General features: G+C 71.0%; 76 protein-coding genes, 2 tRNA genes, 1 pseudogene and 1 riboswitch. Of the genes and pseudogenes, 46 read left to right on the top strand and 33 right to left on the bottom strand.

From position 1 onward, the window contains the following. Nucleotides 1–455 precede the first annotated feature (455 nt). On the bottom strand, nucleotides 456–1,355 hold the full coding sequence (locus ACWEN0_RS42180; protein WP_451986336.1) for an ROK family protein: 900 nt from the start codon (nucleotides 1,353–1,355) through the stop codon (nucleotides 456–458). 194 nt (nucleotides 1,356–1,549) lie between these two features. Here ACWEN0_RS42180 and ACWEN0_RS42175 point away from each other — a divergent pair, with 194 nt between their 5' ends. The 3 genes from ACWEN0_RS42175 to ACWEN0_RS42165 are packed head-to-tail and all read left to right on the top strand — an operon-like array spanning nucleotide 1,550 to nucleotide 3,228. Beyond that, entirely contained in the window at nucleotides 1,550–1,765 is a 216-nt protein-coding gene (locus ACWEN0_RS42175; protein ID WP_451986312.1) for a CbtB domain-containing protein, read from the top strand. Nucleotides 1,766–1,783: 18 nt separating this feature from the next. Next, nucleotides 1,784–2,539: a CbtA family protein gene (locus ACWEN0_RS42170; protein WP_451986310.1), complete on the top strand. Its 756-nt coding sequence runs from the start codon at nucleotides 1,784–1,786 to the stop codon at nucleotides 2,537–2,539. A gap of 53 nt (nucleotides 2,540–2,592) precedes the next feature. Further along, nucleotides 2,593–3,228, top strand: a complete 636-nt coding sequence (locus ACWEN0_RS42165) for a septum formation family protein (RefSeq protein ID WP_451986308.1) — start codon at nucleotides 2,593–2,595, stop codon at nucleotides 3,226–3,228. On the opposite strand, the gene ACWEN0_RS42160 is transcribed toward ACWEN0_RS42165, so the two are convergent. Further along, nucleotides 3,225–4,694 carry a cobyric acid synthase gene (locus tag ACWEN0_RS42160; RefSeq protein WP_451986306.1) on the bottom strand — a complete coding sequence of 490 codons (1,470 nt, stop codon included), beginning with the start codon at nucleotides 4,692–4,694 and terminating at the stop codon, nucleotides 3,225–3,227. The genes ACWEN0_RS42165 and ACWEN0_RS42160 overlap by 4 nt on opposite strands. After that, on the bottom strand, nucleotides 4,691–5,623 hold the full coding sequence (locus ACWEN0_RS42155; protein ID WP_451986304.1) for a cobalamin biosynthesis protein: 933 nt from the start codon (nucleotides 5,621–5,623) through the stop codon (nucleotides 4,691–4,693). Before ACWEN0_RS42155 ends, ACWEN0_RS42160 begins: the two co-directional genes overlap by 4 nt. 36 nt (nucleotides 5,624–5,659) lie before the next feature. On the opposite strand from ACWEN0_RS42155, the gene ACWEN0_RS42150 reads away from it, so the two are divergent. From ACWEN0_RS42150 to ACWEN0_RS42135, 4 genes are read left to right on the top strand one after another with little or no spacing between them, the layout of a single operon-like run. Beyond that, the gene (locus ACWEN0_RS42150; protein ID WP_451986302.1) at nucleotides 5,660–6,262 is read left to right on the top strand and encodes a bifunctional adenosylcobinamide kinase/adenosylcobinamide-phosphate guanylyltransferase; all 603 of its coding nucleotides are present in this window, start codon (nucleotides 5,660–5,662) and stop codon (nucleotides 6,260–6,262) included. A 13-nt stretch (nucleotides 6,263–6,275) separates the two neighbouring features. Then, complete coding sequence (gene cobT, locus ACWEN0_RS42145) at nucleotides 6,276–7,289, top strand: nicotinate-nucleotide--dimethylbenzimidazole phosphoribosyltransferase (protein ID WP_451986300.1); 1,014 nt, start codon at nucleotides 6,276–6,278, stop codon at nucleotides 7,287–7,289. Continuing rightward, nucleotides 7,286–8,026, top strand: a complete 741-nt coding sequence (locus ACWEN0_RS42140) for an adenosylcobinamide-GDP ribazoletransferase (protein ID WP_451986298.1) — start codon at nucleotides 7,286–7,288, stop codon at nucleotides 8,024–8,026. The genes cobT and ACWEN0_RS42140 overlap by 4 nt, the downstream gene beginning before the upstream one ends. A 31-nt stretch (nucleotides 8,027–8,057) precedes the next feature. Further along, complete coding sequence (locus tag ACWEN0_RS42135) at nucleotides 8,058–8,756, top strand: helix-turn-helix transcriptional regulator (RefSeq protein WP_451986296.1); 699 nt, start codon at nucleotides 8,058–8,060, stop codon at nucleotides 8,754–8,756. On the opposite strand, the gene ACWEN0_RS42130 is transcribed toward ACWEN0_RS42135, so the two are convergent. The 5 genes from ACWEN0_RS42130 to ACWEN0_RS42110 all read right to left on the bottom strand — a co-directional run bounded on the left by ACWEN0_RS42130 (nucleotide 8,740) and on the right by ACWEN0_RS42110 (nucleotide 14,061). Continuing rightward, nucleotides 8,740–9,081 carry a VOC family protein gene (locus ACWEN0_RS42130; RefSeq protein WP_451986294.1) on the bottom strand — a complete coding sequence of 114 codons (342 nt, stop codon included), beginning with the start codon at nucleotides 9,079–9,081 and terminating at the stop codon, nucleotides 8,740–8,742. The genes ACWEN0_RS42135 and ACWEN0_RS42130 overlap by 17 nt on opposite strands. Nucleotides 9,082–9,160: 79 nt before the next feature. Next, on the bottom strand, nucleotides 9,161–10,177 hold the full coding sequence (gene cobC / locus ACWEN0_RS42125; protein WP_451986292.1) for an Rv2231c family pyridoxal phosphate-dependent protein CobC: 1,017 nt from the start codon (nucleotides 10,175–10,177) through the stop codon (nucleotides 9,161–9,163). Further along, nucleotides 10,170–11,501 (bottom strand): cobyrinate a,c-diamide synthase, encoded by a 1,332-nt coding sequence (locus ACWEN0_RS42120; RefSeq protein WP_451986290.1) that lies wholly within the window; start codon nucleotides 11,499–11,501, stop codon nucleotides 10,170–10,172. Before ACWEN0_RS42120 ends, cobC begins: the two co-directional genes overlap by 8 nt. After that, entirely contained in the window at nucleotides 11,495–12,109 is a 615-nt protein-coding gene (gene cobO / locus ACWEN0_RS42115; RefSeq protein ID WP_451986288.1) for a cob(I)yrinic acid a,c-diamide adenosyltransferase, read from the bottom strand. The genes ACWEN0_RS42120 and cobO overlap by 7 nt, the downstream gene beginning before the upstream one ends. Further along, the gene (locus ACWEN0_RS42110; protein WP_451986286.1) at nucleotides 12,109–14,061 is read right to left on the bottom strand and encodes a putative cobaltochelatase; all 1,953 of its coding nucleotides are present in this window, start codon (nucleotides 14,059–14,061) and stop codon (nucleotides 12,109–12,111) included. The genes cobO and ACWEN0_RS42110 overlap by 1 nt, the downstream gene beginning before the upstream one ends. Before the next feature lie 209 nt (nucleotides 14,062–14,270). Between ACWEN0_RS42110 and cbiE the strand changes: the two genes are divergently transcribed. Genes cbiE through ACWEN0_RS42080 form a run of 6 tightly spaced genes read left to right on the top strand, consistent with a single transcriptional unit; the run spans nucleotide 14,271 to nucleotide 21,655 of the window. Next, nucleotides 14,271–15,398, top strand: a complete 1,128-nt coding sequence (cbiE, locus tag ACWEN0_RS42105; protein WP_451986334.1) for a precorrin-6y C5,15-methyltransferase (decarboxylating) subunit CbiE — start codon at nucleotides 14,271–14,273, stop codon at nucleotides 15,396–15,398. Then, nucleotides 15,395–16,156, top strand: a complete 762-nt coding sequence (gene cobM, locus ACWEN0_RS42100) for a precorrin-4 C(11)-methyltransferase (protein ID WP_451986284.1) — start codon at nucleotides 15,395–15,397, stop codon at nucleotides 16,154–16,156. Before cbiE ends, cobM begins: the two co-directional genes overlap by 4 nt. Next, nucleotides 16,153–17,169: a Gfo/Idh/MocA family protein gene (locus ACWEN0_RS42095; protein WP_451986282.1), complete on the top strand. Its 1,017-nt coding sequence runs from the start codon at nucleotides 16,153–16,155 to the stop codon at nucleotides 17,167–17,169. The genes cobM and ACWEN0_RS42095 overlap by 4 nt, the downstream gene beginning before the upstream one ends. Beyond that, nucleotides 17,166–17,885: a cobalt-precorrin-6A reductase gene (locus ACWEN0_RS42090; RefSeq protein ID WP_451986280.1), complete on the top strand. Its 720-nt coding sequence runs from the start codon at nucleotides 17,166–17,168 to the stop codon at nucleotides 17,883–17,885. The genes ACWEN0_RS42095 and ACWEN0_RS42090 overlap by 4 nt, the downstream gene beginning before the upstream one ends. Next, on the top strand, nucleotides 17,882–18,541 hold the full coding sequence (gene bluB, locus ACWEN0_RS42085; RefSeq protein ID WP_451986278.1) for a 5,6-dimethylbenzimidazole synthase: 660 nt from the start codon (nucleotides 17,882–17,884) through the stop codon (nucleotides 18,539–18,541). Before ACWEN0_RS42090 ends, bluB begins: the two co-directional genes overlap by 4 nt. An 18-nt stretch (nucleotides 18,542–18,559) precedes the next feature. Then, on the top strand, nucleotides 18,560–21,655 hold the full coding sequence (locus ACWEN0_RS42080; RefSeq protein WP_451986276.1) for an arabinosyltransferase domain-containing protein: 3,096 nt from the start codon (nucleotides 18,560–18,562) through the stop codon (nucleotides 21,653–21,655). A gap of 357 nt (nucleotides 21,656–22,012) precedes the next feature. Here the strand turns inward: ACWEN0_RS42080 and ACWEN0_RS42075 are convergent, their stop codons facing one another. Beyond that, nucleotides 22,013–25,657: an nSTAND1 domain-containing NTPase gene (locus tag ACWEN0_RS42075; protein ID WP_451986274.1), complete on the bottom strand. Its 3,645-nt coding sequence runs from the start codon at nucleotides 25,655–25,657 to the stop codon at nucleotides 22,013–22,015. An 85-nt stretch (nucleotides 25,658–25,742) separates the two neighbouring features. Here ACWEN0_RS42075 and ACWEN0_RS42070 point away from each other — a divergent pair, with 85 nt between their 5' ends. Beyond that, on the top strand, nucleotides 25,743–26,342 hold the full coding sequence (locus ACWEN0_RS42070) for a LuxR C-terminal-related transcriptional regulator (protein WP_451986272.1): 600 nt from the start codon (nucleotides 25,743–25,745) through the stop codon (nucleotides 26,340–26,342). Here ACWEN0_RS42070 and ACWEN0_RS42065 read toward each other — a convergent pair. The 3 genes from ACWEN0_RS42065 to ACWEN0_RS42055 are packed head-to-tail and all read right to left on the bottom strand — an operon-like array spanning nucleotide 26,336 to nucleotide 29,504. After that, complete coding sequence (locus tag ACWEN0_RS42065) at nucleotides 26,336–27,823, bottom strand: precorrin-2 C(20)-methyltransferase (RefSeq protein ID WP_451986270.1); 1,488 nt, start codon at nucleotides 27,821–27,823, stop codon at nucleotides 26,336–26,338. The two genes, ACWEN0_RS42070 and ACWEN0_RS42065, sit on opposite strands and share 7 nt — an antisense overlap. Continuing rightward, nucleotides 27,820–28,443, bottom strand: coding sequence for a precorrin-8X methylmutase (locus ACWEN0_RS42060; RefSeq protein ID WP_451986268.1), 624 nt, complete (start codon nucleotides 28,441–28,443; stop codon nucleotides 27,820–27,822). The genes ACWEN0_RS42065 and ACWEN0_RS42060 overlap by 4 nt, the downstream gene beginning before the upstream one ends. After that, on the bottom strand, nucleotides 28,440–29,504 hold the full coding sequence (locus ACWEN0_RS42055; protein ID WP_451986266.1) for a precorrin-3B synthase: 1,065 nt from the start codon (nucleotides 29,502–29,504) through the stop codon (nucleotides 28,440–28,442). Before ACWEN0_RS42055 ends, ACWEN0_RS42060 begins: the two co-directional genes overlap by 4 nt. A gap of 343 nt (nucleotides 29,505–29,847) precedes the next feature. On the opposite strand from ACWEN0_RS42055, the gene ACWEN0_RS42050 reads away from it, so the two are divergent. The 5 genes from ACWEN0_RS42050 to ACWEN0_RS42030 all read left to right on the top strand — a co-directional run bounded on the left by ACWEN0_RS42050 (nucleotide 29,848) and on the right by ACWEN0_RS42030 (nucleotide 33,298). Continuing rightward, entirely contained in the window at nucleotides 29,848–30,774 is a 927-nt protein-coding gene (locus ACWEN0_RS42050; protein WP_451986264.1) for an ABC transporter ATP-binding protein, read from the top strand. Beyond that, nucleotides 30,771–31,622 carry an ABC transporter permease gene (locus tag ACWEN0_RS42045; protein WP_451986262.1) on the top strand — a complete coding sequence of 284 codons (852 nt, stop codon included), beginning with the start codon at nucleotides 30,771–30,773 and terminating at the stop codon, nucleotides 31,620–31,622. The genes ACWEN0_RS42050 and ACWEN0_RS42045 overlap by 4 nt, the downstream gene beginning before the upstream one ends. A 2-nt stretch (nucleotides 31,623–31,624) precedes the next feature. Then, on the top strand, nucleotides 31,625–31,858 hold the full coding sequence (locus ACWEN0_RS42040; protein WP_086676495.1) for a helix-turn-helix transcriptional regulator: 234 nt from the start codon (nucleotides 31,625–31,627) through the stop codon (nucleotides 31,856–31,858). A 69-nt stretch (nucleotides 31,859–31,927) separates the two neighbouring features. Continuing rightward, nucleotides 31,928–32,884, top strand: coding sequence for a hypothetical protein (locus ACWEN0_RS42035; RefSeq protein WP_451986260.1), 957 nt, complete (start codon nucleotides 31,928–31,930; stop codon nucleotides 32,882–32,884). 30 nt (nucleotides 32,885–32,914) lie between these two features. Next, entirely contained in the window at nucleotides 32,915–33,298 is a 384-nt protein-coding gene (locus tag ACWEN0_RS42030; RefSeq protein ID WP_451986258.1) for a hypothetical protein, read from the top strand. Here the strand turns inward: ACWEN0_RS42030 and ACWEN0_RS42025 are convergent. Further along, nucleotides 33,295–34,023: a hypothetical protein gene (locus ACWEN0_RS42025; RefSeq protein WP_451986256.1), complete on the bottom strand. Its 729-nt coding sequence runs from the start codon at nucleotides 34,021–34,023 to the stop codon at nucleotides 33,295–33,297. The two genes, ACWEN0_RS42030 and ACWEN0_RS42025, sit on opposite strands and share 4 nt — an antisense overlap. A 92-nt stretch (nucleotides 34,024–34,115) precedes the next feature. Beyond that, nucleotides 34,116–34,226: riboswitch (cobalamin riboswitch) on the top strand. 49 nt (nucleotides 34,227–34,275) lie between these two features. Here ACWEN0_RS42025 and cobN point away from each other — a divergent pair. Together cobN and ACWEN0_RS42015 are read left to right on the top strand one after the other, a co-directional pair. Next, nucleotides 34,276–37,839, top strand: coding sequence for a cobaltochelatase subunit CobN (gene cobN, locus ACWEN0_RS42020; RefSeq protein WP_451986254.1), 3,564 nt, complete (start codon nucleotides 34,276–34,278; stop codon nucleotides 37,837–37,839). A gap of 457 nt (nucleotides 37,840–38,296) precedes the next feature. Next, nucleotides 38,297–39,502: a chitinase gene (locus ACWEN0_RS42015; RefSeq protein ID WP_451986252.1), complete on the top strand. Its 1,206-nt coding sequence runs from the start codon at nucleotides 38,297–38,299 to the stop codon at nucleotides 39,500–39,502. A gap of 37 nt (nucleotides 39,503–39,539) precedes the next feature. On the opposite strand, the gene ACWEN0_RS42010 is transcribed toward ACWEN0_RS42015, so the two are convergent. Further along, nucleotides 39,540–40,631 (bottom strand): dihydrofolate reductase family protein, encoded by a 1,092-nt coding sequence (locus tag ACWEN0_RS42010; protein ID WP_451986250.1) that lies wholly within the window; start codon nucleotides 40,629–40,631, stop codon nucleotides 39,540–39,542. Nucleotides 40,632–40,717: 86 nt separating this feature from the next. On the opposite strand from ACWEN0_RS42010, the gene ACWEN0_RS42005 reads away from it, so the two are divergent. Beyond that, nucleotides 40,718–40,969, top strand: coding sequence for a hypothetical protein (locus tag ACWEN0_RS42005; RefSeq protein WP_451986248.1), 252 nt, complete (start codon nucleotides 40,718–40,720; stop codon nucleotides 40,967–40,969). A 471-nt stretch (nucleotides 40,970–41,440) separates the two neighbouring features. Here the strand turns inward: ACWEN0_RS42005 and ACWEN0_RS42000 are convergent, their stop codons facing one another. From ACWEN0_RS42000 to ACWEN0_RS41990, 3 genes are all read right to left on the bottom strand, one after another. Next, nucleotides 41,441–42,673 (bottom strand): aldehyde dehydrogenase family protein, encoded by a 1,233-nt coding sequence (locus ACWEN0_RS42000; protein ID WP_451986246.1) that lies wholly within the window; start codon nucleotides 42,671–42,673, stop codon nucleotides 41,441–41,443. 54 nt (nucleotides 42,674–42,727) lie between these two features. Further along, nucleotides 42,728–43,510, bottom strand: a complete 783-nt coding sequence (locus ACWEN0_RS41995) for a M50 family metallopeptidase (protein WP_451986244.1) — start codon at nucleotides 43,508–43,510, stop codon at nucleotides 42,728–42,730. Between the two features lie 139 nt (nucleotides 43,511–43,649). After that, the gene (locus tag ACWEN0_RS41990; RefSeq protein ID WP_451986242.1) at nucleotides 43,650–44,552 is read right to left on the bottom strand and encodes a DNA-3-methyladenine glycosylase family protein; all 903 of its coding nucleotides are present in this window, start codon (nucleotides 44,550–44,552) and stop codon (nucleotides 43,650–43,652) included. 149 nt (nucleotides 44,553–44,701) lie between these two features. Here ACWEN0_RS41990 and ACWEN0_RS41985 point away from each other — a divergent pair, with 149 nt between their 5' ends. From ACWEN0_RS41985 to ACWEN0_RS41975, 3 genes are all read left to right on the top strand, one after another. Beyond that, entirely contained in the window at nucleotides 44,702–45,454 is a 753-nt protein-coding gene (locus ACWEN0_RS41985) for a class I SAM-dependent methyltransferase (protein WP_451986240.1), read from the top strand. Between the two features lie 40 nt (nucleotides 45,455–45,494). Further along, on the top strand, nucleotides 45,495–46,817 hold the full coding sequence (locus ACWEN0_RS41980; protein WP_451986238.1) for a M20 family metallopeptidase: 1,323 nt from the start codon (nucleotides 45,495–45,497) through the stop codon (nucleotides 46,815–46,817). Nucleotides 46,818–46,915: 98 nt separating this feature from the next. Beyond that, entirely contained in the window at nucleotides 46,916–47,941 is a 1,026-nt protein-coding gene (locus ACWEN0_RS41975) for a S1C family serine protease (RefSeq protein ID WP_451986236.1), read from the top strand. A 111-nt stretch (nucleotides 47,942–48,052) separates the two neighbouring features. On the opposite strand, the gene ACWEN0_RS41970 is transcribed toward ACWEN0_RS41975, so the two are convergent. Both ACWEN0_RS41970 and ACWEN0_RS41965 read right to left on the bottom strand, forming a co-directional pair. Further along, complete coding sequence (locus ACWEN0_RS41970) at nucleotides 48,053–48,430, bottom strand: DUF3224 domain-containing protein (protein ID WP_451986234.1); 378 nt, start codon at nucleotides 48,428–48,430, stop codon at nucleotides 48,053–48,055. Between the two features lie 66 nt (nucleotides 48,431–48,496). Beyond that, complete coding sequence (locus ACWEN0_RS41965; RefSeq protein ID WP_451986232.1) at nucleotides 48,497–50,026, bottom strand: helicase HerA-like domain-containing protein; 1,530 nt, start codon at nucleotides 50,024–50,026, stop codon at nucleotides 48,497–48,499. Nucleotides 50,027–50,128: 102 nt separating this feature from the next. On the opposite strand from ACWEN0_RS41965, the gene orn reads away from it, so the two are divergent. The 3 genes from orn (at nucleotide 50,129) to proP (ending at nucleotide 52,406) form a co-directional block, all read left to right on the top strand. Then, nucleotides 50,129–50,728 (top strand): oligoribonuclease, encoded by a 600-nt coding sequence (orn, locus tag ACWEN0_RS41960; protein WP_451986230.1) that lies wholly within the window; start codon nucleotides 50,129–50,131, stop codon nucleotides 50,726–50,728. 76 nt (nucleotides 50,729–50,804) lie between these two features. Further along, a tRNA-His gene (locus ACWEN0_RS41955) sits at nucleotides 50,805–50,880 on the top strand. A 71-nt stretch (nucleotides 50,881–50,951) separates the two neighbouring features. Further along, the gene (proP, locus tag ACWEN0_RS41950) at nucleotides 50,952–52,406 is read left to right on the top strand and encodes a glycine betaine/L-proline transporter ProP (protein ID WP_451986228.1); all 1,455 of its coding nucleotides are present in this window, start codon (nucleotides 50,952–50,954) and stop codon (nucleotides 52,404–52,406) included. On the opposite strand, the gene ACWEN0_RS41945 is transcribed toward proP, so the two are convergent. Beyond that, nucleotides 52,403–53,074: an alpha/beta fold hydrolase gene (locus ACWEN0_RS41945; protein ID WP_451986226.1), complete on the bottom strand. Its 672-nt coding sequence runs from the start codon at nucleotides 53,072–53,074 to the stop codon at nucleotides 52,403–52,405. The two genes, proP and ACWEN0_RS41945, sit on opposite strands and share 4 nt — an antisense overlap. Before the next feature lie 74 nt (nucleotides 53,075–53,148). Here ACWEN0_RS41945 and ACWEN0_RS41940 point away from each other — a divergent pair, with 74 nt between their 5' ends. Next, entirely contained in the window at nucleotides 53,149–53,487 is a 339-nt protein-coding gene (locus ACWEN0_RS41940) for a winged helix-turn-helix transcriptional regulator (protein ID WP_451986224.1), read from the top strand. Here the strand turns inward: ACWEN0_RS41940 and ACWEN0_RS41935 are convergent. Beyond that, nucleotides 53,484–54,659 (bottom strand): L,D-transpeptidase, encoded by a 1,176-nt coding sequence (locus tag ACWEN0_RS41935; protein WP_451986222.1) that lies wholly within the window; start codon nucleotides 54,657–54,659, stop codon nucleotides 53,484–53,486. The two genes, ACWEN0_RS41940 and ACWEN0_RS41935, sit on opposite strands and share 4 nt — an antisense overlap. A 165-nt stretch (nucleotides 54,660–54,824) precedes the next feature. On the opposite strand from ACWEN0_RS41935, the gene ACWEN0_RS41930 reads away from it, so the two are divergent. Continuing rightward, nucleotides 54,825–54,897: transfer RNA gene (locus ACWEN0_RS41930), tRNA-Lys, on the top strand. Between the two features lie 248 nt (nucleotides 54,898–55,145). Here ACWEN0_RS41930 and ACWEN0_RS41925 read toward each other — a convergent pair. From ACWEN0_RS41925 to ACWEN0_RS41905, 5 genes and pseudogenes are all read right to left on the bottom strand, one after another. Further along, a pseudogene (locus tag ACWEN0_RS41925) lies at nucleotides 55,146–55,646 on the bottom strand (site-specific integrase); the annotation flags it as partial. 924 nt (nucleotides 55,647–56,570) lie between these two features. After that, nucleotides 56,571–56,789, bottom strand: coding sequence for a DNA-binding protein (locus tag ACWEN0_RS41920; RefSeq protein WP_451986220.1), 219 nt, complete (start codon nucleotides 56,787–56,789; stop codon nucleotides 56,571–56,573). After that, nucleotides 56,786–57,577, bottom strand: coding sequence for a DNA-methyltransferase (locus ACWEN0_RS41915; protein WP_451986218.1), 792 nt, complete (start codon nucleotides 57,575–57,577; stop codon nucleotides 56,786–56,788). The genes ACWEN0_RS41920 and ACWEN0_RS41915 overlap by 4 nt, the downstream gene beginning before the upstream one ends. Further along, nucleotides 57,577–58,080 (bottom strand): hypothetical protein, encoded by a 504-nt coding sequence (locus ACWEN0_RS41910; RefSeq protein ID WP_451986216.1) that lies wholly within the window; start codon nucleotides 58,078–58,080, stop codon nucleotides 57,577–57,579. The genes ACWEN0_RS41915 and ACWEN0_RS41910 overlap by 1 nt, the downstream gene beginning before the upstream one ends. 285 nt (nucleotides 58,081–58,365) lie before the next feature. Next, entirely contained in the window at nucleotides 58,366–59,187 is an 822-nt protein-coding gene (locus ACWEN0_RS41905) for an IS5 family transposase (RefSeq protein WP_451986332.1), read from the bottom strand. A 428-nt stretch (nucleotides 59,188–59,615) separates the two neighbouring features. On the opposite strand from ACWEN0_RS41905, the gene ACWEN0_RS41900 reads away from it, so the two are divergent. The 3 genes from ACWEN0_RS41900 (at nucleotide 59,616) to ACWEN0_RS41890 (ending at nucleotide 62,143) form a co-directional block, all read left to right on the top strand. Next, nucleotides 59,616–60,527, top strand: coding sequence for a GAF domain-containing protein (locus ACWEN0_RS41900; RefSeq protein WP_451986214.1), 912 nt, complete (start codon nucleotides 59,616–59,618; stop codon nucleotides 60,525–60,527). A 227-nt stretch (nucleotides 60,528–60,754) separates the two neighbouring features. Continuing rightward, the gene (locus ACWEN0_RS41895; protein ID WP_451986212.1) at nucleotides 60,755–61,561 is read left to right on the top strand and encodes a response regulator transcription factor; all 807 of its coding nucleotides are present in this window, start codon (nucleotides 60,755–60,757) and stop codon (nucleotides 61,559–61,561) included. Nucleotides 61,562–61,657: 96 nt separating this feature from the next. Then, complete coding sequence (locus ACWEN0_RS41890) at nucleotides 61,658–62,143, top strand: MarR family winged helix-turn-helix transcriptional regulator (protein WP_451986210.1); 486 nt, start codon at nucleotides 61,658–61,660, stop codon at nucleotides 62,141–62,143. 50 nt (nucleotides 62,144–62,193) lie between these two features. On the opposite strand, the gene ACWEN0_RS41885 is transcribed toward ACWEN0_RS41890, so the two are convergent. Then, nucleotides 62,194–62,559 (bottom strand): STAS domain-containing protein, encoded by a 366-nt coding sequence (locus tag ACWEN0_RS41885; protein WP_451986208.1) that lies wholly within the window; start codon nucleotides 62,557–62,559, stop codon nucleotides 62,194–62,196. 209 nt (nucleotides 62,560–62,768) lie between these two features. Between ACWEN0_RS41885 and ACWEN0_RS41880 the strand changes: the two genes are divergently transcribed. The 3 genes from ACWEN0_RS41880 to ACWEN0_RS41870 all read left to right on the top strand — a co-directional run bounded on the left by ACWEN0_RS41880 (nucleotide 62,769) and on the right by ACWEN0_RS41870 (nucleotide 67,699). Further along, nucleotides 62,769–63,695 carry a helix-turn-helix transcriptional regulator gene (locus ACWEN0_RS41880; RefSeq protein WP_451986206.1) on the top strand — a complete coding sequence of 309 codons (927 nt, stop codon included), beginning with the start codon at nucleotides 62,769–62,771 and terminating at the stop codon, nucleotides 63,693–63,695. 833 nt (nucleotides 63,696–64,528) lie between these two features. Continuing rightward, nucleotides 64,529–64,798 carry a hypothetical protein gene (locus tag ACWEN0_RS41875; protein ID WP_451986204.1) on the top strand — a complete coding sequence of 90 codons (270 nt, stop codon included), beginning with the start codon at nucleotides 64,529–64,531 and terminating at the stop codon, nucleotides 64,796–64,798. A 147-nt stretch (nucleotides 64,799–64,945) separates the two neighbouring features. Beyond that, entirely contained in the window at nucleotides 64,946–67,699 is a 2,754-nt protein-coding gene (locus ACWEN0_RS41870; RefSeq protein WP_451986202.1) for a SpoIIE family protein phosphatase, read from the top strand. On the opposite strand, the gene ACWEN0_RS41865 is transcribed toward ACWEN0_RS41870, so the two are convergent. Next, nucleotides 67,650–67,901, bottom strand: a complete 252-nt coding sequence (locus ACWEN0_RS41865; protein WP_451986200.1) for a hypothetical protein — start codon at nucleotides 67,899–67,901, stop codon at nucleotides 67,650–67,652. The two genes, ACWEN0_RS41870 and ACWEN0_RS41865, sit on opposite strands and share 50 nt — an antisense overlap. 1,151 nt (nucleotides 67,902–69,052) lie before the next feature. On the opposite strand from ACWEN0_RS41865, the gene ACWEN0_RS41860 reads away from it, so the two are divergent. Together ACWEN0_RS41860 and ACWEN0_RS41855 are read left to right on the top strand one after the other, a co-directional pair. After that, the gene (locus ACWEN0_RS41860) at nucleotides 69,053–69,784 is read left to right on the top strand and encodes a pentapeptide repeat-containing protein (protein ID WP_451986198.1); all 732 of its coding nucleotides are present in this window, start codon (nucleotides 69,053–69,055) and stop codon (nucleotides 69,782–69,784) included. Beyond that, a complete protein-coding gene (locus tag ACWEN0_RS41855; protein ID WP_451986330.1) occupies nucleotides 69,785–70,141 on the top strand; it encodes a pentapeptide repeat-containing protein in 357 nt (118 codons plus the stop codon). Nucleotides 70,142–70,806: 665 nt separating this feature from the next. On the opposite strand, the gene ACWEN0_RS41850 is transcribed toward ACWEN0_RS41855, so the two are convergent. Next, nucleotides 70,807–71,061, bottom strand: coding sequence for an STAS domain-containing protein (locus ACWEN0_RS41850; RefSeq protein WP_451986196.1), 255 nt, complete (start codon nucleotides 71,059–71,061; stop codon nucleotides 70,807–70,809). A gap of 222 nt (nucleotides 71,062–71,283) precedes the next feature. Between ACWEN0_RS41850 and ACWEN0_RS41845 the strand changes: the two genes are divergently transcribed. After that, complete coding sequence (locus tag ACWEN0_RS41845; protein ID WP_451986194.1) at nucleotides 71,284–71,622, top strand: STAS domain-containing protein; 339 nt, start codon at nucleotides 71,284–71,286, stop codon at nucleotides 71,620–71,622. A gap of 47 nt (nucleotides 71,623–71,669) precedes the next feature. On the opposite strand, the gene ACWEN0_RS41840 is transcribed toward ACWEN0_RS41845, so the two are convergent. Beyond that, a complete protein-coding gene (locus ACWEN0_RS41840) occupies nucleotides 71,670–72,242 on the bottom strand; it encodes an alkaline shock response membrane anchor protein AmaP (RefSeq protein WP_451986192.1) in 573 nt (190 codons plus the stop codon). A gap of 672 nt (nucleotides 72,243–72,914) precedes the next feature. On the opposite strand from ACWEN0_RS41840, the gene ACWEN0_RS41835 reads away from it, so the two are divergent. The 3 genes from ACWEN0_RS41835 to ACWEN0_RS41825 all read left to right on the top strand — a co-directional run bounded on the left by ACWEN0_RS41835 (nucleotide 72,915) and on the right by ACWEN0_RS41825 (nucleotide 74,572). After that, a complete protein-coding gene (locus tag ACWEN0_RS41835; RefSeq protein WP_451986190.1) occupies nucleotides 72,915–73,283 on the top strand; it encodes a hypothetical protein in 369 nt (122 codons plus the stop codon). A 138-nt stretch (nucleotides 73,284–73,421) separates the two neighbouring features. Beyond that, a complete protein-coding gene (locus ACWEN0_RS41830) occupies nucleotides 73,422–73,610 on the top strand; it encodes a hypothetical protein (protein ID WP_451986188.1) in 189 nt (62 codons plus the stop codon). Between the two features lie 11 nt (nucleotides 73,611–73,621). Further along, on the top strand, nucleotides 73,622–74,572 hold the full coding sequence (locus ACWEN0_RS41825) for a hypothetical protein (protein WP_451986186.1): 951 nt from the start codon (nucleotides 73,622–73,624) through the stop codon (nucleotides 74,570–74,572). A gap of 278 nt (nucleotides 74,573–74,850) precedes the next feature. Here the strand turns inward: ACWEN0_RS41825 and ACWEN0_RS41820 are convergent, their stop codons facing one another. Together ACWEN0_RS41820 and ACWEN0_RS41815 are read right to left on the bottom strand one after the other, a co-directional pair. Further along, nucleotides 74,851–75,456, bottom strand: coding sequence for a response regulator transcription factor (locus ACWEN0_RS41820; RefSeq protein WP_451986184.1), 606 nt, complete (start codon nucleotides 75,454–75,456; stop codon nucleotides 74,851–74,853). Beyond that, nucleotides 75,453–76,505 carry a sensor histidine kinase gene (locus ACWEN0_RS41815; protein WP_451986182.1) on the bottom strand — a complete coding sequence of 351 codons (1,053 nt, stop codon included), beginning with the start codon at nucleotides 76,503–76,505 and terminating at the stop codon, nucleotides 75,453–75,455. Before ACWEN0_RS41815 ends, ACWEN0_RS41820 begins: the two co-directional genes overlap by 4 nt. 190 nt (nucleotides 76,506–76,695) lie before the next feature. Between ACWEN0_RS41815 and ACWEN0_RS41810 the strand changes: the two genes are divergently transcribed. The 4 genes from ACWEN0_RS41810 to ACWEN0_RS41795 all read left to right on the top strand — a co-directional run bounded on the left by ACWEN0_RS41810 (nucleotide 76,696) and on the right by ACWEN0_RS41795 (nucleotide 79,871). Further along, nucleotides 76,696–78,132, top strand: coding sequence for an alpha/beta hydrolase (locus ACWEN0_RS41810; protein ID WP_451986180.1), 1,437 nt, complete (start codon nucleotides 76,696–76,698; stop codon nucleotides 78,130–78,132). 193 nt (nucleotides 78,133–78,325) lie between these two features. Next, entirely contained in the window at nucleotides 78,326–78,760 is a 435-nt protein-coding gene (locus ACWEN0_RS41805; RefSeq protein ID WP_451986178.1) for an ATP-binding protein, read from the top strand. 404 nt (nucleotides 78,761–79,164) lie between these two features. Beyond that, entirely contained in the window at nucleotides 79,165–79,422 is a 258-nt protein-coding gene (locus ACWEN0_RS41800; RefSeq protein ID WP_451986176.1) for a hypothetical protein, read from the top strand. Further along, nucleotides 79,416–79,871: a hypothetical protein gene (locus tag ACWEN0_RS41795; protein WP_451986174.1), complete on the top strand. Its 456-nt coding sequence runs from the start codon at nucleotides 79,416–79,418 to the stop codon at nucleotides 79,869–79,871. The genes ACWEN0_RS41800 and ACWEN0_RS41795 overlap by 7 nt, the downstream gene beginning before the upstream one ends. Here the strand turns inward: ACWEN0_RS41795 and ACWEN0_RS41790 are convergent. Beyond that, entirely contained in the window at nucleotides 79,861–81,018 is a 1,158-nt protein-coding gene (locus ACWEN0_RS41790) for a zinc-binding dehydrogenase (protein WP_451986172.1), read from the bottom strand. The two genes, ACWEN0_RS41795 and ACWEN0_RS41790, sit on opposite strands and share 11 nt — an antisense overlap. Between the last annotated feature and the right edge of the window lie 103 nt (nucleotides 81,019–81,121).

The following is an 81,121-nucleotide window of genomic DNA, read 5'->3' as shown; positions in this document are numbered from 1 at the left end:
TACAGATCCCGGCCGGCCGCCAAGCCTGCGCCGAGCCACCCAGCCTCGCCGCTGGCGCTTCCGTTGCCGCCCTGGCTCGAACCACGGGCCCGGCCAGCACCCCGACCCGAGCCACCCAGCCTCACCGCCGGCGTTGCCACAGCCGCCCCAGACCACCGACCAGATCCCGGCCGGCCGCCAAGCCTGCGCCGAGCCACCCAGCCTCGCCGCTGGCGCTTCCGTTGCCGCCCTGGCTCGAACCACGGGCCCGGCCAGCGCCCCGACCCCGAGCCACCCAGCCTCGCCGCCGGCGTTGCCGCAGCGCGCCAGCCCACCGACCAGAGCCGGCCAGCCGCCAACCCGGCCCCGAACCACCTGCGACAGCCCTGCCGAACGAGGCCGGGCCGGTCCACGGCAACCAGCCCCGGCGCTCCCACAGTCCACCGGGCCGAGCCACCAGCCCCGGCCCGGTCCCGTCACAGCTCCGCGAGCCGGTCCAAAGCCAGCAAGCCCGCCCCCAGCCGACCGGCCTCGTCGCCCAGCTTGGCGATCCGCAGCTCCGGCATCCGCTGGAACGTCAGGTGCGCGGCCAGCCACTCCCGCACCGGCTCCAGCACGTAGTCGGCCGCCGTGAACAAGCCGCCGCCCAGCACGATCACCTCCGGGCCCAGCAACGTCAGCAGCGTGCGGATGCCGTGGCCCAGGCCGTCCAAGGCGTCCTGGACCACGGCCACCGCCACCTCGTCGCCGTGGCGGGCCAGGTTGACCACCTCGCGGGCGCCGTCCGCCGCCCGGCCTGTTCGCTCCGTGTAGCGGCGGGCGATCGCCGCCGCTGACGAAATTGCCTCCAGGCAGCCCGTTGCGCCGCAGCCGCACTTGCCCGAGTGCCCCACGTCGATGTGGCCGACCTCGCCCGCCTGGCCGTGCGCCCGGTGGATGCGGCCGTCCAGCAGCAGCGCCGCCGCTATCCCGGTACCGACCGGGATGAACGCCGCGTTCGTCGCGCCCTGGCCGGCGCCGACGCGGAACTCGGCGATGCCGCCCGCGGTGACGTCGTGCCCGAACGCCACCGGCAGCCCCACCCGCGCCTCCAGCAGCTCGCCGAAAGGCACCTCGCGCCAGTCGAGGTTGGCCGAGAAGTGGCAGACGCGCGTCTCCTCGTCCACGATCCCGGGCACCACCACGCCGACCGCGGCCGGCTTCCCGGTGCCCGCCTGCTCCGCCAGCGAAGCCACGATGTCCGCGACCTGCGCGGCCAGGGCCGTGCCGTCCGCGCTGCGCGCCGTCTCCGCGCGCAGCGCCGCCTTGGGCTGCAGTTGCTCGTCGAGCAACGCCGCCTTGATCGTCGTCCCGCCCACATCGAGAGCGGCCACCATTCGAGTCACCGCGGCATTGTCACATTGACGGGCCCCGAACGGCGGACCTACGCTCAACCGGCCAGACGACGGAATCCGGAACGCGGTGCAAGTCCGCGCGGTCGCGCCACTGTGACCCCCACCAGGGGGAAGCCAGACCCGGACCGTCGTAACCGACCCCGATGAGGCCGCGAAAGCCCGAGGAGGCCACGCTCATGTCGCAGACGGCAGCTCCCGCCGTTCCGCTCCCGATCCCGGTCCGGATCCCGATCCGCGAGATCGTCCCGTGGGCGGTGTTCGTGGTGCTCCTCGCCCTGATCGCGCTCTACTTCGTCAGCGCCGAACAGGGCGCGACGTCGATCTTCGCGAACATGTACGTCCACGAGTTCGTGCACGACGGCAGGCACCTGCTGGCGTTCCCCTGCCACTGATCGGCGGCACGCACTCCCATGATGAAGACCCTGCTGGTCCGCGGCATGCTCGCGGGCCTGATCGCCGGCGTGCTCGCGTTCGGGTTCGCCTACGCCTTCGGTGAGCCGTCCGTGAACACCGCCATCGGGCTCGAGGAGTCCGGCGGCCACTCCCATTCCCACGATGCCGGTGCCACCCCGGCCCCCGCGGAGGAAGCGCCCGAGCTCGTCCCGCGGGACATCCAGAGCACCGTCGGGCTGCTCACCGGCGTCCTCGTCTACGGCGTCGCGATCGGCGGGCTGCTCTCGCTCGCGTTCGCCTTCGCCCAGGGCAGGCTCGGGGCGCTACGCCCGCGCGTGACAGCGCTGCTGCTCACCGGCGGCGCGTTCGCCGTGGTGTTCCTCGTCCCGTTCCTGAAGTACCCGGCCAACCCGCCCGCGGTGGGCCAGCCGGGCACGATCGGCTCGCGCACCGAGCTGTACTTCGGGTTCGTGGCGGTGTCGCTGCTGGCGGGCATCCTGGCGACGGTGTTCGGCCGCAAGCTGGCCGACCGCTTCGGCGCGTGGAACGGCTTCCTGCTGGCCGCGGCGGGCTACCTCGTCGTGGTCGGCGTGGTGGCCTGGCTGATGCCGGTGGTCGACGAGGTCCCGGCGGAGTTCCCGGCCTCGACGCTGTGGAGCTTCCGCACGGCGTCCATCGGCACCCAGGTGACGCTGTGGCTCGCGCTCGGCCTGTCCTTCGGGGCCTTCGCCGAAAAGGCACTGGGCAAGAAGGCCGTCGCCGCCGGATCGTGATCCCGGTCCTCTAGGCTTCCCCCGCCGGGTCGGGGGATTCCGGAGGGGGACCCTTGTTCGACGACACGCGCTCGACGCTGTCCAACCACAGCCAGACGACGGTTCGCGGACCCGTCGAGTCCCCCGGGACCGACGGGTTCGCGATCACGGCGTTCGTCTGCGGACTGGTCGGGCTGGTCCCGTTCAGCATCGGGTTCGGCATCCGCGCACTGATCCGGACCGGTGACAGCGGGCGCCCGGGGCGCGGGCTCGCGATCACCGGGCTCGTGCTCAGCCTGCTTTGGCTGGGGGTGGGCGCCGGCCTGACGGTGAGCTCGAAAGCGTCCCGGGCGACGGCCGCGCCGGACTACATCCAGGGCATGGCGATCGGCGAGTGCCTGGACTCCGACGCGGACTACGAGCAGGTCATCCGGATGCCCTGCGACGCGCCGCACGACGAGCAGATCGCCGACCGGGTCGACGTCAGCGGTGGCTACGAGACCTACCCGGGACCCACTCCCTTGCGCGAGCTGGCGGATCCGCTGTGCCGGCTCGCGAGCGCGGCGACGTTCGCCAACGGCACCCCGCCGCCCGGACTCGAGTTCCTCGCGCACATCCCGACCGAGTCGTCCTGGTCGGCCGGGAGCCGGGAGGCGACCTGCACCTTCCGCCGGCAGGGCGGCAAGCTCACCGCGTTCGTGCCCCGCTAGGGCGCGCCGGGTGGCACGAACGGCAGGTCGGCCGGCGCGCCCTGCTCCAGCAGGGTCAGCAGCGCCGCGGTGTCGAGGTGCTCTTCGACGGCGTCGGCCAGCTTGTCCAGCATCCGCTCGCGGAGGTCTCCGAACCGCGGCGCGTCCGGCGCCGGGGTCCACCGCTTTCCGGCCTGGGCCGCCGCCTCGGTGAGCCAGGCGCGGCGGAAGGCGTCGTTCTCGAACGCGCCGTGCCACATCGTTCCCCAGACCGCACCCCGGCGAACTCCGTCCAAAAAGGACTCTCCGGTGGCCGTCACCGTGCCGTGGTGGATTTCGTAGGCGTGCACCGGGTGTCCCCGCCACGAACCCGAAGGCCGGGCGAGCACCTTCTCCGCGGCGAACGTCACCCGCGCGGGCAGCAACCCGAGGCCCGGCACCTCACCAGCGCCGGACTCGACGTCGTCCACGATGGATTCGGCCAGCATCTGGTAGCCGCCGCAGATGCCGAGGACCGGCTTCCCGGCCCGCGCCGCCAGCGCCGTGTCGAGGCCGCGGTCCCGCAACCAGGCCAGGTCGCTCACCGTGGCGCGCGACCCCGGCAGCACCACGACGTCCGCCGCGGCGACCGTGTCCGGGTCGGCGGTCAGCGTCACCGTGACGCCGGGCTCGGCGGCGAGGGCGTCGACGTCGGTGGCGTTGGACGCGCGCGGGAACCGGAGCACGGCGACGTGGAGCCCGCCGCCCTGGGTCTCGCGGCGCCAGCCCGCCGCGGCGAGCGCGTCTTCGGAGTCGAGCCACACGCGGTCGAGCCACGGGAGCACGCCCAGCACCGGCCGCCCGGTGACCTTCTCGAGGCTGTCGAGGCCGGGCCGCAGCAGGCCGACGTCGCCGCGGAACTTGTTGACCACCCAGCCCGCGACCAGCGCCTGGTCTTCGGCCGAGAGCAGCGCGAGGGTGCCGAACATGGCGGCGAGCACGCCGCCGCGGTCGATGTCGCCGACCACGAGCACCGGCATCCCGAACCGCCGCGCGAGTCCCATGTTGACGTAGTCACCGCCGCGCAGGTTGATCTCGGCGGGGCTGCCGGCGCCTTCGCAGACGACGACGTCGTAGCGCGACCTGAGGTCTTCGAACGCGCCGAAGGCGATCTCGGCGAGGCCCGCGCGGCCGGTGGCGTACTCGCCGGCTTCGAGGGTCCCGAACGGCTTCCCGAGCGCGACGACGTGACTGCGCCGGTCGCTGCCGGGCTTGAGCAGCACGGGGTTCATGGCGGCCTCGGGCTCGGCCCGCGCCGCGCGGGCCTGCAGCCACTGCGCGCGGCCGATCTCGGCACCGTCGCCGCAGACCATCGAGTTGTTGGACATGTTCTGCGACTTGAACGGCGCGACGCGCACCCCGCGGCGGGCGAGCCACCGGCAGACCCCGGCGGTGACGAGGCTCTTCCCGGCGTCGGACGTCGTGCCGGCGACGAGGAGGCCGCTCACCGGGCCACCCCCGCCGCGGCCACGACCGCCGCCACGCCCACCAGCCGGGACAGCCGCACGGCGCGGCGCAGGTCGACGGGCTCGGGGTCCCGGCCCACGCCGAGCCGGGCGCGGCTCTCGACCTCGCCGCCGTAGCTGTTCGTGCCGCCGAGCCGGATCTCCAGTGCCCCGGCGAACGCGGCTTCGACCTGCCCGGCGTTGGGGCTCGGGTGCCGGCCGCCGTCCCGGCGCCAGATCCGCCACGCACTCCGCGCGCGACCGCCGGCGGCCGGCGCGCACAAAGCCGTGAGCGCCGCTCCGACGCGAGACGGCACCAGGTTGGCGACGTCGTCGGCGCGCGCGGCGGCCCAGCCGAAGTTCCGGTGGCGCGGGGAGCGGTAGCCGACCATGGCGTCCAGGGTGTTGAGCGCGCGGTAGCCCAGCAGTCCGGGGATGCCCGCGACCGCGCCCCAGAACAACGGCGCGACCACGGCGTCCGAGGTGTTCTCGGCGATCGACTCGGTCGCTGCGCGGGTCAGCTCGGCTGTGTCGAGCGTCGTGGCGTCGCGCGCGCAGAGGTGCGAGAGGCGGGTACGCGCCGAAGCGACTTCGCCCGCTTCGAGCAGTCTGGCCATTTCGGCGCCTTCGGCGGCGAGCCCGCGTCCGCCGAGTACTACCCACGTAGAAGCGGCGACGAGCACGAAGCGCGCGAAGGGGCTTCGCCGCGAGACGGTCTGAAGCACGACTCCGAGCCCTACGGGGACCGAAGCGCACAACCCCGCGTACGCGACTCCTCGCGGCTTGGAATCCGCCCAGACACGACGTTCGAGGCGCGCGGCCGCCGAACCGAACAGGGCCACCGGGTGCCCCCGTCGAGGGTCGCCGAACAGGGTGTCGGCGACATATCCGGTCACGAGTCCGGCCGCGGTTGTCCCTAGACGGAGTGGCACGTGGCGCACGGTAGCGCGTGCACCACAATGCCCGGTATGACCAAGCTGACGCTCCGGCTCGCCGGGTACCTCGAGAACCTGGCAAAAGCACTACGCCGGTACGGACGCGACGAAGGGAAGGTGCTCGTCCTCGGCGGCGTCCGCTCGGGCAAGTCGCGGCACGCCGAACGGCTCGTCGCGGGCCACGCGCACCTCGTCTACGTCGCGCCGGGCCTGCCCGCGAGCGACGACGACCCCGAGTGGGCCGCGCGCGTCGCCGCCCACCAGGCCCGGCGGCCGGCGCACTGGAAGACCGTCGAGACGACCGATCTGGCGGGCACCCTGCGCGGCGCCACCGAACCGCTGCTGATCGACTGCCTCGGCACCTGGCTTTCCCGGGTGCTCGACGACGTCGGCGCGTGGCAGCAGAAGCCGGGCTGGGAGCTGCGCCTCGACGACCGGCTCGAGGACTTCCTGGCCGCGTGGGCCGCGGCGCGGGTGCCGGTGGTCGCGGTCAGCAACGAGGTCGGCAGCGGTGTGGTGCCCGCAACGTCGTCCGGACGGCTGTTCCGTGATGTGCTGGGCGCACTCAACAACCGGGTGTCCGCCGACGCCGACCGGGTCGTGCTGGTCGTCGCGGGCCGGGCGCTCGACCTGTAGCCAGGAGGCGCCCGTGTTCGACGTACCCGTGCCCGACCCCACCGCCCGCGCCGCCGCGCAGGAGCGGCTCGACGGCTTGGTCAAGCCGCTCGGCGCGCTCGGCAAGCTGGAGGAGATCGCCGCCTGGCTGGCCGCGGCGCACGGGAGCGTGCCGCCCCGGCCGCTCGACGACGTCCGTGTGGTGGTCTTCGCGGGCGACCACGGTGTGTCGGCGCTCTCGGCGTACCCGCGCGAGGTGACGGCCGCGATGGTCCGCGTGTTCCTGGCCGGCAAGAGCGGCGTGAACGTGCTGGCCGAGCAGGTCGGCGCGAAGGTCCGGGTGGCCGACCTCGGCGTCGACTGGGACGGCACGGACGTCCCGCCCGAGGTCACCGCGCACAAGATCCGCCGCGGCTCGGGCTCGATCGACGTCGAGGACGCGCTTTCGCCGGGTGAAGCGGAGGCGGCGTTCGAGGCGGGGCGCGCGATCGCCCGCGAGGAAGCGGACGCGGACCTGCTCATCCCGGGCGACATGGGCATCGGCAACACGGCGGTGTGCGCGGCGCTGGTGGCGGCGTCCCTGGGCCTGCCGGCCGCGGAGGTCGTCGGGACGGGCACCGGCGTGGACGCTGCGGGCCTGGAGCGCAAGACGGCGGCGGTCGAGGCGGCGTTGTCGCGGGCTTCCGGCCGGGTCGACGACCCGTTCGCCCGGCTGACGGCGTTGGGCAGCGCCTGTGTGGCGGCGACGGCGGGCTTCCTCGTCGAAGCGGCGCTCCACCGCATCCCCGTGCTGCTGGACGGCGTGTTCTCGGGCGCGGCGGCCCTGGTCGCCCGGGACATCGCGCCGGGCGCGGAGCAGTGGTGGCTGGCCGGGCACCGGTCGACGGAGCCGTCGCAGGCGTTCGCGTTGAAGGCGCTCGGGCTCGAGCCGATCCTGGACTTCGGGCTGCGGCTCGGCGAGGGAAGCGGTGCGGTGCAGGCGGTTCCGGCGGTGCGGGCGGCCCGCGCGATCCTGGCCGACATGGGCCTGCTGGCCGACCTCGCGTGAGCCGCTGGGGCGACGCGGCGCGGCTGGCCGCCGGGACCCTGACGACGGTGCCGGTCCCGGCGCCGCGCGTCATCGACCGGCGGGTCGCCGGCGGCGCCATGCTGCTCGCCCCGCTCGCCGCGCTCCCCCTCGCCGTCGCCGCCGGGCTCGTCGTGGCCGCCGGGACCGCCCTGCGCCTCCCGGCCCTCGCCACGGCGGCGGTGGCGCTGGGCGCGGTCGCGCTCGGCAGCCGCGGGCTGCACCTCGACGGGCTCAGCGACACCGCCGACGGCCTCGGCGCCTCCTACGACCGTGCCAAGGCCCTCGACGTCATGCGCAAGGGCGACTCCGGGCCGACCGGGGTCGCGACGCTCGTCATCGTCCTGCTCGTCCAGGTCGGCGCGCTCGCCGGGGCCGGGCCGGTCACGGCGGCCGCGGGCGTGCTCATCGGGCGGTGCACCCTCTCGATGTCGTGCGCGCGCGGCGTGCCGTCCGCGCGGCCGGAAGGGCTCGGCGCGACGGTCGCGGGCTCGGTCCCCCGCACCGCCGCCCTCGCCGTGGGCCTCGCCGCCGCCGGGCTCGCGACGCTGCTGCCCGGCCTGCCGTGGTGGCGCGGTCCCCTGGCCGTCGCGATCGCCTACGCCGTCGCCGCCGCGCTGCTCTTCCGCTGCACGAAACGCCTGGGCGGGGTCACCGGGGACGTCCTCGGCGCCGGCGTCGAGGTCGCCGTGGCGGCCGCGCTGCTTTCGCTCGCGTAAAACTGTCGTACCCCGCTCCTACAGTGATCGCGTGAACCGGACCGACCGGCTGTACGCCCTCGTCGAAGAGCTTCGCGCCGTCGCGCCCCGCCCGCGCAGCGCGCGCTGGCTCGCGGGCCGGTTCGAAGTCAGCGCCCGCACCGTCGAACGGGACATCAGCGCCCTGCAGCAGTCGGGCACGCCGATCTACGCCGAGCCCGGCCGGACCGGCGGCTACTGCCTCGACAAGACGCGCACGCTGCCGCCGGTCAACCTCACCCCGGGCGAGGCCGTCGCGATGGCCATCGCGCTGAAACGCCTCGAAGGCACGCCGTTCCGCGCCGAAGCGGGCTCGGCGCTGCGCAAGCTCGTCGCGGCCATGCGCGAGAGCGACGCCGCGGCGGCCCACGAGCTCGCCGGCCGCGTCCACCTCGTGGCCACGCCGCCCGCGCACCCGATCCCCCGCGTGCTCGCCGACGCGCTCGCCTCCCGCCGCGTCCTGCGCATCGGCTACGGCGACCGCGAAGGCACCGTGACGCGGCGGGACGTCGAGCCACTGGGTTACGTCGGCAAACCGGAGCACTGGTACCTCGTGGCCTGGTGCCGGCTGCGCGAAGAGCTGCGGGTCTTCCGCACCGACCGGATCACCTCGGTCGCGGTCACCGCCGAGGTGGCCCCGCACCGCCCGCTGCGGCGCGAGGACCTCGACATCCCGTCCGGCGTCGTCGAACGGCTCAGCTTGACGGGGTGAACACGTTGAAGTGGTTGCCCGCCGGGTCGAGCAGGTGCGCGAACTTCACGCCGCCGGGGTTCTCGACGGGGCCGCTCCGGACCCGGCCGCCCGCCGCTTCGACGCGCCGGCAGGTCTCGTCGACGTCTTCGACCAGCACGGTGAAGATCGCGTAGTTCTCGGTCGTCGCGAACAGCCCGCCGCGCGAGCCGCCGGTGTCGACGATCCGGTACGGCGACGCGTCCTGGGCGACCTTCCAGCCGAAGACGTCGCCGTAGAACCGCTCGGCGGCCGCGGGGTCTTCGGCGCCGATCTCGAACCAGGCGACGTCGTTGAAGGAGGACATGGGTTTCCTTTCACCACCGGGCGTTTCCCGGCGGCGAACACCACTCTCGACGGCCGTCGCGACAGCCCCCTGTCGGTGTTTACAAGAGTTTCCGCAGCACGGCCAGGAACGCGTCGGTCACCGCGCGGTCCCGGACCGCCAGCCGAAGGTGGTCCGGGCCGAGCCCGGGGAAGGTGTCCCCGCGACGGACCGCGTAGCCCGCCTCGCGCAGCCGTGCGCGCACCGACGCGCCGTCCGGCACCCGGACCAGCACGAAGGGGCCGCGCGGGTCACCCAGCACCGGCACGCCCACATCCGCGAGGCCGGAGACGAGGTACTCGCGGTCCGCTTCGGCCGCGATCGCCAGCTTTTCCGCTTCCTCCACCGCGGACGGGCGGCAGCACGCCACCGTCGCCACCCCGGCCAAAGTGGACACCGACCACGGCACCTGGACCGCCCGAAGCCGCTCGATGACGTCGGGTGAAGCGAGCACATAGCCCGCCCGCAGCCCGGCCAGGCCCCAGGTCTTCGTCAAGCTCCGCAGCACGACCACACCGGGGACACCGGACGCCAGGCTTTCGCTCTCGCCGGGGACGGCGTCCAGGAACGCCTCGTCGACCACCAGCGTCCGGCCGGGGCGCGCCAACGACCGAAGGGCCGCGGCCGGGTGGAGAACCGACGTCGGGTTCGTCGGGTTGCCGACGAACACCAGGTCGGCGTCGTCCGGGACGAGCGCCGGATCCAGCACGAACCCGTCCGCCTCGGCCAGGATCACCCGCGAAACGGCGTGCCCGGCCGCCCGCAGCGCGGCCTCCGGCTCGGTGAACTGCGGGTGCACGACGACCGCGCGCTTCGGCCGCAACGCCGACGCGAGCAGCGTGAACGCTTCGGCCGCACCCGCCGTGACCAGCACTTCTTCCGGCGCGCGCCCGTGCCGCTCGGCCACGGCCCGCGTCGCGTCGGCCGCCGACGGGTACGCGGCGAGAGTGTCCAAAGCGGACGCCAGCTCGTCGCGCAGCCAGGCCGGCGGCCGCGGCAGCCGGACGTTCACCGCGAGGTCGACCAGCCCCGGCCCGACCTCGCGGTCGCCGTGGTGGTGCAGGTCGTAGTCAGGCATACGCCCGCACCCGGGCGGCGAACCGCCGGGCCAGCTCGGGATGGCCGGCCCAGTGGACGTGCAGGTAGGAGGCGTGCAGCGTCGGCGAGGCGAAGCCGTCCAGCTGCCGGTCCCAGCCCCAGGCCGCCGACGCGCCGTGCGACGGCGTGACCTCGGTGCGGTGGAACTCGTGCCCGGTGACACGCTGTCCGGCCGTGGCCAGCAGGTTGTCCTCGACGGCGACCGCGCGCCGGTAGCCGAGCTTGCCGCGCGCGGTCATCTTCGCGTCCGCCGGCACCGCGCCGACCATCGGCAGGCCGTCCAGCGACTGGCACAGGTACAGCAGGCCCGCGCATTCCGCGCTCACCGGCATGCCGCGTTCGATCGCGGAAGCGACGTCAGCGCGCAACGCCGTGTTCGCCGACAGCTCCGCCGCGTGCACTTCGGGGAACCCGCCGCCGAAGTACAGCCCGGCACACCCTTCGGGCAACGCCTGATCCCGCAACGGGTCGACATCCACGACGTCGACACCGCAGGCGGCCAGCAGCTCGACGTTCTCGGTGTAGCGGAAGGTGAACGCCGGGCCGCCCGCGGCCGCGACCGTCACGCGCGGACCGTCCACACCGGACGGTGTCCACGGCGGCGCGGACAGCGGGGGTGCCGCGGACGCGATCCGGACGACCGCTTCGAGGTCGACACCTTCCCGCACCCAGGCGGCCAAAGCGGGCAGCACGTGCTGCGCCTCCGAAGCCCGTTCCGCCGCCGGGACGAGCCCGAGGTGACGGCTCGGCGCGTGGATCTCTTCGTTGCGGTACAACGCACCCAGCAGCGGGACCCCGGTCGCCTCGAGCGCGGACGCGATCTCGTCGAGGTGCCGCTGCGAGCCCAGCTTGTTGAGGATGACCCCGGCCAGCCGCACCCGCGTGTCGTAGGAGGCGAACCCGAGCACGGTGGCCGCGACGCTGCGCGAGGCCGCCGAAGCGTCGACGACGAGCACCACCGGCGCGTCCAGGAGCCGGGCGACGTGCGCGGTCGAGGCGTAGCCCTCGGTGCCCAGCGCGCCGTCGAACAGGCCCATCACGCCCTCGATGACGGCGATGTCGGCGTCCCGGGAACCGTGTCGCAGCAACGGGATCAGCTGCTCCTCGCCCTGCAGGAACGGGTCCAGGTTCCGCGCGGGACGCCCGGTCGCGAGGGCGTGGTAGCCCGGGTCGATGAAGTCGGGGCCCACCTTGTGCCCGGACACCCGGTGCCCGGCCGCGCGCAACGCCGCCATCAGCCCGGCGGCGACGGTGGTCTTGCCGTGCCCGGAGCCGGGCGCGGCGACGACCACCCGCGCTACCACTCGATCCCCCGCTGGCCCTTCTGGCCGGCGTCCATCGGGTGCTTGACCTTGGTCATCTCGGCGACGAGGTCGGCGGCCTCGACCAGCTCCGGCGGCGCGTACCGGCCGGTGATGACGACGTGCTGGTGCCCGGGCCGGGAGACCAACGCGGACACGACGTCGTCGACCTCGAGCCAGCCCCACTTGAGCAGGTAGGAAAACTCGTCGAGGACGTAGAAGTCGTGCGTCTCGGCGGCGAGCCGGCGCTTGATCTCCGCCCAGCCCTCGCGCGCGTTCGCCGCGTGGTCCTCTTCGGTGCCGGACTTGCGCGCCCAGCTCCAGCCTTCGCCCATCTTGTGCCACTCGACCGGCCCGCCCTGGCCGGTGTCCTCGTGCAGCTTGCCCAGCGCGCGGAACGCGGCTTCCTCGCCGACGCGCCACTTGGCCGACTTGACGAACTGGAACACGCCGATCGACCAGCCCTGGTTCCAGGCGCGCAACGCCATCCCGAACGCGGCCGTCGACTTGCCCTTCATCTCGCCGGTGTGCACGGCGAGCAGCGGCCGGTTGCGGCGCTGGCGCGTGGTCAGGCCGTCGGCGGGCACGACGTCGGGTTTGCCCTGCGGCATCAGGCGGCCTTTCCGGTCCGGGCGCGGACGGCGCCGGCGAGGGATTCGGCGGCGACGTCGCCCAGCGGCACGTGCTCCGCGCCGAGGTGGGCGGCCAGGTCGGCGGCCAGGCCGAGCCGCATCTTGCCGCTCTCGCAGTCCATCACGATCGTCGTGACGCCGGCGAGGAGCCCGGCCGCGGCCTGGGCGCGCGCGACGGCGTCGGACCCGCTGGTGGCGCGCCCGTCGGTGACGACGACCAGCAGCGGACGGCGCCGCGGGTCGCGGATCTCCTCGACACGCAGCACCCGCGCGGCTTCCAGCAGGCCCTCCGCGAGGGGCGTCCGGCCGCCGGTCGGCAGGCCTTCGAGGCGGGACGCGGCCGCGTCGACGCTGATCGTCGGCGGCAGCGCGAGTTCGGCCGCGTTGCCGCGGAACGTGACGAGCCCGACCTTGTCGCGGCGCTGGTAGGCGTCGAGCAGCAGCGACAGCACCGCGGACTTGACCTCGCGCATCCGTGCCTTCGCACCCATCGAGCCCGAGGCGTCGACGCAGAACAGGACCAGGTTGCCTTCGCGGCCTTCTCGCAGTGCGAACCGCAGGTCCTGCGGCCGAAGCTTCAGCCCGGCGCCGTCCCGGCCGCGGACCTTCTGGTGCGGCGCGGCGGCCTTCATCGTGGCGACCAGGTGCGGGCGGCCGTCGCGGACGCTCGGCGGCTGGACACCGATGGTGCGCCCGCTGTCGGTGATCGCGCGCGACCGGCGGCCGCGTTCGCCCTCGCCCATGCCCCTGACCCGGAACACCTTCGCCTTGAACGTTTCCCCGGCGCCGACCGTCTTCTGCTGCCCGCCGCTCTGCTTCGGCTGGGGCTCGCCCTGCGGCGCGTCCCCCTGCGGCACCTCTTGCGGCGCTTCTTCCGGCGCCGAACCCGAGCCGGGACCGTCGTCCTCGGGACCGGGCTCCGGCGGCTGGGCGTCCTGAAGGGCCTGTTCCAGCTGCTCTTCCGAGATTCCCGGCGCGTCGAACGGGTTCCGGCGACGCCGGTGCGGCAGCGCGAGCCGCGCGGCGACGCGGACGTCGTCGGTGGTCACCTCGTCACGGCCGGCCCAGGCGGCGTGCGCGACCGCCGCGCGCGCGGTGACGATGTCCGCGCGCATGCCGTCGACCTCGAACGACGCGCAGACCTCGGCGATCTGGCGCAGCGCGTCGTCAGGGAGCTTGACGGCGGGCAAAAGCCGTTGCGCCGCTTCGATGTCCGCGGCGAGCTGGGCGTCTTCGTCCGCGTACTGCGCGGCGAAACCGTCAGGGTCGGCTTCGTAGGCGAGGCGGCGCCGGACGACCTCGACGCGCTGCTCCGGGTCGCGGCTGGAGGCGACCTCCACGGTCAGCCCGAACCGGTCCAGCAGCTGCGGCCGCAGCTCGCCCTCTTCGGGGTTCATGGTGCCGATCAGCACGAACCGCGCCGCGTGCGACACCGAGACGCCCTCGCGCTCCACGGTCGCGCGGCCCATCGCGGCGGCGTCGAGCAGGGTGTCGACGAGGTGGTCGTGCAGCAGGTTGACCTCGTCGACGTAGAGGAGCCCGCGGTGCGCGGCGGCCAGCAGGCCGGGCTGGTAGTCCGTCACGCCTTCGCCGAGCGCGCGCTCCAGGTTCAGCGAGCCGATGACCCGGTCTTCGGCCGCGCCGACGGGCAGTTCGACCAGCTTCGCCGGCCGTCGGTGGCTCGGGGCCGGGTCGTGCGGGCCGTCCGGGCACCCCGGGTCGGGTGCCGCGGGATCACAGGAAAAGCGGCAGCCGTCCACGACGTCGACGCCCGGCAGCAGGCCCGCCAGCGCGCGCACCATGGTCGACTTCGCCGTGCCCTTCTCGCCGCGCACGAGCACTCCGCCGACCGCGGGGGAGATCGAGGACAGGACGAGCGCCAGGCGCAGGTCCGGCAGCCCGACGACGGCGGTGAACGGGTACGGCTTCAACAGCACTCCTCCAGCTCGGCGACCGGCCGATCATCGCACAGCGCCCGGCTCGCTTAGGGTGGGAAATCGTGCGCGAAAAATCACGTCGAGCGGCAACGGATTCCGCGGTGCCCGACGGGACCGCCCGCCTGGCCGGCGGGGGGTCCGGGGGCTCGTCCCCGGCGCGGGGTCCGGGGGCTCGGCCCCGGGGAAACGCAGCACGGTTGACGGTGGTCGGGATCGGGGCGGACGGGTGGTCCGGGCTGTCGGAGCAGGCCCAGGCCCTGGTGCTCGGCGCCGACGTCGTGATCGGCGCGCCGCGGCAGCTCGCGTACCTGCCGGCCGAGGTCGAGCGCGAGCCGTGGCCGTCGCCGTTGCTGCCGGGGCTGGACGCGCTCATCGCGTCGCACGAAGGGGCGCGGATCTGCGTCCTGGCCAGTGGAGACCCGTTCCTGTCGGGGGTCGGCACCACGCTCGTGGCCCACGGGTACGAAGTCGAGGCGCTGCCGGCGCTCTCGTCGGTGACGCTGGCCCGGGCCCGGCTGGGCTGGTCGGCCGAGGAGACCGAGGTGGTGACGATCGTCGGCCGGTCGTCGGCCCGCGTCGCGCGGGTGCTGGCGCCGGGGCGGCGGGTGCTCGTGCTCGGTGCCGACGCGGCGGCGTTGCGCTCCCTGCTGACCGTGCGGGGGTACGGCGAAACAGAGCTGTTCGCGCTGGAGAACCTGGGCGGGCCGGAGGAACGCATCTCCGACGGCTGGTCCGGCGAACCCGGCCCGCTGACGGTGTTCGCGCTGCGCTGCGCGGGTCCGGCGCTGCCGCTGATCGGCATCCCGGACGACGTCTACTCCCACGACGGCCAGCTGACCAAGCGCGACCTGCGGGTGTCGGCACTGGCCCGGCTCGCGCCGAGCCCCGGCGAGCTGCTGTGGGACGTCGGCGCGGGGGCGGGCAGCGTCGGCATCGAGTGGTCGCGCCTGCACGGGCTGAACCGCGCGATCGCGATCGAGCGCGACCCGGAACGGGCTTCGCGAGTGGGCCGCAACGCGCTGGACCTGGGGGTCCCGGAGCTGGAGGTGGTGACGGGCGAGGCTCCGGACGCCCTGAGCACCTTGCCGGCACCGGACGCGGTCTTCATCGGCGGCGGGCTTACGGTGCCGGGGGTGCTGGACGCCTGCCTGGCCACGGGCGCGCGGCTGGTGGCGCACGGAGTGACGGTGGAGGCGGAACAGATGTTGACACGCGCGTACGCGGAGCACGGCGGCGAGCTGGTCCGGATCGGCGTCGAGCGCGCGGGCCCGCTGGGCGGCTTCACCGGCTGGACGCCGGCCCGGGTCGTCACGCAGTGGAGCAACCGATGACCGTGCACTTCGTCGGCGCCGGCCCCGGCGCCGCGGACCTCATCACCGTCCGCGGCCGGGATCTGCTGGCCCGCTGCGGCGTCTGCCTCTACCCCGGCAGCATGACGCCACCCGATCTGCTCGCCTACTGCCCACCCGGAACCACCCTGGTCGACACCGCGAACCTGAGCCTCGAACAGATCGTCGCGAAATTGGTCGAGGGACACGAAAACGGACACGACGTCGTCCGGCTCTGCTCGGGTGACGCGTCGCTCTACAGCGCCGTCGCCGAGCAGATGCGACGGCTGGACGCCCGGGACGTGCCCTACGAGGTCGTGCCCGGTGTGCCCGCCTTCGCCGCGTCGGCCGCCGCGCTGAAACGGGAGCTCACGGTGCCCGAAATCGGGCAGAGCCTGGTGATCACCCGCGTCCAGGCGCGGTCCACCAAGATGCCGGAGAGCGAAACCCTCGCCGCCTTCGCCGCCACGCAGGCCACCCTCGCGCTGCACCTGGCCATCAACCACGTCGAGCGCGTCGCCGGGGAACTCGTCCCGCACTACGGCGAAGACTGCCCGGTCGCCGTCGTCGCGCTCGCGTCGCAGCCCGGGGAGACCGTCGTGCGCGGGGTGCTCGGCGAGCTGCCCCGGCTGGTCCGCGCCGCCGGGATGACCCGCGCCGCCACGATCTTCGTCGGCCGGGTGCTCGCCGCCACGAACTTCCCCGACAGCTTCCTCTATTCGAGTGCCCGCGACCGGGCGGACCAACCGGAGTCGTTGTGACGGAACTGCGCTGGGGCCTGCTGGCCGCCGGGACCATCGCCGCCCACTTCGCCGCGGGGGTCGACGAGAGCAAGCACGGCACGCTCACCGCCGTCGCGGCCCGGAACGCCGACCGGGCGCGCGACTTCGCGACGCGCTTCGAAATCCCGAAGGCCTACGGTCGCTACGAAGACCTCCTCGCCGACCCGGACGTCGACGCCGTCTACGTCTCGACGCCGCACGCGTTGCACAAGGAGTGGGCGATCGCCGCGGCCGAAGCCGGCAAGCACGTCCTGTGCGAGAAACCGCTGACGGTCACCGCGGCCGACGCCGAAGAGGTGATCACCGCCGCGCGCAAGAACGACGTCTTCCTGATGGAGGCGTTCATGTACCGCCTGCACCCGCAGACGCGGCGGCTGGCCGAGCTGATCGCGAGCGGTGCCATCGGCGAAGTCCGCGCGGTCGACACGACGTTCTCCTTCGACGACGAACCCGAGGAGACCGCCCGCCTCGGCGACCGCGCGCTCGGCGGCGGCGGGATCCTCGACGTCGGCTGCTACTGCACGTCGCTGGCCCGCCTGGTCGCCCAGGCCGCGACCGGGCAGGACGTCGTCGAGCCCACCGAGGTCAGCGGGATGGCTCACCTGTCCGCGGACGGCGTCGACGAGTACGCCACCGGCCTGCTCCGGCTGCCCGGCGACATCCTCGCGACGATCTCGTGCGGCATCCGGCTCGCCCGCGAAGACGGCATCCGCGTGTTCGGCACCCGCGGGCAGCTCCACGTGCCGCAGCCCGCGTGGATCCACCCGCTGCGGAAGCCGGGTGTCTCCCGGATCGTCCTGACGCCGGCCCACGGCGAGCCGGAAGTCATCGAAGTCGAAGCGACCCAGGGTGTCTTCGCGCGCGAAGCGGACCACGTCGCCGCGCACGTCGACGAACGCCAGGCCCCCGAGCTGACCTGGGCCGAGACGCTGGCCAACATGCGCACCCTCGACCGGTGGCGCGAGGCCGTCGGCTATGGACGTCCTTCGTGATCCTCGTCCTCGGCGGCACCGGCGAAGCACGCGAACTCGCCGAAGCACTCACAAGGCGCGAAGTGCGCGTTGTGTCTTCGCTGGCCGGACGCGTCGCTCGGCCTCGGCTCCCAGCCGGCGAAGTGCGCGTAGGCGGCTTCGGCGGCTCAGACGGCCTCGCGACGTGGCTGCGCGAGAACGGCGTGAAGGCCGTCGTCGACGCGACGCACCCCTTCGCCGAGCGAATCGGCGCGAACGCCGCGAAAGCGGCCGAACTCACCGGAATCCCCTTGCTGCGGCTGGCCCGGCCGGGGTGGAAGCCGGGCGAAAAGGACGTCTGGCACTGGGCCGACCACCTCGAAGACGCCGCGAAAAAGCTCCCCGGACTGGGCAGCCGCGTCTTCCTCACCAGCGGCCGCCAGGGCTTGCCCGCCTTCGCCCACCTCGATGACCTGTGGTTCCTGATCCGCTGCGTCGACCCTCCGGAGCCGCCGCTGCCCCGCCACCACGAGCTGATCCTCGACCGCGGCCCGTACGACCTCGCTGCCGAGCGCGAGCTGCTCGAGCGCGTCGACGTCCTGGTCACCAAGGACTCCGGCGGCACCCTGACCAGCGCGAAGCTGACCGCGGCCCGCGAGCTCGGCAAGCCCGTCCTGCTGATCCGAAGGCCGCCGCGCCCGGAAACCGAAACCGCCGAAACCGTGCCCGAAGCCGTCGAATGGGTCCTGAACCGATGATCGAAGAGTTCTACGAAGTCCTGCGCAAACGCCGCGACGTCCGCGGCGAGTTCACCGGCGAGCCGATCCCCGAGGCGACGCTCATGCGCGTTCTCGAGGCCGCGCACGCCGCGCCGAGCGTCGGGCTGACCCAGCCCTGGGACTTCGTCCTGGTCGACGACCACGCCACACGCGAGAGCTTCGCGAAGCACGTCCACGAGGAGCGAGACGTCTTCGCCGAGCAGCTCGCCGAAGACCGCGCAAGCACCTTCGCGAACATCAAGATCGAAGGCATCCTCGAAGCGAGCCTCGGCATCGTCGTCACCTACGACCCTTCGCGCGGCGCGCCCGACGTCCTCGGCCGGCACGCCATCGCCGACGCCGGGCTCTACTCGGTGTGCCTCGCGATCCAGAACCTCTGGCTGGCCGCGACCGCGGAAGGCCTCGGCGTCGGCTGGGTCAGCTTCTACCGCGAAGCGTTCCTCGGCGAACTGCTCGCCATCCCCGACGGCATCCGCCCGGTCGCGTGGCTGTGCGTCGGACCGGTGAGCCGGCTCGAGACCGTGCCCGACCTGGAGCGCCACGGCTGGCGCAGCCGCCGTCCCCTGACCGCGGCGTTACACCACGGCCGCTTCACCCCGCGTGATCCGGGGGTTGCGTCAGCCGCCGGCGTATGACCCGTTAGCGTTGCGCCGATGCGTCTGATTGCCGTAGCGCTGGGGCTGCTCTCGGCCTTGTGCGCGCTGGCTTTCCCCTTCCTGCCGGTGGTGCAGGACACGGCGGAGGTCGTCTGGCCGACCGGCAGCGACACCCGCTCCGTCAACGCGCCCTTGACCGGGTACTGGGCCCAGGACCTGCGCGCCGAGCTGCCGTGCGCGGCCATCCGCTCGGTCGACGCCCGCACCAGCGGCCCCGGCCTGCTGTTCGCCACCGTGCCGGACGGCCGCACCGACCCCAAGGCCGGCAACGGCGCCGGCATGCAGCTGCGCGTCGACAACGGCGTCCTGATGGCCTCGAGCCAGGGCCAGCAGATCGCCCAGCAGCCGCTGCCCGCCGAGAAGTGCGACGTCGAGCTGGACGTCGACGCGACGCAGATGACCATCGCCGTGGCCGGGACGCCGGTGTTCCACGCCAACGGCGACGTCCGGCCCCGCGTGGTCGGCATCTACTCCTCGATCAACTCGAGCAAGGACCCGATCGCCGGCCTGCACGTCTCGGTCGTGCCGGACACGCGCTACCAGACGTCGCCGACGGCCCTGAAGGTCGCGGTCGGCGTGCTCGCCGTGCTGTCGCTGATCGGCTGCCTGATCGCGGTCTGGCGCCGCGACTCCGGCTTCGCGAGACGAGCGCCGCGCTGGGCGCCGGTCGGCTGGTGGCGGCTGACGCTGCGGGACACCACGGTGATCGCCGCGCTCGGCGCGTGGGTCTTCATCGGGCCGGTGACCTCGGACGACGGCTACATCCTCACGATGGCCAGGGTCACCGAGCAGACCGGGTTCCTGACGAACTACCACCGCTGGTTCGGCGTCGCCGAGGCGCCGTTCGGCTGGTTCTACCACGTCTACGAGCTGATGGCGCACGTCAGCGTGGTGCCGCCGTGGATCCGGCTGCCGTCGTTCCTGCTCGGCGTGCTCAGCTGGCTGCTGATCAGCCGCGAGGTGATGCCGCGTCTCGGCACCCAGATCCGCACCAGCCGCCCGGCCAGCTGGGCCGCGGCGACGGTGTTCCTGATCTGGTGGATGCCCTACAACAACGGCGTCCGGCCGGAGCCGGTCGCCGCGCTCGGCTCGCTGCTGGCGATCTGCGCGGTCGAACGCGCGCTCGTCACGCGGCGGCTGCTCCCGCTGTGCCTGGGCCTGACCGCCGCCGGGTTCACCCTGGCCGCGACCCCGACCGGGCTGATCGCGGTGGCGCCGTTCCTGGTCGCCGCGCGCCCGCTGTTCAAGCTCGTGCGCCAGCGCGCGAACGAGAGCGGCTGGCTGCCGGTGCTCGCGCCGGTCGCCGCGGCCGGGCTGCTGGTGCTGATCGCCGTGTTCGCCGACCAGACGTTCGCGACCGTCCAGGAAGCGACCCGGATCCGGACGCAGGTGGGCCCGAACCTGTCGTGGTTCCAGGAGCTCGCGCGCTACCAGCTGCTGTTCGCGGACCTGCCGGACGGCTCGGCACCGCGTCGCTTCCCGGTGCTGCTGGTCGGGCTGTGCACGGCCACCTGCCTGGTGATGCTGCTGCGCCGCGGCCGCATCCCCGGCGCGTCGCTCGGCCCGGCCCGCCGCCTGATCGGCACTACGGCGCTGTTCTTCCTGCTCCTGGCCCTGACACCGACGAAGTGGACGCACCACTTCGGCGCGTTCGCCGCGGTCGGCGCGTCGATGGCGGCGCTCACCGCGCTCGCGACCAGCTCGACGGTGCTGCGGTCCAAACGCAACCGCGCGGCGTTCCTCGCCGGGCTGCTGGTGGTCGCCGCGCTGGCCGCGACCGGGCCGAACACCTACTGGTTCGTCTCGCGCCTCGGCGTCCAGTGGACGAACGTGGCGCCGTCGATCGGCGGCATCCCGCTGTCGACGATCCTGCTGGTCGCGGCCGCGATCGCGGGGATCTACGCGTTCGTCGAGAACGTCCGCGCCCACCGGCCGGGCGCGCCCGCGCCGGTGCAGGAGGGCAGGCTGCGCGCGCTGCGGCTCGGGTCGCTGTCGCTGGTGGTGGTCTGCGGTCTGGTGGCGGCGGGCGAGTTCGTCACGATGGCGTGGGCGATCCACAACCAGGCGGGCAGCTACAGCCTGGGCGCGGCGAACATCGGGCACCTGTTCGGCAAGAGCTGCAACCTGTCGGACCACGTGATGGTCGAGCGCGACGCGGCGACGAGCATCCTGCACGCGCAGTCCGAGCAGCGCACGGTCGCGGAGAAGCCCAAACCGCCGGAGAACTCGCCGCTCCCGAACCCCGACCAGGACAACGGCCGCGTCCAGACGGGCTTCCACACCCACGCGGTCGACGACAAGGACCCGCTGGCCGAGCCACCGCACGGGTTCACGCCGGAGACGGTGCCGATGTGGTCGAGCTACCTCGACCCGGAGACGCGCGCGGGCCGCCTGCGCAGCGACTGGTACGCGCTGACGGAGAAGCCGGCGGACGGCCAGATCGTGGTGGCGACGGCGGGCGCGCCCCGCCGCCCGACGTCGGTGAGCCTCGACTACGGCGTCAACACCTCCGAGGGCGTGAAGATCCTCCGCAGCCAGTTCATGCTCCCGCCGGGCTCGGGCACGGGCAGCTGGAACGACACCCGCATCAACCTGCGCGACCTCCCGCCGGAGACGAACGCGGTCCGCATCAACATCGTCGACAACGACCTCACGGAGGACGGCTGGATCGCGGCATCGGCGCCGCGCGTCCCGACGTTCACGACGCTGACGGACCGCATCGGCTCGAAGCCGGTGTACGTCGACTGGCCGGCATCGTTCGTGTACCCGTGCGTCCAGCCGGTGACGTCCCACGACGGGATCTCGCAGGTGCCCGACTACCGGATCACCGCGGGCGGCTTGGCGGACGAGGCGGACTGGGCGTCTTCGACGAACGGCGGGCCGAACGGCTGGCTCGAGGAGCTGGCCGACGAGCCCGAGGTGCCGAGCTACCTGATCGGCCAGCCGAGCCAGTCGTGGGGCCAGTTGCTGCAGATCGAGCCGTTCACGGAAGGCATCGCGCCGACGGTGGTGCACGGGGAGAAGACCGTCCCGGGGTGGTGGTCCCCCGGTCCGGGACCGAGCCAGCCCAACGGCAAGGACCCCACGCGCTGATCAGGCTTTCGTCCACCCCGGACGGCGGCCCGGCTCAGATTGGCTGCGCTGACCGAACCGGGCCGCGCCGTCGCCACCGCCGGCGCGCAGCCCTCCGCCGCGTCGAGACGGCGTCGCGGCGGTTCCGGTTGCGCGCCGCGGCCGCGAAACGCGGGCGGCGGCGATCGGCGTCGACCCGAACGCACCGGAAACCGCCGGACCGCCGGGCCGGGTAACCCAAAGCCGGGTCGGTCGCGAGCACCGCCGACAACCCCACCTGCTCCCACACTCGGAAAGCCCCGGCACGCCCGCCGCGACAGCCGCGTCGCAGGCCAGCTCCATCCGGCCGCTCCGCGCGGCGGACCTCCGGCGGCAGCGCTACCCGCACGGCGGCTCGTACCTCAGCTCCGGGAAGTACCGCGCCCACTCCTCCGCCGTGATCTTCGGCGCCGCCACCCGGCAGATCGCCGCCGCGGCGAGGTCCGGGTCCGTCTCCCACAGCTGGCCGCCCGCGAGGACCACCGTGTGGCCGTCCGGGCTCAGCACCGCACCACCCGTGATGCCCGGTTCCAGCTCGGCGATCTGGGCCGGGTGGTCCGGGTCGGTCACGTCCCACAGCCGGGCCGTGCGGTCGGAGCCCGTCGTGACCATCCGGGTGCCCGCCGGGGCGTACGCGACCGTGCCGAGCTCGTCCGTGTGCCCCGTCAGCGGGGCCAGGGGCGCCCGGTCGGCGACGGTCCAGCGGTGCACCGTCCGGTCGGAGCTGCCCGCCACCAGCACGCGCCCGTCCGGCCGGAACGCGACCGTGCCGGCCGCCCCCGAACCGACGTCCAACGTCGCGACGCGCGACGGCCCGCCCAAGTCCCACAGGAACACCGCCGACGGCTGCGACTTCTGGCTGTACGCCAAGGTCCGGCCGTCCGGCGAGAACGCGGCCGACCACACCGTCCCGGCGTACGGGCTCGGCAGCGTGACCGGTGCCGCGAACCGGCGCGGGTCGTGCACGTCCCACAGCGCCAGCGGCCCGTTGTCGTAGCCCGTCGCCAGCCGGCGGCCGTCCGGGCTGAACGCCAGCGAGTACGTCTTCGGCGCGTCCGCCGAAGCGACCTGCCGCGGGTGCGCGGGATCCGAGACGTCCCACCGCGTCAGCAGGCCGCGTGCCACCGCCGTCGACGCCCCGGTGAGCACGGCGACGACGACCGTGCGGCCGTCCGGGCTCAGGACCGCCGCCGTGACCGGGCCCGGCAGGCCGCTGATCCGGCCGGTCAGGCGCGGCGCCCGCGGCTCGGCGAAGGACCACAGCTGGAGGTCGTCGGGTCCCGAGGCGGCGAGGACGCGCCCGTCCGGGGAGAAGCCGACCGGCGTCGAGACGCGGCTCAGCTCCACCGCCGAAACGTCGTAGAGCCGGACGGTCTGGTCGGCGGCCGCGCTGACCAGGGTCCGCCCGTCGGGCGTGTAGCCGACCCAGACGGCGGAGTTCGTGTGCCCGGCGAGCTGCGTCAGCTGCTTGCCGGTGGCGACGTCCCAGACGCGCAGCAGCTGGTCGTCGCCGACCGTCGCGAGCGTCCGGCCGTCGGGGCTGAACGCCGCCATCCAGACGATCCCGTTGTCCGGCAGGTCCCGCAGCGGCCGGGGCGCGCGCGGGTCCGCGACGTCCCACAGGCGCGTCCGGCCGTCCCAGCCGGTCGTGGCCAGGGTCCGCCCGTCGGGGCCGAACGCGTCCAGGTTCACCAGGTCCGTGTGGCTGGTGAACGTCGAGAGCCAGGCCGGGTGCGCCGGGTCGCGGACGTCCCACAGCTGCGTGGTCCGGTCGTTGCTCACGGCCAGCGTGGTGCTGTCCGGGCCGAGCACGGCCTTCTCGTACTGCTCCGGCCCGGAGCCCGAGAGCATGGCCAGCTGCTTCGGGGCGTCCAGGTCGGAGATGTCGGTGAGCCGGGTCGTGTCGTCGCGGCCCGCCGTCACGAGCGTGCGGCCGTCGCGGCTGATCTGCGCGTTGTAGACGGTGTCGGTGTGCCCGCGCGCCAAGCCGCGCGATGCCGGGTGCCGCGGGTCGCGCAGGTCCCAGAGCCGGAACGCGTGGTCGCCGGTCGCGGTCGCGAGGATCCGGCCGTCCGCGCTGAGCGCCACGGGGTAGTGCGGCTTCCCGGCCTCCGGCAGGGTCGCCAGCAGCACCGGGTGCCGTGGGTCGGTGATGTCCTGGACCTGGACGACCCGGGTGGCGCCGGCGACGACCATCAGGTGCCCGGCGAGGGCGACGGAGCTGTCGTGGCCCAGCGACTCGGGGAGGCCGACCCGGGTGGCGAACGGGGTGGCCAGCGAGCCCAGTACGCCGTCGCGCGTCTCCGGGAGCGGCGCCAGCCGGTACGCGGCCAGGCTGAGCTGTGCCGACAGCGCCGGGTTGGTCTGCCGCAGGTCGGCGGCGTCCCCGACGGCCTTGCGCGCCAGCGCGACGTTCCGCTGGTCGGTCGCCGTCCGGGACGCGTCGATCGCGAAGCCGGTCGCGACGCCCGCGAGGACCAGCAGCACGCCCAGCAACGCCGCGAGCTGCCGCAGCCGCCGCGTGCGCCGCCGGACCGCGTCGGCCTCGGCCGTCGCCTGCGCGCGGCCCGCGTCGAGGAACGCCCGCTCACGGCCGGTGAGCGCGCCCGGCGAGCGGGCCGCCCACTCCGTCGCGAGGCCGAGGCGGGTGCCGCGGTAGAGGCTGCCCGCGTCGCGGTCGAGGGACTCCCAGAGGTCGGTGGCCTCGGCGAGCTGCCGGTGCAGGCGGTGGCCTTCGCGGTCCTCGGCCAGCCAGTCCTGCAGCCGGGGCCAGCTGCGGATCAGGGCTTCGTGGGCGATCTCCGCGCCGTCGCGGTCCAGGGCGAGCAGGCGCGCGGCGGCCAGGCGTTCGAGGACTTCGGCCGTCGCCGGGTCGTCGTCGAGCTCGCGCCGGCGCAGCCGCCGTTTCGTGTCCTCGGTGCCGTCGCCGAGCGCGGTGAGCCGGAGGAAGATCTGCCGCACCTTCGCCTGCTGCTCAGGTTCGAGCTCGCCGTAGACGGTCTCGGCGGTGTGCGCGATCGCGTTCCGGATCCCGCCCGCGGCCTCGTACGCGGCGAGCGTGAGCGTGATGCCCTGACGCCGCCGCCAGGTCTCCAGCAGCGCGTGCGACACCAGCGGCAGCACCGCGGGCCGGCCGGCCGCGTCCGCCACCAGCGTCGTGACCAGCGCGGACTCGACCTGGCACCCGTGCCGGACGGCCGGCTCGACGATCGCGGTCCGCAGTTCGTCCGCGGTCATCGGCCCGACGAGCACCTGGGCGTCCCGCAGCGCGTCGACGAGCTCGGCGTGCCGGCCGCAGTGCCCGTAGAAGTCGGCGCGGACGCCGAGGACGACCTGGCTGCCGTGCTCGTCGGCGGCCCGGTCCAGCAGCGCGCCGACGAACGCGGCGCGCTCGGCGTCGTCGTGGCAGAGGGTGAAGACCTCCTCGAACTGGTCGACGATCAGCAGCTGCCCGGTCCCGTCCAGGCGAGCGCTCATCGGGTGCTCACCCGGGGTGCGGACGGTCACCGCGCGCTCGGCGGCCAGCCCGGCGCGCAGCAGCGACGACTTCCCGGAGCCCGACGCGCCGAACACGCCGACGAACCGGCGTTCGCGCAGCTTCGCGGTCAGCTCGCCGATCAGCTTCTCGCGCCCGAAGAACCGGGCGGCGTCGGACCGCTGGAACGCGGCGAGCCCGAGGTAGGGCGTCTCGGCTTCCGGGCCGGGCGTGCGGCCGGCGGCGAGGCCCGCGGCGACCTCCCGCCAGCGCGTTTCCCACTGCTCGACGTCGCCGCCGCACGCGCTGACGTACGCCGTGGTGAGGGCGAGGCCGGGCAGCTTGCGGCCGCCGGCGGCCTCCGACAGCGCGGCCGCCGAATACCCGGCGTCCGCGGCGAGCGTGCGGTAGGTCGGCCCGCCCGCCTCCTCCCGCAGCCGCCGCAGGCCGGCGGCGAACTCGACGACGACGTCGTCCCCCGGCCCGAGCGGCCGTTCACGTCCCGGCACCCCTGCCCCCGTTCGTGTCACGGTCATTGTTCACCGGAAAGGCCCCGACACTGGACAGGTTTTCTGCGCTAGACACGTCGGTGTGATGACGCGCAGCCTGGGGAAACTGCTCAAGGTCGTCGCCGCCGGCGTACCGGTGGCGCCCACGCCGGGGATCGAGGTGATCGGCTCGGTGCCGCCCGAGCCCGGCGCGGTCGTGCGGGCGCTGGCCGCCACCCGGCCGGACGTCCTGCTGCTGCGGCCCGCGGACCGCGCCGGGCTGGTGGTCATCCCGCGGGCGCGCGTCCCGGTGCTGGTGCTGACCGCGCCGGGCGCGGGCGAGCTGGTGGTCGCGGCGATGCGGGCGGGTGCCCGGGGGCTGCTGCACGACGGCGTCGACCCGGCCGACCTCGCCCGGGCGATCCGGGTGGTGGCGGGCGGCGCGGCGGTGTTCGGCGAGGACGCGGCCGACCGGCTGTACGCCCGGCTGACCGGCCCGGCGGCGGCCCTGCCCGTGCTGACGGCCCGCGAGCACGAGGTGCTCGCGCTGCTGGCCGACGACCTGGGCAACCTGGCCATCGCGGCGCGGCTGAACCTCGCCCCGAAGACCGTCCGCAACGTCGTGAGCGGGATCCTCGCGAAGTTCGGCACCGCCGACCGGGCCGCCCTGGTCACCCGGGCGCGGGACGCCGGGCTCGGTCAGTAGCTGCGCGGGGTCCAGACGACGCCGTGCTCGTTCCGGGTCTTCGACGAGCCCACGATCAGCAGGCACCGCATGTCCACAGTGGACGGATCGAGTTCGCCGAGGGTCGTGGTCCGGACGTCCTCCTCCGGGCCGCCGACGTCGCGCGCCACCACCACCGGCGTCGACGGCTCGCGGTGCCGCAGGAGCACGTCACGCGCCGAAGCGAGCTGAGTCGTCCGCGACCGCGAAGCCGGGTTGTACAGCGCCAGCACCAGGTCCGCCGCGCCCGCCGCGTCGAGGCGCTTCTCGATGATCTCCCACGGCTTGAGCCGGTCCGACAGGGAAAGCACGCAGTAGTCGTGCCCGAGCGGCGCGCCGACCCGCGAGGCCGCCGCCTGCGCGGCCGTCACGCCCGGGACGACCCGGACCCGCACCCCGGCGCCGTGGCCCGCGGAGACCTGCTCCAGCACCGCCGACGCCATCGCGAACACCCCGGGATCGCCCGAGGACACGACCGCCACCCGGGAGCCGTCGGCGGCCAGGGCGAGTGCTTCGCGGGCCCGGTCCGCCTCGACGCGGTTGCCGGACGCGTGCCGCTGCTGCCCGGCCCGCTGCGGCACGCGCGCGACGTACGGCCCGTACCCGACGACGTGCTCGGCGGCCGAAAGCTCCGCCGCGGCTTCCGGCGTCAACCACTCCGGGCCGGCCGGGCCGAGGCCGACGACGACGACCTCGCCGCCCGAAGCGGGCTCAACCGGCTTCGGGGCGGGCGAGACCCGCGACGCGTAGGCCGGGCTCGGCAGCAAGGCGAGCGAGAAGTACGGCACCGACGCGGGATCCACGTCGGCCAGCGGCTCGATCCGCTGCTGCCCCCAGGTCGCGCGTTCGACGTAGACGGCGTCGTCGAGCTTCCCGGCCTCTTCCAGGGCCTCCCGCACCGAGCCGAACGTGCGGCCCAGCTTCAGCACGGCGGCCGCGTCGGTGTCCGCGAGCCGCCGGGCCAGTTCGGGCGCCGGGAGCGTGCCCGGCAGCACGGTCAGGACCTCGTCGCGCTGGACCAGCGGCCGGCCGAGGACCGACGACGCCGCGCTCACCGACGTCACGCCCGGCACGACGACCGCCTCGAACCGGCCGGAAAGCCGTTCGTGCATGTACATGTACGAGCCGTAGAAGAACGGGTCGCCCTCGCAGAGCAGGACGACGTCACGGCCCGCGTCGAGGTGCTCCGCGAGCCGCTTCGCGCTCAGCTCGTAGAAGTCGGCGATCGCGCCCTCGTACCCGCCGGGGTGGTCGGTCGCCTCGGTCGTGACCGGGTAGACGAGCTTTTCCTCGATCTGCCCCTCGCGCAGGTACGGCTCCGCGACCGACCGCGCGATGCTCCGCCCGTGCCGCGCGCAGTGGTACGCGATCACCTGCGCCTCGGCGATCAGCCGGGCCGCCTTGACCGTCATCAGTTCCGGGTCGCCGGGGCCGAGCCCGACGCCGTAGAGCGTGCCCGTCATTCTTCGGCGCTCGCGAGGGCGTTGATCGCGGCGACGGCCATCGCGCTGCCGCCGCGGCGTCCGTGGACGACCAGGTAGGGCGCGGGAGCCCGCTTCGCGAGCTCCACTTTGGACTCGACCGCGCCGACGAACCCGACCGGCACCCCGATGATCGCCGCGGGCGCGCCGACGCCTTCCTCGAGCAGTTCCAGCAGCCGGAACAGCGCGGTCGGCGCGTTGCCGATCGCGACGACCGACCCGGGCAGCTTGTCGCGCCACAGCTCCAGCGCGGCCGCGGACCGCGTGGTGCCCCGCCGCTCGGCCAGCCCCGGCACGCTCGGGTCCGAAAGCGTGCAGACGACGTCGTTGCCCGCGGGCAGGCGGCGGCGCGTGACGCCGCTGGCGATCATCTGCGCGTCGCACAGGATCGGCGCGCCGGCCTCCAGCGCGGCCCGGCCCGCTTCGACGACGTCGAGCGTGTAGCGCAGGTCGTCGACCAGATCGACCATGCCGCAGGCGTGGATCATCCGGACCGCCAGGCCCGCCACGTCGTCGGGCAGGATCGCCAGGTCCGCCTCCTCGCGGATCGTGGCGAACGAGTGCCGGTAGATCTCGGCACCGTCCCGCAGGTAGTCGATCACAGGTTCCCTTCCATCTCGTCGAACGGCACCCAGCGGCCGTCGACCCGGTAGCCGCCCGCTTCGGCGACGACGTCCACATGGGACTGCGACGGCTTCCCGCACCGCCGCACACAGCCGGAGAAGTGCGCGCGCAGGCCGGGCCGGAAGACGGCGTCGGCCCGGACGTCGGCCAGTGCCTTCGCGCAGCCGGGGCGGCCGACGCACGCGCTCGTGCCGAGTGGTTCGCCGCCGAACCCCAGCCGGTCGAAGACGTCGGCGGGCGCCTCCGGGAGCACGACCGACTTCCACGGCGTGACCAGCGCGGGCCCGAAGCCCGCGAGGGCCCGGGCCTGTCCGGCGGTCAGCTGCCCGAAGCGGGGCACGACGCCCGCCGCGACCCCGGCGATCATCCCGACGGGCACCGAGACGTCGCCACGCGGCACCGGCGTCCCCCGCCAGGCCGGATCGTCGAGTTCGGCGACGCGCCAGGCGGACCCGCGCACGCGGAGGAACTCCAGCGCGACGTCGATCAGCGCTTCGACGGCGTCGGCCCGCGCGATCCGGCGTCCGGTGTCGCCGCCCGCGAGCAGCAGGGTCCCCTCGGCGGGGCCGGTCGCCTGCCAGCAGATGTCGGGTCCCTCGGCGGCGACGTCGCCGCGGCCGTCGTCGAAGGCGACGAGGAACCGGCCGGGCAGCTCCGCGAGGTCCGGCGTCGCGCACAGGACGGCGTCGAAGTCGCGGGCCAGGCCGCGGACGTCGGCGAGCCCGCCGGTCAGCCCGCTCAGCGGCGAGGCCAGGACGTTCCGGACCCGCTCGTGCGACGGCGAAGGCAGCAGGCGGGCGTCGGTCAGCCGCGCGGCGAGGCCGGGCCGGGTGACGCCGCGCAGCTGGACGTTGCCGCGCGAGGTGAGGTGGAGGTCGCCGTCGCCGCACGCCTCGGCGGCGTCGGCCAGCGCGCGCAGCTGCGCCGCGGAAACCGCACCGCCGGGCAGGCGCACGCGGGCCAAGGGCCCGTCGGCGGCGTCGTGGGGTGCGAAAACACCCGGGCACGCGTCGGCTCGCACACGTGCTGGGGTCGGCATGGGCTCACTGTAGCTGGCGGTTCTCCGGGCCCCAGGGCCCGAACGCGGCCGGATCCTGGCGATTCCGGCGTCCAGGTCCACGTCACGCAGGGGTGGCGCCCCTCGGCGTCCTGCTCGACGAGCATCGCCATCGTTTCAAGGTGTTCCAGCTCACGCCGCTTGGTGCCGTAGAGGAACGCGGTGGTCTCTTCGAGGTAGGTCGCGGACAGCCGCGCCTTGAACCGCGAGCCGTTCTTGCGCGGTCGCAGCTCGACCGTGGGTCAAGTTCCCGGCACAGCAGAACTCTGATCGAATGTAGTAGGTGTGCTACATTCGATCGCACCAGTTCGATGGGGGTACGGCGATGAGAGATCCAGGGGTTCCCGTGGTCCGCGTGCGCGGGCTGCGGATGCGCTACGGCGCGAACGACGTGCTGCACGGCGTCGACTTCGAGGCGTACCGGGGCGAAGTCGTCTGCCTGCTCGGGCCGAACGGCGCGGGCAAGACGACCACGATCGAGATCCTCGAAGGCTTCCGGATGCGCTCGGCCGGCGAGGTCGGCGTGCTGGGCATCGACCCGGCGCGCGGCGGCGAGGACTGGCGGGCCCGGCTGGGGGTCGTCCTCCAATCCTGGCGTGACCACGGGAAATGGCGGGTCCGCGAGCTGCTCGCGCACCTCGGCCGGTACTACGCGCCGTACTCGACGGCGTCGCACCAGCGGCCGTGGGACGCCGACGAGCTGATCGCGGCCGTCGGGCTCACCGAGCACGCGCAGAAGAAGATCAAGAACCTCTCGGGCGGGCAACGGCGGCGGCTCGACGTCGCGATCGGCATCGTCGGGCGACCGGAGCTGCTGTTCCTCGACGAGCCGACCGCGGGCTTCGACCCGGAGGCGCGGCGCGAGTTCCACGATCTGGTGCACCGCCTGTCCGACGAGCTCGACACCACGGTCCTGCTCACCACGCACGACCTCGACGAGGCCGAAAAGCTGGCCGACCGGATCCTCATCCTCAACGGCGGCCGCATCATCGCCGACGGCTCGGCCGACGCGCTGAGCCGGCAGGTCTCCGGCGAGGCCGAGATCCGCTGGACGGTCGACGGCCAGCGCTTCGTCCACTCGACGACCGAAGCGACGAAGTACGTGTACGACCTGTTCAAGCAGCACGGCGAGGCCGTCTCGGACCTCGAGGTGCGCCGCGCGTCGCTGGAAGACACCTACATGACGCTGGTCCGCCGCGCCGAAACCGCCGGCGAAACGGAGATCGGCCTCCTGGAAGCGGGTGCGCGGTGAACGCCAGGACCGCCGCGCTGCGGGCCGGGGTGGCCCGCGGCTGGATCGAGTTCAAGCAGACGTGGACCAACCGCGACGACGTGGTCGGCCAGTTCGTCTTCGTCGCGCTCTTCCTCGGCACGCTGTTCTTCATGCGCAACGCGCACTTGCCCGGCACCAGCTTCTCGCTCGGCGCGGCCACCGTGCCGGGCGTGCTCGGCGCCGGGATCGTGTTCAACGGCCTGAACAGCACGGCGGGCTACCTGGCCATCGACCGCGAGGACGGCACGCTCCTGCGTGCCAAGGCGACCCCGAACGGCATGCTCGGTTACCTGGTCGGCAAGACGACGACGGTGGCGATGGCGCAGGTCACCGGGATCCTGCTGGTGCTGGTCCCGTGCCTGTTCCTGTTCGGCTCCCTCGCCCCGGACGGCGCCTGGTCGTACCTGCACCTGCTGTGGGTGCTGGCGCTCGGCCTGGTCGCCACCCTGCCGCTCGGCGCCGCGCTGGGCTCGCTGACCAGCAGCCCGCGGTCCATCGCGCTGATCACCCTGCCGATCATGGGCCTGGGTGCGATTTCGGGGATCTTCTACCCGGTCACGGCACTGCCGGCGTGGGTGCAGGGCATCGCGCAGGTGTTCCCGATGTACTGGCTGGGCCTCGGGATGCGCTCGGCCCTGCTGCCCGACAGCGCGGTGGTCGTCGAAATCGGCCAGTCGTGGCGGCCGTTGCCGACCCTCGCCGTGCTCGTGGCGTGGTCCGTGATCGGATTGGCGCTGGCCCCGGTGCTGCTCCGCCGCATGGCGCGGCGGGAAGCGGGGTCGTCGTTGGCCGAGCGCCGGGAGAAGGCCATGCAGCGTGTGGGGTAGTCATGAGTGAGGTCGTCTACAACCGGATCGCGATGCTGCGCGCGGAGCGGTCGATCTCGCGGCGCCAGCTCGCGGAGGCACTGGGGGTGCACTACCAGACGATCGGCTACCTGGAGCGCGGCGAATACAGCCCGAGCCTCTTCGTGGCGCTGCGGATCGCGGAGTTCTTCGAGGTCCCGGTGGAGGTCCTGTTCTCGACGAAGCCGTTCCCCCGGCTGGGAGAACAATCGGCCTGAGCCATGGCGATCAATGGGCCCGGGCTGCCACACTGAAAAGAACCAGCGCACCCGGCGACGGGAGGCGCAGTGGCTCCGAGACTGATCGTTTCAAGCGCGGACGGGTTCGTCGACACCAATGGTTTGACCGGCTGGTTCCCGGCCCGGAACATCTACATCGACAACTCTGGAGCCGCGGTCCTCGGCAACGACAATCGGCTCAAACAGACCACTAGATACGATCTGCAGCAGGTCGTTGTGTCGACGGACCGGTTCCGTGAATGGCTGACCAAAGAGTCGGCTGTCGCCGAAAAGCTGGCACGAGCGGCCGAGGATCCACAGAACATTTCCTCGGCCGTGACCGCGCTGGAGAACGTGGTACGGGGACATCCGGCGCTGGCACAGGCCGGGCCACACCAGGTCGAGACCAAGGTGCATTCCGCCTACACCGCCACGATCTCCGACACCCCGACCGTCATCGGCGATCACAACCGGATCGATGTGCGGAACGAGTTCAAGGTCAGGCGAGTCCACGTGGACCTCCTCGATTGCCTTCAGCGCGGATGGGCCTCGCCGAGATCGCTCGTCGAAGCACTCGTCGAACCGGACCCGGGCCCGAAAACCGCACATCTCATTCGCGAAATCGGCCGCTCGACCAGAGCTGTGCCCAGCGAACTTCTGACGATGACCCAGGACTACTCCGTTTCGAGCACCACCTTGTGCCGGCTGGTCGACGACGTGAATGTCAACGGGGCGACAACCGCGATGGTCGGTTCCGGAAACGCGACCGTCAACCGCGAATTCTCACGCGTGGCCCGCCCGTCCGGCCGCGCCATCAAAAACGGACTGGTCGAGCTGAGGACCACGATCGCCGGAATGTGGCCACCCTACAGTCTTTCAGACTTCACAGACGAGGGTTTGGATTTCCCGTCGCCGGCCGACCCCGCTCTCCCCCCGCCCGACGAAGATCCATTCTCATTGCTGCCGGAGCCCACGCCGCCACCACCGCCGGACACTTCGATTCGGCTCCCGGGGTTCGGGCTGTGACATGGGCACTGTGACGAACGAGGGAGCACCGTGAGCCGGCAGCGCTTTTCCGCGAAGAGGGTCACGGTCGCCGTCATCTCTGTGGTGTTGATCACCTTCGGCATCGTGTTCGCGCTGCAAGACCTCGGTACCGCCGCGAAGCTCGCCGGGGTCGGCAGCTTCGTCGTCGGCCTGGTCGGCGCGGCCATGACGGCCACCTCCCTGCGCCTGGCACTCCGGGCCTCATCACAGGGGGCAGGGCAGCCCGCTGCCTCCTCCGAATCCGAGAGCCGGCCGACCGGCCACCACGTGGACGTCCACGGATCCGGGCCGGTCTCGGTCGGCGACCACAACAAGGTTCGGCAGAAGACGGTCCACCAGTACCGCGGGCGCACGAAGACCCGTCCGAAAGGCGACACCGAGCAGTCCGCCTAAGGCTTGGTGAGGTCGGCTTCGGCGAGCGCCCGGACGACGTCGTCCCGGCGGGCTTCCCGGACGGTCCGGTTCAGCTCGACGTGCAGGAACGGTGTGTCCCCGGCGGCCCGGCCCTGGACGTTCGTCGTCCCGGCCAGGCCCCGGCACGGTTCTTCCCAGGCCCGGCAGACGCGGAACCCGGCCTCGGCGAGGCGGTCCGCCGCCCGCCGGGCCGCGTCCCCGGCTTCGGCCGCGCCCGCCGAGAGCACGACGTCCGCCGTGGTGAGGGTGGTGTCGTTGAAGCCGTGCAGCTGGACCTGGGGCAGGCCGCGCCGGGCCAGCAGGGTGGTGACGACGTGGAAGACGGTCCCGGTGTCGTGCGCGGGGTCCTCCCGGCGCCGGTGCGCACCGCCGACCGCGAGGACCGCGCCCGGCGTCGCCTCGAAGAGGGCGAGGCCGATCAGCTCGGTTCGCAGGTCGGAGGACGCGTGCGGCGCCTCGACCACCAGCGACGGCGGCGCGGACCGGTCGATCGCGTACAGGCCCCAGGCGCGTTCCGAGCCGGGCTCCTGCACCACGAGCGAATCGTCCCGCACCGAAAACCCCAGCTCAGACAGGTTGTGCGGGACCCGGTCGAGGAGCGCGGCGAACCCGGCTTCCGCGGCCGCCAGCTCGGCCCCGGTCGCCCGGCGGTAGGGCCCGCGGCTCGACTGGGCGGCGGTGAAGGCACGGAGGAAGGGTTCCAAGCCGCCAGGTTACCGAGGGCCCGGTCAACGTCACCTTGACGCACCTCGACCGGCACCGGAGAGTGGAGCCGATACCCACGCGTCGGCAGGTGGAGGAACCCGGTGCGAATCCGGGGCGGTCCCGCCACTGTCATCGGGGAGTGCTGTATCCGATCGCCCCTCCGAGGGAGGGAGTACGTCGGGGCCCCGAGAGCCAGGAACTCCGGCCGGCGCGCCCGTCGACCCGGGGCGCGGACCCCGAGGAGGAACCTCGTGATCCTGCTTCTGTCCACTTCGGACACCGACCTGCTCAGCGCGCGCTCCGCCGAGGGCGCCTACCGGCTCGGCAACCCGGCCCGGCTCGACGTCGCCGAGCTGCCCGCCCTCCTCGAAGGCGTGAAGATCGTCGTCGCGCGGATCCTCGGGACGCCGCGGACCTGGCAGGAGGGCCTCGACGCGCTGCGGGCGTCGGGCGCGCACGTCGTCGTCCTGGGCGGGGAGCAGACGCCAGACGCCGAGCTGATGAAGCTCTCGACCGTCCCGGCCGGCATCGCCGCCGAGGCCCACGCCTACCTCGCGCAGGGCGGCCCGGCGAACCTCACGCAGTTGCACCGGTTCCTCTCCGACACGCTCCTGCTCACCGGCGACGGCTTCGAGCCGCCCGCCCGCCAGCCCGAATGGGGCGTCCTCGAGCGGCCTTCGCGCGGTGACGGCCCGGTCATCGGGATCCTGTACTACCGCGCCCACCACCTGTCCGGGAACACCGCGTTCGTGCACGCGCTCGCCGACCAGATCGAAGCCGCGGGCGGACGCGCGCTGCCGGTCTACTGCGCTTCGCTGCGGACGCGCGAGCCGGACATGATGGCCGAGCTGGCCACCGTGGACGCGCTGCTGGTCACGGTGCTCGCGGCGGGCGGCACGCGGCCGTCCGAGGTCGGCGCCGGGGGCGACGACGAGGCGTGGGACGTCGCCGAGATGGCCGCGCTCGACGTCCCGATCCTGCAGGCGCTCTGCCTGACCAGCGACCGCGAGACGTGGGCGGCCAACGACGACGGCCTCTCGCCGCTCGACGCCGGGAACCAGATGGCCGTCCCGGAGTTCGACGGCCGGCTGATCACGGTGCCGTTCTCGTTCAAGGAGCTGGACGAGGACGGCCTCCCCCGGTACGTCCCGGACGCCGAGCGCGCGTCCCGCGTCGCCCGCATCGCGCTGGCGCACGCCCGGCTGCGGCACACGCCGACGTCGGAGCGGCGCATCGCGCTGATGCTGTCCGCGTACCCGACGAAGCACTCCCGCGTCGGCAACGCGGTCGGGCTGGACACGCCCGCGTCGGCGATCGAGCTGCTGAGGCGGATGCGGGACCTGGGCTACGACCTGGGCGAAGACGCGTTCCCGGGCGTCGACCCGACCGGCACCGACCAGCCCGACGGCGACGCGCTCATCCACGCGTTGATCGCCGCCGGCGGTCAGGACCCGGAGTGGCTGACCGAGGAACAGCTGTCCGGCAACCCGATCCGGGTGCCCGCTGCCCGGTATCGCGAGTGGTTCGCCGAGCTGCCCGCCGAACTGCGTGAGGGCATCGAAGAGCATTGGGGACCGGCGCCGGGCGAGCTGTACGTCGACAACGGCGACATCGTGCTGGCGTCGCTGCAGAGCGGCAACGTGATCATCATGATCCAGCCGCCGCGCGGGTTCGGCGAGAACCCCGTCGCGATCTACCACAACCCGGACCTGCCGCCCAGCCACCACTACCTGGCCGCCTACCGGTGGCTGGAGGAGGAGTTCGGCGCGCACGCGGTCGTCCACCTGGGCAAGCACGGATCGCTGGAATGGTTGCCGGGCAAGACGGCCGGGCTCTCGGCGTCGTGCGCGCCGGACGCGGTGCTGGGGAACCTGCCGCTGGTGTACCCGTTCCTGATCAACGACCCGGGCGAGGGCGCGCAGGCGAAGCGGCGGGCGCACGCGACGATCGTCGACCACCTGATCCCGCCGATGGCGCGCGCGGAGTCCTACGGCGACATGGCGCGGCTCGAGCAGCTGCTCGACGAGCACGCGAACATCGCGGCGATGGACCCGGCGAAGCTGCCGGCCATCCGCGCCCAGATCTGGACGCTGATCCAGGCCGCGAAGCTGGACCACGACCTCGGCGTCGAGGAACGGCCGCACGACGCGGAGTTCGACGACTTCCTGCTGCACATCGACGGCTGGCTGTGCGAGGTCAAGGACGCCCAGATCCGCGACGGGCTCCACGTTCTCGGCGCGGCGCCGGTCGGCGAGGCCCGGGTCAACCTGGTGCTGGCGATGCTGCGCGCGTCGCAGATCTGGGGCGGCAAACAGGGTGCGATCCCCGGGCTGCGCTCGGCGCTGGGGCTCAAGGAAGACGCGCCGATGTCCGATGTGGACGCGGTCGAGAAGACGGCCCGCGAGCTCGTCCGGACGATGGAGATGCGCGGCTGGGACGCCACGGCGGTCGCGTCCGTGGCCCCGGACGCGGACGTCGCCCGCGTGCTGTCGTTCGCGGCGGAGGAGATCGTCCCGCGGCTGGCGGGCACGACGGCCGAGCTGGACGCGGTCCTGCACGCCCTCGACGGCGGCTACATCCCGGCCGGGCCGAGCGGATCACCGTTGCGCGGCTTGGTGAACGTGCTGCCGACCGGCCGGAACTTCTACACGGTCGACCCGAAGGCCATCCCCAGCCGGCTGGCTTGGGAGACCGGGCAGGCGCTGGCCGACTCGCTGCTGCGCCGCTACCGCGAGGACACGGGCGACTGGCCGCGCTCGGTCGGCCTGTCGGTGTGGGGCACGTCGGCGATGCGCACGTCCGGCGACGACGCGGCGGAAGTCCTGGCGCTGCTGGGCGTCCAGCCGGTGTGGGACGAGGCTTCCCGCCGGGTCACGGGCATCGAGGCGATTCCGCTCGCGGAACTCGGACGCCCCCGGATCGACGTCACGATCCGCATCAGCGGCTTCTTCCGCGACGCGTTCCCGCACGTGATCACGCTCATGGACGACGCCGTCCGCCTGGTGGCCTCGTTGGACGAGCCGCCGTCGGAGAACTTCGTCCGGGCGCACGTGGCTTCGGACCTGGCCACCCACGGCGACTCGCGCCGCGCGACGACGCGGATCTTCGGTTCGAAGCCGGGCGCGTACGGCGCGGGCCTGTTGCCGTTGATGGACAGCGGAAACTGGCGCGACGACAAGGACCTGGCGGAGGTCTACGCGGTCTGGGGCGGCTTCGCGTACGGCCGGGACCTGGACGGCCGTTCGGCGCGCGAGGACATGGAAAGCTCGTACAAGCGCATCGTGGTGGCGGCGAAGAACACGGACACGCGCGAGCACGACATCGCGGACTCGGACGACTACTTCCAGTACCACGGTGGGATGATCGCCACGGTCCGCGCGCTCACCGGGTCCGCCCCGGCGTCCTACGTGGGTGACAGCACGTCCCCGGATTCGGTGCGCACAAGGACCTTGGGCGAGGAGACGGCCCGGGTCTTCCGCGCCCGGGTGGTGAACCCCCGCTGGCTGGCGGCCATGCGCCGCCACGGTTACAAGGGCGCGTTCGAGCTGGCGGCCACGGTGGACTACCTGTTCGGCTTCGACGCAACGGCCGGCGTGGTGGGCGACTGGATGTACGAGAAGCTGACCGAGTCGTACGTCCTGGACGAGGTGAACCAGGAGTTCCTGCGCCAGGCCAACCCATGGGCGCTGCGCGGGATCGTGGAGCGGTTGAACGAGGCGGCGGACCGCGGGCTGTGGGAGGAGCCGGACCCGGAGCTGCTGGCGAAGATGCGCGAGGTGTATCTGTCGCTGGAGGGCGACCTGGAGTCGGAGTAGCGGAAACGCGGGTCCGGGTCGGGTGGCCCGCTGGCCGCGTGGCGGCCGAGGTACCGGCCCTGTTCGACCCGTTCCACCGGCGAGCCCGCGTGGCGGCCGAGGGCGCGCGGGGCCGGGGTGGTCGATCGTCCGCTCGGTGGCCCACGCACACGGCGGCGAGGTGGTGGCAGTACTGGTCACGCTGCCCGCGTGCGGACTCACGGGCAACGCTGCCGGCCGAGTGGGCAAGGACCTTCCGCTCAACGCGCGCGAATCGGGCGGTCGTCCTACTCTCCCGCGCTTTCGCCTCGCCGACCGCCGCCCGGCTCACCCGCGTGGCGCGTTTCTTCCCACCAATATCGGATATTACGGCGCTTTTCGCCCGCTCGAGCGCGCCAACCGACCTTCGCGTCTTGACTTCATCAATGGTCTAGTCCAATAGTTTGTCCACCCTCGAACCCCACCGGGAGGACAGATCATGCGCAGAAGCAGACTGGCCGCCATCGGGCTCGCCGCCGCCACTTTCGCCGCCACCGCCGTGAGCCTCGTGCTCGGCGCGCCCTCGGCGACGGCGGCGTTGAGCAACAACTGGTACGCCGCGGCGCCCTACCTGATGCCCCAGAGCAACAATCCACCGGACCCGGTGACGGTGATGAACGCGACCGGGCTCAAGGCGTTCCAGCTGGCCTTCATCCTGGCGCCGAACGGCGGCGGGTGCAGCCCGACCTGGGACGGCACCGACCCGGTCTCCTCCGACACCACCGTCGCGAACGCGATCTCGAAGATCCGCGGCGCGGGCGGCGACATCTCGGTGTCCGTCGGCGGGTACGGCGGCACGAAGCTCGGCCAGACCTGCGGGACCGTGGCCGCGACCGCCGCCGCGTACCAGCAGGTCGTCACGAAGTACGGGCTCAAGGCGATCGACTTCGACCTCGAAGAGCCGGAATACGAAAACACCGCGGCCATCGCGAACGAGCTGGGCGCGGCGAAGACGTTGCAGGCCGACAACCCCGGCCTGTTCGTGTCGGTCACCATGCCGGGCACCGCGGCCGGCACCGGCTGGTTCGGCACGCAGCTGCTCGACCAGGCGAAGTCGATCGGCTTCACGCCCAACAACTTCTCGATCATGCCGTTCGACGGCGGCTTCAACGGCGGTTCGTCCCAGGTGTCCGCTCTGGAGGCGTTCCACGGCCTGCTGACGTCGCACCTGGGCTGGGACAGCGCGACCGCGTACTCGCACGAGGGCTTCTCGGGCATGAACGGCAAGTCGGACGCGGCGGAGATGTTCTACACGGCGGACTTCCAGACCGTCTACGACTACGCCACCAGCCACGGCCTCGGCCGCTTCACGTTCTGGTCGGTCAACCGCGACCGCGCCTGCGTCGGGACGACCGACAACGGCGTCTGCAGCAACGTCCCGCAGAACGACTGGGACTTCACGAAGTTCAGCGTCCGGTTCGCCGGCGCGACGCCGCCGCAGACGACCCCGACCGCGACGACGACCCCGACCACCCCGGGCGGCGGCTCCTGCACCGCGGCGGAGTGGGACCGGACGAAGGTCTACGTCAAGGACGACGTCGTCTCCCACAACAGCCACAAGTGGACGGCCAAGTGGTGGACGCAGGGCGAAGAGCCCGGCACCACCGGCGAATGGGGCGTCTGGGTCGACAACGGCGCCTGCTGAGTACGTGGGGGCCGCTCCGGCGGCCCCCACGCCTCCGTCAGAACTCCAGATGGGTGTTCTCGCGCTGGACCAGCGGGGTCAGGGCGGGCACCTCGACGACGTGCCGCCCGGCCCGGCGCAGCAGCTCGGTGCCCTGGGCGTCGACGAAGACCGGCGGCTCGCGCCACGCGAACACGACCCGCGGGATCCCGGCGTCGAGGATCAGCTCGGTGCAGCTGCGCGGGTGGGAGCTGCGGTTGCTGCACGGTTCCAGCGAGCTGTACATCGTCGCGCCGGCCAGACGCGGGTCGCCGGCGCACTTGGCGAGCGCGGCTTCCTCGGCGTGGTTGAGCGGATCACCCTCGCCGGAGTGGCCGGTGGCGATGACCGCGCCGTCGGCGTCGGTGATGACGGCCCCGACCCGGAAGGTGTGGCTCGGCGGGCATTCGGCGGCGAGCGCCGTGGCTTCCTTCAGCCGCTGGACATCCCGGCCGGTCGGTTCGTCGGCGGCGCGGTATTCGAGGATCGCCATGCCCTGCAGCTCTTTCGCGCTGACCAGGGTGAGCGGCCGCGGGTAGAGGCCCGGCCCGACGAACCGCGGCGCGTCCGGCTGCCCGACGAAGAACGGCGCGATCGCCAGCCGCAGCTCGTCGGCGAGGCCTTCGGTGAGGAACCGGGTGTGGATCCCGCCGCCGCCCTCGACCAGCAGCTTCTCGATGCCGCGCGCGCCCAGGTCGTCGAGCACGCGCCCGAAGTCCGGCGGATTCCCGGCGTCGACGACGGTGGCGAGATGCTTGAGCCCGGCTGCGGCGCCGGCCGGGGCGTAGACGATCTTTTCGGTTTCCCCGGCGGTGAAGAACTGCGCGTCCGGGTCGAGACCACGGGTGGTGACGGTGACCTTGACGGGTTGTTCCGGCTTTCCCCGTTCGCGACGCTGTCGCCGCAGCTCCGGCGAGCGCACGAGCAGCCGCGGGTTGTCGGCCCGCACGGTCCCGGCCCCGACGAAGATCGCGTCGGCCTCGGCGCGCAACCGGTCGACGACCGCGAAATCGTCCTCAGTGGACAGTACGAGCCGCGCGGGCGAGGTGTCGTCGAGGAATCCGTCGAGCGACTGCGCGGCGGACAGCAGGACGTGCGGCCGGGTGATCACGCGGACCAGTATGCCGTAACGCCTTCGATGATCCCCGCGTCTCACGACGTATCCCCCGTCGAGCCCTTCCCCCGGAGCTGCCGAAGATGACCACGCGAGGCTGGTACAAGGAACGGACACTCACCACGGTCGACACGGTCGGCCGCGAGGTGTCGGTGACGACCGGGCTCACCCGCGACCCGGAGGGCCGCCTGGTGGCGGCAATCGCCATCAGCGACGGCCCGACGGCGATCTACCGCTACGCAGGCCAATCGGACGACCGCACGGAGCTGGTGACGAACACCACGGAGACGGTCAAGGAACTCCGCCGGCTCGCGGCCATGGGCCCCACGATCTAGCCCCGCCCGCGGCGCCCCCGCCGCCCGGCGGCGATGCGTTTGGTCCCGGCACGCGTGTTTGCACGATGGTGAGGTAGCGCGCGGGCGCGCCCCTGGCTGCCGGGTGCCCGCCGGGCCGTGTGGTCACCGGGCCCGGTGCCGCCGGGCTGGTTGGCGCCGGGCCGGGCGGCCGCAGGCCAGGCGGCGCCAGGCCGAGTGGCGCCGAGCGGGGCGCCCGCGGGCCAAGTGGCGCCAGGCCGACTGGTCGCCGAACCCGGTGGCGCCGGACCGGGTTGCGGAGTTCCGGGTGCCCGCGCGCCGGGCCGCACCGGGCCGACTGGTCGCCGACCCCGGGTAGCGCCGGGCTGGTTGGTGCCGGGCCGGGTTGCGCCGAGCCGGGTGGCTGCGGGCCGGGTGGCCGGGTTCCGCCCGGTCGGGCGGCCGCCGGGCCGGTCGGCGTCGTGCTCCTGCGGTCGGGCGGGGCTTGTCGGGTCAGGCGGGCAGGACTGCGTACTGGCGGACGTACAGGTCCGTGTACGTCACCGGGCCTCGTGGGCCGGGGACCTTGTCCAGGTTGATGCCCGTTTCCGGGACCGCGAGGAGCTTGAAGCCGTCGAGGAGGCGGGTGGGGGCGTTCCAGAAGACGCCCGTGCCCGTGTAGCCGTCGAAGAAGGCGTCGGCCGCCGAGGGGTCTTCGGTGGTGATGCCCGCTGCCAGGCCCGAGGTCTGCTCGTTGGCGATCCCGACCGCGTCGGCGAGGGCGCCGACCTTGGCGACCGTGACCGTCGCCTCGTGGTCGGAGTCCAGGGCCCACTCGTAGCCGATCGCGTGCTCGTGCGGCGCCAGCGACGGTGTCACACCCCGCTCGGCCAGCGCTTCCTCGATGCCGGGCCAGACGGCGTCGTGGATGTCCTCGTGGATGAGCAGCAGGTTCAGGCGGTTGCAGACACCCAGCCGGTCGAGGCTCGCGTACACCAGGTCACGCGCCTTCGTGACGTCCGCGCCCCGGTCGACGTACAGGACGCCGCCGCCGTCGGCGTGGGCGAGCGTGCGCACGCCGTGGACCGCTGCCTCGGTGGCCAGCGCCCGGGTGCTGTCGCCACTGCCGCGCAGGATCACCAGCGGGACGAGGTTCGGCAGCCGCACCAGCGCGGACGCCGCCTCGCGCTCCACGCGCGGCACCAGCTGGACGCAGTCCGCGTCGATGCCGGCATCCGTCAGCGCCGGGGCGATGACGACTTCGCGCAGCCGCTGCGCCGAGCCGAGCGCGGCCGAACCGGTGCGCAGCACGCCGGCGTTGCGCGACTTCACCAGCTGCGACGCCACGTCGACCGTCACGTTCGGCCGCGCTTCGTAGTTCGCGCCGATGACGCCGACCGGGCGTCGCCGCTCGACCAGCCGCAGCCCGCCGTCCAGGGTGGACACCTCGACCGAGCGCTCCTGGTGCGGGGCGCCCGCGAGCAGCCGCAGCTGCTCGGCCATGCCGGTGAGCCGCTCCGGGGTGATGGTGAGCCGGTCGAGCAGACCGGCGCTCATCCCCTCGGCCTTCGCGCGCTCGACGTCGGCCTGGTTCGCCTCGAGGATCTCGTCGCGGTGCGCGAGCAGCCGCTCGGCCATCCCGGTCAGCGCGGCGTCGACGGACTCCGCACTCGCGGCGGCGAGCGACGGCGCGGCCAGCTTCGCCGCCCGCGCGCACTCCTCCACGGCCTTGGCGACCTCGTCCATCGTCCGTCTCCCTCCGCGTGACCAGCGAGAGACCAGTCTGCCGCATGGGCCCGGCTAGGTGGCCACGGGCTCCAGCAGCCACAACCCGCCGGCGATCAGGCAGCTGACCGTCGCCACGCCGAACACCAGCACCCACAGCACCGGCGGCACCGCGGTGAGCCGGCCCAGCTGGTCGGCGTCGGAGTCGCGCGCCCGCCCCTGCCGCCGCTTGACCTGCAGCTCGAGGACCGGCCGCACACCGCCGAACAGCAGGAACCACGTCACCAGGTAGCTGAACGGGGCCTGCACCTCGACCGGCGCCACGAACGCGACCAGCGCGAGCACGACGGCACTGGCGACCACGGTGAACACCCCGTAGGCGTTGCGCACCATCACCAGCACGCCGAGCAGCAGCAGCGCGATCAGCACGAGGACCGTGCCCACCAGGTCGTTGCCCAGCAGGCTGGCGAACAGCAGCCCCAGCACGGACGGCGCCATATAGCCCGCCAGCGCGGTGAAGGCCATGCCCGGCCCTTCGGGCTTGCCGCGCGAGACGGTGACGCCCGAGGTGTCCGAGTGCAGCTTGATGCCCTGCAGCCGCCGGCCGACCAGCACGGCGGCCAGCGCGTGCCCGGCCTCGTGCACGATGGTGATGCCGTTGCGCGCCGTCCGCCACGGTGTCCCGCCGACGAGCACGACCAGCAGCGCCACACCACCGGCGACCAGCGTGATCACCGCCGGCGTCTGGGCCTGTTCGAGCAGCGAACCGGCCGTCGAGGGGTCGGTGGCGGCCGTGTGCCAGGCCGGCAGGGTGCTACCGGCCGGTCCGCCGAGGGCGAGTTGAACGGGCGAGCTCACCCGGACACCTCACCACAGGCGATATCTGGCTACGGTGAGTCCCCACCGCTCGTCGTTTCCCGGCTTCCGGTATCGGAGCGGCAGCGCCCCGCACGAGTGGCGCCGCGCCGGCCGTGATCGACGACGGGGCGAGGTCAGGTCATCGCGACTCCCTCAGCCGGGCTTCGCCTTCGACGCGGAAGAGGAACGACACCCAGCTCCGGAACGGGGCCCATGCGTCCGCGATCTCCGCCAGCTCCGTGACGTCCGCGCCCGGTAAGTGGTAGGCCGCGCGCATGATCTCGTGCAGGCGGCTCTCGCCGCGGGGGAAGACGTCCGGGTGGCCCGCGCCGCGGATCAGGATCAGCTCGGCGCTGAACCGGCCCACGCCGGGCAACCGTTGCAGCTGTTTCAGGGCTTCGTCTGCCGGTATCGCGCGCAACGTCGCCGCGTCGAGCAGGCCCTCGGCGGCCGCTTCGGCGATCGCTCGCAGGCGCTGCAGCTTCTGGGCCGGGGCGCCGGGCAGGTACTCCAGCTCCGCCAGCCTCGCGGGTGCCGGGAACGACAGCAGCGGAACCCCGTCGACGTCGACCTCGGTGCCGTAGCGCTCCGTGAGACCGCGCCGCAGCCGCACCGCCTGAGACATCCAGATCCGGTGGCTCAGGACCGCCCAGCACGCCGCCTCGTACGGTGACGCGAAGAGGACCGGCCGCAGCCCCGGGTGCAAGTCCCGCAGCATCGCCACGACCGGGTCGCGCTCGCCGGTTCCCGGGAACTCCGTGCCGTCGACGTCGAGCGAGCACATCCGCCGCACCTGCGCCACGACGGCCTCGACGTGCGAGGCCGGGCCGTGCACTTCGACGGCGACCTCCCCGGGCGATCTCTGCCGCAGCACCGCGCCCACCGGCGTCCACGTGCCCTCGAGCGGGAATGCCACCCGGAGCGCCTCCGGCTCGGCCGCCGGCTGCCCGGCCGGCGCGAAGCCGGTCAAGAACCGCGACGCCGCTGTCAGGTCGAACTCCCCGCGCACCGTGATTTCGCTGCCCAGCAGGGAAACAGTCATCTGTCCTCCTCGGATCGGAACCTTGTCTCCGACGCTAGGCAGGACCACCGACAATTCCGGGCCTCGAACGCTTGATCCCGCGCATTGTTCACCCGATCAGGTGGCCCAGATTTGGCATACTGCCGGTATCCGAACGAGAGGAGTGCCCTGTGCCGACCACCACGGCCACCGAACGCCTGAAGAGCCTGCTGGAGACCCCCGCGCGGGCCGACCAGGGCTTCCTCGACCTGCTGGGTACCGCGAACCAGGCCGGCCCGCCGACAGGCCTCGCCCAGCGGCTGATGCGCACACCCCTGCTCGCGCAGGTCTACGAGCAGTACTGGCGCCCTGCCCTCGGCCGCGCGGTCAAGGGCCCGTTCGGGCCGAGCATGGCGGGCGAAGTCCGGCTCGCCACGAAGCTCCTCGAACTCGGTCCCGGGCAGACCGTGCTCGACGTCGCCTGCGGTACCGGCCGGTTCACCCGCGCGTTCGGCGCGGCCGTCGGCCCGGGCGGGCTCGCCATCGGCCTCGACGGCGCGCGCACGATGCTCGGCAAAGCCGTCGCGGAAGGCGGCCCGGACAGCGTCGCCTACCTGCGCGCGGACGCCGTCCGCCTCCCGCTCAAGGAGTCCACAGTGGATGGACTCTGCTGCTTCGCCGCCCTGCACATGTTCGCCGAGCCGGAAACCGCGCTGGACTCCTTCGCGCGCGTGGTGAAGCCCGGCGGCCGGATCGTCCTGCTCACGAGCGCCCGGCGCGGCTGGCAGCCCGCGCGGCTGGCCGAGTCGGCCGGCGGGATCCTGAGCGGGCAGCGGATGTTCGACCGCGGCGAGATCGCGGCCGCCCTGCGTGCCCGCGGCTTCACCGGGATCACCGAGCGGTACGCCGGCGTCACGCAGATCGTGGCGGGCCGGCTGAGCTGAGCGCCGCGGATTGTCGGAGCCTGCGGTTAGCATCGGCGCCATGACCCACCACGAGCCCGTCCCGCCCGACGACAGCTACCTGCGTTCCCTGGTCGAGGCCACGGCCGACGCCGTCGCGGCCGCCGAACCGCTGTCCTCGCCGCACGCCGGCGCGGACGAGGCGACGCGGGCCGAAGTGACCGCCGCGGTCGAGCGCAGTTCACCCGATCTGGTGGCGTTGAGCCAAGATCTGCACGCCCACCCCGAGGAGGGATTCGCCGAGCACCGGTCGGTGCGAGCCTTGGCGGACCTGCTGGAGCGCCACGGCCACGAAGCGACCGTCGGCCTCGGCGGGCTCGACACCGCGCTGCGCGTGAGCACACCGGAGCGGGACGGCCCGCACATCGCCGTCCTCGCCGAGTACGACGCCTTGCCCGGCCTCGGTCACGCGTGCGGCCACAACGTCATCTGCACCACCGCGGCCGGCGGCTTCCTCGGCGCCGCGACCGTCGCCGGACGGCTGGGCGGCCGGGTCAGCCTGATCGGCACGCCGGCCGAGGAAGGCGGTGGCGGCAAGGAGATCCTCGCCCGCGCCGGTGTGTTCGACGACGTCGACGCGGTGATCATGCTGCACCCGTTCAGCCACGACATCGCACTGCACCCGTTCCTCGGGCGCCGTCAGCTGGAAATGGTGTTCCACGGCGTCGGCGCGCACGCGAGCGCGCAGCCGTTCATGGGCCGCAACGCGCTCGACGCCGCGGTGGCGGCGTACCAGGGCGTTTCCGCGCTGCGCCAGCAACTCCCGCAGAGCGACCGCGTCCACGGCGTGTTCACCGACGGCGGCGCCCGGCCGAACGTCATCCCGGCGCGTGCGGCACTGTTGTTCTACCTCCGGTCGCAGAGCCCGGAGACCCTGCGCGACCTCGCCGCCCGCATGACGTCGATCGCGGAAGGCGCGGCGGCGATGACCGGCTGCGGCGTCGAGCTGATCTGGGACGCCCAGGCCGCGTACCTGCCGATCCGGTTCAACACCGCGCTCGCCGGGCGGTGGACGGCCAACCAGCTGGGCACCGGCCGGAAGCCGCTGCCGCCGGGCATCGTGCCGGAGTCGCTGACCGGCTCCACCGACCTCGGCAACCTCTCCTACCGGATGCCCGCGCTGCACCCGATGCTCGCCGTCTCGGGCCCGACGGTCGCGTTGCACACCAAGGAGTTCGCGGCCGCGGCTGGATCGTCCACGGGGGACGCGGGAGTCCGCGACGGCGCGCTCGGCCTGGCCCTGACCGCCGCCGACTACCTCGGCGACGCGGAGCTGCGGAAGGCGGTGCACGACGAGTTCGAAGCGGCGGGAGGAGCGTTGGACGTACCGAGCTTCTTCGCCTGATGCCTGAGGAATGCCTGAGATTTCTCAGCTGATTCTTCTCAGCAAAGCCTGAGGTGTTTCCACAGGTTGTTCACAAGCACGGGCGCGAATCTTGGGTCATGACCGAGAACGAGAGTCGGCCCGGCCCCGCCTCACCCGGTGGGCACCAGCCGCACCAGAGCACCCAGCAGTACGGGCCGTACGCGCAGTACGCCTACCAGCAGCAGGCGGCGCCGAACCCTCTCTTCACCCAGCAGCCGCCGCCCCAGCAGGCGCCGACGGCGCTGAAGACCAAGCCGCGCAAGGGCGGCCGCGTCGCGATGATCGTCAGCGCGACCGCCCTCGGCGCCGCGCTCGTCGGCGGCGTCGGCGGTGCCGCGATCGTCGGGCTCACCACGAACTCGGCGGACGGCGCCACGACGTCGGTGAGCTCGCCGGCGGCGAGCGGGCAGACGGTCTCGAACTCGACCACCTCCGGTGACGTCAGCGGCGTCGCGGCGAAGGTGACGCCGAGCGTCGTCCAGATCAACGTGACCACCGACCAGGGCGAGGCGATCGGCTCCGGCGTCATCCTCACCTCGAACGGCCGGATCCTGACCAACGCGCACGTCGTCGACGGCGCCCGGAACGTCGTCATCACGACCTCCGACGGCAAGAAGTACCAGGCCAGTGTGGTCGGCGCGGACTCCAAGGCGGACATCGCGGTGGTCCAGGCACAGAACGCCGGCGGCTTGACGGCGGCGACGCTGGGCGACTCGAGCAAGCTCGTCGTCGGCCAGCAGGTGATCGCGATCGGCTCGCCGGGCGGGCTGCAGAACACCGTCACTACCGGCATCGTCAGCGCGCTCAACCGGAACCTGTCCGACATCGGCGAGGGACAGCAGCAACAGCAGTCGCCGTTCAGCCGCACGTCGAACCAGTCCGAGAGCTCGCCCAGCTACACCGCGATCCAGACGGACGCCTCGATCAACCAGGGCAACTCCGGCGGCGCGCTGGTCGACGCCCAGGGCGCCGTGATCGGCATCAACTCGGCCCTCTACAGCCCGACCGCGTCGGCCAACGGTTCGGCGGGCAGCGTCGGGATCGGCTTCGCCATCCCGATCAACGACGCCAAGAAGATCGTCGACCAGATCGTGAACAACTAGGACGCGGACGGGCCGTGTCGGGGCGGCCCGTTCACCCCGCTTCGGGGAGCGGGAACGGCGAAGGCCGTTTCGAGAGTCAATCGGGGGCTCTCGAAACGGCCTTCGCGCCGTTCACAGGTCGTAGGTCAGGACCAGCGTGTGGTTCTGCTCCGCGTCCATCTCGATGCGAGCGGTGCCGGAGATCCCGGTCAGCTCGCCCGAACCGGAGCCGGTGACGATCTTCAGCGTCAGGCCGGAGTCGTCCGCCGAGTGGTGCAGGACGAACGCGCCCTTGCGGCCCTCGACCGAGACGCTGAGCCGCTCGAAGCCGACGTACGCGCGCGAAGTCGCGTTGGACGCCGTCAGCATCTCGACGGTGCTGGTCCCCTCGACCGCCCCGGTGAACGTCTTGGCGATCGCCACCCGGGCGAACTCGGTGCCCGCGGCCTCGTCGGTCGCCTGCGGCTCCCACTGGTCGAGGACGAACGACGCGGTGGCGGTGCTGGTCATGGCGGTCCTCTCTTCGGTGTGGGCACCAGCTTCGCAGCGATACCTGACAGGTTGCGTCAGGTTTTGTCAGCGCCTCCGGTTGCCGAAGAGCCCGCGCGTGATCTCCCGGCCGAGCGCGCTCGCCGCGGACCGCATGAACGACTTCACGGCCGGGTTCTTCATCGCCGACTCGATGAAACCGGGGTCGTCCTTCGCCTTCTCCGGCGCGGGAGCCTGCGCGGGTGGAGCGCCGGGTTCCGGAGCGGGCGCGACCTTCGCGGCCAGCTTTTCGTAGGCGGACTCCCGGTCGATCGTTTCGGCGTACTTCGCGTGCAGGTCCGACGAAGCGACCGCGGCGGCGACGGCCTCAGCACCGATCGAGCCCATCTTCGACCGCGGCGCCCGCAGCCGCGTCCACGCGACGGGCGTCGGCGCGCCCCGCTCGGACAGCACCGTGACGATCGCTTCGCCGATGCCCAGCGACGTCAACGCCGTGTCGAGCTCGTAGTACTTCGTCTTCGGGTAGGTCTTGACCGTCTTGGCCAGGGCCGCCTGGTCGTCCGGCGTGAACGCGCGCAACGCGTGCTGGATCCGGGCGCCGAGCTGCGAGAGCACGTTGTTCGGGATGTCCGTGGGCAGCTGCGTGCAGAAGAACACGCCGACGCCCTTCGAGCGGATCAGCTTCACGGTCTGCTCGATGCGCTCCAGGAACGCCTTCGACGCGTCGTTGAACAGCAGGTGGGCTTCGTCGAAGAAGAAGACCAGCTTCGGCTTGTCGAGGTCGCCCTCCTCGGGCAGCTCCTCGAACAGCTCGGCCAGCAGCCACATCAGGAACGTCGAGAACAACGCCGGCTTCGACTGCAGGTTGTCCAGCTCCAGCAGCGTGACGACACCCTTGCCGTCGTTCTGGCGCATCAGGTCGTGGACGTCCAGCTCGGGCTCGCCGAAGAAGTCCTCACCTCCCTGGGCTTCCAGGTTCGACAGCGAGCGCAGGATCACCCCGGCCGTCGCGGCCGAGACGCCGCCGATGCCCTTGAGGTCCTCCTTGCCCTCGTCGCTGGTCAGGTGCGTGATCACCGACCGGAGGTCCTTCGTGTCCAGCAACGCGAGGCCGCGCTGGTCGGCCCAGTGGAAGATCAGGCCGAGCGTCGACTCCTGCGTCTCGTTCAGCCCGAGCACCTTCGACAGCAGCACCGGGCCGAAGCTCGTGATCGTCGCCCGGATCGGCGAGCCCTTGCCGCCGGTGCCCAGCGACAGGAACTGCACCGGGAACGCCGTCCCGGCCCAGTCGTCGCCCAGCTCCTGCGCGCGCTTCGCGACCTTGTCGTTCGGCTCCCCGGCCGCGGCCAAGCCGGACAGGTCGCCCTTCACGTCCGCGAGCACCACCGGCACCCCGGCGGCCGAAAGCTGCTCGGCGACCAGCTGCAACGTCTTCGTCTTGCCCGTCCCGGTCGCGCCCGCGACCAGGCCGTGCCGGTTCAGGGTCGCCAACGGCAGGCGCACGGCCGCGGCGGCGTCCGTCTGCCCGTCGATCACGACCGCGCCCAGCTCCAGCGCGGCACCCTCACTCGCATAACCAGCGGCGATCTCGCTCGCCGGCGACCCCTGCTCGGTCACTCGCAGCTCCCCGATCGTGTGTCCTGGACCACACCCGGAGCGTAACGCGCCGTACGCGCAGGTAACGCCCCTCTTATCCCCGTGTCGGGTTAGGGTCACCAGGTGACCGACCGCCTAGTCTGGATCGACTGCGAGATGACGGGGCTCGACCTCGGCAAGGAAGCGTTGATCGAAATCGCCGCCCTCGTCACCGACGCGGAGCTGAACGTGCTCGGCGAAGGAGTCGACATCGTCATCCACGCGGACGAGGAAAAACTCGCCGGGATGCCCGAAGTCGTCCGCGAGATGCACGCCCACTCCGGCCTCACCGAAGAGGTCCGCGCCTCCACCGTGACGCTCGAAGAGGCCGAACGCCGCGTCCTCGACTACATCCGCGAGCACGTCCCCGAGTCGGGCACCGCGCCGCTCGCCGGCAACTCCATCGCCACCGACCGCGGCTTCATCGCCCGCGACATGCCGGCCCTCGACGCCCACCTGCACTACCGCATGGTCGACGTCTCCTCCGTCAAGGAGCTCGTCCGCCGCTGGTACCCGCGGATCTACTACGCCAAGCCGGAGAAGGGCCTCGCCCACCGCGCGCTCGCCGACATCAAGGAGTCGATCGGCGAACTCGACTACTACCGGCGCGTCGCCTTCGTCCCGCAGCCCGGGCCGACCAGCGACGAAGCCAAGGCGGCGGCCGCCGAGGTCCGGCAGAGGTAACCCCCTGCAACCCTGGCGAGGGCACCCGCTACGATTACAGCCATCGAGGTGATCGCACGCGGTTCCCTCGCTGATGGTGGGCGTAGCTCAGCTGGTAGAGCACCTGGTTGTGGTCCAGGAGGTCGCGGGTTCGAAACCCGTCGCTCACCCCATCACCCCAGTTCGGTTCCTTGGTCCGAGCTGGGGTTTTTTGTGCGCCATCGGTGGTAACGCTCACGACCGGATGGCTCAGCGTGCGAGCGGCCGATCGCGGGTGCACCGTGGATCGGTGGCACGTTCAGGACCGAAGCTCAGGCGGAAGAAGAAACTGCGGTACGAGGACATCACCGTCGTCGACCGGTCGTTGCTCAAGCGGGCCGTGGGGGCCGCCGCGCTGGGCAACGCCATGGAGTGGTTCGACTTCGGCGTCTACGCCTATATCGCCGACACCATCTCCGAGGTGTTCTTCCCCGCCAGCGTGTCGCCCGGCATCCGGCTGATCGGGACCTTCGGCGCGTTCACCGCCGCCTTCCTGATGCGCCCGCTGGGCGGCCTCGTCTTCGGGCCCCTGGGTGACCGGATCGGGCGGCAGAAGGTCCTCGCCGTCACGATGATCATGATGGCCATCGGGACCCTGTGCATCGGGCTGATCCCGTCCTACTCCTCCATCGGCGTCTGGTCGCCGATCCTGCTGGTGCTCGCCCGGATGGTGCAGGGCTTCTCCACCGGCGGCGAGTACGGCGGCGCCACCACGTTCATCGCCGAGTACTCGCCGGACAAGCGGCGCGGGTTCATGGGGTCGTGGCTCGAGTTCGGGACGCTGTCCGGGTACGTGCTCGGCGCGTCGGTCGTCACCGGCATGAAGGCCTGGGTGCCGCACGAGACGCTGCTCGACTGGGGCTGGCGGATCCCGTTCCTCGTCGCCGGGCCGCTCGGCATCATCGGCCTCTACCTGCGGCTCAAGCTCGAGGAGACCCCGGCGTTCCAGAAGCACGCCGAAGAGGCCGAGAAGCGCGGCCGCTCCGGCGAGCCGTTCTGGAAGATGTTCACCGAGTACTGGCCCGCGCTGCTCATCTGCGTCGGCCTGGTGCTCGTGTTCAACGTCACCGACTACATGCTGCTGTCGTACATGCCGACGTACCTGTCCGAGCAGCTGCACCTCGACGCCACCCACGGCCTGCTGCTGATCATCGTCGTGATGGTCGTGATGATGCTGATCATCCTCGTCGGCGGGCGGATCACCGACAAGGTCGGCCGCAAGCCGGTCATGATGGCCGGCTGCATCGGGTACGTCGTGCTCTCCTGGCCGCTGATGCTGCTGGTGCACGACGGCGGGCTCGTCCTCACCTTCCTCGGGTTGATGGGCCTCGGCCTGCTGCTGCTCTGCTTCGAGGTGTCGATGCCCGCGGCCCTGCCGGCGCTCTTCCCGACGGCGATCCGCTACGGCGCGCTGTCGATCGCGTTCAACATTTCGGTGTCGCTGTTCGGCGGCACGACGCCGCTGGTGATGCAGGCGCTGATCTCCTCGACCAAGCACGACTTCTGGCCGGCCTGGTACCTGATGGCCGCGGGCGCGGTCGGCGCCGTCGCCGTGTACTTCAGCCGGGAGACGGCGAACAAGCCGCTCTGGGGCTCGGGGCCGGCAGTCGGCAGCGAGGCCGAGGCCCGGGCACTGGTGCGCGAGTCGGCGCAGGACTAAGCCGCTTCGAGCAGCAGCTCGGTCAGCTCGGCGGGCATGGTGATCATGCAGTCGTGCCCGGTCGGCAGCTCCCGCACGGGCTCGCCGGCCGGGACGGGCCGCCGGGCGATCCCCGACGGCGGCCCGCCGACGCAGTGGATGTGCGTGCGCGGGATCGCCTTCGCCGCGGGGTTCGTCAGCCGGACCGGTTCCGTGAGGCACCGCACCGGCTGGTCCGACAACATCGAGCGCAACCAGGCGACGTCGTCGGGATCCGTGACGCCGAACAGGCCCATCGGCGGCACCCGCCACCCGTCGACGGCGGCGTCGACGAGCTGTTTCGTCATCGGGATGACGTCGGCCGCGGTCTCGCCGTCTTCGGGGACCATGGCGTCGAGGAACACCAGGCGGGCGATCCGCTCGGGGACGCGGTCGGCGGCGCCCGAGATGACCAGCCCCGCGTAGCTGTGGCCGACGAGCACCACGTCGTGCTCGCCTTCGAGCAGGCGGACGACGTCGTCGACGTGGGTGCCGAGCCCGACCTCGGGGCTCAGCAGGTGGGCCTTTTCGCCGTAGCCGGTCAGCGACGGCGCGAGCACGCGGTGCCCGGCCGACTCCAGCAGCGGGACCACGCGGTCCCAGCAGCGTCCGGCGTGCCATGCACCGTGTACCAGCAGGAAAGTGGACATGGAACGATCGTGATCACCCGGAGCTCACCGGGCAATACGGCACTGTTTTGTGCCCCGGTTCCCCGGAGGTAACCGTGGAGGACCCGTGCAAGGCCCGTGAAGTCCTCGGGATCGTCGGGGACAAGTGGGCGCTGCTGGTCGTGCGCATGCTCAAGGACGGGCCGCGGCGCTTCACCGAGCTCAAGCGGTCCATCGACGGCATCAGCCAGCGCATGCTCACCGCGACCCTGCGCGACCTCGAGCGCGACGGGATCCTGACGCGGACGGTCGTGGCCGTCATGCCCCCGCACGTCAGCTACGAGCTGACGCCGATGGGCCGGACGCTGCGGGAGGCGACCGCGCCGCTGCTCGCGTGGAGCATCGAGCACCTGCCGTTGATCGACGCCGCCCGCGAGGCCTACGACGAGCGTTAGTTCGCGGGCGTCTTCCACTCGTCCCAGGACAGCTGCCAGTAGCTCCAGCCGTCGGTGGGCTCGAGCTTCGGGCCACCGCTGTTCCGCACGGTGACGATGTCGCCCTTCTTGGACGTGTCCATCAGCCACTTCGTGTTCTCGGTGGACAGGTTGAGGCAGCCGTGGCTGACGTTGCTGCGCCCCTGCTGCCGCACCGACCACGGCGCGGAGTGGTAGAAGATGCCGCTGTAGGACAGCCGCACCGCGTACTGGACGAACGTGCTGTAGCCGCCGGGCGAGTCCTCGGGGACGCCGTAGGTGGCGGAATTCATCGTGTAGCCGTTGTGCTCCTGCATCACCGTGTACGTGCCGGCGGGCGTCGTGTGCCCCGGCTTGCCCATGGAGGTCGGCATGGTCCTGACCTCCTTGTCGTTGACCGAGACGGTCATCTGGTGGGTCTGGCCGTCGGCGACCGCGACGAGCTTGTCGCCGATCGTCCCGGTGAGCGTCCTGTCCTCACGGCCGTAGCTGCCCTTGCCGAGCGGCTTCCCGTAGACGGCGGCGTCGACCTTCAGCTTCGTGCCGGTCTTCCAGTAGTCCTTCGGCCGCCAGACGACCTGCTTGTCACCGAACCAGCGGAACGCCCCTTCGGTGGCCGGCTCGGCGGTGACCTTGAGCGCCTTCTCGGCGGCGGCCTTGTCGGCGACGTTCCCGCTGAAGGTGAAGACCAGCGGCATCCCGACGCCGACGGTCTCGCCGTCCTCGAGGTTCACCGAGACGCTGAGCTGCCGCGCGGGCTTGACGGTGGAGAAGCTCGACTCGGCGGTGACGGGCTTGCCATCGCCGCCGGTCGCGGTCGCCGTCAGCGTGTAGGTCTTGTTGTAACCGAGCGGCTCGGCGGAGTCCCACCCGGAGCCGTCGGCGCGAGCCTTCCCTGCAACAACCTTGCCATCGGCGCCGGTCAGCTTGACGTCCCCGACCTTCCCGTCGGCGACGGAGACACTGACGGGCTCCCCGGGCGCGACGTCCTTCGCATCCTTCGCGGGCGTCAGCGTGAGCGCGGCCGGCTTCGGCGCGCTGCTGCTGCTCCTTGACGAAGGCACCGGTTCACCCGAAGGGCTACTGCTGCACCCGGCCACCGTGAGGCCGATCACCCCGGCGGCCACCAGAAGCCGCACCCCCATACCGGTCATGCCCACCTGCCTGATTCGCCGTCGATGTCCGACTACAGTGTGCCCGACCAGCCCCGACACCGGGGCGCCGCCACCGGAACCCGCTTAGGGGACCCCCGTGAAACGGGCCCTGAACCGGGTGCTAATCTTTTCCACGTCGCCGAGGGAAACCTCCGGCAGACACCGGCGCCATTAGCTCAATTGGCAGAGCAGCTGGCTCTTAACCAGCGGGTTCGGGGTTCGAGTCCCTGATGGCGCACACCCACTCCCCAGGTTGAAGATCTCTTCAACCTGGGGTTTTGTGGTATCCGGAACCTTTTCGTCCACTTGTGCACTGTCCACTGTGGTCTCCTGCGAGCCCGAGGGGAGCCCGAGAGCGCAAGCCGGGTGCATCGCCTTCCGCGGAATCGCTCCGGCCAGCTTCTTCGCCGCGTCGGCAGCCACTTCCTCGGCGACGTTCGTGTAGAGATCCATCGTCACCTTGATCGACGAGTGCCGGAGCATGTGCTGGATCACCTTCATGTCCACTCCCGCGCTCAACGCCAAGGTGGCCGCACCGTGACGGAGACCGTGCAGCGTGATCGGAGGCAAGCTGGCCAGCTTGATCAGCCGGGCGAACTCGTCCGCGACGTCAGCCGGGTGCAGCGGGCTGCCGTCCGGCTCGGTGAAGAACAGATCACTCTCGACCCAGTCCTCGCCCAGACGCGCCTTAGCCTCGTCCTGACGAGCCTTGTGCGCGACCATGACCAGGACGGTGTCCGGGTCGAGGGCGACGATCCCCTCCGACGACGGGGTCTTGGGCTTGCACTGCCCGGTCTCCCACCCGTACTGCACGATCTGATTGGCCACCTCGATGCACGCGACGTCCAGATATGTGTCCGAGCGCCGCTGACCGCACGCCTCACCGCGCCGCAGCCCCGTGTAGGCGATCAGGTGGTACAGCGCGTAGAGCGGATGATGGACGATGGAGTCCAGGAACTGCCCCGTCTGCTCGGCCGTCCACACCATCACCGGGAAGGGGACCTCGCCGGTCCGCCGCCACTTCGCGACCCGCTCCGGCGTCCACAGCTTCGGCTTCGGCCGCACCGCCGGCGGTAGCTCGACCAGCTTCGCGACGTTGTGCGTCAGCAGCCCCTGGTCCACGAACGGCCGCAGGACCGCCCGCAACGTTTCCTTGATCCGGTGCAGCGACGCCGGCCCGACCGGACGCTGCCACTTCACCGCCGCGACCTTCCTCGGATCGCCACTGGCCCGGTACTCCGCGATCTGCTCGTTGCGCTCCACGATCGCCTCGAACATCGCATCCAAGTGCCCCACCCGAAGCCGATCGCGACGGACCTTCCCGAGGTGCGGCCGCAGATAGAGCCGGACGTGCGACTCGTACGAGCGATACATGTTCCGGCTCACCGTGCGCCTCTTCCGCGCCAAGAACTCGTCGAACACCTTGTCCATCAACGGGTGCTCCAGCACCTGCGCCCCGGCCCGGACGAGACGACGCACGCTCTCCGTCTCGGGTAACGGTTGCTTCTGCGAGATCAGGACCGCGAGCAAGTCTCCGATCTTGCCCAGAGTCTCGAGATCGTCCTCTTCGGCGATCCCGAGCAGGTCTCGCACTCGCTGCAGCCCCTTCTCGGCTTCAGCCGCGCTCTCGTAACCGCCGCGGCGCCGCGGCCGGCGGTTGCCCTGCGCGTCCTTGGGCAACTCGATCCGGAAGTACCACTGCCCATGCCGCTTGTTCGCCAGCTTCGGGCATGCCTCGCCAAGCGACTTCCTGTTCACGTCCCGACAGGAACACCGCCGGTACACCGACCCATCGGCCACCGAAGACCGCTCCCCTCGTTCGTCAAGCACCCACCAGGGGCTTTCTCCACGCCCGATGCTCGCGCTGCGACCACCACTCGGGGAAGCCCGAGCCCGGGAAAGATCACCGGATCAGGTGGCGAGCCCGAGCACCCGCAACAGCCCGACCGTCGGCACTCGATACGCCCCGCCGACCCGAAGGACAGGGCAAGGAAAAGAGCCACCCCGGGCAAGGGCGTAGGCCGTGGTCCGCTTGATGCTCAACGCCCGAGCAGCGGTCATCAGGTCCACGACCGCCGGCAGCGTGGCCACCTCGGCGAGCGTCATCGCTTGCCCCACCTCCAGAGTCATGCGCTCAGTCCCAACCGGTGCAGCGCGAGCTCGTGGCAGGCCGGGTTGAGGTCGATCCCGATGAACCGGCAGCGGTGCTCCAGCGCGGCGATACCCGTTGTCCCGCTGCCGGAGAACGGGTCGAGCACCGTCCCACCTGGATCGCAGCCCAGACGCACGCAGCGCCGCGCGATCTCCAACGTCCCCTTTGCCGGGTGTGTCGCCCGGCCACGATCCGACGAGACGCTCCAGATCACCGTCTCGCGAGTCTCGACCGGCTCTCGGGTCAGGACAAAGATGTTCTCGTAGCAGTGCGAGAACCGGTCTCGCACGCTCTCGGGCCGGGCGTTCGGCTTGTGCCAGATGATCTCGCGCTCCAGCCACCAGTCCCGGACCAGCAACGCCAGGACCACCCGCCACGGCACGCCGACGAGATCCTTCGGCCGGTGGGCCGTCTGCGGCGGGCGCTGCGTCCCGTACCGGGTGCGGCCACGCTCGGCCGCAGTGCGGGCCGTAGAGCCATCGGCGACATAGTGGCCCCACGAACCGCCGTAGCTGTCCCCCAGGTTCAGCCACGCGGTGCCACCTGGAGCAAGCACCTCAGCAAGCTCGTCGAACACCTCCACGAGCCGGGACACGTACCCCTCGACCTCCCGCTCCTCGCCAAGCTGCCCGGCGACCCGGTAGTCACGTAAACCCCAATACGGCGGAGACGTCACGACGCAATCCACCGAGCGCTCGGGAAGCTGCCGCACGAGGCCCGCAGCATCGCCGTGCCGGAGGACCACCCGTCCGTCGTCGTAGACCATCACGCCGTCCTCGCAGCGCTCGGGTCGCGCTCGAGGAGCTCGACGACGCAACCGCCGACCGGACGCGCAGCTGTGACAAAGCGATCGACGATGCTGTCCACCCCGGAATGGATTACGTCACCGGGGTTCCTGCCGTACTTTCGCCGGACGGCGGCAATATCAAAGTGGTAATACGGCCGCGCGACAAGCATGAATCCAAGTGCGTTCGATGAATCGCCGGCCACTGCCGGACCGATCAGCGCATTCCGGACGGTCCATCCTTGTCCCTGCAACGCGGCGGCGACCCGCCAACGCAGCGGAGCAAGGCCACCGTGCCGCCACTGTCGATCTCCCAAGACCAACAGAGTCGCCGCCGCCGGGGTAACAACTCGGCGCAACGCCGCCCATACCCGGCAAATACCGGCAACGATGTCCGTCGACGCCTGTCGGGGGTCGGGCCGCGCGACCACGCAGTCCACCGTGTGGTCGGCCATCGTCGTCAACAGGGTCAGCGCATCCGTCACGGACCGATCAAAACCATTCGGCAGCAAGTCAACCTCCGCGTCACGAGTTGACACGAGACACGGCGATGAACAACGGGTTTGATGCCGCCGAAGACCCACAGGGCAACGTCCGGCGTTCGCGGCGGGAGGCGGTAACGCAGTCACGGGGATCTCCGGCAAGAGGGACCAGGTCAACGATGCGGGCGCACCTGGCCCAGGAAAGAAATTCTGGTGGAACAGGACCGCGCCGGACGCCACGAGCACCTCCCGCAGCAGCACCGCGACCGCACCAGCTAATAGCTTGTCTCATGTGGTGAGTTTGCGGAGTTTCTTGTAGCAGGTGAGGGCTGCGCCGAGGACGAGGAAGGCGAGGAAGTGTTCGTCTTTGCGTTCGTAGCGCAACGTGCGGCGCCGGTATCCGGTGAACCAGGCCATCGTTCGCTCGATCACCCAGCGGTGTTTGCCGAGCTTGTCCTTGGATTCGATGCCTTTGCGGGCGATGCGGACCTTGATGCCGCGGTCGCGGACCCAGCGCCGCAGGCTTGGCTGGTCGTAGGCCTTGTCGGCGTGCAGCTTGGTCGGCTTGCGCCGCCGCCGCGGGCCACGACGGGAGCGGATCGCCGGGATCGCCGTCACCAGCGGCTTGAGCGCGGCCGAGTCGTGCGTGTTGGCGGCGGAGACCGCGACGGTGAGCGGCAGCCCGGTGCGGTCGGACAGGGCGTGGATCTTCGAGCCGGGTTTGCCTCGGTCGACCGGGCTGGGACCGGTCATGGATCCCCCTTTTTTCGCCCGTATGCAGGCGCCGTCCACGATTGCGCGGCTCCAATCGATGAGACCCTGGCCGCCGAGTTCGTCCAAGAGCGCGTGGTGCAGCCGTCGCCATAGCCCGGCTTTGGTCCACTGACTGAAGCGGCGATGCGCAGTCTGGAACGGCACACCGAACGACGGCGGCAGGTCTCGCCATGCGCAGCCGCTGGTCAGCAAGTACACGATCGCGGTGAACACCGCACGAGCGTCTACCGGGGCAGTGCCACCACCCTGCGGACGCGGCTCGAACACCGGGATCAACGGCTCCGCCAGCGCCCACAGCTCATCCGGCACCAACCGCAACGACAACCGATCAACCACACCCGAGATCATCGCTCACCAGCGACCGATCACCACTTAAGACACGCTCTAACTCGAAGTAGCCGCCGATCACACATTCTGCATTCGCCAATCTTTTACACAGTGGCGAGCCAGTTCGTTCACTACTAGAGCCGGTAACCATCGAAGGAATGTTTGAACCATTGAAACCCGGAATCAGCAGTCTCCGACACATCCGGATTAACTCAAAGGGTCGGAAAATGACGTTCGACTGACGGCCCGATCCGGACAAACGGCGTCAATCTGCTCCATTCGGGTGATCTCGATCCGGTCGGCGCAATAGGGGCACCATGAGCCTCAAGACGTACTAGAGTTGAAAAATCAACGACCTCTTGGTCATCGCTCGCTGCATGTGCACCTGCACTGCCGAATGCGAGTGCGTGATCAGACCGGAAGGTGGACGGCGGACGATGGCGAACCTCACCGCGACAGTGGAACTGCCGGCACGCTGGCAACGAGCCGTCACAGAAGTGCTGGCCGAGCTTGCCGGTGCCGCGCTCGACGTGTCCGGCATCAACGGCGCCGGCATGACCGGCGTCTTCCATCAGCTCGTCAAGGGCGCGCACGACTGCGCCGGCTCCACCTCCGCCGCCCTGCCCCTGTGCGTACCGCAACCGGGCTGGTTGCGGATCGCCGCAGCATCCGGTGACGGTGCGGATTGGATCGGCAGACTGATCCCACTCAAGGGGTCGGTGTCGGCGTTGACACGCACACAGGGCGAGGCCATTCGGGTTGCCGACACTGCTTCGGACCCGCGCACCGTCCAGTCGGCCCGCACGGCAAGCATCGGGCCGAGCATGGTCGTGCCCCTCTATACCGACACCGGCGAATGGGACGGCACCCTCCTCGCCGGGCGGCCGCCGGGCGCCGACAGCTTCACCGAGGCCGATCTGACTTTCTTCACCGAGTATGCCACCCAGTCGTGGCAGGCCATCACGGCCGCGACGACGACCGCGACCCGGGCCGCGAACCGGCACGCCGCAGTCCGCGACCAGCTCACCTCCGTTCTGCACGAGGTCAGCGCGCACGACCTCGCAGCAGTGCAGGCCGCCACCGAACAACTCCACGCCCAACTGCCACCGCAACACTGGCCGCAACTCGCCCCTCTCAGCACCGCGATCAGCGAAACCCGCGAACACGTGGTCGACGCTCTCCGCACCGACGACGCACCCGGTGACGCAGAAACCGGCCCACTGCTCACCCACCTGCTGCACACTTGCATGGCCGTGGCCTCACCCCTCGAACTGGCCCAGCAGATCACCGTCCACGACCCCTTACCCAGCGGACTGCCCACCACGACCGTCGCCCTGATCGGCCGCTAGCTCGCCATCGCCCTGCTCATCGCCGACCGCCTCGGCCACACCCGCGCGGTCGACATCGCCACCCGCACCACCACCGAACAGCAACTCGCGCTCACCGTCAGCTACCGCGGCTTGGCACCGACTCCCGAGGACGACCCAGCCACGCTCACCGCCTTGCACACCGTCACCGACGAACTCGGCGGCATCCACCGCATCGACACCCCCGCCACTCGGACAGTCAGGCTGACGTGGATCTCGGACCCCCTGCGCTGATCGCCCTCCATCCTCAAGCCCGGCGCAGCTCGTTTCTTCACCTGGTCATCGCCGAGAGGGACCCGATATCGCGACAGGGACTGAGATCGATCTTTTCGCCGATGCCGGACGCACACTGCACGGTCGCGGCCGACAGGACGGAATTGGCGCACGCCATCATTGCATCCCCGGTCGATGTTCTCGTGTTGCTCAGCAGTGTCGATGTCGACGGCAAGCTGGTACGGGAATCGTTGGCACAGAGACCCGATCTCGGCGTTCTGGTCATCGTGGAAAGAACAAGCCGACAGCGCTGGTACCTGGAAATGCAACACGCTGCCGGAGTTCGCGGCTTGATCGCCGACGACAGCCCGTTCGTCGTGTTCCACCAAGCCGTCGAGCACATCGGGAGGCAAGGTGAATTTCTCGACCCGAGACTGCAGCCGCTGCTGCACCGCCGCGGCCGCAGCGGCCACGGCCTGCTCACCGCACGTCAGCGGGAGGTACTGGTCCTTGTCGCGGAGGGCTGCACGAACGCCGAGATCGCCACGGCGCTGTTCGTAAGCATCGAGACCGTACGCACCCACGTGCGCCATATTCTCCATCGACTCAGTGCCCATGATCGCGTTCACGCAGTCACCCGAGCGTTCCGTCTCCGCATCCTCAGCGCCTCGCCACCGGGTTCGGCGTTGTGGGGCTCGAACAACGATCGCTCGCCGTTCGCCGCAACTGGTTCGGTCTCGGGCCGAACGAACCCGCTTCGCGGCGGCGGCGACGCCATCGATCAGGCGGAATCACTTCCCTGAGCCGCGAGAAAATTACGCCATTTCCATCCATGGTTAGATGGCCTAGAATGTAGGTAATCTAGATTCTTCCCCCGATGTTCATTGTGGGTGCCTGACATGGAACGGCTTGCCGAGCAACTGCGAGCAGTGATCGTGGCCACCGACGCCTACCGCCGGGCGATGGCGTCGGCCATCGGCGTGGGCGTTCCCGAGGCTGCAGTACTGGGTGAACTGCTGCACCAGGGACGGTTACCGCCCACCGCGCTGGTCAAACGTTTGGGCATCGCCTCGGCCAGCGTGACCGCGCTCCTCGATCGCCTGGAACTCGCGGGACTTAGCCGCCGTGAACGCCATCCGACCGATCGGCGCAGTGTGCTGGTGGTTCTGACCCCGGCCGGGCGCGCCGCCATCGAAGCCATGTTCGCTGTCTTCAGCGAAGACGTGTACTCATCCGTCGAGCAAGCGAAGCCGGAACACATCCGAGAGTTCACCCTCGTCCTGGCCAATATCGCGCGGACCCTACACGACTGGGCCGGGCAACCTGCTGCGATCGCCGATGCGCTCAACGTATGGACCGCGAGTCGCCGGACGGCGGAACCGTGACCGCTTCGTGGGCGCGTTCCCGGAATCTGGCCCGTCTGCGCGGGGCGCGGCTATGGATAAGGGCCGCTCCCGCTGTCGGTCATGATCGGCAGCTCGTGAATCTCAGCGATCACCGGCAAGGTCAAGACGCGGTGCACACTCCCACGCGGGGCAACCAGCACGGCGGTGATTGCGTCCCGGTACCGGCACAGGACTCGGATACCGACAGCACTGCACACGGTCGCCGCACGCAAATCGATCACGAGGCCAGCCGCTGCGGCGCTCGAGCGCCGCAGCGCGGCATCGAGCTCGCCGACGGTACTGACATCGATCTCGCCCCGAACCGTGAGCCATGCCGGGCGTTCATGATCGTTGAAGAGGCAGGTAATGAGCTCGGCCGGACTGGCCGCCGCCGCGGGAATGTCATCGTGTGGCATGTCGCCTCCGTGGACTGGGCCAGCCGGGTTCTTTCCGCTACTTCGGCGGTTCACAGACTCCTGGACGCAAGCTCACCAGACGGCCAAGTGTTCACGACACTCAGAAAGCGAACCACATGCCCTGAAAAGCGAAGCGCGCGACATCCCGGGTCCGACACCGCGCCACGGCGCCGCAGGACTGATGAGTCGATGGCAGAGAGGAGTGTGTCGTGGCCGACATATTCGAGACCACGGATCCGGACGTCGCGAGCACCCTGTTCAATGACCTGTACTCCGCGATGCGCCTCAGTGTGCCCGGAACCCGGCACAGCCTGCGCATCGTCCAGCACCACGTGGACCAAATCCGGCTGGACCGGATGACCCTTCGCATGGACCTCGACGCGATCGCCGAACCATTGGGCGCCGTCGCCATCGCCCACGTCCGCAACGGGCACGTCCGCTACCAGCAAGGCCGCGACGAACACCTCTGGCGCCGCGGCGACGTCCTGCTCACCGTCCAACCCGACGCACCCTTCCATGCCACCCAACACGATCTCGACGTCGACTACGCCCTGATCCCACCCCAGCTCTTCGACCAGATCACCGGCGCCGAACACCCGCCGGTCCGGCTCCTGGCCCACCGCCCCTACTCGCCTACCGCCGGCCGCCGATGGTGGCGCACCTACGCCTTCGTCCACCACACCGTCGCCGACCCCGACACCCCACGCAACCCGCTGGTCACCGCCCAGTGCGCCCGGCTGCTCGCCGCGGCCACCCTCGCCGCCTTCCCCAACACCGCCATCATCGAGCCCACCGTCGCAGACCGCCGCGACGCCCACCCCGACACCCTGCGCCGAGGAGTCGCTTTCATCGAAGCCCACCCCCATCTTGACCTCACCGTCACTGACATCGCCGGCGCCGCATGCGTCACCGTCCGCGCGATCCAGCTTGCCTTCCGCCGCCACCTCGACACGACCCCCATGGCCTACCTGCGCCGCGTCCGTCTCGATCACGCGCACCATGACCTGCTCACCGCTACTCACAACGACACCGTCACCAGCATCGCCGCTCGCTGGGGCTTTCCTGGTGCCGGCAACTTCGCCGCCGCTTACCGCGCCGCATACGGACAGCCACCGTCGCGCACGCTCAACCGTTGAGCTGGTCATCGCGCAGGAGCCGTTTCCGGCACAGTTCAAACCTCGCCCGCGATCTCCGCCGGGCTCGCGATACAGCATTGTCATCCGGACCGGAAGGCCGACGCTCAGCCCCAGCGACGAGGCAGCCAGCGGGTTCGTGATGGCGAGAACAAATGCCTTCCGGCAGGGACCCGTGCAGCGCCTCCCGGACCGGGTGGCGCAGCTTGGCATCATCGGGCTCGTCGCTGCGGCGGAGAAGCCAGGTGGATAGTGTCGGTCAGAAGCCGAACGAGACCGACGTTGATCCGCCCGAGACCCGTCGGCCGCGGCAAGTATCGAGTGCCGAATCCGGAACGGCATCGTCTCGGCGCACGGCGGAAGCGGACGACCGGAAACGCCGGCAGTCGCAGACGGAAGATCACGCCGGGTCGTCGCCGCCCTCCGGCTTCGCAGCTGAGCCTTCCGACTGAATCTGCTGTTCAAGGCGACAATCCACCTGTACGCGGCGGCCCCGCGACGAGCCGGTCGATGAGGCCCCTTCTCGTCGGCAAGCGCTCGGCGGCCCCGACCTGGCGTCCTGGTTACGATCCCACGGAGCCGCCTGATGCAGGCTCCCGGAACCGGACGCGAAACCCGGAATTCCGCTCGGTGGGGGCCATATTCGGATATCGAAATTCTCCGGAACATTCTGCGCTGTTCGGCGGCTCCGGCGAGCCGGGCCGAGATGACACACTGCTTCGGTCGGCCGGGGTCGGCCGCCCCTCCCTTCCCCCGGCGACGGATCCAGAAACTGCTGCCGGCGGCCCTCCCCGCAGGCCGCCGGCAGCGCGATGGCCGGGATTGGACTTGGCGGCATGGACGAACACGAGATCATGCTGTGCGAGCGCTGCTGGTACCCGATCGGCGTAGACGCCGACTACATCGTCCGACACCACCATGACGAGTTACACCCGTTGCTCGCGCCGCTGTCCGGGTTCTCCCACCGCGACGGCGACCCCCAGTGCGTCGCCGTCGTGCAGGCACAGAAGGACGTAGCGGGCAATAGCTGCGCCAGCCCGGGCCGAAGCGACCCGCGCGGCGGCGATGAGCGTGCCGGCCGTCGGACAGACCGGCGCGAGCCATAGCAGCCTCAGGCGCCGCGGGCCGCGTGTTCCCGTGCAGGTGGTTGCCATCCCGGCCGCTCGGTCCCTGCCGGGTGTAGTCGGTTCGCGGGCGAAGGTGTCCGATGTGGCGTGGGGTGTTCACCGCAGGCGGCGGGCGGGGAGGGTGTGGTGCGTGAGGCGTGGACGCGGCGAAGGGGCGGGCTCGCGCTCCAGTGCCTCGTCGTCGGTGGTGGTTACGTGGCCGGGTCCCAGCTGGCGTTCGCCGTGCTGGATGCGACCGGAGCGGGACCGACCTTCTTCCCGTCGGCGGGACTGACCGTCGCGGCGCTGTGCCTGTTGCCCCGCCGCGCCTGGCCCGCGGTGTGCGCGAGCATCGCCGCGGCGGAGCTCGTCGTGGATCTGGGCGAGGGGCTGGCGCCGCTCGCCGCCACCGGGTTCGCGGCGGCGAACACCCTAGAACCGTGGTGCGGTGCGGCTCTGCTGGGCCGGTTCCGGCCGGGCGGGGTCCGGGTCGGCACGTGGCGCGGCCTGACGAGATTCGTGGTCGCCGCCGTGCTCGCCGCCCCGGTCGTGGGTGCGGCAGCCGGGGCGACCACCGCGGTACTCCTCGGTGACGGCGATCAGGCCTGGTGGACGGTCGCCGCTCGGTGGTGGCTTGGGGACGCTCTGGGAGTCCTGGTCGTCGGGACGACGATGCTGGCGTGGGCCGGCGACCGGCCCGCCGCCGCCCGCCGGAGGTGGCCCGGGCACATCGGGGCCGCCGTCGTGATGGGCGGGTTCGCGGTGCTCGTGTTCTTTGCGGACCTCGTCGTGGCCGGCTACGCCGGGGCGTTGGCCCTGATCTGGGTGGCCCTGCGGTGGGGCCTGCGCGCCGTGACCGCCAGCGGGGTCGTGATCGCCGTCGTGGCCACCACAGCCACCGCGGTCGGCCGGGGCCCGTGGGCGAGGATCGGTACCGGCCCGGAGTCGGGGCTGGTGCACCTGCAGATGCTGCTCGCCCTGTTGCTGGTGATCGCGGTGACGGTCGACGAACGGGAAACGGCGGTGCGCGACGCCACCTCGGCCGAGGAACAGCGGCGGCACGCCCAGTCGGTGCTGGAGACCGAGCACGCCGCACGCGAACGAGCGAGCCTGCTGCACACGGTGGCCGATGCGCTGGGGGCCACCACCGACATCGCCCAGGTCGCCGCCGTGTTCGTGGAGGTCGAAGAGTTCGGTGACGTGCTGTCCGCGGCAGCGATCGGCGTAGTCGCCGACGGCGGCGGGCTGCGAGTGTGGACCCACAACCGGTCCGGAACGACGACCGAAACCGTGGTCTCGGCCTCTGCGGTGACCTGTGAAGCGGAAACAGGGCGCACCGGCGAACCGCACTACGCCGCCGCTGACCACCCGCCCCCGGGCGGGTCGGCATCCCGAGGCGGCGCCGCGATTCTGCCGCTGCGCACCTCGGGTGAGCCGTTCGGGTTCGTGGGCCTGTACTTCCGCGGAACCCGGGTCTGGGTCGAGGAGCAGCGCACGGTGCTGCTGACCATGGCCGCGCAGACCGCGCAAGCCGTCCAGCGGGTCCAGCTCTACGAGGCCGAACAGGCGTTGCGTGGCCGGGCCGAGCACCGAGCGTGGCAGCAGCGGCTGCTCGTCGAGGTGGTGGCGGCGGTCAGCGCACCGGGCGCCGTCGCCGAACGTGCGCACAGGCTCGTCGGCACCCTGGTTCCGGTCCTCGCGGACTTCGCCGTCATCGAGTTCGGCGACGGCGAAGACGACGCTCCCGTCGTGGCTTGCGCTCATCGCTCTCCGGTCGGCCGCGCGGCGTGTGAGGACGTCATGAATGCCGGCGAGGCGGGCATCACCGCCCTGGCAACCGTGCTGGCCACCGGCCGGGCGTTGGTCACACCGACGCCGGCCGGCGGCTGTCTCCCGGACTCCGCCGCGACCAGGCGGGCGGGAGCGGCCCCGCTCATCGGGGTGCCGATGTCCGGGGAGGGCCGGGTGCGTGGCGCACTCCTGCTCGGCCGGACCGACGCGGACCGGCCGTTCGCCGCCGGCGACCTCGCGCTGGCGAACGACATCGCCACCCGCGCCGTTCTGGTTCTGCAGGCCGCGGGCAGTGCCGAGCGGGAACGGTCGATCGCGTTGACGCTGCAGACCAGCCTGCTACCGCGGCGGCTGCCTGCCGTCCGCGACGTCGGGATCGCCGCCCGGTACCGGCCCAGCCAGCGGAACCTCGCGATCGGCGGTGACTGGTACGACGTCGTCACCCACCCGGACGGCCGCGTCGTGATCACCATCGGGGACGTCGTGGGGCACGGACTGCCGGCCGCCGCCGCGATGGGGCAGATGCGCAGCGCGGCGACCGCGCTGATCCTCGCCGAGCTCGACCCCGCGGCCGTGCTGGACCGGCTGGACCGGGTCGCCGCCCGCACCGCCGGCGCCGAGCACGCGTCCGCGCTGGTGGCCGACTTCGATCCCGCCGACGGCCGGCTCCGGTTCGCGGTGGCCGGCCACCCGCCGCCCGTGCTGATCACCCCGGACGGCACGGTGGCCCTCCTCGAGCAGGGCCGCTCGCCGCTGCTGTGCTTACCGCCGAAGGCAGGCCGGCCGCACACGGAGCTGACCCTGCTGCCCGGCTCGGCGCTGGTATGCTACACCGACGGGCTGATCGAACAGCGCCGGAGACCACCGGACGAGGCACTCGCCGCGCTGGTCTCGGCTGCGACCCGGCACGCCGGCCGGGACCCCGGCGAACTCTGCGACGGCCTCCTGGACACGCTCGTCGGCGAACTGCCCGCCCGGGACGACATCGCCGTGGTCTGCCTGCGCTACGCGCCCGTCCCGGCGACCGGCCGCCGCGGAGCAGACGAGCCTGAACAAGACGTCAAACCTGGGGGTCGGCGCGGCCGGTCAGGTCGGCGAACGAGCCGATGACCGCCGGCCGTCGCTCGACGACAGCCAGCGCGTAGGTGAGCACCAGGTGCGCGGTGCGCGCTTCCCGAGTCGCCGTCCGGTCCGGTCCGGCAGCACCCAGCACCAAATTCGCTTCGCGCCGCAGCCAGCGATTGCGTTCCCGGCGCAGCGCGGCGGCCTCCGGCTTCGGCATGACCGGTTCGGGAAAAAGAGCGTCCGACATAGGTAGTTCTCCTCGTGAATGTCCGTGTTCGCCACAATAGCGACACGAGAGGAACCGCACAGGCCAGCAGGCGGAGCGTGGAACCGGAAATATTCGACGTTCGAACGTCTCCGAAGCAAAAACCGTTCCCCCCGCCGGACGCGTCGGAAAATTGTCACCCGAAGCCTGTCGTCCACCTGGGCTTTTGTCGGCCCGGCGCCAGGTGGTCGACTTAGTCGACACACGACGCTCGGGTCCATTTATTCTCGAATTCGAGATTCTCCGTGATGCGCCGACCCCTTGCAATCGGCCTTCTCCAGATCCGCACACCATCCGTTGCGACGATCACCCCGGCTATCAGCCCGCGCTCGAGCCGTTGGGTAGTGGATGATCGATCGGCGCGCCGCCGAAGGCGAGCCGAGGTACTTTCACCGGCTATGTCTCGACCGCGAGGTGCCGTCATCGAGAGGTCGTGTCTTGCGAGTCCGGCGAACGGGCACGACTGTCGCGACCACTAACTTCTGCCGCTTGCGGTTCGCGGTCAACGGCGGTTGAATCTGGGTTCTGGCACGCTATCCGCGATAGACCCCGGTGTCTGGACCCTCGGCGGGTGGGCGATCATGCTGCAGGTGCGTTGATCTTGATCTGGTCCGGGTCCTGTGGCCGCATTTGGCTTCGCTGCGAGTGAAGGCGGTGTCGGCCACGGGCGGCGTCACGCGGATCGCCGGCGAGACCGTCGCACCAACGGCTGCATGTTCGGGCTGCGGAACGGTGCCTGGCAGCGTGCACAGCCGCTACGAGCGGCAACTGTCCGACACCCGCCTCGTCCGCTCGTGAGGGGTTGATCCGGCTGCGGGTCCGCCGCTTGTTCTGCGACGACTCTGCCTGTGCGAAGACGACGTTCGCCGAGCAGCTGCCTGAACTGATTCGACCGCCTTAAGAACACAGACTAAAATCATACGATCGTGGCCTCCCGTCGTATCTGAAACGCACTGCGCGCACGCCACGATGACGCCATGCCCTCGCACGACAGGGATCTGCACAGTCAGGGACTGGTGCAGTCGCCGCGCCCACGCCCCAGTCTTGCCCTAAGGCCACCAGCCAGGAGACGTGGGCCGGTCCGGAAAATCGGGCGCGACAAGCAAAATTGGTATCTCAGCCACATTCCTGGCTTGCTCACCGGAGTCGCCGCGATCGGCGCGTTGATCTTCACCGCGCTGTCCCTGCAGACGACCCGTGACCAAGTACGGATCACCGAGCAAGGCCAGTTCACCGAACGGTTCACCAACGCCATCACCCAGCTGGGCGCCCAGAACAGCCTGGAGATCCGGTTGGGTGGCATCTTCGCGCTCGAACGGATCGCACGCGACTCAGAACGTGACCATGCCACCGTCATGGAGGTGCTTACCGCGTTCATCCGCGAACACGCACCGGTTTCGCCGTGCAACGAGGACCGGTCACCTGACGCCGACATCCAAGCGGCGGTGACGGTCATCGGACGCAGGGACGCCACCCATGATGTCGACCCGATCGACCTGCACAACACCTGCCTCCCGCAGGTCTCGCTGTTCTACGCCAACCTGGCCGGAGCCATTTTCGACGGAGCCACCCTGAGCCGGGCAGACCTCAGAGGGACCGATCTGAGCTCCGCGAGCCTGACCAACGCAAGGCTGGTCAAGGCCACGAACGGCCTGTTTCGCATGAGCGAAGTCCGGCACTCAGAGATACGGCAGGCGAATTTTAGCCTGGCCACCATGACTGGCACCGACCTGACAGACGCCGAGTTCGGCAACGCGTGTTTCGCCCAGACTGATCTTGAGCGGGCCACTATCGTCAGGACAGAACTCCACGGAGCCGGCCTCAACGAGGCAAATCTCCCCGAGGCCAACCTTGAGAGCGCTTAGCTGCAAGGAGCGAACCTGAACTCCGCATTGATCGACAGAACGCGCTTCAAGGAAACCAACCTGAGCGGCGCGAACCTCACCGGGATATCGCGAGCCAGTCTGGCTGCGCGGTTGGCATTGACGTCCCACTGGTGGGCGCTTCACGTGGTTGCTGAGCTTTTGTACACCTCCGGCAGGCAGCACGTCATGTCCAGACCCTTCGTCCTGATCATCGGCGCCTGGACCTGGTGCCCGGTCGCCCGGCACCTGCGCGCGGCCGACACGAAGTGCTGCCCCCCGTTACCTTTTTCTTGGCTCCCAACAGGGAGTTGTGGTCACCAGGCCCGGCATGACTTGCGCCCCCAGTTGCTTCCATGATCCGGGGGGGGTGGTGTCACCGGGCCTGGTGGCATCGAGGGACCGCTGAATAAGGACTCGGCCACCGCCAGGTAGGTCTCGATGCCCCTATTGTTTGTCAAGCAGCGTGGTGTGCTGGCGCAGCTTGTGGATCAGGCGCGGTGATGACCCGGTAGAACTCGCGGGCGAGGTAGCGTTTGAGGCATCGGCCGGGAACACTCGTTTCGAGCTGACAGCTGCGGGGCATGCTTCGCGCCGGTGATCGAGCGGCTGGGTGTGTGGGGCCGCCTCTGGATGCCGCCACCCTGAGGTGCCGACCTCAAGCCGCAACTGTTGCTGCTCGACATCCGCCGGGGCATCGACTGTGCCCGGCTGCCGCCGGAACGAGTGGCGCTCCACCTGCAGTTCAGCGAGACGCCGCCACCACACTGGTGGTGGCTCGTGCTCACCCCAGACGGTACATCGGCCACGGCCACGGCCACGGATCCGCGAGTAGCCATGGCGGTGAGGTTCCAGTGCACCCTGTCGGCACTGGCCGGCGTGTGGCTCGGTCACCTGTCTTGGCGCGAAGCAGTGGAGGACTGTGTGATCCGGTTGGCCGAGAGCCGCGAATCGATCAGGAGAGCCGTCGGCTGGCTCGGCCGGAACCGCTTCACGACTGCCGCACCCGGACCTTAGGGGGCTCGTCAGCGCCGTTCGGGATTGTCTTCGGCGATCGTCGAGGTGATTTCCGACGTCGAGCATCCGCTGTTCAGCTTGGCCAGCGAGCTGAAGCCCGTCGAATCACAGAACGTGACGCCATCGAGGTCGACAACGATGGCCGACGGCCTCAGAGTCATGGCCCGGACGAACTCGTCGTCCAACATGCTGATGTTGATGACATCGATCGCGCCTGACGCGGTGATCGTCATCTCGTCCGGACCGGCCAGCCGGGTGATCACCCTCAACGGCGCCGAAAGTCTCGAGCTTGACCCCTGCCCCATCGTCCCCTTGTTCCGGCGACCACGCCGGTGACGAGTTACGTGGTGGCGCAGAATCGGACCCTTCGCTCGATCTTTCCGCCGATGACATGGCCGACGGGGCGACCGCGCAACTGTCGAGCGAGTCCACCACCTAGCGTGAACACTGTCCGTATCCGCCCGCACCTGCACGAGGACCGTCACATGGGAACCGAAGAGCATGCGCAGATTGGCGATCTACTGGAAATCCGGTCTTGCACCCCCGAAGCCGGGATACTGATGCTTCACCTTCGCGGTGCGATGGACCTCGACACTCGCGCCCTGGTCCTGGCGCAGTTCCGCGCCGCGGTCGCCATGCGCCCCTCGATGGTTGTACTCGATCTGACCGAGGTCGGGTTTTGCGGCTCGACCGGTCTCGAGGCGCTGGTCCGACTCCAACTCGACTGCGACGAGCAGGGCATTCAGATCCAGGTGCGTCCGTCGCCCCACCTGCGGAAGTTGCTGGAGATCACGGGGCTCAAAGGCGTTCTCGACCTCCTCTGACACGGTTGGCCCCGGAGAATCACGAGGCCGGCTTCTGATGGCGCGTGTCAGCGAGTTCGAGCTCCCCCGTTGGCGCTGAACCGGAATTCGATCGTGACCACCAGGACCTCGAGATCGAGCGCTTGCTGCAGCCGTGGCAGGCTGTGGGTTTCGAGCAGGTGCCGGATCTCCGAGATGTCGCCCTCCTGCTCGGCAGTCAACACCAGGACCAGCACCGGGGCGTCGCGTCCGCCGGCGAGTGTCGCATGCGCGGCGTGGACACCCGGATAGGTCTCGACCTCGACCATGAACGGCGCGACGGCGGCCCCGGCGGCAAGCTCGGTACGACCGCCGGCGGGGTCCCTTTCGAACCGCCAGGTCTGTGTCTTCGGCTTGCGAGCCAGCTGCGCCGCCAGCCAACGCGGCAGAAGCAACCCGAGGACGACGGCGGCCGCCGCGACGGCGTACCAGACCCAGGTCGGCGGAAGAGCGGTCCCCGCGGTCGACGGCGCGGCTGAATCGAGTAGGGCGAGCATCCCGAGGTGCGTGACGACGACGAAGCCACCGGCAGCGAACAGGACCAGACCCCAGAGACCGAGCAGCGTGCGGTTGAGCCGGGCGGGACGGTTGAGATTGCTCATGACGTACTCCTGGGAGCTTTGATCCTGACCTTGATCGCCGGCATCGTGGCCGGACCGATCCGGGCGAGCCGGCATTCGATCGCCGCGCGGACGGTGTCGTAGAGCCCCTCAGTAGTCGTCCGCGTGGTGCGGACGCGGGCGGCACTATACGTGGAAGTCGGGCTGGCCATCGAACTCGCGCGGAGCCCGTGCCGTGCAAGCCGTCGTCCTACGCGTCACCGCAGAAGGTCGATCGTGCCGTCAAGGTCAAGTTTCACGATCGTCAAGGCAGCGACAAGCCTTACGAGGCCGCAGCACTGGCATTCGGAAACGACATCCAGTTGTCAGGTGCAAAAGCCGGACCGATCTTCGATAGCAATGGCCCTTGCGGTGGCGGCGGACTCGATGCCGCCACCGTGATGCCCGGCAAGACCTACACTCACGAACAGGCCTATGCGGCCGGTAAGGCGAAGGGAGACCTGCAGATCGCTCTGCAGCCGGACTTCGCGTCCGACAAAGCCGTGTTCCCTCGGCAACAGCCCGGTCAGCCCGCTGGAATCGCGAACGTCTCGGCGACGCTCATGAGCAGCGGGATCTGGTGTCCACCGAACCCGATCGTGTCGGTGACCGACCGCCACGGTCGCGACGTGCCAGTTCGGCAGCAGCCGTGCGAGCGAGGCGTCTCGGAAAGGCGTGGCCGACACCGTGCTGGCTGGGCTGAGCCGGGACACCGTGTCCGGAACGTCGGCGCTCGCTGCGCGCGTGACCGGGTGGCATCGGCCCGACATCGGCAAGACCGGCACGACGCAGCAGAGCGAGTCGGTCACGTTCGTCGGCGGCGTCAACGACTACGCGGTCTCGTCGATGGTTTTCGCGGACGGGGCGCAGCCTCGAACGTTCTGTCCAGGGCCGCCGGTTCACCTTGGCAGCTGCGGTAATGGAGCATTCGGTGGCACTGTAGCGGCGCCACCGTACTTCGCCGCCATGCAGAGCCTGCTTGCCGGGGTGCCGCATGAGCCACTGCCTGAACCGGATCCTCGGTTCCTCGCCTCGCGCTGGTAGCGAGCAGAACCGCACTCGGACATTGCATCAGTCAACTGTTTGTCATGCTGACCGATTCGCAAGACAATCGTCAGGTGCAGACAACCCGGAGACGGTCCAGGATGCCGGGAAGGGGCATAGGAAGGAGGCTTCGGCATCGTGAGCTCGAACATCGACGGTCGTCGAGCCGGCGGCCCGTCTCCGCTCCCGCTCGCCGGCTCGACGTCGATCGTGTCCGGCGGGATAGCGCTGTTCGAGCCGGACGCTTACCGCGTGTCCGGACGGCTGCGGCAGTCTGTCTACGACTGGCTCGCTGCGGTCGGGTGCCGGGCTCGGCGGGCCCCATGATTCCGCAAGACATGTTCACCGCAGGCGCGGTCGTCGTCGAGATCGATGATGCGCGTACTTGCTGGCTGGCGGTGCGGTGGGCAGCCGGCGAGGCCGGGCGACGCGGTCGCGAACTGGTGGTCGCCCACCCGGTGACTCCCGGCTTCGTCATCGGCTACCCGGAAGCGGCGGTAGCACTTGCAGGCGGCGACGACCGGTTGGCGTTGCATCTCAACCGGCTGGTCGCAGGGGTGGCTTCGGAGCATCCCGGTCTGCCGGTGTCAGGCATCGTGCTCGAACCGACGCCCACAGCACTCGCGGAATTGGTTACGGCAGTCCAGGCGACAGTCTTGGTCGTCGGTCCGGGCCGAAGGGGGCACCGCGTTCGCGAACGCGGTGCCCCCTTGTCGTGGTCAATGGTTCAGGCCGTGCCCTCGGCCGCCGCATCCGGTGGTCGTCGGGGCGGAGACGGCGGCAACCTGCGGCCAGCCACTGCACTTGGCGTTCGAGTTCGCGCGCCGACAGGCCAGCTCGGTGCGCATCGTGCACGCCTGGTCGCGGCGGACACCGCCAGCGTTCGGGCCGGACTGCACACCGGAGCCCGTGTCACCCTGGTGACCGACCTGGCCGCCGTGCTCGCCGGCTATCCGGGCGTGCCATTCGACCTCGTTCCGGTCCGTGACCGGGCCTGTGCGCGCGCTGCTCGCGCAGGTCGGACGCCGCGCTCCTGGACGTCGGCGAGCCGCTCGCTCCGCGCCTGCGGTCCTGGCGTTGGACGCGATCCTTGGCCCGGCGAGCTGTCTGCCCGGTTGCGATCGTCCCCTCCCGCGAAACAGAAGCAATCTGAGCAACGTTCATCTTTCCGCGCGTCAGGCCGGATGATTTCCGGGGCCTCCGAATATCGTGGCATCGGAAGCATGCCCCGGATACTCGGCGAAGGCAAAGGGGTTGGAGGTTTTCGCCTGTGCAGCCAAAACCTTTGACCAGATCAGCGGGAGCCTCAGTGCCAGTTCGGTCACCGCCGTCGACTGGACGAAGAACGCGATGAGCAAACCCGAAACGATCTACGTAAGCCGAGTGCGTTCTTGATCGTCAGCTGTGGCAAGGGGTTCCGGACAGGCACGATGGCGATATCACCGTCTGCCACGCATGAGGAGCAGGCTCTGCCAGTCCAAGGGATGTTCAGTTCGCGCTATCGGCCAAGGTGCAGCTATCTGAGCGCGCTGACGGGTAGCGTGTCGATCTTGAACACTGCGGGGACTCAGAGCCAGCCCTTGGTTTCGGCCAGGCGGGCGGCTTCGGCACGGGTTCGGGCTTCGGTCTTGCCGATCGCCGACGAGAGGTGGTTGCGGACCGTTCCCGCGGAGAGGCCGAGCGCCCGCGCGATGTCGGCGACCGTGCCACCCTCGGCTGTGGCGCGAAGCACGTCGGCTTCGCGGTCGGTGAGCGGACTGGTGCCGACGGCGAGGGACTCCGCGGCGAGTGCCGGGTCGATGAACCGCAGCCCGAGGTGGACCCGGCGGATCGCGTTGAGCAATTGCTCGGGGCGCGAATCCTTGACGACGAACCCGGCCGCGCCCGCGGACATCGCGCGAGCGAGGTAGCCGGGCCGGCTGAAGGTCGTGCAGATCAACACCCGGCACTGCGGCAATGCGTGCCGGAGTTCGGCGGTGACCGCGAGTCCGTCGCGGCCGGGCATCTGGACGTCGAGGAGGGCGAGGTCGGGGCTCGTGCGCTGGGCTGCCGGGAGAACGTCGGTTCCTGAGCCTACTTCGGCGACGACGTCGATGTCCGGTTCGAGTCGGAGCATCGAGGCCAGCGCGCCGCGGACGAGGGCCTGGTCGTCGGCCAGCAGAACACGGATCACGGGTGCCCTGCCTCGGCGTGCGCGAAGACCCGGTAGCCGCCTCGGGTACTACGGCCGTGTTCGAGTCGGCCCGCGACCTCGGCCAGCCGTTCGGTCAACCCGGTGAGGCCATGCCCGGCCGTGGGTTCGGTGGTGACCGTGCCATCGTCGGTCACCTCGATCCAGCCGGACCCTAGCCGGATGCGGCATTGTCGGGCGTTGGAGTGGCGGAGCACGTTGGTGACCGCCTCCCTCACGACGTAGCCGAAAACGCTGTGCAGTCCTGGATCGACGTCCTCGACCGAGGACGGGAGGTCGGCGCGAATTCCCGCGGCTCGCAAGGCGAGCCGGGCGCCTGAAAGCTCAGTGGCCAGCGACACCTGCCGGTACCCCGAGACGGTGGCACGGACGTCGGAAAGCGACTGGTGGCACAGGATCTCGAGGTCGTGGACTTCGGCCAGGGCGGGGGCGGTGTCGGCGGCCGACTCCAGGATCCGCCGGGCGAGGCCGAGTTTGACGGCCATCGTCGACAGGTTGTGGCCGAGGATGTCGTGGAGCTCGCGGGCGACGCGTTCGCGTTCCTGGTCCACGGCCATCCGCCGGATCTGCGCGCGAGCAGCCTTCAGGTGTCCGGCGGTGAAGGTCAACGCGAAGACGACACCGAGGGCCGCGGTGACGCCGCCGAGCGCGGCCACCTGGCTCCAGATCACCCGCCCTGACCCGGCTCGCATCCATACGAGCTGGCTGGCCGCCGTGGCAAACCCGAGCGGAAGCGAGTAGCACAGCGGCAGCAGCATCAGGCTGCTCGCGACGGCGAAGGTCAGGTCGGTCAGGTATTCGGGTGAGCCGAAGAGCAGAGCAGGGGTGACGCCGAACGTGAACACCGCAGCCACGATGACCGCCCGCTGCCGCGGGGGTGCCGATGGTCCCGCCCACAGTGCAAAGATGTAACCGGCCCCGTAGCAGGTGGTCGCGGCGAGTGCGATCACCGTGCGCGCCGTGCCGTGCGTGCCGCCCATGATCGTCACGATCCGGGGGACCAACACGAGCAGTGCGAGTCCGTTCACCATGACGGGCACGACCCGGCGCCGCCGGTCCCTCCAGAAGCTCCAGTCCGGCCACTGCCGCACAGAGAAGCGGGCTGGATCACGCGTGCTCACCCGATCACCCTAAGCAGTGGCAGCCGGACGCGCCCCATGACAGATGGCACGGGCTGCGCCGGCTACGGGGTGGTGCGGTGAAGCCATGGTGCAGAAACCGATGAGGAAGATGTTGCCGGCAGCGCTTGCCGCCGCTGCAATGGCGTCGGGGGCGTCCGCGGCCACGGCGACGGACCGGGCTCAGGTGCGGTGGGGGCCGTGCCCGGCCGACGTCGCCCAGCCGGGCTTGCAGTGCGCGACCCTAGATGTCCCCCTGGACTACCGGCACCCGGCCGGGCGACAAGTCAGCGTCGCGATCTCGCGACTCGCCAGCGCGAACCCCGCGCAGCGACGTGGCGTCCTGCTGGTCAACCAAGGTGGCCCCGGGCTGGGCGGCCTGGGCTTTCCGGTCTCGCTCGTGGCCGCGGGACTGCCGCAGCAGGTGCGCGACGCCTACGACGTGATCGGGTTCGACCCGCGCGGGATCGGCCACAGCACACCGGTGACCTGCGATATGACGCCGGAACAGCGCGTGAAGAGCGTGAACCCGCCGTTCCCGCACCGCGCGGAAGACGTCATCAAGGCTGCCGAAGCCGCGGAGACCGTCGCTCGGCAGTGCATGACGTCGAAGACCGCGTCGGTGCTGCCGTTCGTGACCACCGCGAACACCGCGCGCGACATGGACCGGATCCGCACGGCGCTGGGCGAGCCGAAGCTGTCGTACTACGGCGATTCCTACGGGACATACCTCGGCGCAGTGTACACCAGCCTGTACCCGGTCCGCAGTGACCGGATCGTCCTCGACAGCAGTCTCGGACCGGAGGGCTACGACGTCAACGCGCTGCGCGACCAGGGCCTCGGCTTCGAAACCCGGTTCCCGGACTTCGCGAAGTTCGCCGCTGCAGCCCCGGCGAAGTACGATCTCGGCGCGTCGCCCGCGGCCGTAAGGGCGAAGTACTTCGAGCTCGCCGAGCGCCTGGACCGGACACCGGTCTCGGGGTACGACGGCACCACATTCCGCACGATCACGGCCGCCGCCCTCCGCGCCGACGCGGCGCTGCCGGCGCTCGCGGCACTGTGGCACAAGCTTGACGTGAACACGGCGCCCGCGGCTGCCGGAGTGGACGCGGGTTCCGGCGACAACTTCGCGGCAGGCTACCTTGCGGTTGTCTGCGGTGACTCACGGTGGCCGCGAGGGGTGGGGGCCTACCAGCGCAACGTCGCGGTCGACCGCGTCCGCTACCCGATGTACGGTCCCTACGCGGCCAACATACGACCGTGCGCGTTCTGGCCCTCGCCGGTCGAGCCGCCGGTGCAGGTCACCGACCGGGGCCCGTCCACTGTGCTCATGCTGCAGAATCTCCGCGACCCGGCCACCCCGCTGCCTGGAGCGCTCCGCCTCCGCACCGCGCTCGGTGAGCGCGCCCGCCTGGTGGCGGCCGACCAGGGCGGCCACGTGGCCTATCTCAACGGCGCGAACCAGTGCGCCAACAACGCGATGAGCGACTACCTCGCCACAGGCCGGTGGCCCACGCACGACACCATCTGCCGAGCTTGAGCTTGGCGGCGGCATGCCACCGGGCTTCGGAAGGGAATGGCGTATCGGAGCAGAAGTCTGTGCCCCCTGTTGGCGCCGGGTGCCGACATCATGTCGATCACGAAAACCGTAGTCCATTCTCGCTGACCCATCCAAGACCGAAGCGGCTACGAAGACGAACCGGTTAGGTGTAGAGGGAAGGCCGGTTTGACGAATGAACTTCGACGAAGAACTGACTCAGCTCACTCGTCGGGTCGCCGCGACTGCGGACACCACTGTCGAACTGAGCGGCCACCCGGACCTGCGTCAGGTCAGGAAAGCCGTCGTCGACGCGCTGATGTTCGGCGCACGGCCGACCGACCGGTTCGGTCCCGTGCTCCTGGTGATCGACGAACTGGTGGGCAACGCCTATCTGCACACGACGGCGGCACGTGAACTGCACGTCACCCGCGCCGCGAAGAATCTGCTGATCGAGGTAAGCGACCGCGATCCCGACGTCGCCGCGGTGCGAGAACTCCGGCCGGGATCTGGCCGGTACGGACTCCGCTTGGTCGGCCAGCTGTCACTCGACTGGGGGGTGCGAGCCGACAGGGACGGCAAGGTCGTCTGGGCGCTCGTGCCTGTCGAGGTGTACCCGGCCGAGCCATGACGACAAGCGCGGACCTGACTGCCGACGGAGGAACCTTCTCGCGGGAATCGCTGCCGGAGCGGCGGGCACGACAGCCTCGAACGCCTCTACTTATCCGGACTTGATCGCCGGGCGCGCCCGGCGAGTACCACTCCAGAGGACAGGTTCGCCGAGCTCAGGAGCTGATCGGGGGCGACACCGACGACGCGGACGACCGGCGTTCGGGCTCCGTGCGTTGACGGGTACCGCCGCCGAGCTGGGTGTCGGCGCACTTTACGGGCGTGCTGGGCGTTGGCGCCGGACGAGCAGCGAATGTCGGTACCGCCGGCCCGTTGGCTTTACTGGGGTCGATCGAGGTGTAAGAACTTCGCGAGGTGGTATTACGCGGGCAAAAGTTCGCGGGCGAGCCGCCGGAGGGTGGAGGAATGGGTACTGACGTGAAACTCGTTCCGGTTTCGGGTGTCGGGCCACACCCTGGCATGCGCGTCACCGACGGGATCATCGCACCCAGAGCACCCGGCATGACTGCCGAGCACAGGTCCGCTCTGATCGAACACATGGCGGAAACCTGCGAATCGAGCGCAAGCGTTACCATCGCGATCGCGCGGAACACGGCCTGTGGTTCGCGGCGGATCAGCGGTGGCGGTATTCGCACTCGCCTGCAGGAGTCGCTGTCATGCTGAAGCAGAAACCATCCGCGCCGAGCGTTCCGCAATGGCTGAACGACAAGACCGTGTCACCACAAGATCGAGTACTATTGCTCACCTATCGAATCGCGCGAGGATCCGGCGCCTCGCGGCGGCGCAGCGCGCGATTGTGCCGCGAAATGCTTCGCTGGCACGTAAACCAGCAGGTGTGTGTCGGGGTGTGTCTGAACCGCACGGGAATGATCACCGCGCTACGCGCGCAGCTGAACGAGGCCGGCCCTGGTCTGGAAACCGCCATCCGTGACGCGGTGCTCCTCGACGAACTGGTATTGCTCCCGCCACGCCAGCGCCTCGCTCTCTGGGCGGCAACCGTCCAGCACGAATCGGTCATCGAGATCTCACGCCGCACCGGCTGGACTCAACCCCAGGTGAGCCGGCTGTTACGAGCAGCACTCTTGACCGTCGGTCGGCACGCTACGGGCTGATCGCAGCGTCGCGAATGCCAAGTTTCGACCCGCCCGCTTCGGCCAAGCAGGCACGGATGTCCTCGAGGTGATGCATGGCCTCGTGCGCGGCTTGGCGGACCAGCCATCTAGCGGTGCGGTGTTCGCCCGCAAGCCGGGTGACGGTGCGTTCCCAGCCCGGCCGCGTGCACCGCTCGATCTCCTCGCACAGCCCGGCAACGCACGCCGCCAGTTCATCGAAGACACCGTCAAGGGTGCGGTCGTTGTAGTGGAAGCGTCGCGCACGCAGGTCGTTGAGCATCGGCTCGAGAACGGGCAAATCTTCCGTGCGGGCGCGGTGCAGCCTGATCGTGTAAACGACGCACACATCGCGTATGTGAAAGACGTACTCCTTCGCCGACCAGCGTTCCGGCCGTGACCGGTATAGGAGGTCCTGCGGCGACGTGTGCTCTAGGAGGGGCTGCACCGTGCGGGGCACTGATCCGATGATCGCGCGCGCGGCTTCGACGGTGAGCGTCGGACACGAGACTCCACACGCGCCGCAGGTGTGATCCTCACCGACCAGCGGAGGTACACCGGACGGCCTGTGCCTTTGCTGATCGTGGGCCGCTTCGTCGGACATGGCCACCATGGTCGCCGAACGACGCGTCAGCCGGCAACCGCCGTTCTTTCGCCTCGCAGCCGCTGATTGGGGAGCCCGGCCTGTGACCCGCTTGGTCGCGGCCGGGCTCGCGTCGAACGTGGCGCCGCCGGCCGACTCCAGCACGACGTCAGCACCGGCGCTACCGGTCAGTCGCATCACCTCGGCGGCGATGTCGGCGTCGCGGGGGTCGAGGACGTGGTCGGCGCCCAGTGCCACCACTGTCTCGTGCTTGCCCCGCGAGGCAGCGGCGATGACCGTCGCGCCGTAGTGCTTGGCCATCGTGACCGCGGCCTGGCCGGTCGCACCCGCCGCGGCGTGGACCAGGACGATCTCCCCGGCCGCGACGCGGCCCAACGACTTGAGCGCGGCCAGGGCCGTAGGCCAGTTCACCACCAGGCCCAGCGCCTCCTGCTCCGTCCAGCCGGACGGTACTGGCATCGCTGCAGCCGCCTGCAGCACCATGTACTCGGCGAACGCGCCCGTTCCGACTCCGACGACGCGGGTCCCCAGCTGCGGACCGGTCACCGCATCGCCCCCCGTTACCGTTTTCGTAGTTCCTGATCAAGGAGCTGTGGTCACCAGGCCCGGCATGATTTGCGCCCCCAGTCGAACCCATGATCCGGGGGGT

The organism is Amycolatopsis sp. NPDC004378, assembly GCF_053602455.1.
This window is presented reverse-complemented; position numbering and strand designations above follow the sequence as displayed.

Excerpts from the sequence above, each read along its gene's own strand:
- ACWEN0_RS41900 (WP_451986214.1), top strand. The coding sequence starts at position 59,616 with ATGGCGAACCTCACCGCGACAGTGGAACTGCCGGCACGCTGGCAACGA.
- ACWEN0_RS41935 (WP_451986222.1), bottom strand. The coding sequence starts at position 54,659 with ATGACCGGTATGGGGGTGCGGCTTCTGGTGGCCGCCGGGGTGATCGGC.
- ACWEN0_RS41840 (WP_451986192.1), bottom strand. The coding sequence starts at position 72,242 with ATGAGCAATCTCAACCGTCCCGCCCGGCTCAACCGCACGCTGCTCGGT.
- ACWEN0_RS41825 (WP_451986186.1), top strand. The coding sequence starts at position 73,622 with ATGTTCACCGCAGGCGCGGTCGTCGTCGAGATCGATGATGCGCGTACT.
- ACWEN0_RS41805 (WP_451986178.1), top strand. The coding sequence starts at position 78,326 with ATGAACTTCGACGAAGAACTGACTCAGCTCACTCGTCGGGTCGCCGCG.
- ACWEN0_RS42065 (WP_451986270.1), bottom strand. The coding sequence starts at position 27,823 with ATGACGGGCACGCTCTACGGCGTCGGGCTCGGCCCCGGCGACCCGGAA.
- ACWEN0_RS41875 (WP_451986204.1), top strand. The coding sequence starts at position 64,529 with ATGGACGAACACGAGATCATGCTGTGCGAGCGCTGCTGGTACCCGATC.
- ACWEN0_RS41975 (WP_451986236.1), top strand. The coding sequence starts at position 46,916 with ATGACCGAGAACGAGAGTCGGCCCGGCCCCGCCTCACCCGGTGGGCAC.
- ACWEN0_RS42080 (WP_451986276.1), top strand. The coding sequence starts at position 18,560 with ATGCGTCTGATTGCCGTAGCGCTGGGGCTGCTCTCGGCCTTGTGCGCG.
- ACWEN0_RS42130 (WP_451986294.1), bottom strand. The coding sequence starts at position 9,081 with ATGTCCTCCTTCAACGACGTCGCCTGGTTCGAGATCGGCGCCGAAGAC.
- ACWEN0_RS42175 (WP_451986312.1), top strand. The coding sequence starts at position 1,550 with ATGTCGCAGACGGCAGCTCCCGCCGTTCCGCTCCCGATCCCGGTCCGG.
- ACWEN0_RS41810 (WP_451986180.1), top strand. The coding sequence starts at position 76,696 with ATGAGGAAGATGTTGCCGGCAGCGCTTGCCGCCGCTGCAATGGCGTCG.
- ACWEN0_RS41990 (WP_451986242.1), bottom strand. The coding sequence starts at position 44,552 with ATGACTGTTTCCCTGCTGGGCAGCGAAATCACGGTGCGCGGGGAGTTC.
- ACWEN0_RS41915 (WP_451986218.1), bottom strand. The coding sequence starts at position 57,577 with ATGGTCTACGACGACGGACGGGTGGTCCTCCGGCACGGCGATGCTGCG.
- ACWEN0_RS42180 (WP_451986336.1), bottom strand. The coding sequence starts at position 1,355 with ATGGTGGCCGCTCTCGATGTGGGCGGGACGACGATCAAGGCGGCGTTG.
- cobO (WP_451986288.1), bottom strand. The coding sequence starts at position 12,109 with ATGCCGCAGGGCAAACCCGACGTCGTGCCCGCCGACGGCCTGACCACG.
- ACWEN0_RS41980 (WP_451986238.1), top strand. The coding sequence starts at position 45,495 with ATGACCCACCACGAGCCCGTCCCGCCCGACGACAGCTACCTGCGTTCC.
- ACWEN0_RS41845 (WP_451986194.1), top strand. The coding sequence starts at position 71,284 with ATGGGAACCGAAGAGCATGCGCAGATTGGCGATCTACTGGAAATCCGG.
- ACWEN0_RS41795 (WP_451986174.1), top strand. The coding sequence starts at position 79,416 with ATGCTGAAGCAGAAACCATCCGCGCCGAGCGTTCCGCAATGGCTGAAC.
- ACWEN0_RS42055 (WP_451986266.1), bottom strand. The coding sequence starts at position 29,504 with ATGCCGACCCCAGCACGTGTGCGAGCCGACGCGTGCCCGGGTGTTTTC.
- ACWEN0_RS42005 (WP_451986248.1), top strand. The coding sequence starts at position 40,718 with ATGACCACGCGAGGCTGGTACAAGGAACGGACACTCACCACGGTCGAC.
- bluB (WP_451986278.1), top strand. The coding sequence starts at position 17,882 with ATGATCGAAGAGTTCTACGAAGTCCTGCGCAAACGCCGCGACGTCCGC.
- cobM (WP_451986284.1), top strand. The coding sequence starts at position 15,395 with ATGACCGTGCACTTCGTCGGCGCCGGCCCCGGCGCCGCGGACCTCATC.
- ACWEN0_RS41865 (WP_451986200.1), bottom strand. The coding sequence starts at position 67,901 with ATGTCGGACGCTCTTTTTCCCGAACCGGTCATGCCGAAGCCGGAGGCC.
- ACWEN0_RS42015 (WP_451986252.1), top strand. The coding sequence starts at position 38,297 with ATGCGCAGAAGCAGACTGGCCGCCATCGGGCTCGCCGCCGCCACTTTC.
- proP (WP_451986228.1), top strand. The coding sequence starts at position 50,952 with ATGGCTCAGCGTGCGAGCGGCCGATCGCGGGTGCACCGTGGATCGGTG.
- cobC (WP_451986292.1), bottom strand. The coding sequence starts at position 10,177 with ATGCCTGACTACGACCTGCACCACCACGGCGACCGCGAGGTCGGGCCG.
- ACWEN0_RS42170 (WP_451986310.1), top strand. The coding sequence starts at position 1,784 with ATGATGAAGACCCTGCTGGTCCGCGGCATGCTCGCGGGCCTGATCGCC.
- ACWEN0_RS41815 (WP_451986182.1), bottom strand. The coding sequence starts at position 76,505 with ATGGTGAACGGACTCGCACTGCTCGTGTTGGTCCCCCGGATCGTGACG.
- ACWEN0_RS41890 (WP_451986210.1), top strand. The coding sequence starts at position 61,658 with ATGGAACGGCTTGCCGAGCAACTGCGAGCAGTGATCGTGGCCACCGAC.
- ACWEN0_RS42150 (WP_451986302.1), top strand. The coding sequence starts at position 5,660 with ATGACCAAGCTGACGCTCCGGCTCGCCGGGTACCTCGAGAACCTGGCA.
- ACWEN0_RS41970 (WP_451986234.1), bottom strand. The coding sequence starts at position 48,430 with ATGACCAGCACCGCCACCGCGTCGTTCGTCCTCGACCAGTGGGAGCCG.
- ACWEN0_RS41945 (WP_451986226.1), bottom strand. The coding sequence starts at position 53,074 with ATGTCCACTTTCCTGCTGGTACACGGTGCATGGCACGCCGGACGCTGC.
- ACWEN0_RS41800 (WP_451986176.1), top strand. The coding sequence starts at position 79,165 with ATGGGTACTGACGTGAAACTCGTTCCGGTTTCGGGTGTCGGGCCACAC.
- ACWEN0_RS42040 (WP_086676495.1), top strand. The coding sequence starts at position 31,625 with ATGAGTGAGGTCGTCTACAACCGGATCGCGATGCTGCGCGCGGAGCGG.
- ACWEN0_RS42000 (WP_451986246.1), bottom strand. The coding sequence starts at position 42,673 with ATGGACGAGGTCGCCAAGGCCGTGGAGGAGTGCGCGCGGGCGGCGAAG.
- ACWEN0_RS42070 (WP_451986272.1), top strand. The coding sequence starts at position 25,743 with ATGACGCGCAGCCTGGGGAAACTGCTCAAGGTCGTCGCCGCCGGCGTA.
- ACWEN0_RS41920 (WP_451986220.1), bottom strand. The coding sequence starts at position 56,789 with ATGACTCTGGAGGTGGGGCAAGCGATGACGCTCGCCGAGGTGGCCACG.
- ACWEN0_RS41885 (WP_451986208.1), bottom strand. The coding sequence starts at position 62,559 with ATGCCACACGATGACATTCCCGCGGCGGCGGCCAGTCCGGCCGAGCTC.
- ACWEN0_RS42050 (WP_451986264.1), top strand. The coding sequence starts at position 29,848 with ATGAGAGATCCAGGGGTTCCCGTGGTCCGCGTGCGCGGGCTGCGGATG.